Origin of the sequence: Streptomyces sp. NPDC001902, assembly GCF_042891295.1 — a bacterium.
Taxonomy (GTDB): Bacteria; Actinomycetota; Actinomycetes; order Streptomycetales; family Streptomycetaceae; genus Actinacidiphila.
Map to the genome: position 1 here is coordinate 571,424 of NZ_JBIATA010000001.1, position 112,078 is coordinate 683,501.

The window sequence follows — 112,078 nt, forward strand, 5'->3', positions numbered from 1 at the left end:
TCCGTCCGCGTCGGGCCTGGTCCGGGGCCCACCGGGGCCGTTGGGCGCTGGTCGTCCCGGTTGGGTGATTCGGCCACGGCTGACGCCCGCGCCCGGGTTGCGCGGGCTGCCGTCCGGGCGCTCCGGTCGAGGGTGGGTCACCGGTGACGGCTGCCGTTTCCCGGCCGGGAGTTCGGCCCACGTTGCCGGCTCCGCCGGCGGCCGATGTCCGGGGTCGAGCAGGGCCGGGGGCGGCCCACCGCAGGGGGCACCGTGGCCGGCCCCGGCCCGCGCGGGGCGGCGTCCCCCGGGGCGGGCGCGTGCGGGACGACCGGGCGACAGCCCACGCGGTAGCGTCACTCGCACAGGGCAGGGCATGCGACACCGCGTGAGGGAGAAGACGACGTGAGCGGGACCGCGATGGACCGGGGCGCAGATCCGTTCGGGACCGCACGGCTGCGGCGGGCCGTGCTGGACGCGTGGGCCGCGTCGCCCGCCCGGTTCCGGGAGGACGCCAACGCGGAGGAGGACCTCGCGCTCGGCGGCTACCGCGACCGTCTCGTCGTCGAGCTGGCCCAGAACGCCGCCGACGCGGCGACCCGTGCGGGGGTGACCGGCCGCCTGCGGCTGACCCTGCGCGAGGGGGTGCTCGCCGCCGCGAACACCGGGGCCCACCTGGACGCCGCGGGCGTGGAGTCCCTGTCGACGCTGCGCGCCAGCTCCAAGCGCGAGGAGGGCGCCCTGGCCGTCGGCCGCTTCGGCGTCGGGTTCTCCGCCGTGCTCGCGGTCAGCGACGAGCCCGCGATCCTCAGCCGCAGCGGCGGCGTCCGCTGGTCGCTGGCCGAGGCCCGCGACCTCGCGCGGGAGACCGGTGGGCGCTCCCCGGGGCTCACCGACGAACTGCGCCGCCGGGACGGCCACGTACCGCTGCTGCGGCTGCCGCTGCCCGCCGAGGGCACCGCCCCGGACGGCTACGACACGTGCGTCGTGCTGCCGCTGCGCGACGGCGCCGCCGCGGACCTCGCGGCGAGCCTGCTCGCCGCGATCGACGACGCGCTGCTGCTGTCCCTGCCCGGCCTGACCGAGGTGGTCGTGGAGACGCCCGAGGGCGTACGGACCCTGAGCCGGCGTCAGGAGGACGGGCTGACCGTCGTCGTGGACAGCGCCGGCGGCACCACCCGCTGGCGCACCGTGAGCGACGCGGGCCCGCTGGAGGCGGCGCTGCTGAGCGACCGCCCGGTCGAGGAGCGGCTGCGCCCGGTGTGGTCGGTGACCTGGGCCGTCCCGGTGGGCCAGGACGGCGCGCCCGAGCGGCCGCGGACGGCGCCCTTCGTGCACGCCCCGACGCCGACGGACGAGCCGCTGGGGCTGCCCGCGCTGCTCATCGCCTCGCTGCCGCTGGACCCGAGCCGGCGCCACGCCGCACCCGGCGCCCTCACCGACTTCCTGGTCGCGCGGGCGGCCGAGCTCTACGTACGGCTGCTGGCGGACTGGCGACCGGTGAGCGCGGGCATCGTGGACCTGGTGCCCGGCCCGCTCGGCAAGGGCGAGCTGGACGCGCAACTGCGCCGCCACGTGCAGGAGCGGCTGCCGCGCACCGCCTTCCTGCCGCGCGCCGCCGACGTCACGGGCACGGACGGCGAGGACGAACTGCCGCCCGCGCTGCGCCCGGTGGAGGCCGAGGTCGTCGAGGGCACCGGCGCGGAGACCGTGCGCGTGCTGGCGGAGGTCTTCCCGACGCTGCTGCCCCCCGGGCTGGAGCGCCGCCCCGAACTGCGCGTCCTCGGGGTGGCCCGGCTGCCGCTGGGCGACGCGATCGACCGGCTCGCCGGGGTGGAGCGCCCCGCGGACTGGTGGCACCGCCTGTACGACTCGCTGGCCGGCACCGACCCGGACCGGCTGAGCGGGCTGCCCGTGCCGCTGGCCGACCGGCGTACCGTCGTCGGACCGCGCCAGGTGCTGCTGCCGCTCCCCGAGATGGACAGCGTCTACGCCGAGGGGGCCGCCCCGGTCAGCACCGGGCTGCCCGCCGCCTCGGAGCTGGCCCGGCTGGGCCTGAAGGTCGCCGACCCGGCGGCCGCGCACCCGCTGCTGGAGAAGCTCGGGGCCACCCCGGCGACCCCGCGCGCCGTCCTCACCACCCCGCAGGTGCGCGCGGCGGTGGCCGCGTCCCTGGACGCCGACGAGGCCTGGGACGAGGACGCGCCCGCGCTGGACGCGGAGGAGCTGGCCGAGGTCGTCCTGGGCCTGGTCCGGGCCGCGAACCTCGCCCCCGGCGACGAGCCGTGGCTGGCCGCCCTCGCCCTCACCGACGACGAGGGCGAGCTCGCCCCCGCCGGTGAACTGGTGCTGCCGGGCAGTGCCTTCGAGCAGGTCATCCGGGAGGGGGAGCTCGGCTCCGTCGACGAGGACCTGGCCGCCCGCTGGGGCGAGCAACCGCTGACCGCGGTCGGCGTGCTCGCCACCTTCGCCCTGGTACGGGCCACCGACGTGGTGCTCGACCCGGACGAGCTGGAGCCGCGCGAGAGCGACTGGGCCGAGCCGGACGACGCCGGACTGCTCGACGCGGTCGACGTGTGGTGCGAGGACGTCCTCGACCAACTGCCTGACACCGACGTGCCGCCGGTCGCCACCGAGATCGTCGCCGTGCGCGACCTCGACCTCGTCGCCGACGACGCATGGCCGCAGGCGCTGGCCATGCTCTCCGTGCCGCCACTGCGCGACGCGGTCACCCAGCCGGTGCGGGTCCTGCTGCCCGACGGCACCACGGAGTCGGTACGGCCCTACACCGCCTGGTGGCTGCGCGACCACCCGGTCCTCGACGGCCGCCGCCCGGTCGGCCTGCGCGCGGCCGGCGGCGACCCGCTGCTCGACGGGCTGTACGAGGACGCCGAGGCCGGCGCCGTGGACGACCAGGTGCTGCGCGCCCTGGGCGTGCGCACGTCCGTCACGGCCCTGCTGGACGAGCCGGGCGGCGCCGCCGAACTGCTCGCCCGGCTCGCCGACCCGGGCTCCACGGTCACCCCGGCCCAACTGCACCGGCTGTACTCGGAACTGGGCACCCTCGAACCCGAGCAGGTCACCCTCCCCGACGAGCTGCGGGCCGTCGTCGACGGCCACGAGCCGCGCGTGGTCGACGCCGGGGACGCCCTCGTCGCGGACGCGCCCGACCTGCTCCCGCTCACCGCAGGACTGCCCCTGCTCCCGGTGCCGCCGGTCCGCGCCGCGGCGCTGGCCGAGCTGTTCCAGGTGCGCCGGCTCAGCGAGGCCCTCGATGCCCCGGTCGTCTCCGAGGGCGAGCCGCACGACGTCGCGGACGCGGTCCGCGAGCTGCTCCCGGGCGCCCCCCTGTCGTACGTCGAGCACGAGGAACTGCTGGTCAGGGCGGCTGACGGCAGCACCGTCGAGCTCGACTGGCGATGGATCGACGGCACCCTGCACGCCGCCACGCTGGAGGGCGTCGCCGCCGGTCTGTCGTGGGCGGCCGGCGCCTGGCAGCGCCGCTTCGAGGTGGCCGCCCTGCTGGAGGACCCGACCCGCACGGAGGAGCTGGCCCGCGACCGCTGGTTCGACTGAGCGGGTGGCTGAGTGGCGACGGACCGAGTGGCCGCCGTCACACAGGGAGATATGTCGAAAGCATTTCCGCTGGATGACTGTTCGCGCGTACTCTCTTCCTCTCACCATTCGAGACGCCTCGTCCGGGGGAGTTCGACGGGCGTCCTCTTCATCTGGGGGATTCTCAAGCATGCGTATTCGCGCCACCGTGGCGGCCGTTTCCGGCGCCCTGGCCCTCGCTTCGCTGGCAGTCCCGGCCGCGCAGGCCTCCGACAAGCCGGCCGCCACTGCCCTGTCGACCTTCGCCGCCAAGGCGGGGGCGGACGAGTCCGTGGGTGACACCAAGATCACCAAGGTCGTCGTCAACGGCGGCAAGGACATCGTCCTCGGGACGAGCAACAAGAAGACGGTCTCCGTCGCGGTGACCGCCACCGACCCGGCCGGCATCGACGGCGGCGTGGCGTTCCTCTGGCACGGGTCGTCGTTCACCGACGACGGCATCGACGGCGGCCTCTTCCCGCCCACGGACTACGCCGCCTGCACCGTGGTCAACGCCACCACCTCCACCTGCAAGGTCAGCATCACCATCGACCCCAAGGCGGACCTCTACAAGAACGCGCTCGCCGGCTCCTGGAAGGTGTACGCCGTGGTCGGCGGCAAGGACGGCGACTACGTAGAGAAGGAGATCGCCGGCACCGCGAAGATCAAGCGCAACACCGAGCTGACGGTCAACGCCACGCCGGAGCCGGTGAAGAAGGGCAAGACCATCACCGTCACCGGCAAGCTCACCCGGGCCAACTGGGAGACCCACAAGTACGCCGGCTACACGGGCCAGTCCGTGCAGCTGCAGTTCCGCAAGAAGGGCACCACCGCGTACAAGACGGTCAAGACCGTCAAGTCCAGCAGCACCGGTGCCCTGAAGACCACCGTCAAGGCGTCCGTGGACGGCTACTGGCGCTACAACTTCGTCACCACCTCGCTCAGCGGCGCGTCCGTCTCCACGGCCGACTTCGTCGACGTGAAGTAACCCCACCCGCACCACCCACCGGGCGCCGGGCCCCCCTCAGCGGGGGCCCGGCGCCCTGTGCTTGCGCACACCCACGCTTGACCGGTCCTTGAACCGCCCATTCCCCGGTGATCTGTAGGCTTCCACCGCCATTCGGCATTCACCTGGGGATTTCTTCCCTTCGTTCCACTCAGTGGGGACACATGCGCATACGTACTGCCGCGATCGTGCTGGGCACGGCCGCGGCTCTCTCGGCCCTCGCCGTACCGTCCGCCAACGCGGACGAGGCCCAAGGCGACACGGCCATCACCAAGGTCGTCGTCAACGGCGGCAAGCCGATCGTCGTCGGCACGAGCGACAAGAAGATCTCGTACACCATCAGCGGCAGCGACAGCAGCGGCCTCGCCTACGGCGGCGCCTTCCTGTGGCGCGGCACCAGCCTGGACACGCCGAGCGGCGTCACCGGCTTCGGCGAGACTGAGACCTGCTCCGCCACCGCGTGCACCGTCACCGCCACCGTCAGCCCCAAGCTCGACGAGCTGCCCAGCTCCCAGGCCGGCACCTGGAACGTCCTCGCCGAACTGGACGGCAAGGACGGGGACATCAGGGAACTCGACAAGGGGACCACGATCAAGGTGCTGCGCGGTTCGCACCTGACCGTGAACGCCACGCCCGAGCCGGTGAAGAAGGGCAAGACGATCACCGTCACCGGCACCCTGACCCGGGCCAACTGGGACACGCTCAAGTACGGCGGCTACGCGAGCCAGTCCGTGCAGCTGCAGTTCCGCAAGAAGGGCTCGACCACCTACACCACGGTCAAGACCGTGAAGTCCGGTAGCACCGGTGCCCTGAAGACCACCGTCAAGGCCTCGGTGGACGGCTACTGGCGCTACGCCTTCGGCACCAACGCCACCACCGGCGGGACCGCGGCCACGGCCGACTACGTCGACGTCCGGTAGCACCCGCCGCACCCCGGGCGCCGGGTCCCCTCAGCGGGGGCCCGGCGCCCGCTGTTGTTCCGGCGGGGCGTCGTCGTCCAGGCGGCGGACGCGGCGCCAGACCAGTTCCAGCAGCGCCGCGGCCGCCACCGCCACGACGACGGCCGTCCAGGGGCCCTGCGTGCCGACCAGCCGGAGGGCGAAGAACTCCTGCAGCCACGGGGTGACCAGGACGACCAGGAATCCCGCGCCCATGGTGAGGACCAGGGCGATCCGCCACCAGGTGTAGGGACGTGCGACGAGCGCCAGCACCCACATCGCGACCAGGAAGAGGGTCAGCGTCGCGGCGCTGGTCTCCGCCTCCAGCGCGCCGGCGCCGCGGTAGTGGTGGCGGGCGAGCATGTACGTCACGAAGGTGGCGACGCCCGCGATCACCCCGGCGGGCAGGGAGTAGCGCATGACCCGGCGCACGAAGAGCGGCTTGGCCCGCTCCTTGTTGGGGGCCAGGGCGAGGAAGAAGGCGGGGACGCCGATGGTCAGCGTGGACAGCAGCGTCAGGTGCCGGGGCAGGAACGGGTAGGGCGCGTGCCAGATGATCACCAGCAGGGCGAGCAGCACCGAGTAGACGGTCTTGGTGAGGAAGAGCGTCGCGACGCGGGTGATGTTGCCGATGACCCGGCGGCCCTCGGCCACGACCGACGGGAGCGCCGAGAAGCTGTTGTCGAGCAGCACGATCTGCGCGACCGCCCGGGTCGCCTCGGAGCCGGAGCCCATGGCGACGCCGATGTCGGCGTCCTTGAGGGCGAGGACGTCGTTGACGCCGTCCCCGGTCATCGCCACGTTGTGGCCGCCGGACTGCAGCGCGCCCACCATCTCGCGCTTCTGCTGCGGGGTGACCCGGCCGAAGACCGTGCCCCGGTCGAGCTCGGCCGCCATCTGCGTGCGCTCGGCCGGCAGCCTGCGGGCGTCGACCGTCCGCTCGGCCCCCGCCAGCCCCAGCTTCCCGGCGACGGCGCCGACGGAGACCGCGTTGTCGCCGGAGATGACCTTGGCGTGCACGTCCTGCTCGGCGAAGTAGCGCAGGGTGTCGGCGGCGTCGGGGCGCAGCCGCTGCTCCAGGACGACCAGCGCTGCCGGGGTGGCCGAGGCGCCCACCGCCGGGTCGCCCAGCTCCTTCCCCGTCCGGGCGAGCAGCAGCACCCGCAGGCCCTGGGCGTTGAGGCCGTCGATCGCGCCGAGCGCCCGGTCGCCCGCGGGGAGCAGCACGTCGGGGGCGCCGAGCAGCCAGGCGCTACGCTCCCCGCCGGGCTCGGTGAAGGCCGCGCCGCTGTACTTGCGGGCGGAGGAGAAGGGCAGCGCGTCGGTGACGTGCCAGCCGTCGTCCGGGGCGGGGAAGGCCGCGGCGACGGCGGCCAGGGTGGGGTTGGGGCGCGGGTCGGCGGAGCTGACCGCGCCGAGCACCTGCCGGATGTACGCCTCGGGGACACCGTCCAGCATCCGCAGCTCCGCGACGTCCATCCCGCCCTCGGTGAGGGTGCCGGTCTTGTCCAGGCACACCACGTCCACCCGGGCCAGCCCCTCGATCGCGGGCAGTTCCTGGACGAGGCACTGTTTTCGGCCCAGCCGGATCACGCCGATCGCGAAGGCCACCGAGGTGAGCAGGACCAGCCCCTCGGGCACCATCGGGACGATGCCGCCCACCATGCGGCGGACCGCCTCGCGCCAGTCGTCGCCCTCCAGGACGAGCTGGCTGACGATCAGGCCGATCGCGGTGGGGACCATCATCCACGTGACGTACTTGAGGATCTGGCTGATGCCGCTGCGCAGTTCGGAGTGGACGAGGGTGAAGCGGCTCGCCTCCTCGGCGAGTTGCGCCGCGTAGGCCTCCCGGCCGACCTTGGTCGCGGTGAAGGACCCGCCGCCCGCGACGACGAAGCTGCCGGACATCACGGGGTCGCCGGGGCGCTTGACGACGGGGTCGGCCTCGCCGGTGAGCAGCGACTCGTCGACCTCCAGGCTGTCGGCCTCGGCCACCTCGCCGTCGACCACCACCTTGTCCCCCGGCCCGAGTTCGACGAGGTCGCCGAGGACGATCCCGGAGGTGGAGACCTGGGTGGCGACCCCGTCGCGGCGCACGGTGGGTTTCGCCTCGCCGATCACGGCGAGTCCGTCCAGGGTCTTCTTGGCGCGCCACTCCTGGAAGATGCCGATCCCGGTGTTCGCGATGATGACGAAGCCGAAGAGGCCGTCCTGGATCGGGCCGACCACCAGGATGATCAGGAACAGCACGCCGATGATCGCGTTGAAGCGGGTGAACACGTTCGCGCTGACGATCTCGGCCAAGGAACGCGAGGAACGCACCGGGACGTCGTTGACCTCGCCCCGCGCGATCCGCTCCGCCACCTGGGCGGCGGTCAGTCCGCCGGGCGTCGCCGGTCGCACCCCGGCCGCCTCCCGCTGCGTGCGTTCCGTCATGGCTTCGACGGTACGTGGGGGGCGGCGCCGACGGCGCGGCGGGCCGTCGCTCTCGGGGACATCTCCGGGGCGCCGTACGACCGGGGGCGTAGCCGCCGGGGTACGGACCCGGAGCCGGAGGCCGGGGGTCCGGGCCCGCGGAACCCGCGGGCCCCGGCTCAGTCCTGTGCGGCGTCCTCCGCGGCGCGTGCCCGCCGGATGGCGTCCCGGCGGGCACGCACGTACCAGAGGCCGATGAGCCCGAGGCCGCCGCCGGCCAGGCAGGTCCAGATCCACCAGGCGTGGCCGTGGTCGGCGTACCAGCCGTAGAAGGGGAGCTGGACGAGGAAGAGCGCGAACCAGATGACCGTCCCGACGGTGACGGTCGCGACGTCGTTCGCCTCCAGAGGTGCCGGCGCCTCGCGCAACCCGGTCGTCCCCTTGCTGTGGCTGCTGCTGCTCATACCGCACAGCGTACCCAGTGGCCCCGGGCGGTCTACGCGCGGAGATAGCGTTTGGGACGCTCATATGTTCATACTGAAACGGTCCGAGACTGGCCGGTTTCAGTCGTAGGAACCTCCAAAAGCTCCCGCCCCCCACGCAAGGACCCGCATGTCCCCGTCGACCACCGCCAAGGTCGTGCCCAGTTCCCCGACCCCGCCCCCGGCGGCCGCCCACGGCGCGCTCGACCGGTTCTTCCGGATCACCGAGCGGGGGTCCTCGGTCCCCCGGGAGATCCGCGGAGGTCTGGCCACCTTCTTCGCGATGGCCTACATCATCGTCCTGAACCCGATCATCCTCAGCTCGGGCGTGGACAAGTACGGCCACCACCTCGACGGCGGCCAGCTGGTCACCGCCACCGTCGTGACCGCCGCCTTCACCACCCTGCTCATGGGCGTCATCGGCAACGTGCCGATCGCGCTGGCGGCGGGTCTGGGCGTCAACAGCATCGTCGCGCTCCAGCTCGCGCCGAAGATGAGCTGGCCGGACGCGATGGGCATGGTGGTCCTCGCCGGTCTCGCGATCATGGCGCTGGTCGCCACGGGCCTGCGGGAGCGGGTGATGAGCGCCGTGCCGCTCGGCCTGCGCAAGGCGATCGCCATCGGCATCGGCCTGTTCATCGTGCTGATCGGCCTGGTCGACTCCGGCTTCGTGACCCGCATCCCGGACGTCGCGCACACCACCGTCCCGCTGCAGCTGGGCGCGGGCGGCCACCTGACCGGCTGGCCGGTGCTGATCTTCATCCTCGGCGTGCTGCTGACCCTCGGGCTGATCATCCGCAAGGTGCCCGGCGCCATCCTGATCAGCATCGTCGCGATGACCGTTCTCGCACTCGTCGTCGACGCGGTGGCGAACGTCAAGGACACCGCCTGGGGCCTGACCGTCCCGCAGTGGCCCGGCAACCCGGTCGCGACCCCCGACTTCGGGCTGATCGGCAAGGTGAGCCTGTTCGGCGGCTTCCAGGAGGTCGGTGTGCTCACCGGCATCCTCTTCGTCTTCACCGTGCTGCTGAGCTGCTTCTTCGACGCGATGGGCACCATCCTCGGCGTCAGCGACGAGGCGCACCTGCTGGACTCCAAGGGCGACCTGCCCGGGATGAGCCGGGTGCTGATGGTGGACGGCATCGCCACCGCCGCCGGTGGCTTCACCTCGTGCTCGGCCAACACCTGCTACGCGGAGTCCACCGCCGGTGCCGGCGAGGGCGCGCGCACGGGCCTCGCCTCGATCGCCACCGGTCTGCTCTTCGTCGTCGCGCTGTTCTTCGCGCCGCTGGCCACCATGGTCCCGGCCCAGGCGGCCACCCCCGCGCTCGTCGCGGTGGGCTTCCTGATCATGGCGGGCAGCATCCGGGAGATCGACTGGAGCGACTACACGATCTCCATCCCGGCGTTCCTGACGATGCTGCTCATGCCGTTCACCTACTCGATCACCAACGGCATCGGCATCGGGTTCATCACCTTCTGCGTGCTGCGGCTGGTGGCGGGGCGCGGCCGTGAGGTGCCGTCCGCGCTCTACGCGGTGTCGGCGGTCTTCGCCTTCTACTACCTGATGCCGGCGCTCGGCCTGACGTAACCGGCCGTGTAGAACTGCTCGGTCTCGTCGACGGAGGCCTTGAGCCTCTCGTCGAAGTCATCGCGAATGAGCGTCCGGACGATGTAGTCCTGGACGCTCATTCCGCGTTTGGCGGCGTGAGCCTGGAGACGGTCCAGCAGGTCCCCGTCTATGCGCATGCTGAGCACTCTCGAAGCCATGGCCCAAGGGTCCGGCGGGCCCCTCGGGGCATGCGTCGTTTTCGGGGCGGAACTCACCCGGATGGGTGACTTCCTTGACGAATGCGTTTGGACGCGGCACGGCTGCGGCAATTTTACTTAGCATAGGTAATGAGCTAATCTAACGAACGTGACCGAACTGTCCGAGGACGACCGCTCAGCGGTGAACACGCTGCGCGGAGCCGTGATGCGGCTCTCCCGCCGACTGCGCCACCACCGGGTCGACGAGTCGCTGAGCCCGACGGAGATGTCCGTGCTGGGCACCCTCGCGCGCTGCGGATCCGCCACCCCCGGGGAGCTGGCCCGCAAGGAGCACGTACAGCCGCCGTCCATGACGCGGATCGTCGCCATGCTCGAGTCCAAGGGCCTGGTGCACCGGGACCCGCACCCGGACGACCGGCGGCAGGTCGTCGTCCGGCAGACCGAGCAGGCGGAGGCGATGCTCGAGGAGAGCCGGGCCCGGCGCAACGCGTTCCTGGCCGAACTCATGGCCACCCTCACGGAGGAGGAACGCGCCGTGCTCCGGGAGGCGGCGCCCGTCCTGGAGAAGCTCGCTCACGCCGACGCAAGGAACCGATGACGAGGAGGCGAGACCGGATTGAGTTCGGCAGCCGCATCACAGGCCGCACCCGAACCGAACATCCCTGAGGGGACCGGACCGGCCGGCACCGCCGACCCGGCCGATCTTCCCACCCCGGCGGGCGCCGACGCCGCCGCGGGGGCCGCCGGACCGCCCGGGACCCCCGGCACCGGCCGCCCCGCCGCGCCGCCGGCGCCCGGCGGCATGTTCAGCTCGCTCCGCAACCGCAACTACCGGCTCTTCGCCGGTGGGGCGATCGTCTCCAACACCGGCACCTGGATGTCGCGCATCGCGCAGGACTGGCTGGTGCTGAGCCTGACCGGGTCCTCCTTCGCCGTCGGCATCACGACCGCGCTGCAGTTCCTGCCCATGCTGCTCTTCGGGCTCTACGGCGGCGTCATCGCCGACCGCTACCCCAAGCGCCGCACCCTGCTGGCCACCCAGGCGGCCATGGGCCTGCTGGGCCTCGCCCTGGCCGCGCTGACCCTCAGCGGAGCCGTCCAGGTCTGGCACGTGTACGCCATCGCCTTCGGGCTCGGCATGGTCACCGTCGTCGACAACCCCAGCCGGCAGGCGTTCGTCGTCGAGATGGTCGGCCCGGCCGACGTCCGCAACGCGGTCTCCCTGAACTCCGCCAACTTCCAGAGCGCCCGCCTCATCGGCCCCGCCGTCGCGGGCGCGCTGATCACCGCGGTCGGCAGCGGCTGGGCCTTCCTCTTCAACGGCCTGTCCTTCCTGGCGCCGCTCGCCGGACTGCTGCTCATGCGCCGTTCCGAGCTGTACGAGGTGCCCACCGCGCCGCGCGGCAAGGGCCAGCTGCGCGAGGGCCTGCGCTACGTCGCCGGACGGCCCGAGCTGATCTGGCCCATCGTGCTGGTCGGCTTCATCGGCACCTTCGCGTACAACTTCCCGATCTGGCTCACCGCCTTCGCCGACCACGTCTTCCACGGCGACGCCGGGATGTACGGCCTGTTCAACTCGGTGCTCGCGGTCGGCTCCGTCGTCGGGGCGCTGCTGGCGGCCCGGCGCGGCAGCACCCGGCTGCGGCTGCTGGTCGGCGCGGCGCTCGGGTTCGGCCTGCTGGAGGTCGTGGCGGCACTGGCGCCGACGTACTGGATCTTCCTGGCGCTCATGCTGCCGATCGGCATCTTCGGCCTCACCTTCAACACCACCGCCAACGCCAGCGTCCAGCTCGCGACCGACCCCGCCATGCGGGGCCGCGTCATGAGCCTGTTCATGATGGTCTTCGTGGGCGGCACACCGCTGGGCGGCCCGCTCGTCGGCTGGATCACCGACGTCTTCGGGGCCCGGACCGGCTTCCTGGCCGGCGGCCTGGTCGCCGCGGTGGCGGCGGCCTGCGTCGGACTCTTCCTGGCCCGGCTGGGCGGTCTGCGGCTCAAGATCGACCTGCACCGCGGCAAGGACCACAAGCTGATCGAGTTCGTGCCGCGGGAGTCGGAGTCGGTGGCCGCCTGAGCGCGGCCACGGGCCGGACGAACGGTCAGGCGGTCCCGGGGACCCGGCGCCGGTTGCGGAACTGCCGCATCAGCTCGGCCCACACCAGCAGGCCGGTCACCGGGGCGGTGGCCGCGAAGAGCATGTGCACGTAGTCCTCGCCCAGGCTCGACGAGGCCCACAGGCTCCATGCCAGCGCGGCCACCACGCCCACCGCGGTCAGGAACCACGAGGGCAGTTCGCGGCGGTCGTCGACGATCGCCGCGGCCGTGCCCAGCCCGCCGCCGATCACCAGTCCCATGACCAGGACGGCGCGGGTCCAGTCCGGGGCACCGATGACGTCCTGCAGCACGGGTTTCGTGTGCAGCTGGCGGTAGGTGATCAGCAGGCTGGCGACGTAGACGGTCACCAGCGTCCCCAGGCTGAGCGCTCTCACCAGCTGACCGAGCGCACCGCGCTCCCCACCGGGCATGATGTCCCCCCGCTGCCGGAAGTAGGCCGAAACGGCCGGTAACGGCTCTACAGAATGCCCGAAAACGGATGAACGGCACAGGGGATCGGCGAAACCGGGGCGGCCCCGGCCGCCTCAGGACGTGCGCGCTCCGGCGTCGTAGCGCTCGCGGGCCTCGACGACCTCCTCGATGTGCTCCTCCGCCCAGTCCTTCACGGCGGAGAACAGCACGGCCAGGCTCTCGCCCAGCGGCGTCAGCGCGTAGTCCACCCGCACGGGCACGGACGGCGTGACGGTCCGTGCGACCAGTCCGTCCCGCTCCAGGGTGCGCAGCGTCTGCGTGAGCATCTTCTGGCTGACGCCCGCGATGCGGCGGCCCAGGTCGCTGTAACGCTGCGGCCCGTCCTTGAGCGCGGCCATGAGCAGGCCGGCCCACTTGTCGCTGATCCGGATGAGCAACTGGTTCGTCGGGCAGCCCTTCATGAACGCGTTGTAGGCCACGCGTGCCTCCTCGCGCCGCTGGGACGCGGTGGTCGTCGCCATGGGGGCTCCCCTCCGGACTCCTCGGTTCGGTACGCACTTCCAGGTACGTACTTACCCGTAGAGAGTAGCTCTCCCTAGGTTTGTGATGGCGGCGGGACCAGTCGCCGTCACATCCTCAGGAACAGGGAGCTTCTGCCATGCGTGCTGTCGTGATCAGGGAATTCGGCGGGCCCGAGGTGCTGGAGGTCGCCGAGGTGGCGCTGCCCGAGCCGGGCCCCGGCGAGGTCCGGGTGCGGGTGGCCGCGGCCGGGGTCAACCCCGCCGACCTGGCCGTGAGGGCCGGTCTGCTCGGGGCCGGGGCGCTGGTGCCCGGGGCCTTCCTCGGGATGGGCTGGGACGTCGCGGGGACCGTGGACGCGGTCGGCGCCGGGGTCTCCGCCCCCGTGCCGGGCACGGCCGTCGTGGGCGCGGTGGGCGGGTTCGGGCAGCGGACCAAGGCGCACGCCGAGTACGTCGTGCTGGGCGCGGACGCCCTCGCCGCGGCCCCCTCGTCCGTCGACCCCGTCCACGCCGCCACCCTCCCGACCAACGCCCTCACCGCCGACCAGGCGCTCGGCCTGCTGGCCGCCCGGCCCGGCGACCGCGTGCTGGTCACCGGCGCCGCGGGCTCGGTCGGGGGCTACGCCGTCCAGCTGGCCCGCCACGCGGGGCTGCACGTCGTCGCCCTGGCCCGCCCCGCCGACCTCCCGCTGCTGCGGGAACTGGGCGCCGACGAGGCCGTGTCGTCCCTGGACGGCGTCCGCGCCGACGCCGCCCTCGACGCGGCGGCGCTCGGCGCCCCCGCCCTGGCGGCCGTACCGGACGGCGGCGGCTACGTCACCGTCCGGCCCGACGCGGTGCCCGCCGCCGAGCGCGGCATCCGGGTCGCCGCCGTGCAGGTCCAGCCGGACGGCGGGCGCCTCGCGGAACTCGTGGCCTTGCTGGACCGGGGCGTGCTCACCACGCGGGTGGCCGACACCTACCCGCTGGAGGAGGCCGCCAAGGCCCACGCCCGCCTCGCGGAGGGGGGTGTGCGGGGGAGGCTCGTGCTGGTGCCGTGACCCCGGCGGCGTCGGTGACCTCGGGGGTGCTTCATCGTTTCGAGTGACTGTGCGATCGGGGCGCCCCGGGCGGGCGGCGGCTGCCCGAGGATCGGAGGTGTCGTCAGTCGCGTGTGCGGAGCCCCCTGGAGGACCGATGAGCTCACAGCCCCACTGGGCGTCTCGGGCGGCCGCCGGTTCGTACGCGCCGGACGACCCGGAAACCGCGCTCAAGTACGCGATCCGGCACCACGGGAGGACCGGGTGCAGATCGTCGAGGGGTCATCCGGCAAGTGGTGCCACCTACATGGGGGCATGAGAGGGCCGCAGCCATGATCCGTCGGCAGATCGACCCCGTCGTGCAGAAGATGGGGTGCCTCTCGGGCTCGGGAAACCCGGACCTTCCCGGCAGCGGCAGCTGGTACGTGCCGGAGCTGGCCGTCGTGCCGGAAGACCTGGCGGAAGCCGACGCTCTCGTCCCCCACCAGACCCTGCTGGTGGTGGAGGTCACCTCCGAGTCCAACGGTGACACCGACCGGATCGTCAAACGCCGCCGCTACGCCGAGTACGGCGCCCCGCTGTACCTCCTCGTCGACCGTCAGGAGCGCAGCTGCACCCTGTAGGCGGAGCCGGGGGGAGCTCGGCTACCGGGTGGTGGACGGCCCGCATCCCTCCGGCACGCCGCTGCGGCTGCCCGAGCCCTTCGGACTCGTACTGGACACAGCGGAGTTCTGAGGCCCGGTCCTCGCCACGGTCCGCCGACTCACAGCCCGTCCGCCAGCAGCTCCGCGAGGTGCCGGGCGCGTACCCCGCCGAGCTGGGCGAGCTGGGTGCGGCAGGAGAAGCCGTCCGCCAGGACGGCCGTGCCGGGGCGGGCGGCACGGACGGCGGGCAGCAGACGCTCCTCGGCGCAGGCGACGGAGACCTCGTAATGGCCACGCTCGAAGCCGAAGTTCCCGGCCAGGCCGCAGCAGCCGGAGGCCAGGGTGCCGGTGAGGCCCGCGCGGGAGCGCAGCCGGCGCTCGGCGGCGTCGCCCAGGACGGCGTGCTGGTGGCAGTGGGTCTGGCCGGTGACCGGCCGGTCGAGGCGGGGCGGCGTCCAGCCGGGGGCCCGCTCCTCCAGCACCTGCGCGAAGGTGCGTACGGAACCGGCCAGGGCCCGCGCCTCGTCGGTGCCCAGGAGTTCGGGCAGATCGGTACGGAGCGCCGCCGCGCAGCTCGGCTCCAGGACGACGACGGGATGACCGGCGGCGACCACGGGGGCCATCCGCCGGACCGTGCGGTGCATCACCTGCCGGGCCCGGTCGAGGCGGCCGGTCGAGACCCAGGTCAGGCCGCAGCAGACGCGTCCCGGCGGCAGCACGACGCGCAATCCGGCCGCCCGCAGGACGCGTACGGCGGCGCGGCCGACCTCGGGGGAGAAGCGGTCGGTGAAGGTGTCCGGCCACAGCACCACGGTCCCTCCGGCCTCCGGCGCGGGCTCCTGCCGCCGCCACCAGCGCACGAAGGGCTCCTCGGCCAGCGGCGGCAGTTCCCGCTCGGGCGCGACGCCCGCCGCCCGCTTGGCCACGGCGGCCAGCGGCCGTACCCGTGCCAGGGCGTTCACGGTCCCGGCGAGCGGGGCCGCCGCGCGCAGCCACGTCGGCAGCCCGCCCATCAGGTAGTGCGCGGCGGGCCGCGGCCGCCGCCGGTAGTGGTGGTGGAGGAACTCCGCCTTGTAGGTGGCCATGTCGACGCCGACCGGGCAGTCCGAGCGGCAGCCCTTGCAGGACAGGCAGAGGTCCAGGGCGTCCAGGACCTCCGGCGAGCGCCAGCCGCCGGTGACGATCTCGCCGGCGAGCATCTCGTGCAGCAGCCGGGCCCGGCCTCGCGTGGAGTGCCGCTCCTCGTGCGTCGCCCGGTACGAGGGGCACATGACGCCCGCCTCCGGATCCCCGGCCCCCGGACCCCCGCCCGTGTCACGGCACTTGGCGACGCCGACGCAGCGGCGCACCGCCGCCGAGAAGTCCCCTCCGTCGTGGGGGTAGCCGAAGGCGACGTCGACCGGCCGGTGCGGCAGGACGGCGAAGCGCAGGTGGGCGTCGAGCGGTTCGGGCCGCACCAGCATGCCGGGGTTGAGGCCGCCCGCCGGGTCCAGTGCGTCCTTGAACCGGCCGAAGAGGGCGACCAGTTCGTCGCCGTACATCCTGGGCAGCAGCTCCGCGCGGGCCTGCCCGTCGCCATGCTCCCCGGACAGCGAGCCGCCGTGGGCGACGACGAGCTCCGCGACGTCCTCGGAGAAGCGCCGGAAGCGGGCCACACCGGCCGCGCCGAGCAGGTCGAAGTCGATGCGCACGTGGATGCAGCCGTCGCCGAAGTGCCCGTAGGGGGTGCCGTGCAGGCCGTGCTCGCGCAGCAGCGCACGGAATGCGCGCAGGTAGGCGCCGAGCCGCGCCGGGGGCACCGCGCAGTCCTCCCAGCCCGGCCAGGCCTCCGCGCCCCCGGGTGTCCGGGTGGCGGTGCCGGCGGCCTCCTCGCGGATCCGCCACAGCCTGCGCTGCGCGACGGGGTCGGTCACGACGACCGAGTCGCCCGCGTCGGCGAGCCGCCGCAGCGCCTCCGCCTCGCCGGTGCCGGGCATCTCGACGAAGAGCCACGCGCCGCCCCGCGGCAGCAGCCCGGCGGCCTCGCCGCCCACCAGGTCGGCGGCCATGCCCTCCACCGTCAGCGGGCCGTACGGCAGCAGGCCGTTCGCGGCGTCGGCGGCGGCGCCTTCGTCCGGGTAGCCGAGGACGACCAGGACGCGCACCGGGGGCGCGGGCACCAGCCGGACCTCGGCCTCCGTGAGCACCGCGAGCGTGCCCTCGCTGCCGGTCAGGGCCCGGGCCAGGTCCCGGCCGCGTTCGGGGAGCAGGGCGTCGAGGGCGTAGCCGGAGATGCGGCGGGGGAGCTGCTGCGGATAGCCGGTGCGCAGCAGGGCGAGATGGCCGTCCACCAGTTCCCGCAGGTCGGCGCGGAGCGGGTCGGCGGTGCGCAGCGGCTCGCCGCCGTAGGTGAGGCACTCCAGGGCCCGGACGTTGTCGGCGGTGGTGCCCCAGGCGACGGAGTGCGGGCCGCACGCGTTGTTGCCGATCATGCCGCCGAGGGTGCAGCGGCTGTGGGTGGACGGATCGGGGCCGAAGGTCAGCCCGTGCGCGGCGGCGGCGCGCCGCAGGTCGTCCAGGACCACTCCCGGCTGCACACGGGCCGTCAACGCCTCGGGGCTGAGTGACACGATCCGGTGCATGTGCCGGGTGAAGTCGAGGACGACCCCGGTGCCCGTCGCCTGCCCGGCGATCGACGTGCCGCCGCCGCGCGGCACCACCGGCACCCCGTGCGCCCGGCACACGGCGAGCGCCGCGGCCACGTCGTCGGCGTCGCGCGGCGCGACCACGGCCACCGGAACGCGCCGGTAGTTGGACGCGTCCATCGTGGTCAGCGCCCTGCTCTGCGGGTCGAAGGAGACCTCGCCCCGCACCGCCCGCTCCAGCTCGCGGCGCAGTCTGTGCCGCAGATCGTCCGCCATGCCCCTCAGCCTGCCCCACCGCGCCGCATGTCTCACCGGATGGACCGGAGCCCGTAACCGGGTCGTCACGCACTACGCTGCGAGACGTGGCCGAGATCCAGATTCCCGCTGACATCAAGCCCGCCGACGGACGATTCGGTTCGGGCCCCTCCAAGGTGCGGCCCGAGGCGCTCAGCGCCCTGGCCGCCACCGGCACCTCGCTGATGGGCACCTCTCACCGGCAGGCGCCGGTGAAGGACCTGGTCGGCCGGGTCCGGGACGGCATCCGCGAGCTCTTCTCGCTCCCCGAGGGCTACGAGGTGGTGCTCGGCAACGGCGGCTCCACCGCCTTCTGGGACATCGCCACGCACGGGCTCATCGAGCGCAAGTCGCAGCACCTCAGCTTCGGCGAGTTCTCCTCCAAGTTCGCCACGGCGGCCAAGCTGGCGCCGTGGCTGGACGAGCCGACCGTGATCTCCGCCGACCCGGGCACGCACCCCGAGGCGGCCGCCGAAGCAGGTGTGGACGTCTACGCCTTCACCCACAATGAGACCTCCACCGGTGTCGCGATGCCGCTGCGGCGCGTGGCCGGCGCCGACGAGGGCGCCCTCGTCCTGGTCGACGCCACCTCCGGCGCGGGCGGCCTGCCGGTCGACATCGCCGAGACCGACGTCTACTACTTCGCCCCGCAGAAGTCCTTCGCCGCCGACGGCGGGTTGTGGATCGCCGCGTTCTCCCCGGCCGCGCTGGAGCGCGCCGCGCGGATCGCCGCGTCCGGCCGCCACATCCCGGCCTTCTTCGACCTGCCGACCGCGATCGACAACTCGGGCAAGAACCAGACGTACAACACCCCCGCGCTCGCCACCCTGTTCCTGCTGAACGACCAGCTGGAGTGGATCAACGGCCAGGGCGGTCTGGACTGGGCCGTCGCGCGCACCGCCGACTCCTCCTCGCGCCTGTACACCTGGGCCGAGGACTCCAAGTACGCCACCCCGTTCGTCACCGACCCGGCCAAGCGCTCCCAGGTCGTCGGCACGATCGACTTCAACGACGAGGTCGACGCGGCGGTGATCGCGAAGGTGCTGCGCGCCAACGGCGTCGTCGACACCGAGCCGTACCGCAAGCTGGGCCGCAACCAGCTGCGCGTCGCGATGTTCCCGGCCGTGGAGCCGGCCGACGTCGAGGCCCTGACCGCCTGCGTCGACTTCGTCGTCGAGCGGCTCTGAACCCGGGCCCCACGGGGCCACCACCGCCGGTGGGCGGGGCGATCGCCCCGCCCACCGGTGTTCCCGGGGCGTCTCAGCGCTCCCGGCGCAGCAACCGGCGCACCCCCACCAGCAACGCCGCGACCGCGGCCAGGGTGACGGCGCCCAGTGCGAACTGCCGTGTCGAGACCGCCTCGTCCGCGCCGGAACCGGCGGCGTCCGCCGAGGAACTCCCCGACTGCCCCGGGGAGGAGGCGGCACGGCGGGCCGCGTCGGGCAGGTCGTCCCCGCTCAGCGGTACGCGCCAGACCTCGCTGTCCGCGCCCTCGCTGCCGTACATCAGGGCCCGGCCGTCCGGGGTGAAGGCGACGGACTCGCCCTGCCGCTGCAGCGGCACGTGCATCTGGTCGATCCGGCGCGCCGTGCCGTCGGACCAGCGGTACATCAGGGCGCCGAGGTAGCCGCGCAGCACCAGCCGGCTGCCGTCCGGGGAGAAGGCGCCGTCGGTGATCCACAGCGGGATGGCCGCGATGCGCCGGAAGACGTTGGTGCCGCTCGCGGAGAGCTTCGCCGGGCCCTCGTAGAGGGCGCCGCCGTCCTCGTTCTTGCTCGCGATGTACACCCGCCCGGTCGTGGGGTCGACCATCATCGCCTCGGCGTTGCGCGGACCGCCGTCGTACTGGACGGTGTACTGCGTGGCCGTCACCGTCCGGTCCGTCAGCCGTTCCGGCTCCGGGAAGCGGTAGATCCACACGTGCGGCCAGGAGCCGCCGAGGTTGTCGCCGATGTCGCCGACGTACAGGGCGCCGTCCGGGCCCATCGAGATCGCCTCGACGTCGCGCGGGCTGCCCACGCCGCGCAGGGTGACGGTGGCGACCGTCTTGCCGGTCGCGGAGTCGACGGCGTAGACGTACGGGCCGTCGTCGCTGTCGTTGTGCGTCCAGTAGACGCCCTTGTGGAGGCGGCTGGCGACCAGGCCGCTCGACTCGGTGATCCGCGGGTCCGACATCGTGAAGGCCACGGACTCCCCGTCGTCGGCGGCCGCGCTGCCGACGAGGGGACCCATGACGAGGACGGAGGCCGCGGCCGCGGCGAGCAGTGGGCGCATGCGCCAAGCCTGCCAGGTGGACGGCTCAGGCGAAGTCGAGGCCGCCGGTGCGGCTGCGCTTCAGTTCGAAGAAGGTGGGGTGGCCGGCCAGCGCCCGGACCCCGTCGAACAACCGCGCCGCCTCCTCGCCGCGCGGGATCGAGGTGAGGACGGGGCCGAAGAAGGCGGCCCCGTCGATGTGCAGGGTGGGCGTCCCGACCTCCTCCCCGACCGGGTCCATGCCCTCGTGGTGGCTCCTGCGCAGCTCCTCGTCGTACGCGGTGCCGCCCGCGGCCTGCGCCAGCTCCGGCGGCAGGCCCGCCTCCGCCAGCGCCTCGCGCAGCACCTCGTCGGAGGCCGGGCGGTCCTGCACGTGCAGCCGGGTGCCGAGCGCCGTGTACAGCTCGCGCAGCACGTGCTCCCCGTGGTGCCGTGCGGCGGCGACGCACACCCGTACCGGGCCCCAGCCGGTGCTCAGCAGCCGCTCGTAGCGCTCGGGCAGGCCCTCTCGGCCCTCGTTGAGCACGGACAGGCTCATCACCCGGAAGCGCAGGCGCAGTTCGCGTTCCCGCTCCACCTCCAGGATCCAGCGGGAGGTGATCCAGGCGAAGGGGCAGATGGGGTCGAAGTAGAAGTCCACCGAGTGCGTCATGCCCGTCACCCTAGGAGCGGAACGGCCCGCTCAGCAGGGCCATTCGAGGGCTTCTCCGCTGGGCCAATCACCCTGACCGCCCGGCCTTCCCGGCCCCGCGGCAGTGACGGTGCTAACACCGCCGGACCCGAGGTCAGGGCCCTGCCGGGGAGCCCGCGGGCCCTAAGATCCCCTCCATGTCCAGCGCACCCCCCGGCCCCGGCGACGGGCCCCGCCGCACGCCCGGACGCCGCACGGCGTGGATGTTCGTCGGCGACTCCATGACGATCGGCAGCGCGGGGGAGCACACCTGGCGCTACCGCATGTGGCAGCACCTGCGGTCGCTGGGGACGGAGGGCGAGGACTTCGAGATCGTCGGCCCGCGGACCGCGCTGCACGACCCCGGTGCCGACGCGGCCGTCTCGCAGCGCTACGCCGACCCCGCCTTCCCCGTCTCCGCGCGCCGCCACCTGGCCGGCTGGGGCGAGGGGTGGCTGCACATGGCGCCGCTCATCGAGGGCGCCGTGCGGGAGCACCGTCCCGACGTGCTGCTGGTCTCGCTGGGGCTGATCGACCTCGGCTTCTACACCAACCCCGAGCAGACCGAGGCCAACGTGCGGCTGTTCGTCGGGCGGGCGCGGGCGGCCAACCCCCGTGTCGCCGCGGTGCTGCTGCCCGTCATACCCAACTCGCGCTGCGACCAGGACCCCGGATTCGGCGCACAGTGCGAGGAGTTCAACACCCGCCTGGCCAAGACCGTCGCCGACCTGGGCACCGCGGCCTCGCCGCTGCTGCTGGCCTCCCGCCCGGCCGGCTACGACATCGCCCGGGACACCTACGACGGCACCCACCCCAACGCCTCCGGGGAGCACCGGCTGGCGGCCGCGTTCGCCGACGCCGCGCACCAGGCGTGGGGCCTGGGGGCGCCGTACCGACACCCCCTCAACTCCGCTTGATTCGAGCGCACTCCAAGAGCTTGGCTGGTCCCCATGGAGTACACACAGCTCGGACGCACCGGACTCAAGGTCAGCCGGCTCGTACTGGGAACGATGAACTTCGGCCCGCAGACGGACGAGGCCGACAGCCACGCGATCATGGACGCCGCGCACGACGCGGGCGTCAACTTCTTCGACACGGCCAACGTCTACGGCTGGGGCGAGAACAAGGGCCGCACCGAGGAGATCATCGGCAGCTGGTTCGCCAAGGGCGGCGGCCGCCGCGACAGGACCGTCCTGGCGACCAAGGTCTACGGCAACATGGGCACCGACGGCACCCCCTGGCCGAACGACGACAAGCTCTCCGCGCTCAACATCCGGCGTGCCGCCGAGGCGAGCCTGAAGCGCCTGGGCACGGACCACATCGACGTCTACCAGTTCCACCACATCGACCGCGCGACGCCGTGGGAGGAGATCTGGCAGGCGATCGACGTCCTGGTGCAGCAGGGCAAGGTGCTCTACGCCGGGTCGTCCAACTTCCCCGGCTGGGGCATCGCCAAGGCCAACGAGGCCGCCGCGCGTCGCCATTCGCTCGGCCTGGTCAGCGAGCAGTGCCTGTACAACCTCGCCGAGCGCCGCGCGGAGATGGAGGTCATCCCGGCCGCGCAGGAGTACGGCCTGGGCGTCATCCCCTGGTCGCCGCTCCACGGCGGCCTGCTGGGCGGCGCGCTGCGCAAGGAGCGCGAGGGCGGCGGCTCCCGCTCCACCTCCGGCCGCAGCGCCGACTCGCTGAAGGACAGCGCCCTGCGCGAGCAGGTCCAGGCGTACGAGGACGCCGTCGACAAGGCCGGCCTGCAGCCCGGTGACGTCGCCCTGGCCTGGCTGCTGGGCCGCCCCGGGATCACCGGCCCGATCGTCGGCCCGCGCACCCGCGAGCAGCTGGACTCCGCGCTGCGCGCGGTCGAACTGGAGCTGCCCGCGGAGCTGCTCGCCGAGCTGGACGAGATCTTCCCGGGCCCGGGCCCGTCCCCGGAGGCCTTCGCCTGGTAGGCGTCCGCGGTGGTCCGCCCCGTCGTGCGCCCGGTCGCAGATTCACCCGGTCGGGCGCACGATGAGGGTATGACCACAGCCAAAGAGATCATGCATCCCGGCGCCCGTGCGATACCGGCGACCGAGACTCTCGACCGGGCGGCGCAGCTCATGCGCGAGCTCAACGTCGGCGCGCTGCCGGTCCACGACGTGAACGACCGGATGTGCGGCATCATCACCGACCGGGACATCGTCACCAAGTGCATCGCCGCGGGGCGCGACCCCTCCAAGGTGACCTGCGGCGACCTGTGCGAGGGCACCCCCCGCTGGATCGACGCGGACGCCGACGTCTCCGACGTCCTGACCGAGATGGAGTCGCACCGCATCAAGCGGCTCCCGGTGGTCGAGGACAAGAAGCTGATCGGCATCATCACCGAGGCCGACCTGGCCCGCCACCTCACCGACGAACAGGTGGCGGAATTCGTCGAGAGGGTCTACGCCGGCGCCTGAGACGAGCCGGCCGAGACGGGCCGGCCCCTCCCCTCCGGTCGTCTAGCCGCGCACGACGGTGCCGACGATCACCACGACCACCAGCAAGGCGAGGGCGGCGGTCATTACTCGGGTACGGGTCTTCGGGTCCACACGTCGAGGTTAACGGGGCGGCCTCAGTGCCCCAGCGGGCAGGTCCGCACCGTCTCGTAGCGGGGTTGCGCCCCCGGCACCCCGGGTGTGGGCGGATGGCTCCGCACCAGGGAGATCGCCGCCGCCGTCCACGGGGTCCCCGCGAACTGCGCGAGGGCGTCCGTGAAGGGCCTCAGGCCCACCCTGGTGCGCCCGGCGCGCTGCCGGGCCAGCGTCAGGTGGGCGTGGAAGCGGCCGTGCTCGTCCTCGTGGTGGACGCCCGCCCGCCGGGCGGCCGCCTGCGCCGCGGCCGCGGTGCGTCCCAGGTCGTCCCCATCCAGTCCGGCCCAGAGCGTGCGGTCGCCGAAGCGGCCGCCGCCGGTCAGCGCGATCCGGCAGTGCGGATGGCGCCGCGCCGCCCGGTCCAGACGTTCGACCAGACCGGGCAGCAGGGCCTCGTCCACCTCGCCGAGGAACGCCAGCGTCACGTGCCATCCGGCACGCTCCGTCCAGCGCAGCCCGTCCGCGCCCGGCAGGGCGCGGAGCGCGTCGACGGCGCCCCCCAGTTCGGCGAGGGCGGACCTGGGGGGCACGACGGCCACGAACAGCCTCATCCCCCCAGGGTGCACCGCACCGGACTAGCGTGCGATGTCCGCGTAGCCCTCGACCTCGCGCGGGTCCCGGGAACCCGGGCCGACGTAGCGGGCCGAGGGGCGCACCAGGCGGCCGGTGCGCTTCTGCTCCAGGATGTGCGCGGACCAGCCGGCGGTGCGGGCGCAGCTGAACATCGACGTGAACATGTGGGCCGGGACCTCGGCGAAGTCCAGGATGATCGCCGCCCAGAACTCCACGTTGGTCGCCAGCACGCGGTCCGGGCGCCGGGAGTGCAGCTCCTCCAGGGCCGCCTTCTCCAGCGCCTCCGCGATCTCGAAGCGGGGGGCGCCCAGCTCCCTGGCCGTACGGCGCAGCACCCGCGCCCGCGGGTCCTCGGCGCGGTAGACGCGGTGGCCGAAGCCCATCAGACGCTCGCCCTTGTCCAGGGCCTGCTTGACGTACGCCTCGGCGTCGCCGGTCCGCTCGATCTCCTCGATCATGCCCAGCACGCGCGAGGGCGCGCCGCCGTGCAGCGGGCCCGACATGGCGCCCACCGCGCCGGACAGCGCGGCGGCCACGTCGGCACCGGTGGAGGCGATCACACGCGCGGTGAAGGTGGACGCGTTCATGCCGTGCTCGGCGGCGGAGGTCCAGTAGGCGTCCACGGCCTTGACGTGCTTGGGGTCCGGCTCGCCGCGCCAGCGGATCATGAAGCGCTCGACGACCGTCTCCGCCTTGTCGATCTCGCTCTGCGGCACCATCGGCAGCCCCTGGCCGCGCGCCGACTGCGCCACGTACGACAGCGCCATCACGGCCGCGCGCGCCAGGTCCTCGCGGGCCTGCTCGGCGTCGATGTCCAGCAGCGGCTTCAGACCCCACACCGGCGCGAGCATGGCCAGCGCCGACTGGACGTCCACGCGGATGTCACCGGAATGGACGGGGATCGGGAAGGGCTCGGCGGGCGGGAGGCCGGGGTTGAAGGCACCGTCGACCAGCAGGCCCCACACGTTCCCGAAGGAGACGTGGCCCACCAGGTCCTCGATGTCCACTCCGCGGTAGCGCAGGGCGCCGCCTTCCTTGTCGGGTTCGGCGATCTCCGTCTCGAAGGCGACGACTCCCTCGAGTCCGGGTACGAAGTCGGACATCAGGCGGCTCCTCTTGATGCGGTCGACGATCCGGTGGTGCTTGTGGCACGCGGGGTGGTGCAGGGGTGGTGCATGGGGGTTGGCACTGGGTGCCCCGCACGATATCCCCCGATGTCGAGAGGGCACAGATACCCGGCCTGTAAGTCTGTCCCCTCCCGCAGGTGACGTGAAGCGTGAGGTCCGGCACATGTTCCGGCGGGTGTTCCGGCGCAGGTCCGGCGCGGGTCCCGCGCGGGTTCCGGCGCACCGTCCGGCACACGGTGCCGCCGCCGTGCTGCAAGATGTGCGGGTGCAGCACAGCCACCACGACCCCGCCGCCATGCGCAAGCAGTACCGCGCCCACGGACTGACCGAGGACGAACTGGCCGGCGACCCGTACACGCAGTTCGCGCGCTGGTTCGCCGACGCCGTCAACGCCCGCGTCGACGAGCCCAACGCCATGGTGGTCTCCACCGCGGGGGCGGACGGACTGCCCAGCTCGCGCACGGTCCTGCTGAAGAGCTACGACCACCGCGGCTTCGTCTTCTTCACCAACTACGGGTCGAGGAAGGGCCGGGAGCTCACCGAGCGGCCGCACGCCTCGCTGCTCTTTCCCTGGCACCCGATCGCGCGCCAGGTCATCGTGGCGGGCGCCGTCGAGCGCGTGTCGCGCGAGGAGACCGAGGCGTACTTCCGCACCCGTCCGCACGGCTCGCGGATCGGGGCCTGGGCGAGCGAGCAGTCCTCGGTGGTGGGCTCGCGGGAGGAGCTGGAGCACCGCTACGAGGAGCTGACGGCCCGCTACCCCGAGGGCAGCGACGTGCCCGTGCCGCCGGACTGGGGAGGCTTCCGGGTGGTCGCGCGCAGCGTGGAGTTCTGGCAGGGACGGGAGAACCGGCTGCACGACCGGCTGGTGTACACCACCGCGGAGGACGGCTGGACGGTGCGGCGCCTGTCGCCCTGAGGGCCGCGCGACGCCCGGGGAGGGGGGCGGGACCGGTCACCGCCCGCAGACGCAGGCGACCCGCGGGCTGCTCCCCGGACGGCGGGCCGTCCGGGCATCGGCCGGACGAATCCGACGAGCCCGCGGGTCGGGTGACTGCGATGGATTTGGCCCGCTACGCACATCGCGCGCAGGCGAGGAGCGCAGGCGTCAGCCCGCAGCCACCTCACGCGTCCGATGGGAACTCATTCTCCGGACCACCTCCCTTCGTGTGTGTCCGCAACCTTAGGAAAGGCTCCGGCGGACGACAAGCGGTTTTTCTCGCGGTTCTTTCCGCCCCGTGGACCACGGCCCCGCGGCCACCGAATTTCGTGAAGTTCCTGTGTCGTCGGTCACACAGGGGTTGAATGTCCAGACGTGCAGTCATTCGATGCGACGCCGCAACTGCTCGCCGCGCTCCTCGACGGCATGGAGGCCGGCCTCTGTGCCCTGGACCGCGACGGAGTGATCACGCACTGGAACGCGGAGGCCGCCCGCATCCTGGGCTGGACGGCCGAGGAGGCCGTCGGCCGGCGCGGTTTCGCCGGCTGGGCCGCGCGCACCGCCGACGCCGAGGAGGTGCGCGAGCGGCTGCTGGGCGCCATGGCCGCGGACGGCCGCCAGGTCCACGAGTTCGCGCTGCTGACCAAGGACGGCCACCGGGTGCTGGTGCGCACCCAGGCCGCCGCGGTGCACGGCTCCGACGGGCGCCCCGCCGGGGTCTACTGCGCCTTCTCCGAGGTGCACGCCCAGATCGACCTGGAGCGCTCGATAGCCCTCAGCGAGGCGCTCTTCGACGACGCCTCGACCGGGGTCGTCCTCGTCGACGCCGACCTGCGCCCCGTCGTGGTCAACGCGTACGCCGCCCGCGTGCTGCGCACCAGCCGGGACGCGCCGCTCGGGCGGCCGCTGGGCGACTTCCTCGACCAGGGCGTGGAGGAGCTGGAGAGCGCCCTGCAGCACGTGCTCGCCGAGGGCGCGCCCCCCGCGGCCAGTGAGCTGTGGGTGGGCCTGCGGGAGGAGGGCGGCACGCGCTGCTGCTGGCGCAGCGGCTTCGTCCGGCTCGGTTCGCCGCTGGGGGAGGAGCCGGTGCCGCTCGGCGTCGGCTGGCTCTTCCACGACGTCACCGAGGCCAAGCTCGCCGAGCAGGAGGCGGCGCGGCTGCGCTTCCGCAGCAACCAGCTGCACCGGGCCGCGCTGGCCGCTGCCGAGTGCGAGGACCCCATGGAGGCGGCGACCGCTTACGTGGACTTCGCCCTCGCCGGGTTCGCCGAGCACGCGCTGCTCGACGTGCTGGCGCCCGACGGGGCCCGGCTCGTCCGGGTCGCCGCCACGCCCTCCGGCGGCGCGGGGCCCTGCCTGCCGGTGTCCGGCGGCATCCCGGTCCGGTACGGGGAGGGGCACCCGGCCCTGCAGGCGGTCGCCCGTACCGGCTCCGTGCGCGCCGGCTTCGGTGCCGCGGCCGCCGAGCCGGCCTCACGGGCCCAGGTCGCCGGCTGGGCCGCCGCCCGGCGCTGGCCCGACGGCACCGTCCACGGACTGTGCGCCGTGCTCCGCAGCCGCGGCCGCACGCTCGGCGTGCTCACCTTCCTGCGCGGCACGGGCCGCCGTCCCTTCGACCGGGCGGACGCCACCTTCGCCGAGGACGTCGCGCTGCGGGTGGCGGCCTCCCTCGACCTGCCGCCGCTCGACCTTCCGCCGCGGGCCTGACCGTGGGCTCAGTGGCGGTAGAAGATCCGGTCCGCGTACTCCTCGAAGACCTTCGCGTTCCACTCGTGGCCCCCGTCGACGTTGCCCGAGCGGAGCATGGGCGGGGTGACGCCGCGCCCGGCCAGGTCCGCCGCGGCCGTGGCCACGACGGCCTGCATCAGCGCGCTGGTCACCACGGTGGAGGCCGGACCGAACGGCGCCGGGATCCCCGGCACGGACAGCTCCGCGTCGCCCGGCGCGATCTTGCTGTCGATCACGACGTCGCAGTGGTCCTTCAGGAAGGTGCCGCTCGCGTGCCGTGAGTGCGTCTCCTTGGCGTACGCCACCGATGTGACGCCGATCACCTTCATCCCGAGGGCCTTGGCCTCCTGTGCCATCTCCACGGGGAGCGGGTTGCGGCCGGAGAGGGAGATGACCACCAGGAGGTCGCCCGCCCGCGCGGGAGAGCTGCGCAGCACGACCCGGGCCAGGCCGCCGACCTGTTCGAGCGCGCTGCCGAGCGTGGCCGGGACGACGTCCACGCCGACCGCGCCGGGCACGGCGAGCAGGTTCACCAGGGCGAGGCCGCCCGCGCGGTAGACGACGTCCTGCGCGGGGAGCGAGGAGTGCCCGGCGCCGTAGGCGAACACCCGTCCCCCGGCCGCCACGGTGTCCGCGAGCGCGGCCGCGGCCGCCTCGATCCCCGCGGACTCCTCGTCCCTCACGCGCCTCAGCAGTGCGATGGCGGCATCGAAATATGTGGCGGCCAGATCGGTCATGCCGAGAACCGTGGTGCCGCGGCGTCCGCCTGTCAACCACGGGGCACCGGTTGTCGGTCGCATGCGTCAGAATTGAGTCCAGGGCCACGTACGAGCCACCGAGGGGCGCGCATGTCCGGACTGATCGACACGACGGAGATGTATCTCCGCACCATCCTTGAGCTGGAGGAGGAGGGTGTCGTCCCCATGCGCGCCCGAATCGCCGAACGGCTCGACCAGAGCGGACCGACGGTCAGTCAGACCGTCGCGCGCATGGAGCGGGACGGACTGGTGCACGTCGCGGGCGACCGGCATCTGGAGCTGACCTCCGAGGGCCGGCGGATCGCGACGCGCGTGATGCGCAAGCACCGGCTGGCCGAGTGCCTGCTGGTCGACGTCATCGGCCTGGAGTGGGAGCACGTGCACGCCGAGGCGTGCCGCTGGGAGCACGTGATGAGCGAGGCGGTCGAGCGCCGCGTCCTCGAGCTGCTGCGGCACCCGACGGAGTCGCCGTACGGCAACCCGATTCCGGGCCTGGAGGAGCTGGGCGAGAAGGACGGCGCGGACCCGTTCCTGGACGAGGGCATGGTCAGCCTGACCGACCTGGAGACGGGCGTGGCCGGCGCGAGCGTGGTCGTGCGGCGGATCGGCGAGCCCATCCAGACGGACGCGCAGCTGATGTACACGCTGCGGCGGGCCGGCGTGCAGCCGGGCGCGGTGGTGTCGGTGACCCCGTCGGCGGGCGGTGTGCTGGTCGGCAGCGGTGGCGAGGCCGCGGAGCTGAGCGCGGAGACCGCCTCGCACGTGTTCGTCGCCAAGCGGTAGTCGCGTCACGCGCCGGCCGGATTCCGGCCGGGTCGTGGGCGCCACCGGTGCCGGGGCCGTTGTTCGAGGGACCCCGGCGCCTCCCCATGCGCCGGAGTCCCTTCCTCCCCCGTCCCCCGTTCCCCTCCCCTGGGCCCCCGTGGAGCCCACCCGGATCCCCGAGCTGTCCGGGTGGCTCCCCGCTGCCCGTCTTCCCCGCCGGGCCGCGTCCCGCTGAAGTCCTCCCCTCGGCGCGCGCCGGCAATCCTTGAGCGTTGTCACTCGAAAGAGCGGTGTTGCGCGTGTGAAGACGCATATCGAACAGGATTTCGATAGCGTGGGGGTCTGAACGTCACGTACCAGGGGGTGCGGCACATGGCCAGGCGCGTCGAAGTCACCGGAGCGGGCGGCCTCCCGCTCACGACGTGGGAGTACGCCGACGGGTCCGCTCCCGCCTCCGGGCCCGGGGCGGGGCCGGCCTCCGAGCCCGAGGAGGCGCCGCGGCCCGCCGTCCTGCTGCTGCACGGCCTGATGGGACGGGCCTCCCAGTGGGCCGGCACCGCCCGGCGGCTCGCCGCCCGCCACCGAGTGGTGGCCCTGGACCAGCGCGGCCACGGAAGGAGCGCCAAGCCCGAGGGGCCCTACACCCGTGACGCCTACGTGGCCGACGCCGCCGCCGTCGTCGAGCAGCTGGGGCTCGCCCCGGTCACCGTCGTGGGGCACTCGATGGGCGCCCTCACCGCCTGGCAGCTCGCCGTGCGCCGCCCGTCGCTGGTGCGGGCCGTGGTGCTGTGCGACATGCGCGCGGTGGCCCTCGGGGAGGCGAGCCAGCGCTGCTGGGAGGACTGGTTCAGGGCCTGGCCGCTGCCCTTCGCCGGTCCCGACGCGGTGCGCCGGTGGTTCGGCGAGGAGGATCCGTGGCTGGAGGGTTCCCGCCCGGCCCGCGGGGAGTTCTTCGCCGAGGTGATGGAGGAGCACGCCGACGGCTGGCGCCCGGTGTTCGAACGGCGCCACATGCTGCGCTCCCGGGAATCCTGGATCCACGACGCCCACTGGGACGAGCTGGCCCAGGTGTCCTGCCCCGCCCTCGTCGTGCGGGGCTGGGACGGCGAGCTGGGCCGCGCAGAGGCCCAGGAGATGGTGCGCGTGCTGCCCCGGGGCTCGTACGCGGAGATCCCCGACGCCGGTCACCTCGTCCCCTGGGACCAGCCCGAAGCCTGGTACGCGGCGGTCGAGACCTTCCTGGCGGACGTCGCCGGCGTGCCCGTCTGTCAGGCCTGAGGCCCGTCCGGGCCGGCGCCCCGGCCTGCTCCGGGGGCCGCCGGCAGGGTGTCAGGCGAAGACGACGGTGCGGCGGCCGTTGAGCAGGACGCGGTGCTCGCTGTGCCACTTCACGGCGCGCGCCAGGGCCTGGCACTCCACGTCGCGGCCGATGGCGACCAGCTGCTCCGGGTTGACCCCGTGGCCCACCCGCTCGACCTCCTGCTCGATGATCGGGCCCTCGTCGAGGTCGGCGGTGACGTAGTGCGCCGTCGCGCCGATCAGCTTCACCCCGCGGGCGTGGGCCTGGTGGTAGGGCCGGGCGCCCTTGAAGCTGGGCAGGAAGGAGTGGTGGATGTTGATGATGCGGCCGGCCAGCTCCTTGCACAGGTGGTCGGACAGGACCTGCATGTAGCGGGCGAGGACGACCAGTTGGACGTTCTCCTTCTCCACCAGGGAGAGCAGCTCCGCCTCGGCCTCGGCCTTGTTCTCCTTCGTCACCGGGATGTGGTGGAAGGGGACGTCGTAGGAGCCCGCCAGCTCCGCGAAGTCGGTGTGGTTGGAGACCACGGCGGCGATCTCCACCGGCAGCGCTCCGATGCTGGTGCGGAAGAGCAGGTCGTTCAGGCAGTGCCCGAACTTGCTGACCATGAGGATGATGCGCATCCGCTCGGCGGAGGGCGTGATCTGCCAGTCCATGGCGTAGGCGTCGGCGACGGCCGCGAAGCTGGCCCGCAGCTTGTCGGCGGTGACCGGGTGGCCCGCGGAGAAGTGCACCCGCATGAAGAACAGCCCCGTGTCGTGGTCGCCGAACTGCTGGCTGTCCTCGATGTTGCACCCGGTCATGAAGAGGTAGCTCGACACGGCGTGCACGATCCCCGCCTTGTCGGGGCACGACAGGGTGAGGATGTACTGCTGGGACTGCGGCGGCGAATCGTCGACGGCGTTCACGGGGCTAGGGTCGCACAAAGTCGCCCCGCCGTTCCAAGGCGTCCGCCAGCCGGGCGCCCCGGGTGTCGTCGCAGGTGGCACCCCGCTCGCGTGGCGCGCGCGGACGGCTCAGGCCGTGCGCGTGTAGATCTTGAGGATGTCCAGTGACCGCGGCGGCGTGTCCGGGTCCTCGCCGTCCCCGGTGGCCATCCGTACGTGCGCCTCGCGGGCGGCCCGCACGGCCTCGGGCCACGCGTGGTGCTCCAGGTACGCGGAGACGGGGGCGTCCGCGCCCACCTGGTGAAGTATCTTCAGCACCCGCAGCACGGCCACGTCGACCAGGGCCGCCTCCTGGGAGTCCCGGAAGACGGTGCCCACGTACTTCTCCGCGGACCAGTTGTCGAGCCAGGTGTCCTCGACCAGGCGGTAGACGGCGTCGGTCACGTCGCCGTAACCCGGTTGCCCGGTGAGCCAGACCTCGCGCTGGAACACCGGGTCGCTGATCATGTGCAGCGCGGAGCGCACGTTCGTGCGCCAGCGCCACCAGGGCATGTCGTTGAGCGGCATGCCCCCCATCGTGGAGGAGCGGGTGCCGCGGCGGGAAGACTTCTCCGTACTCTGCACAGTGCACGATCGTACGTGCTCCAGGCTCCACACACTCTGTTCACCCGATGGTGACCCTCCGTTCCCTCGCGTTCACCCTGGTGTTGCGACAAACGCGGAATCTTCCCATTCCATGAGTGATTGGCGTACGCGCAGAGCCGTTCCGTTCGCATCCGCGATGGCCGGCGTCGCCCTGCTGGCAGGATGCGGCACGCTCCCGGGGGGGACGGGTGGCACCACGGGCCCGGTCGTCGTCATGACGTGGGCTCCGGAGAACACCGGTGCGACCAACATGCCCGGCATGCCCGGCATGGCGAAGGCCTTCGCCAAGTACGTCAACGCCCGCGGCGGCATCGCCGGCCGGGAGCTGAAGGTCATCACCTGCAACGACCACAACAGCGCCCTCGGCGTCGGGGACTGCGCCCAGCGCGCCGCCGACGAGGGCGCGGTCGCCGTCGTCGGCTCCTACAGCCAGTTCGGCGCCGCCTTCACCTCCACGCTGGAGGCCGAGGGGATCCCGTACCTCGGCGGTTACGGCATCACCCAGGACGAGTTCGAGAGCCCGCTCTCCTACCCCGTCAACGGCGGCCTGCCCGCGCTGATGGCCGGGGCCGGCCGTCAACTGGCGGGCAAGTGCGACAAGGTGAGCCTCATACGCCCCGACACCGCCGCGGGCGACCTCTTCGCACGCTTCCTCGACGCCGGCCTGCGCGACGAGGGCCGCACCAGCGCCACCGACCTGCGCGCCCCCGAGGACGCCACCGACTACAACGGGATCTCCCGGCGGGCGATCGGCAGCAACCACCCCGGTGACTGCGTGAGCGCCGCGCTCGGCGACAAGACCGCCACCTTCTTCGACGCCTTCCGCCGGACGACCACCACCGACCCGGCCACCGGCCTGGACGACGGCCCCAAGGCCCAGATCGCCTCCGTCCTCGGCAGCGTCCAGCAGTCCACCCTGGACAGCACCGGCGGCAGCAACAGCCCGCTGGAGGGTGCCTTCGTCACCGGCTGGTACCCGCCGGCGTCCGACTCGCGCTGGGCGCTGATGCGGAACACGATCAAGAGGTACGCCTTCGGCGACAACAGCATCGACCCGAACGACCCGGGCGTGCAGACCACGTGGATCGCCTACACGGCCCTCGCCGAGGTCATCGAGAAGATGGGCAAGGACCAGGCGGTCACGGCCCCGTCGCTGAAGCAGGCGCTGGACGAGGCGCACGACGTCTCCACCGACGGCCTCACGCCCCCGCTCGGCTGGCGCGAGCAGGACACGGCCTCCATCATCGACCAGCCGCGCCTGGTCAACGGCCGGATCACCTTCCAGAAGGTCGAGAAGGGCCGGCTGGTCGCCGCGCGCAAGGGCTTCGTGGACGTGACGAAGACGCTGGAGAACGCCCCGGGCTGACGGGCGCCGGGGGCCACGGGCGACGGGGTCCGCGGGTGCCGCGGCGGGAGCGGAAGCGCCGACGGCCACGGCCGCCGGCGCTTCACGTCCCCCGGGGCCGGGATCGGTTCCCGGGGGTCCGTCGTCTCAGAGCTGACCGCCCTGGTGCTGCGTCAGCCCGTACTTCTTCGCGATGGGGTTCCACAGCGCCGCCGCGCGCGATTTCGCCTGTGTGGCGGTACCGCTCTGGGTGTTGCCCGCCGCGTACTGGTCGGTGTGGCGCGCCTGGCCGTGACGGCAGAGCTTCTTGCCGGCCTTGAGCTGGTCGGCCCAGGCCGCGTAGTGGTTGTCGGCGGCCGCGGAGGCCGTCCACGCCTTGTTGAGGGCGTCGGTGAGGTCCTGGTGGTTGGGGAGCTGGTCCACCGGCAGCGACTTCAGCTGCGTCATCAGGTCGTTGCGCTGCTGCGCGGCGGCCCGCAGGTCGGCGGCCGCCCCGTCCAGGTTCCGGCAGCCCTTGATGCCGGCGACCGCGTTGATCACGGAGGTCCGGTTGCTGCCGCTCGTCTTGAGCAGGGCCTCGAGGCCCTTGGCCTGCTCCGCCGCCGCGCCCTCGTCGCCTCCCCCGGAGGAGGCCGGGGACGAGGCGCTCGACGAGGCCGACGGGGACTGGGCCGCGGCGGGGTCGTCGTCCCCGCCGCTCATCAGGGCGCCCGCGAGGAGACCGGCGACGGCGCAGCCGCCGACGACGATGCCGATCAGCGCGGCCGGGGTGAGCTTGCGACGGGCCGGGGCGGGCTGGTCGTAGTCGTAGGACGGCTGCGGCGCGTAGGCGGGCTGTGCGTAGTCCGGGGACGCCGCGTAGCCGGGCTGCTGCGGGGGCGGGCCGTCCTGGCGGTACAGGTGCCCGAAGTCGTCGTGGGGCTGCTGTGCCGGGAGCATCGCGTCGTTGCCCCGGTGACCTTGGTGGTCGTGCGGGTAGCCGTAGCCGGGGGCCTGCTGCGGGGCCGGCGCGTCCTCGAAGCGCGGCAGGTGCTGGGTCGCGTCCGCGTCGGCCGGGGTGCCCGGGCGTACGCCGTACGGGGCGGCCCCGGGCATCGGGTAGGGCGGCAGGACCTGTGTGGCGTCCGCCACCGGGCCGGGCTGGAACTGGGGCGCCGGGGGCTGCTGCGGCTCGTGGGCCGGCATGGGCGGCCGGGCCTGCGGGTACGGCGGGAAGAGCTGCGTCGCGTCGGTGTCCGGGAGGGACTGGTGCGGGGGGCCGTACGCCTGGGGCTGCTCGCCCCACGGCTGCCCGGCCGCGGGGCCGGAACCCCAGGCCGCGGTCGCTCCCGGGCCGGGTATGCCCCCGTCCGCGGGCAGCACCACGCCCTCGTGCACCTCCGGATACGCCTCGTCACCGCGTCCGCCGTGCATCACCGGTACCTCTGCCTTCTCCGTCGCTACGGAATCGTCGGCTCACGCTACCGGGTCTGCTTCGGACGTCACCATGCCGCGGTGGGTCCGACGGGATCCGGGGGGCCGCCCCATCGCAGAACAGGGTGCCCCTACCGATGGGTTGATGTCGTTCCTGTAACGATTCGCGGGGCGGGGGCGCGCGACGCCCCCGCCCCCATCCCGTCACGCCGCCAGTTCCTCCTCCTCCAGGCGGGCGTCGAACTCCCGGACGGCGCTCTCCGCCGCGTACGGCTGCAGGCGCAGGCGGAGGTCGTCGAGGTACTCCGCGCCGCGGGTGGTGCGCAGCGTGGCGAGCAGTTCGACGGCCTGGGCGCCGGTGTGGCAGGCCTGCTCGACCTCCCGCTGCTGGACCTGGGCCTGGGCGAGCAGGAGCAGGCCGATCGCGCGGCGGCGGGCCTTGTCCGGGGCGTGCCCGGCCAGCGCCTCCTCCGCGCGGCGGACCGCCTGCGGTGCCTGGTTGAGGTCGCGGTGGCAGTGGGCGAGCTCGTCGGCGAGGTAGGCCGGTCCGAAGTGCCGGATCCAGTCGGGGTCGTCGCCCGGTTCGGAGCGCTCCAGCGCCTCCACGGCCTGCCCCGCGACGGCGCCGCAGGCCCGGGCGTCACCCATCAGCGCGTGGCCGCGCGCCTCCGCCGCGTAGAACATGGCCTGCGCGGTGGCGGTGACCTGACCGCGGGCGCCCTCCTGGGCGGCGCGGGCGAGTTGGGCGATCTCGCGCGGGGTGCCGAGCTGCGCGGCGAGGTGGCTCATCCCCGCGGCGAGGACGTAGCCCCCGTACGCGCGGTCCCCCGCCGCTTGGGCCAGCCGCAGCGCCTGGATGTAGTAGCGCTGCGCCAGGCCGGGTTGGCCGGTGTCGACGGCCATGTAGCCGGCGAGTTCGGTCAGCCGGGCGACGGCCGAGAAGAGCTGACGGCCCGTCGCCTCCCGGTAGGAGCCGGCGAGGAGCCCGGAGACCACGCTGTTGAGGTAGTGCACCACCACGGGGCGCACGTGACCGCTGCCGAAGCGGTGGTCGAGTTCGTTCAGCGCCCGGGTGGTCGCCCGTACCGCCTCGACGTCGGACATGCCGACACGCTGCCCGCCGGCGCGGGCTACCTGGGCGTCGGCCCGGGTGATCAGCCAGTCCCGGCTGGGCTCGACCAGGGCCGAGGCCGCCACGGTGGATCCGGTGAGGAAGTCCCGGCGGCCGACGTCGCTCCGCCACAGCTCGCAGACCTGCTCGATCGCGCCGAGCACGGTGGGCGAGAAGTGCAGGCCGACACCGGTGGCCAGGTTCTTGCCGTTGGCCATGCCGATCTCGTCGATGGTGACGGTGCGGCCCAGCTTCCGGCCGATGGCCTCGGCGATGATCGCCGGTGCCCTGCCCCGCGGTTGCTGGCCGCGTAGCCAGCGGGCCACGGAGGTCTTGTCGTAACGCAGGTCGAGGCCGTGCTCCGCGCCGCACATGTTGACCCGGCGGGCCAATCCGGCGTTGGAGCAGCCTGCTTCCTGGATCAGTGCCTGCAGCCGTTCGTTCGGCTGGCGTGCGACGAGCGGTCGTGCGGCCATGGGCTCCCCCTCACAGCTGCCGCTTTCGGGACCTCAAGATCCCTTCCCGAAGATCCCTTCCCGGTACGCGCCACTCAAATTCGCCGCAAAGGACATAATTTGCGGTGGGATGCATGCCTACACACCCAAGGGTGACTACCCGGATGTCGGACCTCCCCCTACCGCGCGCCCCCACCAGTGCTCCCGTGCGCCCGCCATGAGCCGCGAGGCCGGGACGTCACCGCCCGTAACCCGCGCTGGGCAGCGCAGTTGTGAAGGTCGTGGAAGACACCGTGGAACACACCATCGCAGCCCCGCCGCGGATCGCCGGCCAACTCCTCGAAGCCGCCGTCGGGTACGCGGAGGAGCGGCACTGGGACGTGCTGCCCGGTGCCTGGCTCGTCGAGGACGCCGCCGCCGGCCGCGGCGGTCCGCGCACCCCGCGTTGTTCCTGCGGCGACACCGCCTGCCCGGCGCCCGGGGCGCACCCGACCGGGCCCGGCTGGGTCGGTGAGGCGAGCGGGAGCGGAGCCACGGTACGCAGGATGTGGCTGCGGCAGCCCCATGCGTCGGTCCTGCTCCCCACCGGACGCACCTTCGACGCCATCGACGTCCCGGAGGACGCCGGTTGCCTCGCGCTGGCCCGCATGGAGCGCATGGAACTGCCGCTGGGCCCGGTGCTCGGGACCCCGTCCCGCCGGATGATCTTCTTCGTACTGCCCGGAGCCGGTGCGAAGGCACCGGACCTGCTGCGCCGGCTCGGCTGGGCGCCCTCCTCGCTCGACCTGGTGGTGCGCGGCGACGGCAACTGGGTCCCGGCCCCGCCCACGCGGCTCGGCACGGGCGGCGTCGTCCAGTGGGTGCGCCGGCCCACGGCCCTCAACCGGTGGCTGCCGGACACCGAGGAACTGATCTCCCCCCTCGCCTACGCCTGCGGACGCTAGCCGGGCCCCACCCCCGTCGTCATAGGCTGGGCGGATGCCGAATGCATCCGTCGCGCCCGCCGTACGCGTCCATGGACTGTGGAAACGCTTCGGGCAGCAGATCGCCGTCGCCGGGATCGATCTGACCCTGCCCGCCGGGCACTTCGTGGGGATCGTCGGACCCAACGGCGCGGGCAAGACCACGACCCTGTCGATGGTGACGGGCCTGCTGCGGCCCGACGACGGCCTCATCGAGGTCGGCGGTGCCGACGTCTGGCGCGACCCGGTCGCCGTGAAGTCCCGCATCGGCGTCCTGCCCGAGGGGCTGCGGCTCTTCGAGCGGCTCACCGGCCGCGAACTGCTGGCGTACACGGGCCGGCTGCGCGGCATCCCGGGCGCGGAGACCGACCGCCGGGCCGCCCAGCTGCTCGACGTCCTCGACCTGGCCGGCGCCGCCAACAAGCTCGTCGTGGACTACTCGACGGGCATGCGCAAGAAGATCGGCCTGGCCGCGGCACTGCTGCACAATCCCGAAGTGCTCTTCCTGGACGAGCCCTTCGAGGGGGTCGACCCCGTCTCCGCCCAGGTCATCCGCGGGGTGCTGGAGCGCTACACCGGCTCCGGGGCGACCGTCGTCTTCTCCTCGCACGTCATGGAGCTGGTGGAGAGCCTGTGCGACTGGGTCGCGGTGATGGCCGCCGGCCGGATCGTGGCCCAGGGCCCGCTCGCCGAGGTGCGCGGGCAGGCGCCGACGCTGCAGGACGCCTTCCTGACCCTGGTGGGCGCCCGGGACCGCGGCCCGGGGCAGGACCTGGACTGGCTCGGCGGGGCGAACGCTCCGGCGGCGCGGGGCGCCGGGCAGGGCGGGCAGGGCGGGGGCGGCGCGGACGACATGGACGGGCCGGCCGGGGCGAGCCGGTCGTGACGGGCACCTTCGTACGGCTCAAGCTGTCGGTCCTCCGCAACGGGTTGCGGCAGTCGACGGGTCGCCGGGTCGGCTGGATCATCGGCAGCCTGGTGTCCCTGCTCTACGCGCTGGGCCTGGGCGTGGGGCTGGTCGCCCTGCGCGGGAACGACTACGCGCCCTCGGCGGCCATCGGCGTGGCGGTCGTGCTCGGAGTCGGCTGGGCCGCCATGCCGTTGTTCGTCTTCGGCGGCGACGACACCCTCGACCCGACCCGGCTGGCGATGCTGCCGCTGCGGCCGCGGCCGCTGATCCGGGCGCTCCTGGTGTCCTCGCTGGTCGGCGTCGGGCCGCTGCTCACCCTTCTGGTGGTGGCCGGCGCGGCGGTGTCCGTCGTGGCGGGCGCCGCCTCGGCGGTGGCGGCGGTGATCGCGGTGCCGCTCACCGTGCTGCTGTGCGTGGCCCTGTCGAGGGCCGTCGCCGCGGCCAACACCCGGTTGCTGACCAGCCGCAAGGGACGCGACCTGGCGGTGCTCAGCGGCCTGCTGGTCGCGGTGGGCGCCCAGTTGGTCAGCCTGGGCGCCAACGCGCTCACCTCCGGGCACGGCCTGGAGCGGATCGGCGCCCTCACCTCGGTGCTGCGCTGGCTGCCGCCGGCGTCGGCGCTGGACGCGGTGCGGTCGGCGGGGGAGGGCGGGTACGGGCTCGCGGTCGCCGAACTCGCCTGGACCGGTGCCGTGCTGGGGCTGGTGCTCGTGTGGTGGTACCGCAGTCTGGACCGGCTCATGACCCGCCCGGACGCCTCCACCGTGCAGGCGGGCCCGTCGAGGGTCCGGGAGACCCGGTTCCGGCTGCTCCCCGAGGGGCGCACCGGCACCGTCATGGAGCGCCAGTTCCGCTACGCCTGGCGCGATCCGCGGACCAAGGCCGCCTGGGCCACCGCCCTGGCCCTGGGGCTGCTGCTGCCGCTCGTCTCGGCGGTCCAGCAAGGCAGCGTCTACACCGCCTGCTGGGCGGCCGCACTGCTCGGGCTGCAGATGTACAACCAGTTCGGCATGGACGGCTCCGCCTTCTGGACGGTCGCCGCGACCGTCTCCTCCCGCACGGACGCGTACGCGGAACTGCGCGGGCGGGCGCTGGCGATCGCCGTGGTGGGCGTCCCGTACGTGGCCGTCGTGACCATCGGCGCGGCCTTCCTGCTGGGGCGGGCCGACGCGGCGGCCGAGACCCTCGGGCTCTCCTTCGCGCTGCTGGGGGCGCTGATCGCCACCGGCGCCTGGGCGAGTGTGCGCTTCCCCTACTCCATGCCGCAGGAGAACCGCTTCGGCAGCGCCGCCGCGCCGGGCCAGGGGAGCCTGGCCTGGCTCAGCCTCGCCGGGGGCGCGGTGACCGGCGCGGTGATCACGCTTCCCGTGCTGGGCGTACTGATCTGGCTCCACGTCTCGGGGCGGCACGGCGCGCTGTGGCTCGTCCTGCCGCTGGGCTGCCTCTACGGGGCCGCGTTCGCGGTGCTGGGGGTCCGCACGGCGGCGCCCCGCCTGCTGGGCCGCCTGCCGGAGGTGCTCACGGCGGTGAGCAAGGGGTAGCCGCCGCCGGGCAGGCTCCGTGCGGCCCGGGGACCCCTGGGCGACATGGCCTAGAGGCGTGACAACGATGCCGTGGCGTGCAGGACGTCCCGGATCGCCGCGTGGTCCCCGTCGCGCCCGGCGGCGACGCGGCTGGGCGCGATGTGGCCCGCGGCCAGCTGGCAGAAGTCGAGCTGGTCGACGGCGATCTCGGCGACCACCGTCTCCGGGGTGCCGATCGCGCCGGGCGAGTCCAGGGAGATGTACCAGTGGCCGCCGCCGGAGCCCTCGACGTGGAGGTCGAGGGTACGGCCGGGCGCACCGGCCCGTACGAGACGGGCGGTGGACTCGGCCCGTCCCGCCTGGCGGAGCGCGGCCAGGGCGGTGGGCAGCATCCGGGCCGCGAGGTCGATCATGCGGTTGAGGTGCGGCGCCGCCGGCGGCCCGTACTCGGGGTAGTCCAGGGCCTGCGCGATGTCCTCGGCGTGGATCCAGCACTCGAAGGCGCGGTCGATCAGGGCGTCCCGCATCGGCACGACGGCGTCGGTGAAGTCCACGGGCAACCCGCCGGTCGCGGAGCCGGCGAAGGACAGCGTCCGCACGATGTCCCGGGTCTGGGTGCGCCACTTGTTGCGGACGAAGGCGTGCGTGTGGCGGCGGCAGCGCTCCCCGGCGAGTTCGGTGCGCTCCAGGCGGGTGCGGGGCGCGCCGGGGCCGAGCGGGTCGTCGAGGCCGAGCGCGGTGGCCACGACCCCGTCCACCGAGCCGAGATGGGCCAGGACGCCGCAGAGCGTCAGCTCGCGTGACCCGCCCGCCCAGACCAGCTTGACGGGCATGTCCCACTCGGGTTCGCCGAGGTCGGCGAGGAGCGCGTCGAGGCGCGCGGTCTCGGCGTCGTACGGCGCGGCCCATCCGGGGACGGGGATGCGGGCCGGGCGGCGGCCCAGGCAGCCCTCCAGGACGCGGGCGCGCAGCAGCGGGTCGAGGTCGAGGGACTCCTCCTGGTGCAGCAGGCCCACCGCGCGGCGCAGCCGCACCGCCTCCTCGGCGCAGGGCGCGCAGTCGGTGAGGTGGACCTCGACGGCGCAGGCCTCGTCACGGGAGCAGGCCGACAGTGCCCACGCGCCGAGCAGGGAGCGCAGCACGCGGTGGTCGTACTCCGGGGGTCCGGGCCGCACGGGCTCCTTCTCCGCTTCTCGCTCCGGCTCGTGCGCCGTCTTCGCCACCTCGCGCGCGGGCACGTCCGGCGAGGACGGGGGCGCGGCAGGCCGGGCCTCGGGCAGCGGGCCGTCCTCGGCGGCGCCGCGGGGCATCGGCACACGGGGCAGGTTGGTCCCGGGCGGGGGAGTCTCGCCGTTCTCGGCCGGTCCGTTCACAGGGACCTTCCCTGGGGCGAGGTGTCCTGCGCGGCGGTGGACAGCAACTGCAGCCCGAGCCGGAGGCGGCGCCGCGCCTCGTCCTCGGTGACCCCGAGGTCGGCGGCGGCCTCGCGGTAGTCCATGCGGCGGCGGTAGGCGAGGTCGAGGGCCAGGCGCAGGGGTTCGGGCATGGAGGTCACGATGTAGTCGGCGCGGGCGGCCGTCGAGGCCTCGCGGACCCTGGCCTCGACCTGCTCCGGGGTGCCGGCGCCGCGGGTCTCCGACTGGCGCAGCCGGTGGACGGCCTGGCGCTGGGTGAGGCCGGCGACCCAGGAGCGCAGCGAACCCTGCTTGGGGTCGTAGGCGTCCGGGTTCTCCCAGATGTAGCCGAAGACCTCACGGGTGATCTGGGCGGCGGCCTCCTCGTCGTCCATGACGCGGTGGGCGAGGCTGTGCACGAGGGAGGCGTAGCGGTCGTACAGCTCGCCGAGCGCGGCCTCCTCGCCGCGCGCGAGCCGCTGTTGCATCTTGCGGTCCCAGCGGGGTGGTGCGGATGCCGCCATCGCGTCTCCCCCTTTGTCACCGTCGTCCTACTACGGTCGCACTGCCTCGGATCGAATGTATCCGCCGATTGCTGCCACGTACGACGCCTTGAGGCAAGCTTCTGCCATAACTGATCGATCCTGGTAATGAGTTATCCGGGTGTGACCGGAAGATTGCGGGGAAGCGGCTCAGGCGGGGCATAGGGTCTGTACGACCGCTGCCGGGAGAAGGGCCAGACAGTGGCATTGCAGGTGGTGCAGGACGAACGGGACGGTTGGGTGGTCCTGACCGTTTCGGGGGAAATGGATCTCGTGACCGCGCCGGTGGTGCGCCAGCACGTGCATGACGCGGTGGCCGACGGGCGCCACAGTGTGGTGCTGGACCTGGCCGGGGTCCACTTCTGCGACTCCAGCGGTGTGGGTGTGCTGATCGCCGCCCGGCGGCTGATGCGGTCCTGCGCCGGGCAACTGCGGCTGATCCTCCCGCGGAACAGCCCCTCCGACGGTGTCGCGCACGTCAACCGGGTGCTGGCCGCGCTCGGCGTGCGCAGGCTCTTCGAGGTCTTCCCCGATCTCGAGGCCGCCACCGACGACGCGGCCCGGCCGCTGTCGGCCTAAGCCGTCCTTCCGCGCCGCCCAGGGCGGGCGCGGGCCCGTCAAGTGCCGTGTGAGCACTCTCACATCCTCTGTCCGCTTCGTCCATGAAGGGCCTGTGGACGCCTGATTGTGAGCTGCCGGGCGAAATCTGCGGAGGATGCACCTTTCGCCGGACCTCCGCCCGGGTTACCTTCGTGCGCAGAACACGTGTTCAAGGTTCTGTCCGGCGGGTGGGGGCGTTCGTACGGAGGTCTCCACTGCCCATGCTCGATCTCGCGGGTGCTTGGGACCACCTCTCGTGGTCCTTGCGTCATGTGCACTGGTACGGAGTGACCGTCGGGTCCCTCCTCGCCGTCAAGCTGCTGCTCTCCATCCGCCGGCGCCGCCGTCCTGAGCTCGCGTTCGACAAGCCGGTGACCCGGCTGCGCATCCACGGCGTGATCACGGTCTACAACGAGGCCCCGGCGATGCTGCGCGGCTGCCTGGAGTCGGTCCTCGCGCAGACCCTGCTGCCGCACTCCCTCACCCTGGTCGACGACTGCTCCGAGGACCACTCGGCGCGTGCCCTGGCCGAGGAGATGCGCCCGCAGTTCCAGCGCGCGGGGGTCCGCCTCGACTTCGTCCGCTTCCCCGGCAACCGCGGCAAGCGCCACGGCCTCGCCGCGGGCTTCCGGCAGGAGCCGCTCGCGGACGTGTACCTGTGCATCGACTCCGACACGCTGCTCGACCGGCACGCCGTCGCGGAGCTCGCCCGGCCCTTCGCCAAGCGCCGGGTCCAGTGCGTCACCGGGCTGGTGCTCGCCCACAACCGCGGCACCAACCTGCTGACCCGCCTCATCGACATGCGCTACGTCAACGCCTTCCTCGGCGAGCGGGTGGCCTACTCCCGCCTCGGCTCGGTGCTCTGCGCCTGCGGGTCGCTGGCCATGTACCGCGGGTGGGTCGTCCGCAAGCACCTCGACGACTTCCTCGACCAGCGGTTCCTCGGCCGCCCGGCGACCTTCGGGGACGACCGGCGCCTGACGTACTACTGCCTCACCGAGGGGCTCTCCCTGATCCAGCCGTCGGCCGTCGGCTACACCGACGTCCCCGAGCGCCTCGGCCACTACGTGCGCCAGCAGATCCGCTGGGGCAAGTCGTTCATCCGTGAGGGCTTCCTGCTGCTCGCCAAGTTCCGGCTGCACCGCATGTACTGGTGGCTGAACCTCGTCGAGCTGGTCACCTGGGTCGCCTTCACCGCGGGGCTGCTCGCGGCGCTCGTCGCGGTCCTGATGCACCCGCAGGGCTGGACGCTGCTGGCCGGCTACCTCGCCTACATGTGCGTCATGGCCTGGGTCCGGTCCGTCCACTACCTGCGCGGCGCCGCGCAGGTGAGGATCGTCGACCGGGTGCTGACGTTCCTCGCCGCCCCGCTGTACGCCCTGCTCAACATCGGGTTGCTGCTGCCGCTGCGACTGTGGTCCCTGGCGACGCTGCGGCGCACCAACTGGGGCACCCGGGCCCGGATCGAGGTCGGCGCTGCCCACGACGACATCGCCTTCCAGCCCCATCCGCAGCCCCACCTCCCGCGCCAGCGCGGGGAGACGGCTCCACCGGCGGTCGGCGCCGTCGCGCCCGTGCGCGACGCCGCCTCGTAGGCGGCGCCCGCGTTCCGCCGCCGGTCCGACCGGATCCCGCAGACCGCATGGCGTGCCCTCGGCATCGCCCCTCCACCGCGCTAGGAGCTTCCCTGTGGGTCCTGCCCGCCCCTCTGTCCGCCCCTCCGTCCGGTCCGACCGGCTCGTACCCCCGGGGCGCGGGAAGCGGAGCCACCCGGTGTGGAGGGTGGCCGGGTACCTGCTGCTCGCGGTCGCCGTCGGCGCGGGCGTCACGGCGCTGTACCCCGTGTGGCGCGAGGCACATCGGCCGCCCCCTGAGCTCACCGTCCGCTACAAGGCGGGCACGTCGGCGTCGGCCGCCACGGCCCGGCCGTGGCTGGAGGTCGTCAACACCTCGGACCACCGGGTGCGTCTGGCCGACGTGGCGGTCCGGTACTGGTACACGCAGGACGGCGGTTCCCCGTACGCGTTCAACTGCGTCCAGGCCTCGGTGGGCTGCCCGAACGTCGACGGGAGGACCGTCGCCATGGACCGTCCGGCACCGGCCGCCGACCACTACCTCGAAATCACCTTCACGAAGGCCGCGGGCACCCTGGCCCCGGGTGCGAAGAGCGGGGCCATCGGGGTGCAGCTGTACCGTCCCGGCGGGAAGGTGGACCAGCGCGACGACCGGTCGTTCAGGCCCGCCCACGACACCTTCCAGGCGTCGAAGCTGGTGACCGGCTACCTGGACGGCAGGCACGTCTGGGGCGACGAGCCCGGCGGTGACGTCACCACGTCCCCCCGGGGCCCGGCCGCAGGCGCGGCACGGCCCGCGCCGCCCTCCGGGATCGTCTTCGACGACTTCCGCTACAGCGGCCCCCGGGACCCGGCGCTGCGCGCCCACGGCTGGCTGGTGCGCACCAGCGGGGGTGGTCCCGGCATCCGCGACACGTGGTCGGCGGGAGGGGTCAGCTTCCCCACGGACGAGGACGCGCTGGGCGGCCAGGTCCTGCAATTGCGCGCCGCCACCGACGGGACGAAGCGCGGCACCACCCAGGCCGAGGTGCACACCACCGGCACGAATTTCCTGACCGGGACCTTCGCCGCCCGGATCCACTTCACGGACGAACCGGCGAGCGGCCGCAACGGCGACCACGTCAACGAGACCTTCTACATGATCTCGCCCCACCACCACGCCGAGTACAGCGAACTCGACAACGAGTACCAGCCGAACGGGGGCTGGGGCGCCCCCGGCCCGAGGCTCGACACGACGACCTGGCGCAGCGCGAGGGAGGGGGACCGGGTCACCCGGGCCACGACGTCCAGCCTCAGGGGGTGGCACACGCTGGTCACCACGGCCGCGCACGGCGTGGTGACCTACAGCCTCGACGGGCACGAGCTGTTCCGGACCGGGGGCAAGTACTACCCGACCCAGAACATGTCCGTGAACTTCAACGCCTGGTTCGTGGACCTGCCCTTCGCCGGGAAGCGCAGCTGGGACATGAAGGTCGACTGGTTCTACCACAACGCCAGGAAGGCCCAGTCCCTGACGGAGGTGGAGAAGACGGTCGACGGCCTCGCCGCGGGCGGCACGGGTTACGTGAACACGGTCCGCAAGCCCTGAGCCGGTACGGCGGCGGGGCCGGCCGGGGTCAGGAGTCGGCCGGAGCCGGGCCCAGCGTGGTGGTGCCGATCGCCGCGCGGTGGCCCAGGCCCGTCCGGTAGGCGTCCAGCGCGGCCTCCACCCGGCCGGACCGGCGCAGCAGGTCGCCCAGCAGCCGGCAGATGTCCGCCAGGTCCCCGGCGGCTCCCGCGCGTTCCAGCAGCGCCAGGGCGGACACGTAGTGCTCCTCCGCGGCCTCCGGGTCACCGCGCTCCTCCGCCAGCAGCCCGAGCAGCCGGTGCGCCCCGCCGGCGTGGACGGCGCCGCGCCAGGGGCCCAGCTCGTCCAGCAGCCGGGTCAGCAGCTCCTCGGCCTCGGCGGGCTTGCCGCGCCGCCGCAGCACGTCGGCGAGCTCCACCTCGACCTGCACCGTGAACAGCACCGACCGGCCGGCGGACAGCATGTCGCGGGCGGTGCGCAGCTCACGCTCGGCCTGCTCCAGGTCGCCGTCCTGGGAGTGGACGTAGCCGCGCATCCAGTGGCAGTGGGCCAGGTCCGTGTGCAGCTCCAGCCGCTGGAACAGCTCCTGCGCCTTCGCCAGGGAGGCCTCGGCCTCGCCGGTACGTCCCGCGACGATCAGGGTGCGGGCGATGCTGCGGTGCATCTGGGCGACCAGGGCCGGATCGCCGGCCCCGGGGGCGAGGTTGAGCGCCTGCTCGGCGGCGTGGGCGGCCCGGGCGTAGGCGCCCAGGTCGGTGTACGGCCCGATGGCCGCGATGTGCAGCATCAGCAAGGCGTCGGGGTCGGGCCGGGCGCCGTCCGACACGGTCTGCCGTTCGAGCCGGGTGATGCCCTCCTCCAGCAGGTGGGAGGCGTACCGCACCTCGCCCGCCAGCAGGTGGGACACGGCCCGGCCGCGCAGCGCCGCGGCGCGCCGGGCGTCGGGGGCCGCGGGGTCCGCGTCGAGCAGCCGCTCGGCGGTCTCGAAGTGGAGCCGGGCCTGGGTGAGTTCACCCGCGTCGAGGGCGGCGTCTCCCAGCCGGAGCAGTTCGAGGGGATCCTGCGGGCCGTCCTGCGGGCCGCTTTCGGGACCTGTGCCGGGACCTTCGTCCAGGCCGTCCCGCGCCCGGTCCTGGCCGTCCTGTGTGCCCACCGTGACCCTTCCCCTTTGGAACTCTTGCGGAGGAGGGTACGCGGCTTTGCGGCGGACGTGCCTCACGCTTTCGTAAAGCGCTCCCTGAGCTTGTACTTGAGGACCTTGCGCAGGGTCTCGTTCCGGGGCAGCACGTCCACCACCTCGAGCTGTTCGGGCAGTTTGTGGACGGCCAGGCCCGCCTCGCGGAGGAAGGCCGTGACCTCGGCGAGGGTGAGCGGTCCCGCGTCCGGCGGCTGCTCGACGACGGCGCAGACGCGTTCCCCGCGCTGGGGGTCGGGCAGGCCGATCACGGCGGCGTCGGCGATGCCGGGGTGGGCGTAGAGGAGTTCCTCGATCTCCTTGGCCGAGACGTTCTCACCCTTACGGATGATGATGTCCTTGAGGCGCCCGGTGAGGACCAGGTAGCCGTCCGGGGTGAGCCTGCCGACGTCCCCGGTACGCAGGAAGCCGTCGGCGTCGAAGGCCTGTTTGGTCAGCTCCGGGTCGGTGTAGCCCTGGCACACGGCCTCACCGCGCAGCAGCACCTCGCCGTCGTCGGCGATGCGTATCTCCATGGAGGCGGGCGGGCGGCCCTCGGTGGTGGCGAGCCGGTCGACCGGGTCGCGCGGCGAGCCCATGGTGATCATGGGGGCTTCGGTCATGCCGTAACCGTGCGCGAGGGCGCAGCCGAGGTCGCGGACCACCTCGTGGTAGAGCTCGGGCGGCTTGGGGGCGCCGCCGCCGGACAGCAGGCGCAGGGTGGGGATGATCCTGCTCCCCGCGGGCTGCTTGCGCTGCTCGGCGAGGAAGAGGGAGTAGAAGGCGGTGCTGCCGCCCGCCATGGTGACCCCGTGCCTGCGGTAGGCCTCCAGGGACCCCGGGAGCGAGAAGTGCTCCAGCAGCAGGGCCGGGAAGCCGCACAGGAGCAGCATGACCAGGTAGTCGGGGCCGCCGATGTGCGCGTACGGGAAGGCGACGGAGCCGACGTCGTCCGGGCCGAGCTCCAGGGCGAGGGCGAGGCAGGAACCGCCGGCGATGAGGCTGCGGTCGGTGTGCAGCACGCCCTTGGGCTCGGAGGTGGTGCCGGAGGTCCAGTAGATCCAGCGGACCCGCGTGCCGTCGGAGGGCGGGGCGGGAAGGGAGTCCGGGTCGGCCTCCGGCAGGGAGTCGTAGGCCTCCAGGACGTCGTGCGCGCCGAGGCGGCGCGCCATCGCGGTGTGGTCGAAGCCGCGCCACACGCCGGGGACGGCGAAGAGGGCGGGGCCGGTCTGGCGCAGGATGTGGCCGACCTCGTGGTCGCGGTAGAAGGGCATGACCGGGGTCTGCACGGTGCCCAGCCGGGCGAGGGCCGCCGACAGGACCACGGTCTCGATCCGGGTCGGCAGCTGCCAGGCCACCGCGGTGCCGGGCCGGATGCCGCGGGCCTGCAGCCCGGCGGCGACCCGTTCTGCGCGGTCGCGCAGCTGCCCGAAGGTCAGCCGGCGGTCGTCGGTGTCGAGCAGCGCCGGGGCGTCGGGGGTCAGGGCGGCCCGCCCTTCGATGAGCGCCCAGAGGGTCGGCGAGTCGCCCAGGCTTCGCATCTCTTCTCCTCCCGGTCAGCTATCTGACGTTACGTCAGATTCAGTCGCCCGGAGCGTAGGCGCCCGGCCAGGCGCGGTCCAGGGTCCGCGCGTCGCCGATGGACGCTCCGGGGCGGCGGGCGTACTGTGAATCTGACGGGTCATCAGATTCAAGGAAGGGCGGGGAGCGATGGAACTGCCCCGGATCATCAGCGTCGACGACCACGTGATCGAACCCGCACACCTCTTCGAGACCTGGCTGCCGGCGAAGTACCGGGACCGCGGCCCCCAGCCGCTGACCGCCGGGATCGGGGAGCTCGCCTACATCGGCGGGAAGTACCAGATCACGATGGACCCGGACGGCCCGCCGACCGACTGGTGGATCTACGAGGACCTGAAGTTCCCCTACAAGAGGAACATCGCCGCCGTCGGCTTCGACCGGGACGAGATGACCCTGGAGGGCATCACCCGTGAGGAGATGCGGCGTGGCTGCTGGGACCCCAAGGCCCGGCTCGCCGACATGGACCTCAACCACGTCGAGGGCTCGCTCTGCTTCCCCACCTTCCCGCGCTTCTGCGGCCAGACCTTCGCCGAGGCCAAGGACAAGGAGGTCGCCCTCGCCTGCGTCCGCGCCTACAACGACTGGATGGTCGAGGAGTGGTGCGGGGACAGCGGCGGCCGGCTGATCCCGCTCTGCCTGATCCCGCTGTGGGACGTCGGCCTGGCCGTCGCCGAGATCCGCCGCAACGCGGATCGCGGGGTGCGGGCCGTCACTTTCAGCGAGATCCCGACCCACCTCGGGCTGCCCAGCATCCACTCGGGGTACTGGGACCCCTTCTTCGCCGTCTGCGAGGAGACCGGGACGGTGGTGAACATGCACATCGGCTCGTCCTCGCAGATGCCGGCCGCCTCCCCGGACGCGCCGCCCGCCGTGCAGGCCTCGCTCTCCTTCAACAACGCGATGGCCTCGATGATGGACTTCCTCTTCAGCGGCGTGCTGGTGCGCCACCCGCGGCTCAAGCTCGCCTACAGCGAGGGGCAGATGGGCTGGATCCCCTACGCCCTGGAGCGGGCCGACGACGTCTGGGAGGAGCACCGGGCGTGGGGCGGTGTGCGCGACGTGGTCCCCGAGCCGCCCTCCACCTACTACTACCGGCAGATCTTCTGCTGCTTCTTCCGCGACAAGCACGGCGTCGCCTCGATCGACGTCGTCGGCCGCGACAACGCGACCTTCGAGACCGACTACCCGCACGTCGACTCGACCTTCCCGCACACCAAGGAGGTCGCCCTCGACCATGTGAAGGGCCTCGACGACGAGACGGTGTACAAGCTCATGCGCGGCAACGCCATCCGCATGCTGGGGCTGGAGCCGGACCGGTGGACCTGACGTACACCGAGGCGGAGCAGGCGTACCGGGGCGAGCTGCGGGCCTGGCTCGCCCGGACGCTGCCCACGCTGCCGCCCGCGCCGGACCCCGCCGACTGGCCCGCACGGCGGGCGTACGACACCGGCTGGCAGCGGCGCCTGTACGAGGCGGGATACGCAGACGTCCACTGGAACGCCGACCCGACCCGGCGGCTGATCTTCCTGGAGGAGACCGAGCTGGCGGGGGCGCCCTACGTCGGCGCGAACTTCGTCGGTCTGCTGCACGCCGGGCCCACCATCGCGGCCGAGGGGACGGCCGGCCAGCGTGAACGCTGGCTGCCCCCGGTGCTGCGCGGGGACGAGGTGTGGTGCCAGGGGTTCAGCGAGCCGGGGGCGGGCTCGGACCTGGCGTCCCTGCGGACGCGGGCGGTGCGCGACGGCGACGCCTACGTGGTCACCGGTTCGAAGATCTGGACCTCGCACGCCGAGGTCGCCGACTGGTGCGAACTGCTGGTGCGCACCGATCCCGACGCACCGCGGCACCGCGGCATCAGCTGGCTGGCGATGCCGATGGACGTGCCGGGCGTGACGGTGCGGCCGCTGCGGACCCTCGCCGGTACGACGGAGTTCGCCGAGGTCTTCCTGGACGAGGTGCGCGTGCCGGTCGCCAACCGGGTCGGCGCGGAGAACGACGGCTGGCGGGTCACGATGGTGACGCTCTCCTTCGAACGCGGCACCGCTTTCGCGGGTGAGGTCGTCGCCTGCCGGCGGACCCTGTGCGAACTGGCCCGCACCGCCAGGGAGACGGGAGCCTGGGACGACCCCGTCCTGCGGCGCCGGCTGGGCCGTCTGGCGGCGGAGTTCGGCGTCCTGTGGCGGCTGGTCCAGTGGAACGTCAGCGCCGGCGCCCCGGGCGTCGGGGGCTCGGTCCTCAAGCTGCGCTACTCGCACGCGCGCCAGGAGCTCTACGACACCGCCGCCGAGGTCCTCGGCCCGTCCGGTGCGCTGGACGCGGACCGCCCGTGGACGGCGGACCGGCTCTCCTCGCTCTCGTACACGATCGCGGCGGGCACGTCGCAGATCCAGCGGAACATCGTCGCCGAGCGGATCCTCGGCCTGCCGAAGGGGGTGTGAGCGGCCGTGGACTTCCGCCTCACCGAGGACCAACGGGCGCTCGCCGACGGGACCCGTGGACTGCTGGCGCGGTTCTACCCGGCGGAGCGCCTGCGGGAGGACGCCGCCGGGGCGGCCGCGGGGACCCCGGCGCCCCTCGACCGCCAGCTGTGGCGGGCGCTGGGGGAGGCGGGGTTCTTCGCGCTGCGGCTGCCGGAGGAGCGGGGCGGGCTCGGCCTCGGACTCCCGGAGGCCGTGCTCGTCTTCGAGGAGGCCGGACGGGTGCTGCTGCCGGGGCCGCTGGTGGCGACGCACCTGGCGGCCGGACGGGTGCCGGGGGCGGCGGAGGGCACCACGGTGGTCACCGCGGTCGACGGCGAGCTGGCCGAGTGGCTGGAGGCGTCCGACCACGTGCTGGGCTCCTTCGACAAGGCCGAGCCGGTGCGTTCGGTGGACCCGCTCACCCCGCTGCACCGGGTCGTGGGCGGCGAACCGGCCTGCGGCGGGGGAGCCAGCGACCTGCTGACCTCCGCGCAGCAGACCGGCAGCGCGGCGCGCACCCTGGAGCTCGCCGTGCGGTACGCCGGGACCCGGGAGCAGTTCGGGAGGCCCATCGGCTCCTTCCAGGCGGTCAAGCACCTGTGCGCCGAGATGCTGGTCCGGGTCGAGATGGCACGCACGGCGGTGCGTGCGGCGGCGGTCTCCGGGGACCCGGGCGATACGGCGGCCGCACGGCTGCTGGCGGAAGAGGCGGCCGTCCGCAACGCCCGCGACTGCCTGCAGGTGTTCGGCGGTATGGGTTTCACCTGGGAGGCGGAGGTGCATCTCCACGTCAAGAGGTCGTGGATCCTGCGGAGCCGGGGCCGTTCGATGGCGGAGTGTGAGGAGCAGCTCGCGGAGAGACTCCTCGACGAGACTCTTTGCTGGGGTTAGGTAGTTATGGCCGATTCGTCACGGATAAGGAGTCCCCGAGCGTCGATATCGGGTTGTGTCCGAGGTGTGACTCGTCACGCCGTGGAGTCGGAGCCTGCCTCGGGTACGCTCCATCGGGTGCGTGTGATGGCGAAACGCGACGGATGTGGCAGTGGCGGGGTCTCGGTACCCGGCGGGCTGCCTGTACCGGGCTGTTCGATTTCGCCCCGTAATGAACCCCGCACAGTATGCAGCACTCGTGCCCCCTTGCGCTGGAATATGCCCGAAGCGCTTGTTGCGGTCACTGCGGGTCAATCATGCTGGGTTGCGAAGAGGTCACGTACGGTGACCCTGCCGAGGCGCGAGGCGACGTGTCCGCCGGTTCGGATGGTGTGAGCGGTGCAGGTGCTCCAGGTTCAGCTTGAGGTCGGCCCCGACCCCGCGGAGGTGGGCCGGGCCCGCCGGTGGGCCCGCTCGCGTCTCGCGGGCTCCGGCATAGGAGCCGACGAGCCGGTCGCCGAGACGCTGATCCTGCTCATCTCCGAACTGGTCACCAACGCCGTCGTGCACACCGGCTGTCCCGCCGTGCTGCGGATGCTCTTCCGTTCCTCCGGCGCCGCACAGAGCGGCGAACAGGAGACCGTGCGCGTCGAGGTGGCCGACACCAGCGACGCGCCGCCACGGCCACGGCACGCCGACAACGACGAGACCGGCGGCCGGGGACTGGAACTCGTGGACGGCCTCGCGGACCGCTGGGGCTGGCAGCGTGAAGGTGCCGGCAAGCAGATCTGGTGCGAGATCGACCGCAGCGAGCGCCCCGCGATCGTCCCCGCGCAGTCCATGGGCGGGCTGATCCGCCGCCCCGCCTTCTGACCGTACGGACCGCCCTCAGAGCACCGCCACCGGCGCGACCGGACTGCCGACCCCGCCCACGAAGGGCTGCGGGGTGGCGTCCAGCAGGAACGCGTACCGCCCCTCCTCGGCACAGGCCTCCGACAGCGCCTCGAGATTCCAGTTCTGGCCCTGGGGCATGCCCATCTCCACCAGGTCCAGGGCGTGCACGGCGAGCCACAGGTCCTCGATCTCCGGCGGGAAGATCTCGAAGGTCAACGTGTCGTTGGCGACCGCCGCGACGTCGCGGGCGTAGAACCACTCGGGGGTGCGCACCGACAACCCCGGTGAGGGGAAGGCGTAGGCGTGCTTGTCGCCCGCCAGGTACAGCCGCATCTGACCGGTGCGGACCAGCACGACGTCCCCGGCGCGGACGGTGGTCCGGGCCAGTTCCTCGGCCGCGTCGAGGTCGTCGGGGGTGACCGCGTGGTCGCCGGGCAACCGGTCGGTGCCGCGGGCGCGGGCCACGTCGAGCAGGACGCCGCGGGAGAGCAGCGTCGTGATCTTCTCTATACCGCTGAAGGCGGCGCCACCGTGGGCGGTGATGGAGCCGGCCGGGCGGCCGTTGTAGATCCGTCCCGAGTGCGAGACATGGGTCAGGGCGTCCCAGTGGGTCGCCGCCTGCAGTCCCATGGTGACGATGTCGTCGCTGGTGGCGACCGTGTCCGGGCCGAACATCTCGTGGTTGAGCATCACCATGGTGCGCAGGGGGTTGACCCGGCCCGGGATCATTCCCGTCTGCACCCCGTCAAGCTGCAAGGGCAGCGCGAGCGGCACGCGGCGTCCGCCGCGCACGGTACCGGCCGCCGCGCGGACGACCTCGTCGGTGACCAGGTTGAGGGTGCCGGTCTCGTCGTCCTCACCCCAGCGGCCCCAGTTGTTGACGCGCTTGGCGATGTCGTGGAACTCGGCGGGGAACGCCATCGCTGCCTCCTGGTCTCAGGGCTTGTGCTGGGGTGCGTCCGTGCTCCTAAAATCTAACGGTCCGTCAGAAACTTTGAGAAGGGGCGGGACCGGACGTGGGCAACTTCCTGAACGGAAAGGTCGTCGCGGTCACCGGGGCCGGGCGCGGCATCGGGCGGGCCGTCGCCCTCGCATGCGCGGCCGAGGGCGCCCAAGTCGTCGTCAACGACTACGGTGTCGCGGTCGACGGCAGCGGACCGACCGGTGAGGTCGCGGCCGCCGTCGTCAAGGAGATCGAGGCGGCCGGCGGCGAAGCCACCGCGGTGACCGACGACGTCTCGTCGATGGCGGGCGGCGAACGGATCGTCACCACGGCCGTGGAGACCTACGGCCGCGTCGACGGAGTCGTCTGCGTCGCCGGGATCCTGCGCGAACGCATGCTCTTCAACATGGCCGAGGAGGAGTGGGACCCGGTCCTCGCCACCCATCTCAAGGGCACCTTCACCGTCTTCCGCGCCGCCTCGGCCGTGATGCGACGGCAGGGCTCGGGCACCCTCGTCGGCTTCACCAGCGGCAACCACCAGGGCAGCGTCTCCCAGGCCAACTACTCCGCGGCGAAGGGCGGGATCATCTCGCTGGTGCGCAGCGCCGCACTCGGACTGCACCGCTACGGCGTGACCGCCAACTGCGTCGCCCCCGTGGCACGCACCCGCATGTCCGCCAACGTGCCCATGGAGCTCGCCGAGATCGGTGAGCCCGAGGACGTCGCCGCCATGGTCGTCTTCCTGCTCAGCGATCACGCCCGCGACATCACCGGACAGGTCTACACGGTCGCCGGAGCCAAGATCGCGGTCTGGGCACAGCCCCGCGAACTGCGCGCCGCCTACGTGGACGGCGGGGGATGGACACCGCAGCGCATCGCCGCCGCCCTGCCCGGCTCCGTCGGCACCGACCCCATGCCGATGCTCGCCCAGCTCGAGGCCATGCGCGCCGCCGCGGCCGCCTCCCGAGGGCAGTGACGGCCCCGCACCGAGGAGAGGGCGGACCATGGACTTCACCTTCGGCCCGGAGACGGAGGCCTTCCGCGCGGAGGCCCGGGAGTGGCTGGCGGCGCACCCGGACGGCGCACCCGGCCGGGAGTGGGAGCGGGAACTCGGCGCCGCCGGCTGGATCGGCCTCGGCTGGCGCGGCGACTACGGCAACCGGCGTGCCACCCTGCCCCAGCAGGTCGCCTGGGGCGAGGAGTACGCCCGCGCCGAGGCGCCCGCCCGTTCCGGGCACATCGGCGAGAACCTGCTGGCCCCCACCCTGGAGGCGCACGGCACGCCCGACCAGCGCGACCGCTTCCTGCCGCCGGTCGCCCGCGGCGAGGAACTGTGGTGCCAGGGGTACAGCGAGCCCGGGGCGGGCTCCGACCTCGCCGGCGTCCGTACCGCGGCCGTCCGGGACCACGACGCCGACGGTCCCTGCTACCGCGTGACCGGCCAGAAGATCTGGACCTCCCTCGCCCAGGTCGCCGACTGGTGCTTCGTCCTGGCCCGCACCGAACCCGGCTCGCGCCGGCACCATGGACTGAGCTTCCTGCTGGTCTCCATGGACCAGCCCGGCAGGGTCGAGGTCCGCCCCATCCGCCAGCTCACCGGGACGGCCGAGTTCAACGAGGTCTTCTTCGACGGGGCCCGCGCCGACGCCGCCCACGTCGTCGGCGGGGAGGGCAACGGCTGGCAGGTCGCCATGTCCCTCCTGGGCTTCGAGCGCGGGGTCTCCACCCTCGTGCAGCAGATCGGCTTCGAACGCGAACTTCGGCAGGTCGTCGACCGCGCCGTCGCCACCGGGGCGGTGACCGACCCCGTGCTGCGGGACCGGCTGGTGCGCCAGTGGGCCGAGTTGCGCACCATGCGCTGGAACGCCCTGCGCACGCTGGGCACCGTCGACCCGGCCGCCCCGAGCGTCGCCAAGCTGCTGTGGGGCGGCTGGCACCAGCGGCTCGGCGAACTGGCCGTCGCCGTCCGCGGCGCCCCCGCCGCGACCGGACCAGCGCCGTGGGAGCCGGAGCGGCCCTACGAACTCGACCAGGCCCAGCGCATGTTCCTCTTCAGCCGCGCCGACACCATCTACGGCGGCTCGGACGAGATCCAGCGCACGATCATCGCCGAGCGGGTGCTCGGCCTCCCGAAGGAGCCTCGCGGATGAACAGCGACGGGACGTACGGCCATTGGATCGGCGGCCGGTGGCACGAACCGGCCGGAGCGCACTATCCAGTTGTCAATCCGGCCACGGAGGAGACCGTCGGGCACGCCCCCGAAGCGGGCCCGGCGGACGTGGACGGCGCGGTGCGCGCAGCCCGGGATGCGTACGAGGGCTGGTCCCGTACGAGCCCGGCGGAGCGCGCAGCGATCCTGGAGCGGATCGCGGACGTCCTCGCCTCGCGGTCGGCGGATCTCGTACCGCTGCTCCAGCAGGAGACGGGAGCGACGATCCGTGTCGCGTCGAGCATGCAGATTCCTACGGCGGTGGACCGCTTCCGGCGCTACGCACGGGGCGCGCTGGAACCGGACACGATCCCCTTCGCGCCGCAGCCCGTGAAGGCCTCGCCGCTCGCCCCCGGCGGGCTGGTCAACGCGGCGGCGGCACGGCGTCCGGTGGGCGTCGTCGCCTGCATCACCTCCTACAACTTCCCCCTGGTCAACCTGGCCGGCAAGGTCGCCCCCGCCCTGGCCGTGGGCAACACCGTCGTCGCCAAGCCCGCGCCCCAGGACCCGCTGACCTGCCTGCTGCTCGGCGGGATCATGCGGGAGGCGGGCCTGCCCGACGGGGTGTTCAACGTCATCACCGGCTCGGGCGCCGCGGCCGGTGAGGCACTGGTCGCACACCCCGGCGTCGACATGATCAGCTTCACCGGCTCGACGGCGGTCGGGCAGGCGATCGCCCGCGTCGCGGGCGCGTCGATGAAGCGGACCCTGATGGAACTGGGCGGCAAGGGCGCGGCGATCATCCTCGAGGACGCCGCACCGGGCGTCCTCAGATCAGCGGTATCTGCTGTCGGTTCAACATGGGCATTCCATTCAGGTCAGATCTGCACGGCGCCGACCCGTGTGCTCGTCCCCCGCGGGCGGTACGAGCAGGTGATCACCGCCCTTGAACAGTACGCCCGTTCGCTGACCGTCGGGGACCCTGTGGATAACTCCACCGTCGTCGGCCCGCTGATCACCGCCGCCCAGCGCGACCGCGTCGAGGCCTACGTCGCCGGCGCCCGCGAACAGGGCGCCCGCGTCGTCACCGGCGGCGCGCGCCCCGACCTCAAACCCGGCTACTACGTGGCCCCCACCCTCCTCGCGGACGTCACGCCCGAAATGACGGTCGCCCGCGAGGAGATCTTCGGCCCGGTCGTCGCCGCCCTCCCCTACGGCACCGAGGACGAGGCCGTCGAGATCGCCAACGGCACCCCGTACGGCCTGTACGACTACGTCTTCAGCAGCGACACCGCGCGCGCCTAGGCCCTGGCCGCCCGCCTGCGCAGCGGCAACGTCGGCATCAACACCGTGCAGCGTCACCCCGAGACGCCCTTCGGCGGCTTCAAGCACAGCGGGATCGGCCGCGACGGCGGCTCCTTCGGACTGCACGCGTACAGCGAGCTCCAGGCGGTGGTGTGGTGATGAGAGGCGTGATCTTCGACGGGACGCAGCCCGCGGTCGTCGACGACCTGGAGGTCCGGGACCCGGGCCCCGGCGAGGTGCTGGTCCGCATCCACGCCGCCGGGCTGTGCCACAGCGACCTGTCCGTCGTCGACGGGGTCATCCCCTTCCCCGTACCGGTCGTGCTCGGCCACGAGGGGGCGGGCGTCGTCGAGGCGACCGGCGCCGGCGTCTCGCACGTCTCGCCGGGCGACCGCGTGGCCCTGTCCACCCTCGCCAACTGCGGCACCTGCCCGGACTGCGACCGGGGGCGCCCGACGATGTGCCGCAAGGCCATCGGCCGTCCCGGCAGGCCCTTCAGCCGTCAGGGCGAGCCGCTGTTCAACTTCGCCTCCAACTCGGCCTTCGCCGAACTGACCGTCGTCAAGGCCGTCCAGGCCGTCCCCCTTCCCCAGGGCATCCCCCTCACCTCGGCCGCGCTCATCGGCTGCGGGGTGCTGACCGGGGTCGGCGCCGCCCTCAACCGCGCCCAGGTCGACCGCGGCGACACCGTCGTGGTCATCGGCACCGGCGGCATCGGCCTGAACGTGCTGCAGGGCGCGCGCATCGCGGGCGCCTCCCGGATCGTCGCCGTCGACACCAACCCGGCGAAGGAGGAACCCGCGAGGCTCTTCGGCGCCACCGAGTTCGTGGATTCGGCGGAGGCGGCGCGCGCGCTGCTGCCGACCGGCGCCGACCACGTCTTCGAGTGCGTCGGCCACGTCGGGCTCATCCGCCAGGCCGTCGACCTCCTGGACCGCCACGGCCAGGCCGTCCTGCTGGGCGTGCCGCCGGCCGACGCCGAGGCGTCCTTCCTGGTGTCCTCCATGTACCTCGACAAGTCCATCCTGGGCTGCCGCTACGGCTCGGCACGGCCGCAGCGCGACATCGCGCTCTACGCCGACCTGTACCGGCAGGGCCGGCTCCTGCTGGACGAACTCGTCACCCGCACCTACCCGGTGGAGGACTTCGCCAAGGCGGCGGAGGACGCCCGGGGCGGCCGCGTGGCGCGGGGCGTGCTGACCTTCTGAGGCGGGTCAGAACGCCGCCGTCGCCCGGAAGGTGCGCCGATAGGCGCTGGGCGAGACGCCGAGGACGGCCTGCAGGTGCTGCCGCATGGAGGCCGCCGTGCCGAACCCGGCCTGCGAGGCGACCTGGTCGACCGACAGGTCGCTGGACTCCAGCAGGTGCCGGGCGCGCTCGACGCGCTGCTGCGTCAGCCACTGCCCGGGGCTGGTGCCCACCTCCTCCCGGAAGCGGCGGGTGAAGGTGCGCACGCTCATCGCCTCGCGCTCGGCCAGCTCGCGCAGCGTCAGCGGCTGGTCGAGCCGGTCCAGCGCCCAGGAGCGCGCAGCGGCCGTGGTGGCCTGCTGGGGCTCGGGGACGGGCCGTTGGATGTACTGGGCCTGTCCGCCCTCCCGGTGCGGCGGCACGACCGTACGGCGCGCGCTGGCGTTGGCCACGGCGGTGCCATGGTCACGGCGTACGAGGTGCAGGCACAGGTCGATGCCCGAGGCGACGCCCGCGGAGGTGAGGATGGCGCCGTTGTCGACGTACAGGACGTCCGGCTCGACCCGCACCTGGGGGAAGAGCCTTTGGAAGTGGTCCGTGCTCGACCAGTGGGTGGTGGCGCGCAGGCCGTCCAGGTGGCCGGCCGCGGCGAGGAAGTACGAGCCGGTGCAGATGGAGACGAGCCGGGCGCCGGGGCGGATGCGGGCGAAAGCCGCCGCCATCTCCTCGGGCAGCCGGCCCTCGGTGTGCGCGACGGAGCGCTCGTGGGCGGCGGGGACGATGACGGTGTCGGCCGTCTCCAGGACCTCGGGGCCGTGGGCGACGTGGATCTCGAAGTCGGCGTCGGCGCGCACCGGTCCTGGACCGTGCGGGGAGCACGTCACCACCTCGTACAGATCGACCCCGTCGGAGTCCCTCGCGCCGCCGAAGATGCGGTGCGGGATGCCCACTTCGAAGGGGATCACACCGTGCTGCACGAGGACGACGACCCGGTGGCGCACCGGTGTGCGCGGAGCGGCGGTCGGCGAAGGCGTCTCCATGGATTCGGCCATGGCCCGATCCTTGCACAACATGGCCATCCGGCCACTCGTTCCGCGAAAGGCGATGCCGGATGCTGACCTGGTGACGCAGACTCCCGAGCTCCCTGTGCAGCCCCTGGCCGACAGGGGCCCCGACGTTCCCCGGCCGTTCCGCACGCCCCGGATCCACCGCGCGTGGTCGGTGGCGGCCGCCGCCTTCGTCACGCTCATCGGCGCCGCCGGCTTCGCCTCCCTGCCCGGACTGCTGATCGAGCCGCTGCACGGCGAGTTCGGGTGGTCGCGGGGCATGATCGGCCTGGCCGTCTCGGTCAACCTCGCGCTCTACGGGGTGACGGCGCCGTTCGCCGCCGCGCTCATGGACCGCTTCGGCATCCGACGGGTCGTCGCGGCGGCGCTCGTCACCATCGCGACAGGTGCGAGCCTGACCGTCTTCATGACCGCGAGCTGGCAGCTCGTGCTCCTGTGGGGCGTGCTCGTCGGGCTGGGCAGCGGCTCCATGGCCCTGGCCTTCGCGACCACCGTCACCAACCGCTGGTTCGAGGACCGGCGCGGCCTGGTCACGGGCATCCTGACGGCGGCCGGCGCGGCGGGACAGCTGATCTTCCTCCCCCTGCTCTCCGTCATCATCGAGCACGCGGGCTGGCGCTCGGCGGCCCTCACCGTGGCGGGCGCCGCGGTCGTCGTCGCGCCCCTGGTCTACCTGCTGCTGCGGGACCACCCCGCCGACGTGGGCCTGGCCCCGTACGGCGCCGTGGAGTTCGTGCCGAAGCCGCCGCCGGTGACGGGGGCGGCCAAGCGGGCGGTCAAGGCGCTGTTCGACGCAGCCCGCGGCGGCCCGTTCTGGCTGCTGGCGGGGACCTTCGCGATCTGCGGCGCCTCGACGAACGGCCTGGTCAAGACGCACTTCGTGCCCGCGGCCCACGACCACGGGATGCCGGTGACGGCCGCCGCGTCACTGCTCGCCGTGATCGGCATCTTCGACATCGCGGGCACGGTGGCCTCCGGCTGGTTCACCGACCGCTTCAGCCCGCGGCGGCTGCTGGCCACCTACTACGGGCTGCGCGGACTGTCGCTGATGTTCCTGCCCGTGCTCCTGAACGACGCCGTCCACCCGCCCATGGTGCTGTTCATCGTCTTCTACGGCCTGGACTGGGTCGCCACCGTGCCGCCCACCATCGCCCTGTGCCGCGAGTTCTACGGCGCCGACAGCGCCATCGTCTTCGGCTGGGTACTCGCCTCCCACCAGCTGGGCGCCGCCCTGGTGGCGTTCCTCGGCGGCGCGGCGCGCGACGCCTTCGGCTCCTACGACGTGGTCTGGTACTCCTCCGGGGCGCTGTGCGCGGTGGCGGCGCTCATGGCGCTGGTGATCCGGCGGCGGGCGACCCCGGGCGCCGGGGCGCTCCCGCTCGCGGCGTAGCCGGCCGGCCCCGGCTCTGCCGGGTCCCGCGGCCGCCCCTGGTGACGGTACGGGAACTGCGTGCGGCGCCGGGGCGTCCGTCCTGTGCGTGAGGGAAGCGACCAAGGGCCTCACCGCCCTTCTTGTGGCGGGCCTGGGTGCGGCGTCCGCGCTGCTGGCCTGGGCACCGCTCGCCAGGGTCAACGTCGAGGGCGGTTTCGAAGGGCAGCGCCGGGACTTGAGCGTCCTCTACGTCGACCTTCCGCTCATCGCCGCGGGAGGCGCGCTGGTGCCGCTCGCCTTCTGGCTGCTCACGCTGCGCGGGTCGCGCCGCCCCGGGCTCGCGGCCCTGGTGGCGGTGGCCGTGGCCGCCCTCGGGATCTGGGCGCTGACCAGTTGGTGGGCGCCCCACCGGGCGCCGGAGTTCACGGGCTGAGGCGCGTACGGCGGCCGCGGTCAGGGCGCGAGCCGGCCGAAGCGGCCGCGGTCAGGGCGCGAGCCGGCCGAAGCGGCCGCGGTGGAAGAGCAGCGGCTCGCCGTCTTCCGCCCCGTGGCCCAGATCCCGGACCCGGCCGATGACGACGAGGTGGTCGCCGCCGGTGTGCACGGTGTGGATCGCGCAGTCGATCCACGCGGCCACGCCGCGCAGCCGGGGCGAGCCCGTCACCGGCGCCGGATCCCACTCCACACCCGCGAACTTGTCCCCGCCGCTCACGGCGAAGGAGCGGCACAGCTCCTGCTGGTCCGCGCCGAGCACGTTCACGCAGAACACCCCGGCCCGCGCGATGCGCGGCCAGCTGGTGGACGTGCGTGCCACCATGAAGACGACCAGCGGCGGATCGAGCGACAGCGACGCGAACGACTGGCAGGCGAACCCGGCGGGTCCGCTCTGCGTGTCGTCCCCGGGCGCCGCGACCACCGTCACGCCGCTCGCGAAGTTCCCCAGTACCTTCCGGAATTCGGCCTGGTCCACCGGGGCGCGCTCGTCCGGCCGCACGGCCCGCAGTTCGGGCGGCGGCAGCGGGTCCACCCGCCCGGCCGTCGTCGCCGCCCCGGCCGACCGGAGGTAGCGGACGACGGCGACCGCCATGCCTGCTTGTCCCATCACACGGTCCATTGAAACTGACGGACCGTCAGAAGTGAAGTCCTGCGGGAAGGGCGGCCGAAGGCCGCGCGTACCGTGCCTGTCATGGGATGGGGTACGGGGTGGGGGTCCCCGGCGCGGCCCGCGGTCGATCCGTTGGGTGATGCCGGACGCGCGGCGGCGGTCTCGACGTACTGCGCGGTGGGGGTGGTCGCGGCAACGGCCCGCGTGGTCGCCCTTCCGTCGCTGAAGTCCTCTGGCGGTGCCTTCGACGAGCCGTTCGCCCTCTGCGTGCTGCCGGTGGCCCTGATCCCCCTGTTGGCCTTCGCGGTGGCCGCCTCGCTCCTGCACGCCCTGCCGGCGACGGTCCTGGGACTGCGGCTCGCGCGGCGCACCGGACGCCCCCGCTGGCTCTGCCTGCTGGCGGCGGAGGCCGCGACGGCCGCCGTCCTCGCGGTGCCGGTGGTGTGGCTCGGCGGTCCGTACCCGCTTGCGTGGCTGTGCGTCGCGGCGGCCGGTGCGGCGCCGGTGCTGGTCACCTCGTTTTACGCGGGGCGCCGGGACCCGGAGGGCAGGACCGGGTGGGCGCGGCAGCGGCAGGTCGCGGCCCAGATCTCCGTCGTGACGATCGCGGTGGTCGGGCTCGTCCTCGCGGGCGGTCTGCTGGCGTACGGCACCGGACTGCTGGAGGAGTACCGGCCCCCGCCCGGGGCCGGGGCGCCCGGGGGGTGAGCCTTCGCGGTGTCACCGGCCACGGAAGTCCGGTGGGCGGCGTTCGAGGAAGGCGCACAGTCCTTCTCGGGCGTCGGCGGTGGTCATGTTCTGTTCCTGTGCGGCCGCCTCGGCGGCGAAGGCCGTCGCGCGGTCGGAGTCCAGGGACGCGTTGACGAGCTGCTTGGTCAGGGCGAGGGCGCGGGTGGGGCCGGCGGCGAGCCGCTCGGCGAGGGTGTCGGCGGCCGCGTCGAGCTCGTCGGCGGGGACGACGCGGTTGACCAGCCCGAGGCGTTCGGCGGTGGCGGCGGGGAGGTCGTCGCCGAGGAGGAGGAGTTCCTTCGCGCGGTGCGGGCCGATCAGGCGGGGGAGGAGGTAGGCGCCCCCGCCGTCGGGGACGAGGCCGCGGCGGACGAAGACCTCGATGAACTTCGCCGTGTCGGCGGCCAGGACGAGGTCGCAGGCGAGGGCGAGATGGGCACCGAGACCGGCGGCCGTGCCGTTCACGGCGGCGACAACGGGTTTCTCGCAGTCGAGGACGGCGGCGATGAGGCGCTGGGCCCCGGACCGGATCGTCCGGGCCACGTCGCCCGCGACCCGGTCCGCGGCGGCCGGACCGCCGCGCAGGTCGGCCCCCGCGCAGAAGGCCCGGCGGCCGGCGCCGGTCAGGACGACGGCCCGCACGGCCGGGTCCGCGGAGGCCTCCAGAAATTTCTGTATGAGGCGTTCACGCAGGTCAGGGGTGATGGCGTTCATCGCCTGGGGGCGGTTGAGGGTGAACCGGGAGACCCCGTTGTCGGTGACGTGGAGTACAACGGATTCCACGGAGTCATCACGCTCCGTGACCACTCCACGGGGGGAGTCAGTCATGTGTGTTCTCCTGGCGGCAGACGGCCAGTGCGTCCAGGGCGCAGGCGCCCTGCCCGCGCGGCAGCACCATCAGCGGATTGATGTCGAGTTCGGCGAGGCCGTCGCCGAGTTCCAGGGCCATGCGCTGCACGCGGAGGATGACGTCGACGAGCGCGTCCGTGTCGGCGGGTGGCGCCCCGCGCACGCCGTCGAGCAGGCGGGCGCCGCGCAGTTCCCGCAGCATGTCCCGCGCGGTCCCGGCGTCGAAGGGCGGTACGCGTACGGCCGTGTCCCGCAGGACCTCGACGAGGACCCCGCCGAGGCCGGCGGTGACGGTGGGCCCGAAGAGCGGGTCGTGGCTCATGCCGACGACCATCTCGACGCCTCGCTCCACCATCTGGCAGACGAGGACGCCGTCGAGGTCCAGGTCCTCGCAGCGGGCGATGTCGGCGAGTTCGCGGTAGGCGTCGCGGACCTGGCTGGCCGAGGTGAGGCCGATCTTGACCAGGCCGAGTTCGGTCTTGTGCGCGAGCCGGTCGGCGGACGCCTTCATCACCACGGGGTAGCCGACCTGGGCCGCCGCCCGGACGGCACCGGCGGCGCTGGTGACCAGTTGCTCGCGCGGGACGCGGATCCCGTACGCCCGCAGCAGTTGCTTGGCGGCGTGCTCGCTCAGCCGGCGGCCGGGGTGCAGCAGGGCGCGCGCCTTCCGTGCGGAGGAGGAGGGCGTGCGCGGCGCGTCGTCGAAGGGGGAGCGGTAGCCGGCGGCGAAGCGGTGGTGGTCCAGCCAGGCCCGTACGGCGGTCACGCAGTTGCCGAAGGTGCGGAAGGTGGCGAGCCGGGAGGAGCCGAGCAGGGTGGTCCGGTAGGCCTCCTCGGTGCCCACGGGGGAGCCCCAGATCACGCACACCAGTTTGTCGGTGGCCTCGGCGGCCTCGGCGAGGTCCTGGGCCAGCCGGTCGCTCATCGGCGGGAAGGGGCCGGTGATCGGGCAGACGAGGACGCCGACCGCAGGATCGGCGAGGATCGCGTCGATGATCTTCCGGCCACGCCAGTCCCCGACGGGATGGCCCCCGCTGTCCACGGGGTTGGAGACGTTCAGGTACTCCGGTATCCACTGGTGGAGTTCGGCCTGCTTCGGCTCCGGGAGGGTGGGCAGCGGCAGCCCGGCGGCGGTGGCCAGGTCCGCGAAGTGCGCCCCGGTGCCGCCGGAGATCGAGTAGACGACCACGCCCTCGGCGGCCGGTGGCCGGGCCCGGGCCAGCAGGGCGGCGGTGTCCTGGAGTTCGTCCAGGGCGTCGACGCGGATCACGCCGAACTGGCGGAAGGCGGCGTCGGCGACCGCGTCGGATCCGGTGAGCTTGCCGGTGTGGGTGGCGGCGGCGCGGGTGCCCGTCTCGGTACGGCCCACCTTGACCATGACCACCGGCACCTTGTTGCGGGCCGCGTGGTCGGCGGCGAGGGCGAACGAGCGGCCGTCCTTGAGGCCTTCGGCGTAGACCGCGATCGCACCGATCTCGGGCCGCCCGGCGAAGTAGGAGAGGAAGTCGGCGGTCTCCAGGTCGGCCTCGTTGCCGGTCGGCGCCCAGTGGCTGAGCCGGATGCCGAGCTCCTGCAGGGCGTAGACCGGACGGCCCTGGTGGCCGGACTGGGTGATCAGGGCGATCGCCGGCCCGGGGAGGTCCTCGCGGAACGCCTGGAAGGCGTTGAGGTTGGTGTTCGGCCCCAGCAGCCGCAGTCCGCTGCCCGCGACGGCCCGGCCGAGCCGCTCCTGGGCGGCGGCACCCGCCTCCCCCGTCTCGGCGAAGCCGGAGGCGAAGACGACCGCGAACCGTGCCTTGGCCCCGGTGAGCTGCTCCAGGACGGGGAGGGGGTTGGCGACGAGCAGGACGGCGAGGTCGACCGGCTCGGGGAGATCTGCGACGGATGCGTGGCAGGGAAGGCCGAACACGGTGCCGCGGCCGGGGTTGACCGGATGGAGCCGGGCGCCGACCCGCTCGGCCCAGGTGACGAGTTGCCGGGTGATGCCGGTGTTGGGGCGGCCCTCGGCGTCCGAGGCGCCCACCACGGCCAGGGACTCGGGCCGGAAGAAGCGGTCGAGGTCGGGCACGCAGGCGTGCAGCGGTCGCCCGCTGACGTCCACGTCGTCCGTGCCGTGGCCCGGGCCGGCGGCGTCCGCGGCGGGATCGGTGCCGCGCGTGCTGAAGGTCGATCCAAGCATGTGTCTCGCCCGTCCCGCTCGAAGGTCCAGAGAGCTGACGCAATGTCAGATTACTGAACTGACGATCCGTCAGGAACGGGGAGGATGCGAGAAACCTGTGCACCCCCGCGGGAAGGCGGTCCGGCCGGCCGAGGGGGGAGGGCCGGCCGGACCGCCGGACCGGGGTGGAGCAGGAGCGGTGCGGGGGCGCGCAGGGGTGGTGCGGAGGCGGTGCGGAGGAGGTGCGTGCGGCGTCGCGGGTGCTCGTCCGTACCCCCTCGGTACCCACCGCGCGCGTTCGCTACCGCCGCGCCACGGCTTTGGCGATCCGGCGCGCGTCGATGGCCATTTCGCGGAACATGCCACTGATGGGATTGGTGAAGCCGGTGAAGTACAGACCGGGAGCGTTCTTCGGGCTGCGGCCGCCGTGCCGCACGGGCCGGCCCCGCTCGTCCAGCACGTCAAGGTGGCCGACGAGCGGTTCCAGGCCGCGCCGGTAGCCGGTGGCCGCGACCACCGCGTCCGGGGTGATCCGCGTGCCGTCGGCGAGCAGCACCTCCCGCCCGTCGAAGCCCTCGACGGCGGCGACGGGCTCCACCTTCCCCGACCGGACGGCGTCGATGATGCCGACGTCCTGGACGGGGATGGAGCCCTCCCGCACCCGCGAGTAGAGCCCGTTGTCCGGGCGGGGCAGTCCGTACGCGGACAGGTCCGGCACGGAGACGCGCTCCACGTAGGGCGCGATCTTGTCGACCAGCTTCGTGGGGAGGCGGCGGACCATGATCCCGGTGCGCTGCGCGGGCCACCCGGCGGTGGAGCGGCGCATGATGTGCGGGGGCGTCCGCACCGCCAGCCGGACGCGGGCCGCGCCGGACTCGGCGAGGTCGACGGCGATCTCGGCGCCGGTGTTGCCCACGCCCACGACCAGGACGTCCCGGCCCTGGTAGGGCCGGCCGTTGCGGTAGCGGGAGGCGTGCAGCAGCTCTCCGTCGAAGGTGTCGCGCCCGGGCCAGTCCGGAAGGTGCGGCGAGTGGTTGTAGCCGGTGGCGACGACGACGCTGCGTGCGGTCAGCCGGCGCCCGCCGGTGGCCGGGAGCACCCAGCCCGCCGCCGGGTCCCCGGCGGGCTCGATCCGCCCCACCTCTATGCCGGTGGCGACGTCCAGCCCGTGGAACTCGGCGTACTGCTCCAGGTAGCGGACGACGTCGTCGCGGCCCACCCAGCGGCCGTACGACCGGGGTATCCCGAGGCCCGGGAGCGCGGACAGGCGTCTGGTCGTGTGCAGCCGCAGCCGGTCGTAGTGGCCGCGCCAGGAGGCGCCCACCGCGTCCGACCGCTCGACGACCAGGGTGCGCACGCCCCGGTGCCGCAGCGACGCCGCGACGGCGAGACCGCCGGGACCGGCGCCGACGACGATGGCGTCCGGCGCCGCCGTGTTCGGTAGGGGGGTGGCGGCGGATGCGGAGGTGCCGGCGGATGCCGAGGTGTCGGTCATGGCTGCTCCCGTGCCTGCAGGGTGAGGGTCACTCCGGAAGGTAGCGCGCTTTCGCCCCGGCACCTTGCGGAGGTGCGACCGCATCCGGTCAACTGACATACCGTCAGATTCCTTGTCCCGGGGAGGCACACGATGCAGACGATCTGGCTGACCGGCGCCGAATGGCTCGCCGTCCTGCGCATCGGCCTCGGGCTGTGGTGGCTGGAGAGCTGGCGCCACAAGGACAAGAAGGGCTGGTTCGAGCGGGGCACCGGCATCGCCTGGGCCGCCGACGTCGCCGCGAAGCACCGCTGGACCTTCGTCCAGGGCGGATTCACCGCGGTCGTCGCGCCCCGCCCCAAGGTGATGGCCTACGTCGTCGTCCACGCCGAACTGGCCGTCGGGCTCGGTCTCACCGCAGGGCTGCTGACACCGGTCGCGCTGGCCGGCGGCATCGTCCTCAACCTGCTCTACCTCATCCTCATGATCCACGACTGGGCGGAGCAGGGGCAGAACGCCATGATGATCCTCGCCTCCGTCGTCCTCCTCTTCGCCATGGGCTGGCAGACCTGGTCCCTCGACAGCGTCTGGGGGCTCTTCCTGTGACCGGCCTGCCCGAGCCCGACGCCTTCACGCGCACCTACTGGAGCGCCGCCGCCGAGGGCCGGCTGCTGATCCGCCGGTGCCTGGCCACGGACTGCGGCGCCGCCCACCACTACCCCCGGGAGTTCTGCCCGCACTGCTGGAGCGAGGAGGTCGTCTGGGAGCAGGCCGCGGGCCACGCCACCCTCTACACCTGGTCCGTGGTGCACGCCAACGACCTCCGGCCGTTCGCCGGACGGGTCCCCTACGTCGCCGCCGTCGTCGACCTCGCCGAGGGGCCGCGCATGATGACGGAGGTCGTCGGCTGCGCCCACGACGCGCTGCGCGTCGGGATGGACCTGCGCGTCTGCTTCCGCCCCGCGGCCGCAGGCGGGGAGATCGCGATCCCCGTCTTCCGTCCGGCCCGGGCGGCCGCCGCCTCCTTTGCTTGAATGAGGGCGTGCTGAGGCCGGTGGAGTTGGAAGCGTACGGACTGCTGCTCAGGCCCTGGGAGGAGACGTCCGGCGACCTCGACGCGGCACTGCGCGGCCTCGCGGACCCGGACTTCCGCCGCTGGAACACCGCGCACGCCCCCGAGCCCGACGAAGCCGGGGTGCGGGCGTTCCTGCGGCGCCGGCGCGACGGCTGGGGGGCCGGCGACCTCGCGTCGTTCGCCGTCACCGAGGCCGGTGTGGTGCTCGGCCAGGCCGGGATAGGGATGATCGACCACACCATGCGCGGCGCACGCGTCAGCTACTGGATGCTCCCCGAGGCCCGTGGGCGCGGCGTCGCCTCCCGGGCCCTGGAGGCGGTCACCCGGTGGGCCTTCCGCGATCTCGGCCTGCACCGGCTGGAGCTGGGCCACGCCGTCGGCAACGAGCCCTCCTGCGGTGTCGCGCGGCGCTGCGGTTACGTCCTCGAAGGGGTCCTGCGCGAGGCGGTCGTCGACCTGTCCGGCGCCCTTCGGGACGTCCACCTGCACAGCCGCCTGGCGACCGATCCACGTCCCTGACTCCGGCGACCGCACGGGGATTTGCCGTGCCTTGGGGGAATCTTATGCCGATCGGGACAAGTGCTTTCCCGATCACCGTGTGCGGGTTGGCTAGGGTGCGATCCGCCCCTCGCGCGCCGCGGACCCATACGCCGGTGCATCCGCGCGCCGCACGCCGTGCCGGACGTGCGCGCCGTGCCGGGGGCCTCAGCAGTCCTGCCAGGCGCACCCGGTGCGGTGCGTCCCGTGTCGTGAATGGGGTGGGGATGTCCGGTCACCGGATGTCGAAGAAGCGTCGCTACATCGCCTGGGCGGTGGCGGCGGCCGCGGTGCTCGTGGGCGGTGGTGTCGCGGCGGGGGCCTCGATGGCGACCACGGTGTCGCGCCCGGCCCCGAAGGTCTACACGGGGCGGGCGTTCGACACCTGCACGGCGCCCTCCGCGTCGGCGATGAAGGCGTGGCACAACGGGTTCTACGGTGCGGCGGCGGTGTACGTCGGCGGCAAGAACCGGGGGTGCGCGCAGCCGAACCTGACCGCGTCCTGGGTCAAGTCGGTCAGCGCCACGGGCTGGAAGCTGATCCCGCTCTACGTGGGCGCGCAGCCGCCGTGCCAGACCAGCCGCAACCCGGAGAGGCTGACCGCCTCCACCGCGGCCTCGCTGGGCGCCGCGGACGGCGCGGACGCGGTGGCGAAGGCGTCCGCGCTGGGGATGAAGGCCGGCAGCCCGGTGTACCTGGACATGGAGTCGTACGACGTCACCAACACCTCGTGCAACAACGCGGTGCTCGCGTACGTCCGGGCGTGGGACAAGGCCGTGCACGCCAAGGGCTACTGGGCCGGCTTCTACGGCTTCCGCAGCTCCAGCGCGAAGGCCGTCGCCACGGCGACCAACCGCACCGACCTGCCGGACGTCCTCTGGTACGCGCTGTGGGACGAGCACAAGACCACGACCACGGACTGGCCGTTCTCCGCGTCGCTGTGGACCGGGCACCGCCGCGGCCACCAGTACATGGTCAACAGCAAGGAGACCCGCGGCGGTCACACCATCACCGTGGACCGCAGCGACTGGGACGCCCCGGTCGCCGTCACCGGCTGACGCCCGAGGGGGCGGTGGAGCCCCGGCGGCGCGGAGGGGGCGGGGCAAGGGCCCGTGACCCTCAGTCCCGCCCCAGCACCACCGTCCCCGAGGAGCAGAACCAGCCGCCCGTCCCCGAGGCCACGGCCAGCTCCGGCAGCGCCCCACCGGGCTTGCGCACCTGGCGCTCGCCCGCCTCCCCCCGCAGCTGCCGTACCGCCTCGACGAGCAGGAACAGTCCCCGCATGCCGGGATGGCAGGCGGACAGCCCGCCGCCGTCGGTGTTGACCGGCAGGGGCGACGCGGCCACGAAGGGCCCGCCCTCGCCCTTGGCGCAGAAGCCGAGGTCCTCCAGCGTGACCAGGGTCATGTAGGTGAAGGCGTCGTAGATCTCGGCGAGGTCCATCTCGTCAGGGGTGACGCCCGCGCGGGAGAAGGCCAGCCGCCCCGAGACCGCGGCGGGGGAGACCGTGAAGTCGTCCCACTGCGACATGGTGGCGTGCGAGACGGCGGTGCCGGAGCCGAGCACCCACACCGGGGGCGGCGCCGCGTCCCGCGCGTACTCCGCGGCGGCCAGGAGCACCGCGCAGCCGCCGTCGGAGCGGATGCAGCAGTGCAGTTTGGTGAACGGGTCGGCGATCACCTGCCCGGACAGGACGTCGTCGACGGTGATCGGCGTGCGGTACATCGCGTCGGGGTTGCGGGCCGCGTTCGCCCGGGCCCGGACGGCGACGGTGGCGAGCTGCTCGGCGGTGGTGCCGTACTGGTGCATGTGGCGGCGGGCGGCCATCGCGTACTTGGCGATCAGCGTGTGCCCGTAGGGGGCCTCGAACTGCAGGGGCCCGCGCGTCCCGAAGGACAGGTTGGCGGTGCGCCGCCCGGCCTTGAGGTCGGCACGGGCGGTGGAGCCGTAGACCAGGAGCACGACGTCGGCGTGCCCGGCGGCGATCGCGTCGGCGGCGTGCGCGGCCATGACCTCCCAGGTCGCGCCTCCGACGGAGGTCGAGTCGACCCAGCGCGGCCGCAGTCCGAGGTACTCGGCGACCTCGACCGGCGCGAGCGTGCCGAGCCCGGCCGAGGCGAAGCCGTCGACGGCCGACCGTGGCAGCCCGCTGTCGGCGAGCGCGCGGCGCGCCGCCTGGGCGTGGAGCGCGTAGGGGGTGGCGTCGTCGACCCTGCCGCAGTCGGACAACGCGACGCCGAGGACGGCGACTTCACGGCCGTTGCGAGTACCCTGACCCTGAGCCATGAATCTGACGGTACATCAGATTTGGGGTTTCCGGACGCCGCCGGATCCCCCGAGGTGGGAGGAGAGCTCGCCGTGGACGCCGCCTTCACCGAGGAGCAGGAAGAGATCCGCCGCACCCTGCGCGAACTGCTCCGCAAACGCTGCGGACCGGACGAGGTGAAGTCCGCCGCCCGCACCCCCGAGGGCCACGACGGCGCCCTGTGGCGACTGCTGGCGCGGTCGCTGGGGCTGCCAGGCCTCGCCCTGCCCGTCGCGTACGGGGGCGCCGGCTGCGGCCCGGCGGAACTGGTGCTGGCCTGCGAGGAGACCGGCCGGGCGCTGCTGCCCTCACCGCTGCTGGGCACGACCGTGCTCACCGCCCCCCTGGTCGAGGCGCTCGGCACCGACGCCCAGCGCCGTGCCCTGCTCCCGCGCCTCGCCTCCGGGGAGCCCGCGGCCCTTGCCGCACCCCTCGTCGCCCTCGGCCTCACCGGCCCCAACACCGGTGACTGGGCGGGCGGCGGCCGCGCGGGGGGCGTGCAGGCCCGCCGGGCGGACGGGGTCTGGCGGCTGTACGGGCAGGCGGACCAGGTGCTCGGGGGCCCCGGCGCCGGGCTGCTGCTGGTGGCCGCCCATACGGGTGGCTACGCCCGCAGCCGGATCCGGCTCTTCCTCGTCCCCGGCGACGCCCCGGGCCTGGTCCGCAGGCGGCTGACCGCCCTGGACGAGACCCGCCCGCAGGCCCGCGTCGAACTGCGCGACGTCCCCGCCGAGCCCCTGGGCGGGGAGGAAGCGGTCGATCCGCGCCCCGCGCTCGCCCGTACGGGTGCCCTGGCCGCCGCCGCACTGGCCGCGGAAGCCGTCGGGGCGGCCTCCCAGGCGCTCGCGGGGACCTTGGAGTACGTCGGGGTCAGGGAGCAGTTCGGACGGCCCGTGGGCTCCTTCCAGGCCGTCAAGCACCGTCTCGCCGACCTGTACGTCCAGGTCCAGGCCGCCCGCTCGGCCGCCTACTACGCCGCCTGGGCCGTCGGGTGCCCCCCGGAGCAGGCACCGGACGCCGTGGTGGCGGCACCGCTCGCGCTCGCCCAGGGCCTGGAGGCACTGCGCGCCACCGCGGGCCAGGCGGTCCAGTTGCACGGCGGCATCGGCTTCACGTGGGAGCACCACGCGCACCTGTACGTGAAGCGGGCCGCCTCCGACGAACTGCTCTTCGGCCCCGTGCACGCGCTGCGGGCCCACGCAGCCGAGCGGGCGGGCCTCTTCGCACCCGCGGCCGCGGCGGCGTCCCCACCGACGTCCACACCCACGACCGCGCCCACGACCAAGGGGAGGGCGGCGGCATGAGCGTGCTGCGGACCGCCGTGCAGAAGGTGTCGTCGACCCGGGCGTTCGCCAGGGTCGGGCCGCATGTCGTCCCGGCGCTGGACCGGTTCGTGCACCGGGCGACCCGCGGCAGGGTGCTGCTCAGCGCGCGGATGCTGCCCGGGTTGGTGCTCACCGCCACCGGCGCGCGCAGCGGGCTGCCCCGGCGCACCCCGCTGGCCTGCATGCCCGAGGAGGGCGGGACCTTCGTGCTGGTCGGCAGCAACTTCGGGCGCACGGACCACCCGGCGTGGACGGGGAACCTGCTGAAGCACCCCGACGCGGAGGTCAGCTGGCGCGGCCGGGACGTCCCGGTCCGGGCGGAGTTGCTGACGGGCGGGGAGCGCGAGGCGGTGTGGGCGGCGCTGCTGGAGTTCTGGCCGCCGTACGCGACCTACGCGCGGCGCGTGGAGCGGCGGATCCGGTTGTTCCGGCTCGTCCCCAGGGAGCCGGGCGGCGGCGGGGCCGTGGAGCCGTAGACCGTGGAGCGGAGCCCCCGGAAAGGACAACGCGGGCGCCTGGGCCGGCAACCTCCCCCGAGGACCGGTCGGCGCCCGCGTCGTTGCAGGCAGGACTTCGACGTGAACGTAGATCAACAATGCCGCCGGAGGCGGGCGTCAGCGCCGCGGCGTCACCGCGTCGGCTTCTTGCCCGTCACACCGAGGTGCACCAGCAGCGAGAGGTTCGGCTTCAGCTCGGCCTGCTTGACGCCCCAGCTCTGGAAGCCCTTCTGGTGCGCGGCGACCGCGGCGAGCATGGCCACGAGGGATCCGGCGACGGCTGCCGGGCTGACATCCTTGTCGACGCGGCCCTTGCCCTGGAGCTCCTTGATCGAGTCGGAAAGGGAGTTGGTGAGGGGGTTGAGGATCTTCATGCGGATCTTGTAGAACCGCTTGTCCCCTTCGGCCGCGCCCAGGTCGACGACGCGCAGGATGGCGTCGTGCTTGCGCCAGAAGGAGAGGAAGCCCTCGACCAGTTCCTCCGCCGCCGTGGCGCCGGACTTGCCGGCCCAGGAGCGGCCGGCGACGAGGTCCGTCAGCGCGGCCCCCTCCTTGGCCATCTCCTCGGCGAGCTCGAGGACGGCGCCCTCGACGTCGGGGAAGTATTGGTAGAACGTTGCGGGGGAGGTACCCGCCATCCGGGCGACGTCGATGACCTTGACGTCCCGGTACGGCGACGTGCTGAGCATTTCGCCGAGGCAGTCGAGCAGCTTCTGCCGCGTCGCCTGTCCCCGGCGCCCTGCCACACGGCCGTCGACGGTGCGAACTTGTCCTGTCATGCCGTCAGTTTACGGGCTGGTGATCAGCGCGCGATTCGGTGCCTGCAAATGGGGAAGGCCATGTGTTCGATTTCTCCTCGGGCGCGGCGGGGGATCCGCCGATAACGTGTCAAGTCAGACACTCCGTCGATCCACGCGAATCCCCACGTGAATCGGGATCGTCAGCCGCATCACCGGACGAATCGAGGACGAGATGGCCGTGCACCCCGACGGCACCCCCTGCTGGGCCGACGCCATGCTCAACGACCTGGAGGCCGGCAAGCGCTTCTACGGCGGACTGCTCGGCTGGACCTTCGGGCAGGGGGAGGAGCAGTACGGCCTGTACACCCAGGCGTACGGCCCGGACGGGAAGAACGTCGCGGCCCTCGCCCCCAAACCGGACGGCCGGATGCCGACGGTGTGGAACCTCTACCTCGCCTCCTCCGACATCCGGGCCACCGCGGGCAGGATCCGTGACTCGGGCGGCCAACTCATCATGGAGCCCATGCCCGTTGGGCCCTTCGGCACGATGCTCATGGCGGCCGACCCGGGCGGCGCGGTGTTCGGGGTGTGGCAGGCCGGCACGCACGGCGGCTTCGAGGCGACCGGCGTCCCCGGCTCCTACATCTGGACCGAGGTCTACACGCGTGAGACCGAGCGGACCGACCCCTTCTACGAGGAGGTCTTCGGCTTCGGCAGCAAGCGGATCGAGGACGAGGCCATCGACTTCCGGATCTTCGTCCCCGAGGGCGAGGAGGTCACCCCCGACAAGGCCGTCCTCGGCCGCTTCCGGATGGGGGAGGGTTTCCCGCAGGAACTGCCCGCCCACTTCGTCGTCTACTTCGCCGTCTCCGACGCCGACCGCGCCGCGGAGGCGGTCGCGCGGCTCGGGGGCCGGGTCACGATGGGTCCGATGGATTCGCCTTTCGGCCGTTTCCTCCTGGCGAGCGACGACCAGGGTGCCCATTTCGCCCTGATCGATCCCGGTACCACGGTCGGTGAGAAGCCGTCCTGAACGCGCGCGGATCCGCAACCGAATCAAAGGTAATCGCGTGTCGACACCGCCCCGGGTTCGCAACTGATACTCATCCCAGGAAGAATCAGGGACGGACCCCGGGATGGGGGGAACCCACGGGGAGGTGGCAGGGCAGTGGTGCAGCAGCTGACGCAGCACGATCCGAGACGGATCGGCCCTTTCGAGGTGCTGGGCAGGCTGGGCGCCGGCGGTATGGGCCTGGTCTATCTCGCCCGCTCGGCGTCCGGCCGGCGCGTGGCGATCAAGACCGTACGGGCGGAGCTCGCCGAGGACCAGTTGTTCCGCGTGCGCTTCGCCCGTGAGGTGGAGGCGGCCCGCGCGGTCAGCGGCTTCTACACGGCGGCGGTCGTCGACGCCGATCCCAGGGCCGCCGTGCCCTGGCTGGCGACGGCCTTCGTGCCGGCGCCCTCGCTCGAGGAGATCGTCAACGAGTCCGGGCCGCTGCCCGTGCAGGCCGTGCGGTGGCTGGCGGCCGGGGTCGCGGAGGCGCTGCAGTCGATCCACGGTGCGGGCCTGGTCCACCGGGACCTGAAGCCCTCCAACGTGCTCGTCGTGGAGGACGGCCCGCGGGTGATCGACTTCGGCATCGCGAGCGGGGTGTCCAACACGCGGCTGACGATGACGAACGTCGCCGTCGGCACGCCCGCGTACATGTCGCCCGAGCAGGCCAAGGACTCGCGCAGCGTCACCGGCTCCAGCGACGTGTTCTCGCTGGGCTCGACGCTGGTCTTCGCCGCGACCGGGCACGCGCCCTTCCACGGGGCGAACCCCGTGGAGACGGTCTTCATGCTGCTCCGGGAGGGCCCGGACCTGTCGGGTCTGCCCGGCGACCTGCGGCCGCTCATCGAGGCGTGCATGCGCATGGAGGCGGACCGCCGGCCGAGTCCGGCGGACCTGCAGGCGCAGTTGGCGCCGCATCTGTTCTCCTCCGCGGGTGACGACACCGGCACGGCCTCCGCGTGGCTGCCGCCCGCGGCGGTGGGCCTGATAGAGGAACGGCGCAGTGGCGGGCGCCCCGGCGCGGGGCCGGGCGCCCCCGGCGGTGGCGCGGGCGCCGGAGCGGCCGGTGGCGGCGGTGCGGGTGCCCCCGTGCCCCCGATGCCCGCACGGCCTCCCGCACCCCCCGTGGTGCGCCCCCCGGCCGCCGCCGAGGGCCCGGGCGGACCGGTGCAGCTCGCCGGTTCGGCACCGATAGGGCCCGGGATGCGGCTCGCCGAGCGCAAGAACCAGGCCGCGGCCACCGCCGCCGCCGGGGACGGGCTCGGCTGGGCCGGCCGCGGCGGCGCGGCCGGGGGTCCGCCGGCGGCGGTGCCCGGCCAGGGCAACGCCCAGGGCGCGCCCCAGGGCGCCCCGCAGGCGCCCGCGGTCCCGCCGGGTGAATGGCGGCCGTGGCGGTTCCGCATGTCGAACGACGTGTGGGGCACGCCGGTCGTGTCCTCGGGGCGGCTCTACGTGACCTCCTTCGAGGTGCACGCGCTGGACGTGGCCACCGGACGGCGGCAGTTCAAGACCCGTGACGTGGCGTGGACGATGGCGGTCTCGGGCGGCCGGATCCACGGCTCCGACGGGCCGAGCCTGTACGCGCTGGACGCCGCGGACGGCTCCGAGCACTGGCGCACCGGTGTGGACGGCTGGATCTACTCGCTCCGTGCGGACGCCGGGACCGTGGTCACCGGCACCCGCGGCGGCGGCGTGCAGGTCTGGGACGCCGCGGCCGGACGGCTGCGCTGGGAACGCGGCGGGGCGCAGACGGAGTTCGAGACGCCCGAGTCGGGTCCGAGCGTGGTGGACGGGGTCGTGTACTTCCACGGCGGCGGCCGGCTGCACGCCCTGGACGCGACGAGCGGCGCGGAGCACTGGTCGTACCCGACCGGGGAGGGCGGCGCCATGCCGACCCGTCCGGTCGTCGCCGACGGCGCGGTCTACGTGACCGTGGGGAACCGCGTGCTGGCGCTGGACGCCCGCAGCGGCGCCGAGCGGTGGCGCTTCGACGCCCCCGCGGTGATGTTCGCGCCGCCCGCCTACGTGCCGGGACCGGGTGTCACGGGCGGCGGCGTCTACGTCGCCGACTACCTGGGCACCGTGTACGCCCTGGACCCGGCGGACGGGCGTGACCGCTGGCGGGTCGCGACGGAGCAGCGGCAGAGCGTGGAGCCGGTGCTGGTCGCGGGCGGCTCGGTGATGCTGGGCGCGGGCGGCGCGCTGTACACGCTCGACGCGGTCTCCGGCACCCCGAAGTGGCGCTTCGCCGCGCAGGGCGAGATCGTCGGCTCCCCGGTGGTGGCCGACGGGCGGGTGCACTTCGGCTCGAAGGACCACTGCCTCTACACGGTCGACGCGAGCGGCGGCCAGTTGCGCTGGAAGCTGGAGACCGGCGGGGAGATCACCGGTTCGCCGGTCGTCTCGGAAGGTGTGGTCTACGCGAGCAGCAAGGACCGCTGCGTGTACGCCCTCAACGCCGTGAAGGGCACCGAGGCGGCCACCCGGCGCGCGTGACGTACCCGGCTGACGGCCGTCGTGCCACACACGGAAGGGGCTGACGACGGCCGCCGCCGGTCAACTTACGCGGCGGGGGGCCGCGGCGCCACGCGAGGGGCGTCGGGGTGACCCTCGTTCACCGCGTTCCGGCGACGGCGCCGACGTGGGCTCCACCGCGCGCCACGACCCGCCCCCGTGCCCGCCCCCGTGCCCACCGACGTGACGGTGCGCCGCCGACGGGGTCCGGGAGCAAGGGCGGCCACGGGAACGCGATGACCGGCCGGCCGCACCGCGCGGCCGCCCGGCGTCCGCCGAACCGGCCCGCGGCCCGGGACACCGTCACCGCACCCGGTGCTCCCGGGTGCGGTGCGCGAACAGCCGGGCCTGGTGGCCTGGCGGGAGGTTGCCGAGGGCGATGAGGTGCGGCGCGTGCGCGAAGGCCTGGGCCCGCGCGGCCTCGTGGGCCGACCAGACGGCGCGGACGGTGCCCTGCACGGCCTCGGTGGGGTGGGCCGCCACGACCGCCGCCGCGCGCAGGGCCGCGTCGAGCAGCAGCGGGCCGGGCACGACCTCCGAGACCAGCCCGGTCTCGTGGGCCCGCCGGGCGCCGATCCGCTCCGCGGTGCCCATCAGGGCCATGCGCATCACCTCGCCGTAGGGCATGCGCTGAGCCATGGCGATGGCCTCGTACGCGCTGACCATGCCGTAGCTGGTGTGCGGGTCGAAGAAGGTGGCGTGCTCGGCGGCGATGACGAACTCGCACTCGCCGAGCAGGTAGAAGGCGCCGCCGCAGGCCATGCCGTTGACGGCGGCGATGACCGGCTTCCACAGGTCGTTGGCCTTGGGCCCGACCGTCAGCAGCGGGTCGTCGAGGGCGTAGGGGGAGGGCGGCTGCGGGACCTGCACCGCGCGGTCCAGGCCGGTGCAGAAGGCGCGGTCGCCGGCTCCGGTGAGGACGACGGCGCGGACCTCGTCGCCGGCGCGGAACTCCCGCCACAGCGCGCTCAGTCCGGCGGCCGTGGCGAGGTCGATCGCGTTGTGCCGTTCCGGCCGGTCGAGGGTGACGACGGCGACGCCGTCCTTTGTCTCACAGCGCAAGCCAGCGCGGGATGCCGTCATGGAAGACCGCCTTCACGGGGGCGCCGATGCGGATGCGGGCGGGGTCGAAGGAGTCCAGCCGGGCGTCCGGTGCCGTGACCAGGTTGCCCACCAGCCGGATCCGGGGGTCCTCGGCGAGTTCGACGAGGACCACGTTGTACGGGGCCTGTTCGGCGTAGCCGGACAGCAGCGGGGGATGGGGGACGACGTACGACCAGACGCGTCCGCGGCCGCTCACCGGCCGCCACTCGCAGGCGAAGGAGTGGCAGTACGGGCAGCACGGGCGCGGCGGGAAGCGCAGCCGTCCGCAGTCCGCGCAGGCCTGGACGCGCAGTTCGCCGGCGCGGGCGTACTCCCAGAAGGGGGCGCCGTCGTCGTCGGTGACGGGGCTCAGCATGTCAGCTCCTCAGGATCAGGGCGGAGGTCGGGACGCCCTCGCCCGCCGTGACCAGGCAGGTCCGCGCGCCGGGCACCTGGTCGGTGGAGGTGCCGCGCAACTGCCGCACGCCCTCGGTGATGAGGTTGAAGCCGTGGACGTACGCCTCGCTCAGCCCGCCCCCGGAGGTGTTCAGCGGCAGCCGGCCGCCGATCTCCAGGGCGCCGCCCTCGGTGAAGGCGCCCCCCTCCCCGCGGGCGCAGAAGCCGTAGCCCTCCAGGGAGAGCGGGACCAGGGCGGTGAAGGCGTCGTAGATCTGGGCGACGTCGATGTCCTGCGGGGTGAGGTCGGCGTGCTTCCACAGGTGGCGGGCGGCGGTCCAGGCGGGGCCCGTCAGGGGGTCGTCGGTCCAGTAGTTGACCATGCCGTGGTGCTGGGCCGGCAGGCCCTGGGCGACGGAGTGGACGTAGACGGGGCGCTGCCGGGCGTCGCGGGCGCGGTCGGCGGAGACCACGACGCAGGCCAGGGCGCCGTCGGTCTCCAGGCAGTTGTCGTAGAGGCAGAGCGGCTCGCTGATCCAGCGCGAGGTCATGTACATCTCGCGGGTCAGCGGGCGTTCGTACATGATCGCGGCCGGGTTCTGGTTGGCGCGGTTGCGGCAGGCCAGGGCGACGTTGAAGAGGTGGTCGCGGGTCGCGCCGTACTCGTGCAGGTAGCGGCGGGTCAGCATGCCGATCTCGTCGGCGGGCCGCAGCAGGCCGAAGGGCCGGGTCCACTGGGCAGGGGTGGGCAGTTGGACGGTGGTGTTCGTCCACGGGCGCGGGCCGCTGCCGCGCTTGCGGGACCGCCAGGCGACGCCCACGGTGGCCTGGCCGGTGGCGACGGCGGCGGCGAGGTGGGCGACGGTGGCGCAGGAACCGCCGCCGCCGAAGCCGGCCTTGGAGAAGAAGGTGAGGTCGCCGAGGCCGACGGCCTTCGCCAGCTCGACCTCGTCGGTCTCCTCCATCGTGTACGACGCGAGGCCGTCGACCTCGCGCGGCTCGATCCCGGCGTCGTCGAGCGCCGCAAGGATGGCGCGGCAGGCGAGGGCCTTCTCCGACTCGGGGAGGTGCTTGGCGAAGGGGGTCGCGCCTATGCCGACGATCGCGGTGGCGTCCTTCAATGCTGACATTCCGTCAGACTATCGCTAATCTGACGGACAGTCAGCTCATGGGGAGGTGCTCGGCGCATGCGTGGTGACCTGGAGTGGGGCAGCGTCCCACGGCTCGTACGGGAGGCCGCGCGACGCTGGGGTGAGCGCGAGGCGGTCGTGGACGGCCGGACCCGCGTCACGTACGCGGAGCTCGGTGCCCGGGTCGAGCGCGCCGCCGCGGCGGCCGTCGCCTCCGGGATCGCCCCGGGGGACCGGGTCGCCGTCTGGGCCCCCAACACGCTCGACTGGATCACCGCCGCCCTGGGGTCGGTCACCGCCGGCGGGGTGCTCGTACCGCTCAACACCCGCTTCAAGGGCGCGGAGGCGGCCTACGTGCTGCGCCGCACCCGCGCCCGGCTGCTCTTCGTCACGGGCACCTTCCTCGGCACCTCCTACGTCGCCTCGCTGCGGCGCGCGACGCAGAAGCACCCGCTGCCGGACCTGGAACAGGTCGTCGTCCTCTCCGACGCGGCGCCGGAAGGCCACGGCTACCGGCGCTGGAAGGACTTCCTGGCCGCGGGCGCCCCCGTCACCGGTGCGGCGGTATGGGCCCGTTCCGACGCGATCGACGGCTCCGCGCCCTCGGACATCACCTTCACTTCCGGGACGACCGGCCACCCCAAGGGCGCGGTGGTCACCCACGCCCAGACCCTGCGCGTCTACGACGTCTGGGCGGACCTGGCCGGGCTGGAGGAGGGCGACCGCTACCTGATCGTCAACCCGTTCTTCCACACGTTCGGCTACAAGGCCGGGATCATCGCGTGCCTGATGCGCGGCGCGACGATGGTCCCGCAGCCGGTGTTCGACGTGGGCACCGTCCTGGCCAACATCGCCGCCGAACGCGTCACCGTGCTGCCGGGGCCGCCCACCCTCCACCAGTCGGTCCTCGACCACCCCGAACGGGCCCAGCACGACCTGAGCTCGCTGCGGCTGGTCGTGACGGGCGCGTCCGTGATCCCGCTGCAACTGGTGGAACGGCTGCGCAGCGAGCTGAAGATCGCCACGGTGCTGACCGCCTACGGGCTGACGGAGGCGAGCGGCACCGTGACGATGTGCCGGCGCGGCGACCCCGCGGAGGTGGTGGCCGCGACCTCCGGACGGGCCATCCCCGACACGGAGGTGCGGGTGCTCTCCGAGGGGCCGGGCCGCCCCGGCGAGGTCCTGGTGCGCGGCTACCACGTCATGTCCGGCTACTGGGAGGACCCCGGGGCCACGGCCGAGGCCGTCGACGCGGACGGCTGGCTGCACACGGGGGACGTGGGCGTGATGGACGCCGACGGCAACCTGCGCATCACCGACCGCATCAAGGACATGTTCATCGTCGGCGGGTTCAACGCGTACCCCGCGGAGATCGAGCAGGCGCTCGCCCGCCACCCCGACGTGGTGGAGGCGGCGGTGGTGGGCGTCCCCGACCCGCGGCTCGGCGAGGTCGGACGCGCGTACGTCGTGCGGCGGGACGGGGCCGTGGTCACCGCGGACGACCTGATCGCCTGGTCCCGGCGGGAGATGGCCAACTACAAGGTGCCGCGCGAGGTCGAGTTCCTGGCGGAACTGCCGCGCAACGCGAGCGGGAAGGTGCTCAAGACGCAGTTGCGGGGACGGGGACGATGAGGAGCGTGCCCGGGTGTCAGGGGGTGTGGAAGCTGTCGGGCGAGACGATCGTCTGGTGCCGGTCGTCCACGCCGCCCGCGGCGGCGGCCGGGAGCGCGGCGGCGAGGAGCCCGGCCGCTACGGCGGCGAGGACGACGGCGGCCTTGCGTACGAACTTCATGACGCCCTCCGGAGGAGAAGCCGGGTGCCGGGTCGACTGCGCCGGGAACCTACCGTGTCGGACCCGCGGGTCCGCACGTGTCGTGCGCCGGTGGACTTCGGTGCGATCCGGGGCATGACAAAGACCGACTGCGGCGCCCCCTCCGCGCCGCAGTCGGTCCGTGGATCCTTCGTGCCGTTCCCCCCTCGGAGGCGCTCCCCCCTTGGTGCGCCCCCCAGGTCGTGCTGTCCCCCGCGCCCTGTCGTGCTGTCCCCCGTGCCCCCGTCGTGCTGTCCCCGTGCCCCCCTCGGGCCGGTCGTCCCCCGTGTCAGGCGCCGGTCAGGGCGAGTGCCAGTTGTCGGGCTTGACCGTGGTGTCGTCGCCCTTGACCTTGGGCTCCTCGGTCTCCTCGGTCTCGACGACTTCCGGTTCTTCCTCGACGGTGGAGCCGGACTCGGGTGCCGTCTCGCTCATGGTGCCTCCCCTGTGGGTGGAACTGGGCCGATACGAAGCCCGCCTGGCAACGACCCCCGTGCGCTACCAGGCGGGCAGCTCTTGCAGTGATGGAATCGTGGCAGGCGTCGATAATCAACCGATAAACGGAACTGTTGATGTCCTGTATCAGCGGTGTTGCGTGGTGCGGAACCGCTACACGGCGATCGCCGGGGCGGCCGGACCGTGCAGCAGGCTCCGTACCTCGTCGGCGTCGGGGGAGCCCAGCGTGACGAAGGCCGCCAGGGCGTCCCGCCAGCAGGCGCGGGCACGGTCCACCTGGCCCGCCCCCGCGAGGGCGCGACCGAGGACGGTGAGCACCTTCGCGCGGTAGAGCTCGCCCCCGAGGTCGCGCAGCGCGTTCAGCGACTGCTCGGCCAGCGCCGCCGATTGGCGGTGGGCGCCGGAGGACAGGTGCACCTCCGCCATGCGGAAGAGGGACATGGCCTCCCAGAAGCGCTGCCGGGCCGCCCTGAAAGCGGGGAGCGCCTCGGAGAGCGCCGCCAGGGCCTCCTCGCGGCGGCCGGCCGCCGTCAGCGCGATGGCGAGTGCGTACAGCCCGTTGCCGAGGCGGAATCCGGCCCGCAGGTCACGGTAGATCGACAGGGCCCGCTCCGCCGAGGCCACGGCGGCGGAGACGTCCCCGAGTTCGATCTGCGCGCGGGACAGGTTGCTCAGCGCGGCGGCGCCGCCGTGCCGGTTCCCGTCGGCCACGAAGGCCTCCAGTGCCTGGGAGTGGTGGTCCGCGCAGTCCTGGAAGCGCCGCCACGCGAGGGCCACCATCCCGCGCAGATTGGGGGCGTAACTACTGGTCAGAGCGTCGCCCACGCCCCGCCCCAGCACGAGGCTGCGTTCGGCCTCCCGGTCGGCCTCCTCCAACTGTCCGGCCAGGATGTACTGCTGGCCCAGCAGCACGCGGGCCCGGCCCTCCACGAGCGGTTCACCGCAAGCGTCGGCCGTCGCGACGAGGGCGCGCGTCGCCTGCTCGTATTGGCGCGCGTAGATCCCGGACTCCATCAGGTCCTGGCTCACGAGCAGGAGGTCGACGGCCCGCCGCATCGGGCCCTCGCAACCCCCGGCGGCAGCCTGCCGGACGGCGGCGACGAGACTGGGCGCCTCGGTGAACAGCCAGTCCAGGCCCTCCTCGCGGGAGCCGAACGGCAGTCCCCCGCGGCCCACGGGGGCGAGGTGCGCGAGCAGGCGGTCGCCGGGGTTCTCCAGCTCGTAGGCGCACATTGCCGACGCGAGGTAGAAGTCCAGCAGCCGGGACACGGCGGCGCAGCGGGCGTCCTCCCCCTCGTGGCGCTCGGCGCAGTCGCGGGCGTACAGGCGGACCAGGTCGTGGTAGCGGTAGCGGGCGGGTGCGGCGGACTCGATCAGGCTGATGTCGACCAGCGTCTCCAGCAGTTCCTCGGCGTCGTAGACGTCCAGGTCGAGGACGGCCGCCGCCGCCTCCAGGGAGATGTCCGGGCCGTCGGCGAGGGCCAGCAGGCGGAAGGCGCGGGCCTGCTGCGCGGTGAGCTGGCCGTAGCCGAGTTCGAAGGTGGCCTTGACGGCGAGGTCGCCGGCCTTGAGCTCGTCCAGGCGGCGGCGTTCGTCGCTGAGCTTGCGGGCGAGGAAGGCGACCGTCCAGGTGCGGCGGGTGGCCAGGCGGGAGGCGGCGATGCGGATGGCGAGCGGCAGGAAGCCGCAGGCGGCGACGACGTCGAGGGCGGCCTGGCGTTCGGCGGCGACGCGCTCCTCCCCGACGATGCGGGTGAAGAGCAGCAGGGCCTCTTCCGGGCTCATGACGTCGAGGTCGACCAGGTGGGCCCCGGCCAGGTCGACCATGCGGACCCGGCTGGTGATCAGCGCGGCGCAGCCGGGAGTGCCCGGCAGGAGGTGGCGGACCTGGGCGGCGTCATGGGCGTTGTCCAGCAGGGCCAGGATCCGGCGGCCCGCGAGGGTGGATCGGTAGAGCGCGGCGCGGTCGGCGAGGGACTCGGGTATCGCGGAGTCGGTGACGCCGAGGGAGCGCAGGAAGGAGGCGAGCACCGTCTCCGGTTCGGCGGGCCGGGCGTCGGTGCCCTGGAGGTCCACGTAGAGCTGGCCGTCGGGGAAGGTGCCCGCGACGGCGTGGGCGACGTGGACGGCGAGGGTCGTCTTGCCGACGCCGCCGATGCCGGCGACGGCGGAGACCGACATGACCCCGCCGTCCACCGAGGCCGCACCCAGGCGTTCGGCGAGCTCGCGGACGAAGGCGTCCCGGCCGGTGAAGTCGGCCACGGTGGCCGGCAGCTGGGCCGGTCGCACCGGCTCGGCGACCGCCTCGGCCTGCGGGACGGGCGGCGGCAGCAGCGACGGGTCGGCCTCCAGCACGCGCTGGTGCAGCTCGGTGAGCTCGGCGCCCGGGTCGACGCCCAGCTCGTCGTCGAGGAGGCGGCGGGTGTCGGCGTAGACGCCCAGCGCCTCGGCCTGCCGCCCGCTGCGGTACAGCGCGAGCATCAGCAGGGCACGCGGTCGTTCGCGCAGCGGGTGCTCCGCCGACAGGACGGTGAGTTCGGAGACGGCCTCGGCGTGGCAGCCGGCCTGCAGGTCCAGGTCGAGGCAGCTCTCTGTGAGCTGCAGCCGCCATTCCAGCAGGCGGGTGCGCTGGGTCTCGGCGTACGGGCCGGGGAGCCCGGCCAGGGGCTCGCCGTCGAAGAGGGCCAGCGCGCCGCGCAGTTCCTCGCGGGCGGTGGCCAGGTCGCCCGCCGCGCGGGCCTTCTCGGCCGCGGCCTGGTGCCGTTCGGCGAGGACGAGGTCGAAGCCGTCGCCCGGGTGCAGCACGTAGCCGCCGTCGACGGTGGCCAGGGCGTCGGCGCCGAGGGCCTTGCGGAGGCGGAAGGCGTAACTGCGCAGCGCCGCCAGCGCGGTGGGCGGTGGGTCCTCGCCCCAGACGGCGTCCAGCAGTTCCTGCGCGGTGGCCGTGCGGCCGCCACGCAGCAGCAGCGCGCCGAGCAGCGCCTTCTGCTGTGGCGACCCGGCGGAGATCGGCTCCGTGCCGCGCCAGGCCCGCACCGGGCCGAGGACCGCGAAGCGCAGCGCTCCGCCGTGGTCCTTACCGCTTGCCATGCCTGCCCCCAGGTGCCGCCGTACCTTCGCGACGAGCGCGTATATCGATCGTTCATCACGAGCCGGAACAGTCTTCACGGACGGCGGGACCATCCCGATCGGTTCCGCCGCTTGTGCCAGTTTGCCGCCTCAACCTGTACGCGGTCACCTATGGGTGGCTTTCGGGAGGGGCGTTCCAGGGAGTAGCGGGGAATGTTCGGTCCAGTTTCATGTGAAGTGCGGGCATATGCCGTCGGTCTGGCGGATGTTCCGTCCGGGGAGGTGGGGAGCCGCCCATGTGCTCGCGTTGTGTGCCGCAGGCCGTGAGCGGACCGCGGAGCCGCAGCGGCGGTGCGCCGGCGCCCTCGGTGTACCGGCTGCCCGGTCCCGCCTTGCGCCGCCGGGCCGTCCGGCATCCGGAGGGTCGACCGTACGCGCCGTACGACTGCGACTTCGCCGCGCTGGACCGCCGTGCCCGCGCGGTCGCGGCGCGGCTGGGACGGCTGGTGCCGCCGGGCAGCCGGGTGCTGCTCGCCTATCCGCAGGGCGCGGACCTCGCCGGGGCGTTCTACGGCTGCCTGTACGCCGGGATGGCGGCGGTGCCGCTGGTCGGCGGCGGCCCCGACGGGGCGGGGACGGTCGCGGAGGCCGTCGACCGCTGCCGCCCCGCGATGGTGCTCACCGGTGCCGACGCGTGGACCGCGCTCTCGGTGGACCGCTCGCGCACCCAGGTCGTGGAGGCCGACGGGCGCCGGGTGGGCGGCGAACCGGTCGACCGCCTGGCGCAGGAGTGGCGGCCGGTCGGCGTCCTGCGCACGGCGCCCGGCTACGAGCGGTACGTCGCCGACGGGCTGGGCGGGGGCCGCATGGAGCCCGCGCTGCGGCACGGCGACCTCGCGGACGCGGTGGGTGAGCTGGCGGTCGCGGCGGGCCGGGGGACCCCGGAGGACAGCCTGGGGTGGATCGCCTCCGTGCACGGGTTGGAGGACGCGGTGTGGCGCATGCTTCTGCTTGCGCCGGGCGCTGGGGTGGCGTGACCGCGGGTCCCGTTGCGGGCGGGTGTTTGTGCGCGGGTGCGTTGCGCCTGCGGGCGGCTGCGCCGGGCTGCCCTGTGGGCGTGCGCGGGTGCGTTGCGCCTGCGGCGGGCTGTCCCCCGCCCTCCCGCCCGATTGCCCGGCGCGGTCAGTGACCGCCTCGCGCGGTCGTTGTGGGGTCGGTGCCGCGCCGGGGTGCGCCCATGGGGGTCCCCGCGGCCGGGGGCTGGGGGGAGGGAGGGCGGCGGGGAAACCCCAAAACGCAACCACAACGGCGCCGCACGCAAAGACGGGACGCCCACAGAGTTGCTGACGACCCGTCAGATTCGCGCTACCGTGGGCCCATGGAGACCTTCCCGAGGATCATTTCGGTGGACGACCACACGGTCGAGCCCCCCGGCGTCTGGCGGGACCGGCTCCCGTCGGCGTACCGGGACAGCGCGCCGCGCATCGTGCGCGCGCCCCTGAAGTCGATGACCTTCGTCGGGGGCAGGTTCACCCCGCGCATGGGTGAGCCGGGTGACGAGGGTCCCGTCGCCGACTGGTGGGTCTACGAGGACCTGCGGCGCCCCCTGACCCGGCTGGACACCGCCGTCGGGTACAGCAGGGACGAGGTGCGGCTGGAGGCGATCACCTACGAGCAGATGCGCCCCGGCTCCTACAGCGTCCCCGAGCGGCTGGCGGACATGGACGTCAACCACGTGCAGTCCGCCCTGTGCTTCCCCACCTTCCCGCGGTTCTGCGGCCAGACGTTCACCGAGGCCAAGGACCGAGAACTGGGGTTGCTGTGCGTGCGCGCCTACAACGACTGGATGGTCGAGGAGTGGTGCGGCCCGCAGGCCGGGGGCCGGCTGATCCCGCTCACCCTCATCCCGTTGTGGGACGCGGAGCTGGCCGCCGCGGAGGTGCGCCGCAACGCCGAGCGCGGGGTGCGGGCGGTCTGCTTCTCCGAGATCCCGCCGCACCTGGGGCTGCCGTCCGTGCACACCGACGCGTGGGACCCCTTCCTGCGCGCCTGCGACGAGACCGGCACCGTCATCGCGATGCACATCGGCTCCTCCTCGCGCATGCCGTCCACCTCCGTCGACGCGCCGCCCGCGGTCGGCTCCACGATCACCTTCGCCAACTGCTGCTTCTCCATGGTCGACTGGCTGATGTCGGCGATCTTCGACCGCTTCCCCTCCTTGCGGATCATGTACGCGGAAGGCCAGATCGGCTGGATCCCGTACATCCTGGAGCGCGCCGACGTCGTCTGGGAGGAGAACCGGGGCTGGGGCGGCGTGGCCGACAAGGTGCTGCGGCCGCCCTCGGAGCTGTTCCGGGAGCACATATACGGGTGCTTCTTCGACGACGCGGTGGGCCTGCGCAACATCGACGCGATCGGTGTCGGCAACGTCCTGTACGAGACCGACTACCCGCACTCCGACTCGACCTGGCCCAAGTCCCGCGAGGTCGGCGAGGCCCAGATGGGGCACCTCGCCCCGGACGTCGTCGAGCGGATCGTGCGCGGCAACGCGATCGAGCTGCTGGGGCTGACCCCGGAGGGTTTGTGGTCCGGGCAGGGCGGGGACGCCGGCTGAGGAGGTCCCGCCTGCTGTTGGCGGCCGCGTCGCGCACGGTGCGCGGCCGCCTGGTGGGCTTCTCCCGGCATCCGGGCGGACGCCGACGGCCCGCGGCTGTCGGTGTTCGGCATCGGCGCGCCCTTCGACGGGTTCGCCGCGCGCTGACCGGCGCCGGCGCCGGCCCGGCCGGACCCCTTGTCTGACGGACCGTCAGGTCCGACCATGGCGGCATGACCAAGACCGCGTACGGCATGCAGCTGCCGGTGCAATCGCTCAGCACCCTCTACGCGGAGCCGTGGGAGGCCGCGGCGCCGCCGGGCGACCTGGTGGACGTCGCGCGGGCGGCGGACCGGCTCGGCTTCGCGTACATCGGGTGCTGCGACCACGTGGCGATCCCGCCCCGGCTCGCCCCCGCGATGAGCCCCACCTGGTACGACCCGGTCGCCACGCTGGCCTTCCTGGCCGCCGTGACGACGCGGGTGCGGCTGCTGAGCCACGTCGCGGTGATCGGACTGCGGCATCCGCTGCTGACCGCCAAGCAGTACGCGACGCTGGACCACCTCTGCGGCGGCCGGCTGATCCTCGGGGTCGGGGCCGGGCACGTCCGGGAGGAGTTCGAGGCCCTCGGGGTGGACTTCGAGCGGCGCGGGCCGCTGCTGGACGAGGCGATCGACGCGGTGCGGGCGCACTTCGCGGCGGGGGAGCAGAAGCCGGAGCCGGTGCAGCGCCCGGTCCCGGTGTGGGTCGGGGGGTCGTCGCCCGCGGCGGTGCGGCGCGCGGCGCTCAAGGGCGACGGCTGGCTGCCCCAGGGGGACTCCCGGAAGGCCATGCCCGGGCAGATCGCCCGGCTGCGGGAACTGCGCGGCGGGACGCCGATCACCATCGGGGTGATCGCGGAGCCGCTGTACGTCGGCGAGCCGGGGTGGCCGGTGGGGCGGCGCACGCTGACCGGGAAGTCGCAGGCGGTGGCCGAGTCGCTGCGGGAGTACGGCGCGATGGGGGTGGACCAGATCCAGGTGAGGTTCCGCGCCCGGGGAGCGGCGGAACTGCTCGACCAGATGGAGGCGTTCGCCGACGGCGTGGCGCCGCACCTCGACGCGTAGGGAGTGACGGACATGGGCAAGCTGGACGGCCGGGTCGTGCTGATCACCGGCGCGGCGCGCGGGCAGGGCGAGCAGGAGGCGCTGCTCTTCGCGGCGGAGGGGGCGCGGGTCGTCCTCGGGGACGTGCTGGACGAGCGGGGTGCCGCCGTGGCGGAGGGGATCGGCGGCGACCGGGCGCGCTACGTCCACCTGGACGTGACGAGCGAGGCGGACTGGGCCGCCGCCCTGGACGTCGCCACCGAGGCCTTCGGGCGGCTGGACGGGCTGGTCAACAACGCCGGCATCCTGCGCTTCAACGAACTCGTCGACACCCCGCTCGCGGAGTTCCAGGAGGTCGTCCTGGTCAACCAGGTCGGTGCCTTCCTGGGGATGCGCACCGTGGCCCCGCTGCTCGCGGCGGCCGGCGGCGGCACCATCGTGAACACCGCCTCCTACGTGGCGCTGGCCGGCATGGCCGGGGTGACCTCGTACGCCGCGACCAAGGCGGCCGTCGTCGGCATGACGCGGGTGGCCGCCTTGGAGCTGGCGCCCAAGGGCATCCGGGTCAACGCGATGTGCCCGGGTGCGATCGACACCCCCATGTCCAACCCCGGGGAGAGCGTGCCGGCGGAGGCCCTGGACCAGCTGTACGGCAAGCTCGTGCCGCTCGCCCGGATCGGGCGCCCGGAGGAGGTCGCGCGGCTCGCGCTCTTCCTGACCAGTGACGACTCCTCGTACGTCACCGGGCAGCCGTTCGTCATCGACGGCGGCTGGCTGGCCGGGGTCTCGCTCTTCTGACGGCGATCGGGTATTGACCTCCCCCGTCGCCGGTGGAAGAGTCGGAGCGGGAATCTGACGATCCGTCAGAAAAGCTAGGGACGGTGAACCCCTTGGAATTCGGGATCTTCGTACAGGGATATGTGCCCAAGTTCCGCTCGGAGGTCGACCCGCAGGCCGAGCACCACGCGCTGATGGAGGAGACCGAGTACGTCGTGCAGGCGGACCGGTCGGGCTTCAAGTACGCCTGGTTCAGCGAGCACCACTTCCTCGAGGAGTACTCGCACCTGTCCGCCAACGACGTCTACATCGGCTACCTCACCCACGCCACCGAGCGGATCCACCTCGGGTCGGGCATCTTCAACCCGCTCCCGCAGGTCAACCACCCGGTGAAGGTCGCGGAGAAGGTCGCCATGCTCGACCACCTCTCCGACGGGCGTTTCGAGTTCGGCACCGGCCGCGGCGCCGGCAGCCACGAGATCCTCGGCTTCCTCCCCGGCGTCACGGACATGAACGCCACCAAGGAGATCTGGGAGGAGACCGTCGGCGAGTTCCCCAAGATGTGGCTCAACGAGGAGTACCCGGGCTTCCAGGGCAAGCACTGGTCCCTGCCGCCCCGCAAGGTGTTCCCCAAGCCGTACGGGACGTCGCACCCGGCCATGTGGTACGCCGCGGGCTCGCCGCCCTCCTACGCCATGGCCGCCCGCAAGGGCCTGGGCGTGCTGGGCTTCAGCGTCCAGAAGGTCTCCGACATGGAGTGGGTGCTGGAGCAGTACAAGACCGCGGTGCGCGACGCCGAGCCCATCGGGGACTTCGTCAACGACAACGTCATGGTGACGACCACCGCGATCGTCGCCGAGACCCGCAAGGAAGCGATCCGTGTCGCCGCGAGCAGCAACCTCAACTACCTGCAGTCGCTGGTCTTCCGCTACCACGACACCTTCCCGCGCCCGGAGTACATCCCGCAGTGGCCCGAGCTGCTGCCGACGTACACCGAGGAGCTCATCGAGATGCTCCTCGACGAGGAGCTGATGATCTGCGGCGACCCGGACGACGCGCTCAAGCAGTGCAAGCGCTGGGAGTCCGCGGGGGCCGACCAGCTGTCGTTCGGGCTGCCGGTGGGCGTCCCCTTCGAGGACACGATGCGCACGATCAAGCTGGTGGGGGAGCACGTCATCCCCAAGATCGACACGGACCCGGTGCACCGGACGACCCGCTTCCGCCGGGCGGCGTGACGCCGCGGGCCACCGACAGGGCGGCGCCTTCCCGGACCGCCGCCCGGCCCCCGTCCGGACCGGCACCGCGGCGGCGGCCCGCCGCGCCCGGGGACGGCCGGGGGCCACACCCGCGCGGCGGGCGGCCCGCCCGCGGCCCCAGCAGGAGGAGGGACCACGCATGCTCGACCACCTGATCCGCGGCGCGACGCTCGTCGACGGCACCGGTGCCCCGGCCCGTACGGCCGACGTCGGCCTGCGGGACGGCCGCGTCGTCACGGTCACGCCGCCCGGCCGGACCGAGGAGCCCGCACGGACCACCGAGGACGCGACCGGGCTGGTCCTCGCCCCGGGCTTCGTCGACCCGCACACCCACTACGACGCCCAGCTGTTCTGGGACCCCTTCGCGACCCCCTCCATGAACCACGGGGTCACCACCGTCGCCGGCGGCAACTGCGGTTTCACCCTGGCGCCGCTCAAGCCGCAGGACGCCGACTACACCCGCCGGATGATGTCCAAGGTCGAGGGGATGTCGCTGAAGGCCCTGGAGTCCGGGGTCGACTGGAACTGGCACGGCTTCGGCGACTACCTGGACGCCCTGGAGGGCCGGATCGCCGTCAACGCCGGTTTCATGGTGGGCCACTGCGCGCTGCGCCGCTACGTCATGGGGCCCGACGCCGTCGGCGGGCAGCCCTCACCGGACCAGCTCGACCGCATGCTGCGGCTCTTCCACGAGTCCATGGAGGCCGGCGGCTGGGGCCTGTCGACGACCCAGTCCGCCACCCACTCCGACGGCGACGGCCGCCCGGTGGCCTCGCGGCACGCCCGGCCCGCGGAACTGCTCGCGCTCTCCCGGGCCGTCGGGGAGCACGAGGGCACGCAGATCGAGGCGATCGTCGCCGGTTGCCTGGACACCTTCTCCGACGACGAGATCGACCTCTTCGTCGACATGACCGTGGCCGCGGGCCGCCCGCTCAACTGGAACGTGCTGACCGTCGACGCGGCCGTCCCGGACCGTGTGCCCCGCCAGCTGCAGGCCTCCGAGCGGGCCCGCAAGGCCGGGGGCCGCGTCGTCGCGCTGACGATGCCCATCCTGACCCCGATGAACATGTCGCTCGGCACCTTCTGCGCCCTCAACCTCATCCCCGGCTGGGGCGAGATCCTCTCCCTGCCCGTCCCCGAGCGCATCGCCCGGCTCCGCGACCCCGAGGTCCGCGCGGGGATGCTCCGCCGCGCCGGCAGCCCCGAGGCGGGTGTCTTCCGCCGGCTCGCCGACTTCGGGCGGTACGTCATCGGGGACACGTACTCCGAGGAGAACCGGCGGGCCGGCGTCAGCGGCCGGGTCGTGCGGGACATCGCCGCCGAACGGGGCCAGGACCCCTTCCGCACCCTCGTCGAGATCTGCGCGGCCGACGGGTTGCGGACGGTGCTGTGGCCCATGCCCACCGACAACGACCCGGACAGCTGGGAGCTGCGCCGGAACACCTGGGAGCACGAGGACGTGCTGCTCGGGGGCTCCGACGCGGGTGCCCACCTGGACCGCATGTGCGGGGCGCCGTACACCACCCGGTTCCTCGGCGACTGCCTGCGCGGCCGCCGGCTGGTCCCGCTGGAGAAGGCGGTGCGGATGCTCACCGACGACCCGGCACGGCTGTTCGGGCTCCGCGGGCGCGGCCGGGTCGCGGAGGGGTACCACGCCGACCTGGTGCTGTTCGACCCCGAGCGGATCGACGCGGGCACCGCCACCCTCGTGCACGACCTGCCGGGCGACAGCCCGCGCCTGGACTCCAGGGCCCGGGGCGTGGTCAGCGTGCGGGTGGGCGGCGTGGAGACGATCCGCGACGACAGGATCACCGGGGCCGTCCCCGGCCGGGTCCTGCGTTCCGGACGGGACACCCGCACGGTCCCCACGGGCGTGTGACCCCGGGCCGCCCCCGTGGCGGGACGCCGTGCCGCGGGTGTCCGCGCCGCGCGGCACGGGCATAACACTGGCCCACAGCACGGGAGGTGCGACGACGCCATGCGGATCGCCACGACGATCTTCCTGACCGACCACTCCGTCCCCGCCGTCCGGCTCGCCCGGGAACTGGAGGAGCGCGGCTTCGATGGCCTGTACCTCCCGGAGCACACGCACATCCCGGTCAGCCGCCGCACCCCCGCGCCGATGGGCGGCCCGCTGCCGCCGGAGTACGGCCGCACGCTCGACCCCTTCGTGGGCCTGTCCGCCGCCGCGGCCGTCACCCACCGGCTGCGGCTGGGCACCGGGATCACGCTGGTCGCGCAGCACGATCCGATCGTGCTGGCCAAACAGGTCGCGAGCCTGGACTTCCTCTCCGGCGGCCGGTTCACCCTCGGCGTCGGCTTCGGCTGGAACGTGGAGGAGGCCGCCGACCACGGGGTCGACTGGCCGCGCCGCCGGGAACTGGTGCGGGAGCGGATGGCCCTCATGCACGCCCTGTGGGCGCCGGAACCGACCGCGTACGAGGGCGGGTCCTGCAGGGTCGCGGCCAGCCACGCCTGGCCCAAGCCCGCGTCGGGCGGGCGGCCCCGCATCCTGTGCGGCGGCGCCGGGGGCCCCGCGCTGTTCGCGCACATCGCCGAGTACGCCGACGGCTGGATGCCGATCGGCGGGGGCGGGCTGGCGGAGAGCGTGCCGCGGCTGCGCCGCGTGTGGGAGGACGCCGGCCGGGACGCCAAGGCGCTCCAGGTCGTGCCGTACGCCGTGCGCCCCAGTCCGGGCAAGCTGGCGTACTACCGGGACCAGGGCCTGGAGGAGGTCGTGCTGCAACTGCCGTCCGCGGGAACGGCGGACGTGCTGCGCACGCTCGACGACTACGCGCAGTACACCTGACGTCGGCCGGCGCTCAGGTGCCGGGGTAGCGCTCCAGCCACCCCGCGGACGCGCCGCCGGGACCGTGCAGTGCGGGGCCCTGCGTCATCTCCATGGCGAAGTCGTCGGCGAGCTGGAGGACGGTGCCCCGGCCCTCCAGTTCCGCGGTCCAGGCCGGGGGCAGGGCGGTCTCGCCGTGCTGCACGCCCAGCAGGTTGCCGCAGATCGAACCGGTGGAGTCGCTGTCCCCGGAGTGGTTGACCGCCAGCAGCAGTCCGTGCCGGACGTCCTCGGCGACCAGGGCGCAGTAGACGCCGACGGCGAGTGCCTCCTCGGCGGTCCGGCCCGCGCCCAGGGACTCCACCCGCTCCGCGCCGGGCAGTCCCTGGCGTACGGCGCCGAGGGCGGCCTGCAGTGCCGCGGAGGTCTCCTCGTGCCCGGGGCGTGCCGCGATCAGGGCCAGCGTGTGCTGCACGGCGCCGTCCAGGGCCTCGCCGCGGGCCAGTCCGTGGACGATGACGGCGAACGCCCCGGCGGCCAGGACGCCGGTGGGATGACCGTGCGTCTGCGCGGCGCACTCGACGGCGAGCTGGAACACCAGTTGCGGCTCCCAGCCGACCAGCAGCCCGAAGGGCGCGGACCGTACGACCGCGCCGCAGCCCTTGGCGTCCGGGTTCTTGGGGTCGTCGAGGGTGCCCATCCGCTCGTCGCCGAGCCCGGTCAGGCAGGCCTTCCCGGGGCCGCGGCGCGCGTACAGCCACTCCTCGCGGGCCAGCCAGCCGGCGTCCTTGCGGCGCTCGTCGGGCCCCCAGTCGTTCTGGGTGGCCGCCCAGCGCAGGTGGGCCCGGTGCACGTCGGTGGGCGGGTGCCAGGCCCCGGCGTCGCGGCGCACCTGGGCGCGTATCAGGCCCTCGGCGGTGAACAGCGTCATCTGGGTGCCGTCGGTGACGGCCCCCCGCCGCCCGTACGCCGGGACGTAGTCGGTGACCCCGTCCTTCCCGTGCGCCTGCCGCAGGGCGGCCAGGGAGTCGGACTCGACGCCGGCGCCGAGGGCGTCGCCGATCGCACCACCGAGCAGACAACCGCGCACCCGGCTGCGGAAGTCCTGCTGCTCGGCACGCCCCCATATGGCCCCGACCATGTCCGACGCCTCTCTGCTCGACCCGACCAAGCACTGTAATCGACCCAGATCGGTCGGCTTCCGGTCGCGAACGGAATGTGGTCGGTCACGCATCGGCGAAGGCCCCCGCTGCCGTGGCAACGGGGGCCTTCGAGGGGCCGGGGCCCGGGGGTCACCAGTTGCGGCCCTGCCACGCGGGCCGGGGGGCCTGGATGCCGCGGGTCCGTGCCCAGCGGGCCGCGCCCGCGAGCAGGGAGGTGACGATCAGCCCGATGAAGAGGTTCACCACGCAGGTGGCGAGCATCTCGTTGGAGCGGTGCAGGGCCAGCGGGATCACCACGGCGAAGAGGGTCAGCCCGGCCATGATCCAGCCGAAGAACAGCGTGGCGCGGGGCGTCGTGGTGAGGAGGACGCGCAGCAGGAGCGTCGCGGCGAGCGCGACGAGCGCTGCCCCGAGGACGTAGGCGGTGGCGGCGGCGTCGCGCCACAGCCCGTAGCCCTGGGGGGCGAAGAGCGGCAGCAGCAGGAATCTCTGCGCGACCAGGATGCCCGCCTTGGCCAGCAGGCCGGCGAGCACCGCGGTCAGGGCTCCGACGCCCCACAACCGCCAGGCGTGGACGCGGCGGCGGTCGTGGTCGGCGTAGCTGCTTGGCACGTGGGGTTCCTTTCCGGTCAGCCGACGCAGAGGACCAGGAGGCACAGCTGCATCGGTGACTTCGTTGCCGGCGGCGTGGGGGCCGCCGTCGTCGTGGGGGGTGTGGCCGGGACGTCCGCGGGGGAATGGGGGGCGGACGAGGGCGCGGTGGTGTGGGGGGCGGTGTCCGCGGGCGCGGGGACGGCCGCGACCGTGCCGGCCCGGGGACCGGTGTCGCCCTGCGGGGCGGTGTGCGCCGGCGCGGTGGTGCGCGTCGCGGTCGGCGCGGAGCGGGGTGCGTCGCCGCGCGGCGCGGTGGTGGCGGGGTGTGCGCGCTGACCGGGCCGGTGCGTGGCGTCGCCGCCGGGCTGCGCGGGGATCGAGGAGAGCGGCAGGGTGCGGGCGGTGGCCGGGGTCAGGGTCTCCGCGGCCGCCGCCGTGTCGGCCCGGCCCTTGGAGCCGCCGTGCGGCAGCGCCGCGACGGTGAGGCCGCCGCCGACGAGTGCCACGGCCGTGGCCGCCGCGGCGCGCCGCCGGTTCTTCTTCCAGCGTTCCAGCTGCCGCCGCCGGGCCGCACGACCCTGCAGCGACGGGTCGGCGTCGTCCTGTTCGGTTCCGTCGGGGTCGTCCGGGGAGTCCGCGTCGCGGAGCCGCTCCCGTTCGGCGGCCGGGTCCGGGCCCTGCCACATGGGCGGTGCTATGTCGGGTGCGTACGCGCCGCACCCCGGACACACGAGAGCCCCGTTGAGATGCCGACGGCAAGAGGAGCAGTAGTCCATCTCCGAGTCTTTCTCTGCTGACAACGCCGCCGGGGGACGTCGGCGGCAGGTCCGCGCGCACGTTCACCGTGCAGGGCGGGACGGCCAGCAACGCTAACGACACCTCCCGAAGGAGGTGCGCAGCCTGTGTGACGCTTTTGGAGAGTTGCTCGGACTCTTTTGCAGAGGTTGCCGAGGGGCGCGGCCGGGGCCGCGCCCCGGCTCAGTCCTCGAGGACGGGCAGCAGTTCGGGCAGGTGGCCGTCGGAGGCCAGGCCTGCGGCGATCCGTTCTGCGGGTACTTCGCCGTAGGTGGTGGTGCGCTGGCGGGCGGGGCGGCCGGCGGCGTCGGCGATGGCGACCAGGTCGCGGATGGAGCGGTAGGAGCCGTAACCGGAGCCCGCCATGCGGGAGATGGTCTCCTCCATCAGGGTGCCGCCGAGGTCGTTGGCGCCGGAGCGCAGCATCTCGGCGGCGCCGTCGGTGCCGAGCTTGACCCAGCTGGTCTGGATGTTGCGGATGTGGGGGTGGAGCAGGAGGCGGGCCATGGCGGTGACCGCGCGGTTGTCGCGCAGGGTGGGGCCGGGGCGGGCGATGCCGGCCAGGTAGACGGGTGCGTTGGTGTGGATGAACGGCAGGGTGACGAATTCGGTGAAGCCGCCGGTCTCCTGCTGGATCCGGGCGAGCAGGCGCAGGTGGGCGAGCCAGTGGTGGGGCTGGTCGACGTGGCCGTACATCATGGTGGAGGAGGAGGGCAGGCCCAGTTCGTGTGCCGTGGTGATGACCTCGACCCAGGTGGCGGCGGGTAGTTTGCCCTTGGTCAGGACCCAGCGGACCTCGTCGTCGAGGATCTCGGCGGCGGTGCCGGGGACGGAGTCCAGGCCGGCTTCCTTGGCGGCGCTCAGCCATTCGCGGAGGGACATGCCGGTGCGGGTGGCGCCGTTGACGACCTCCATGGGGGAGAAGGCGTGCACGTGCATGCCGGGTACGCGTTCCTTGACCGCGCGGGCGATGTCGAAGTAGGCGGTGCCGGGCAGGTCGGGGTGGATGCCGCCCTGCATGCAGACTTCGGTGGCGCCGAGCTGCCAGGCCTGTTCCGCCCGGTCGGCGACCTGGGACAGGGACAGGGTGTAGGCGTCGGCGTCGGTGCGGCGCTGGGCGAAGGCGCAGAACCGGCAACCGGTGTAGCAGACGTTGGTGAAGTTGATGTTCCGCGTGACGACGTAGGTGACCTCGTCGCCCACCGCGTCGCGGCGGACGTCGTCGGCGATCCGGCACAGCGCGTCCAGCGCCGCCCCGTCGGCGTGCAGCAGCGCGAGCGCCTCGGCGTCGGTCAGCTTCGTGGGGTCGTCGGCGGCCACGGACAGCGCGGTGCGCACGTCGGCCTCGATGCGGTCCGGGACCAGGCCGGGGGCGGCCTGCTCGCGCAGCGCCTCCCAGTCCCCGTAGACCTCGTCGAAGTCCTCCCGGCGGTCGCCGGTGCGTCCCTCGGTGTCGATGGTGCGGTGCAGGTCGGTGCGGCCGGCGGCGGTGAAGACCTCCTCCGGCTCCTGCCACGGACGGCCGGTGACCTCGGCGTCCTCGCGCGCCAGACCTGTGGCCGGGTCGGCCAGCGCCCGCACGTGCGGCAGCAGCCGCGGGTCCAGCCACGGCTCGCCGCGCCGGACGAACTCCGGGTACACGCAGAGCCGTTCGCGCAAGCTGAAGCCCACCTCCGCCGAGCGTGCCGCCAGCTCCTCGATCTGCGGCCAGGGCCGCTCGGGGTTGACGTGGTCCGGGGTCAGCGGCGACACCCCGCCCCAGTCGTCGATGCCGGCCCCGATCAGCCGGGCGTACTCCGCGTCCACCAGGTTCGGCGGTGCCTGGAGGCAGGCCGACGGCCCCATGATGTGCCGGGCGACCGCCACCGTGGCCACCAGGTCGTCCAGTTCCGCGTCCGGCATGCCGCGCATCGCGGTGTCCGGCTTGGCGCGGAAGTTCTGGATGATCAGTTCCTGGATGCCGTGGTACGACCGCGCGACGCGGCGCAGCGCGAACAGCGACTCGGCACGCTCCTCGTAGGTCTCACCGATGCCGATGAGCAGCCCGCTGGTGAACGGCACGGAGCTGCGCCCCGCGTCCTCCAGCACCCGCAGCCGTACGGCCGGTTCCTTGTCGGGGGAGCCGTAGTGCGGGCCGCCGGGCTCGCTCCACAGCCGGGTCGCCGTCGTCTCCAGCATCATGCCCATCGAGGGGGCGACCGGCTTCAGCCGCTGGAAGTCCGTCCAGCTCATGACCCCGGGGTTGAGGTGCGGCAGCAGCCCCGTCTCCTCCAGGATCCTGATGGACATCGCCCGCACGTACGCGATGGTGTCGTCGTAGCCGTGCGCGTCCAGCCACTCCCGCGCCTCCGGCCACCGCTCCTCCGGCTTGTCCCCGAGGGTGATCAGCGCTTCCTTGCAGCCCAGTTCGGCACCGCGCCGGGCGATCTCCAGCACCTCGTCCGGGGACATGAACATCCCGTGCCCGGCTCGCCGCAGCTTGCCGGGGACGGTCACGAAGGTGCAGTAGTGGCATTTGTCCCGGCATAGGCGGGTGAGCGGGATGAAGACGCTCTTGGAGTAGGTGATGATCCCGGGCCGTCCCGCCGCCTCCAGGCCCGCGTCCCGCACCCGGGCCGCGCTCTCCGTCAGGGTGGCGAGGTCCTCCCCCCGCGCCTGGAGCAGCACCGCGGCCTCCGCGGTGTCGAGCGCCACGCCGTCACGGGCGCGCCTCAGGGCACGGCGCATGCTGTTGGTGGTGGGCGGAGTGTGGGTCATCCTCCGAGGATAGGCGCGGCGTACGTCAGTCGGCGGTGTCGGGAGGATCACCGGGCCGCCGGGCCCCGACGGGGAATATCCGGGCTGGCCTTGACGTCCGCGTCAAGGTCTACCGTCGGGGGCATGCGGATCGGAGAACTCGCCGAACGGGCCGGGACCACCACCCGCGCCCTGCGCCACTACGAGTCGCTCGGCTTGCTGCGGGCCCGGCGCACGGGCAACGGCTACCGGGCCTACGACGAGCAGGACCTGCGACTGCTCCGGCAGATCCAGGCGCTGCGCGCCTTCGGCTTCGAACTGGAGGACACCCGGCCGTTCGTGGACTGCCTGCGGGCCGGCCACCCGGAGGGTGACTCCTGTGCCGCCTCGATCGACGTGTACCGGCGCAAGCTGGCCGAGCTCGACGAGTGCATCGACCGTCTGGGGGAGCTCCGCGAGCGGCTCGGCTCGCAGCTTGTCCGCGCGGAGCTGGCCTCGGCCGGGGGCACCTCCGAACCGCGCTGTGAGTTCAGCTGCGAGGCAGACGAGGGGAGTACGCGATGACGACGCACATCGAGGGCCTGACCGAGGTGACCGACGCGACGTTCGCCGAGGAGGTGCTGGGGGCCGAGGGGCCGGTGCTGGTGGAGTTCACCGCCGACTGGTGCCCGCCGTGCCGCCAGATCGCCCCGGTCCTGGCGGAGGTCGCCCACGAGGAGGCGGGCCGGCTGAAGGTCGTCCAGCTCGACGTGGACCACAACCCGCAGGCGACGGCGGCGTACGGCGTCCTGTCGATGCCGACCCTGATGGTCTTCCGGTCGGGGGAGCCGGTGAAGTCCCTGGTGGGGGCGCGGCCCAAGCGGCGGCTGCTGCAGGAGCTCGCCGACGTCCTGTGAGCGGGCGGGCGCCCGGGCGGGTCCCGGGGCGGGTGAAGGTCCGCCCCGGGACCCGGCCGTCAGGCCTTCGCGGGCTCCTCGGGCAGGGTCGCGGCGGCGGCCGCGTCGTCCCCGTCCCCGTCGGAGTTGATCCGCGCCAGGACCGCGTCGCGCTCCGGGGTGTCCTCGGGCTTGACGAAGCCGATGAGCACGTAGAGCACGAGGCTGACCGCGAGCGGCGTCACGATCTGGATCTGCAGCTGCACCCCGTCCAGGCCGTAGTTGGTGAGCCAGAAGGCGAACAGGCCCGCCGCCCAGGAGACCAGCGCCGCCGTCGGGCCGGACTTGCGGAACGTCCGCAGCAGGCCGAGCATGAACGGGATCGCGATCGGGCCCATCAGGCCGGCCACCCACTTGATGACGACCGTGATGATGTCCTTGAAGGTCGGCGAGTTGACCTGGGTGGCCACCGCCATCGACAGGGCGAGGAAGGCCACGGTGGTGAGCCGCGCCGCGAGCAGTCCGGCCCGCGCGTTCCAGCCGCGCGCCGCCTTGGACAGCACCGGGGCGATGTCCCGGGTGAAGACGGCGGCGATGGCGTTGGCGTCCGAGGAGCACATGGCCATGGTGTGCGAGAAGAAGCCGACGACCACCAGGCCCAGCAGGCCGTGCGGCAGCAGTTGCTCGGTCAGCAGGGCGTACGAGTCGGAGGCGTCCGGCTTCTGCGCCTTCACCAGCAGCGGGGCGACCCACATCGGGAAGAACAGGATCAGCGGCCAGACGAACCACAGCACGGACGACAGCCGCGCCGAGCGCGTGGCCTCGCGGGCGTTGCTCGTGGCCATGTAGCGCTGGGCCTGGTTCCACATGCCGCCGTTGTACTCGAACGTCTTGATGAACAGGTACGCCAGCAGGAAGGTCAGGGTGTACGGGCCGGCGGTCGGGGCGGTGTGATTGTCGGGCAGCTTGTCCCAGACCGTCCACAGCCCGCTGATGCCGCCGATCTCGCCCAGCACCGCGACCAGCATGGCGAGGCCGGCCAGCAGCTGGATGACGAACTGGCCCAGCTCGGTGAGGGCGTCCGCCCACAGGCCGCCGACGGTGCAGTAGACGGCCGTGACGGCGCCGGTGATGAGGATGCCCTGGTTGAGGGAGACACCGGTGAAGACCGACAGGAGGGTGGCGATCGCCGCCCACTTGGCGCCCACGTCCACGATCTTGAGCAGCACGCCGGAGACGGCGAGTGCCTGCTGGGTCGGGACGTTGTAGCGGGTCTTCAGGTACTCCAGCGGCGAGGCCACGTGCAGCCGCGAGCGCAGCCGGTTGAGCCGGGGCGCGAAGAGGTTGGCGCCGATGGCGATGCCGATGGCGATGGGGAAGGACCAGGTGACGTACGAGGTGACGCCGTAGGTGTAGGCGATGCCGGCGTACCCGGTGAACATGACCGCGCTGTAGCCGGACATGTGGTGCGAGATGCCGGACAGCCACCAGGGCATGCGACCGCCCGCGGTGAAGAAGTCGCTGACGTCGTCGACGCGTTTGTGGGACCACAGGCCGATGGCGACCATCACGCCGAAGTAGCCGACGAGTACGGCCCAGTCGAGACTGTTCATGCGTTGTTGCCCCTTCCAGGGGTCCGCCTTGTGAACGGGAGCGCACTTCGCCGGTACGTCCGTCGCGGGGCGGCGCCCCAGATTGAACCGCCTGGAAAGGGGCTGGTCAAGACCAACGGTGTTCAAGGACATGAACACCGATCAGCGAGTAGAACGATTTTACTTGTTCTTGACCTTACTTCACGTTGTTGTGAACCTGCCCGGCGCCCCACGATGAGCGGGTACTTCGCCGGAACGACCGCACGTCGAGCGGAGCCCACCCGGGCTCCGACCGTCCCTGTCAGCGCATCAGTTCGCCCGCGTTCACCAGCAGCGACTGCCCGGTGATCGCGCGCGCCCGGTCGGAGGCCAGGAAGACCGCGGCCTCCGCCACGTCGCCGTCCGTGGCCAGCTCCGGCAGCGCCATCCGGTCGGTGAGCCGGTGCAGCACCTCGTCCTCGGGCACGCCCTCGGTGTGCGCGGTGAAGCCGACGTAGGCCTGGACCGGCGGGCCCCACATCCATCCCGGCAGCACGGTGTTGACCCGGATCCGCTCCGGGCCGAGTTCGCGGGCGAGCGAGTACATCGCCGAGGTGAGCGCGCCCTTGGAGGACGCGTACGCCGCCTGACGCACCTGGGACGGCGCGGCCACGGCGGACTGGGTCCCGATGAAGACCACCGAGCCGCCGCCGCGCCCGCGCAGACCGGGCAGGCAGGCCCGGGTCATCCGCAGCGTGCCGAGCAGGTTGACGTCCAGCACCGTCTTCCAGGTCTCGAAGTCGGCATCGGCCAGACCGCCGAAGTGGCCGTCCATGGCGGCGACGTGGACGACCGCGTCGATCCCGCCGAAGCGCTCCTGCGCGAGGGCGGCCAGCGCCTCGCACTGCGCGGCGTCCCTGATGTCAGTGGAGCGCCAGGCGACGCGGGCGCCCCCGGGGTCGATCTCGTCGGCCGCCTTGGCGAGGTGGGCCTCGGTGCGGGCCCCGAGCACCGCGTTCCCGCCGTCGCGGACGACGGCCTGGGCGACGCGCTGTCCGAGGCCGGCCCCGACCCCGGACACCACCACGGTCTTGTCGCGCAGCAGCACGGCCCACCACCTCCACCCGGCCAGATGAACTGACGGATCGTCAGAATAGGCTCACCCGCCCGCGATGGCCAGGGCCTTGGCGAGCCGGCGCAGCCCCTCCCCGATCTCGTCCGGGGTGTGCGTCACGAAGGACAGCCGCAGCGCCGCACGGTCGGGCTCGCCCGCGTAGAAGGGCGCCCCCGGCACGTAGGCCACGTCGTGGGCCACCACCTGGGGCAGCAGCTCCGTCGCGTCGTAACCGGCGGGCAGCCGGGCCCAGACGAACATGCCGCCCTCGGGCCGGTTCCACGTGCTGCCCTCGGGCAGCGCGCCGGGCAGCCCGGCCAGCAGGGCGTCCCGCCGCTCCCGGTAGGCGGCGCGGACCCGGGTCAGATGGGCGTCGAGGTCGGAGTCGGCGAGGTAGCGGGCGGCGGCGGCCTGGTCCACGGTCGAGGTGTGCAGGTCGGCGGACTGCTTGGCGACCACGCACGCCCGGCGCAGGGCGGCCGGGGCGCGCAGCCAGCCGAGCCGCATCCCGGGGGCCATGATCTTGGACAGGCTGCCGAGCAGGACCGTACGGTCGGCGGCCGCCTCGTGGGAGGCGATCCACGGCTCCGCCTCGCCGTCGTAGCGCAGTTCGCCGTACGGGTCGTCCTCCGCGATCCACAGCCCGTGCCGTTCGGCGATCAGGGCGACCGCCTGCCGGCGCTCGGCGGTCGTCGTGCGGCCCGTGGGGTTCTGGAAGGTCGGCACCAGGTAGAGCAGCTTGGCCTTCTCCCGGACGACGGCCAGCTCCAGGGACGTCGGGTCGATGCCGTCCGCGTCGGAGGGGACGGGCACCACGCGGGCGCCCGCGAAGGCGAAGCACTGCAGCGCCGCCAGGTAGCCCGGGTCCTCCACGAGGACGACGTCCCCGGGTTCCAGCAGGGCGGTGGAGACCAGGGTGAGGGCCTGCTGGGAGCCGCCGGTGACGAGCAGGTCGTCGGAGCCGGTGGGCAGTCCCGCCCGGCCGAGCCGGCCGGCGACCGCCGTGCGCAGCGCCGGGTCCCCCTCGGTGGTGGAGTACTGCAGCACCCGCTCGGGCGCCTCGGCGAGGACGCGGTCGTACGCGGCGCGTATCGCCGCGGCGTCGAAGAGCTCGGGGGCGGGCAGCCCGCCGGCGAAGGAGATCACCTCCGGGCGGGCGGTCAGCGCGAGGATCTCCCGTACCGGCGAGCCGCCGACGGAGGTGGCGCGGGTGGCGAGGCCGGGGGCGGCGGCACGCATGACGGGCTCCTTCGCTGTGGGCGGGTGATTTCGCGGACCGTACACAGATGTGTCGGGCGCCGCCACGGGCTTCCATTTCTGACGCTCAGTCAGCTACACCGTATGCATGACCGAAGAAGACACCCGCAGCGAGGTCTACGCCGAACTGGCCTCCGTCGGCCCGTACGGCCCCGGCCTCGGCCACGCGCTGATCACCATGGTCGAGCCGCACCCCGGCCACGAGTACGCCTACAACCGCTGGTACGAGGACGACCACTTCATCGCCGGTGCCATGGCCATGCCCTGGATGTACGCCGGCCGCCGCTGGGTGGCCACCCGCGACCTGCAGTTGCTGCGCTACCCGGAGAAGTCCGCGGTGGCCCGGCCGGTCACCGAGGGCTGCTACGTCACCGTGTACTGGATCACGGCCGGGCGCTACGCGGACCACATGAAGTGGACCGTCGCCATCAACCGGCGCCTCAACCGCGACGCCCGGGTCCACCACGACCGCACCCACGTCTTCACCGCCTTCCAGGACCACGCCGTCACCGTCTACCGAGACGGGCCGGCCGGTCCCCGGGACTTCCACGCGCTCGACCACCCCTACGCGGGGCTGGTCGTCGAGGTGGTCGACACCGACACCCCGCAGGAGTGCGACGCGCTGCTCGGCCTGCTGCGCGACCGCCACCTGCCGCGGCGGCTGGCCGGCTCGCCCTCCGCGATGGTGACCGTCTTCCGTCCCACGCCGCTGCCGCTGGAGCGGATGTCGTACGTGAAGCAGGTCGAGGGCGTCGGCACCCGGCTCACCCTGCTGTGGTTCCTGCAGAGGGATCCGCGCGAGGTGTGGGAGGAGCACTTCACGGGGCTGGACGCCGAGGTGGCCGGCACGGGGCTCGGCCGGGTCGAACTCGTCGCGCCCTTCGTCCCCACGGTGCCCGGGACCGACACCTACGTCGACCGGTTGCGGGGGTAGGGCGCCGGGGTGGCAGTGAGCCCCCTCGGCCAGGACGGCGTGCCGGTCGAGAGGGCCCGTACGGATACTGCGTCGGTGCTCAGTCGAGGTCGTACGTCCCGTGGCCGACGTCCGCGACGAACGCCGCCCAGGCCTCGGGGGAGAAGGCGAGCGTCGGGCCGTCGGGGTCCTTGGAGTCGCGGACGTCGACGGCCGACGTCGTACGGGAGGCCACCTCGACGCAGGCGCCATTTCCCTGGGAACGGGTGGACTTGGTCCACGCCCTGGTGTTTCCGAGCTGAATAGCCATGATCGCTCCGAGCTTTCTTTTTTGTGCAGCTCTGACGTGATCGAAGCTACTCGCCAACATCACTGCCCACAGCGGCTATTACCTCCTACGGGTGGCATATTCCAGGAGGTCTTCCGCCTCACGGGATGCAGGTGTACTCTGCGGCATTCCCGCCGGGGGGTCAGCGTGCGTACTCCTTCGCGGCGTCCGCGATGAACTGCCGGCTCTGCTCCGCGCTGAGCGCCTGGGCCCGCAGGTGCTCGTACATCACGCTGTAGCCGTGCACGTCGGTCGGCTTCTCCAGGTACAGGTCGCTCGTGACGCCCTCGATGTAGACGACGCTGGAGTCGGTGGCGTCGGCGAACTCCAGGATCGCGAAGTTGCCGGACATGCCGGGGTGGGCCCCGGCGTCGTACGGCAGGACCTGGACCGTGACGTGCGCCTGGGTGCTCATCTGGGCCAGGTACTCCAGCTGTTCGCGCATCACGTCCTTGGTGCCGACGACACGGCGCAGCGCGGACTCGTCCATCACCACCCAGAAGCGCAGCGGCGAGTCCGGGTCGGTGACGCGCTCCTGGCGCCGCAGCCGGATCTCGATCCGCTTCTCGATCTGCTCGGGCGTGGCCTCGGGGAGCGTCCCCTCGATGACGGCCGAGGCGTAGTTGCGGGTCTGCAGCAGGCCCGGCACCACCAGGGAGTCGTAGACGCGCAGGGACTCGGCCTCGGTCTCCAGGCCGATGTAGACGCTGTAGGGGACGTCGCCGAAGGCGTGCCACCAGCCCTGCTGCCGGGACTCGCGCGCCATGTTCATCAGGGAGTCGACGAGGCGGCTGTCCTCGACCCCGTACACGCTGCACAGGTCGCGCACGTCGCGCTGGCTGATGCTCCGGCGTCCGTTCTCCAGCCTGCTGATCTTCGACTGGGAGACCAGCAGCCGTGCGGCGACCTCCTCCGCGGTCATCCCTTTCTGCTCGCGCAGCTTGCGCAGTTCCGAGCCGAGTCGGCGTCGCCTGACGGTCGGATTGACGTTGGCGGCCACGGGATGTGCACCTCCGGATTCCGGACTGGTCCGTGTTCTCTGCAGATATGTACTGCTGGTCAGCAGAGTGCCACTATCGGTCATCCCACCGCTGGGAATTGGTCATATGCTGCGCTCGTCGAAAGAGCGGACAAACGGCAACGCGCGGGGCGGCGGCCGGCCGGTGCCGGTCGCCGCCCCGCGCGCGGCGGTTGCGATGGGATCGCGGTCGTCACGGTGTCCGGGCCCTGCCGCCGGACACCCCGGGTCAGCGGACGCCGGCGCGGACCATGCCGTGGCCCGTCGCCCTGGCCGCCGCCGGACGCCCCTGGGCGGGGGCGCGCTTCGGCTGCGCGGCGGCACCGTTCTGCACGTCCATCACGGCGTGCGCGACGAGGCCGCCCATGGGGTCGTACCTGATCAGGTCACGGAGCCGCGATCGGGACGACCGGCCTTCGTTGCCCGGGTACAGGTGCTTGCCGAGCCCCACGGCATGGGCGATCGCGGCGAGCGCGGCGGTCCGCGGGTCCGGTGGCACCCCGGTGCGGATCGCACTGTCCAGCCGGGCCCTGATCTCCCGGCTGACCTCGCTGTCGGTCGCCTGATAGCGCGTGGTCGGCAGCACCCCGCACATCTGCCCCGGCACGGCGTGCACCATGCCGCACCGTTCCAGATGCGTGAGATACGTCTGGCGCAGCCCCAGGCGGGGCCCGCCGATCCAGTGGACGGCGCGCACGGGGCTGCCACGACGGCGCAGCAGTTCGAGCGCGGAGTCCAGGGTCGGATCTCCTGTCGGCCGTGGGTGCACCACGGCGATACGATCCCCGTCAGGGGCTATCCGTCCTGCGAGGGCCAGCTCCACTAGCTGTGCCCCGGCAAGACCGAGGTCGAGCGACTGCGGCTGCGCCGTGGTACCCGTGGCCGGGTCCAAGGCGAGAAGCAGTAGCTCCTCCGGAAGTGTTCTGCGGCTCCTGCCCATCCATGCCTCCCCGCGTGGATGAATGACAGGGTGACGCCTCTCACACCGGCCTGTCGAGAGCGCCTTGCCCGTTCGTGCGGGAACCGACTCATATGTCGTTCTCGTCTAGCACCGAGGGCGGCGGTGGCTCGCGGGGGGCCGTCGGCGTCCCACGGCGGGTCCCACGGCGGCTTCACAGCAGGGGCCTGGAAACTGGTGTAAGGGTGAGCGGGGCGCCGCGGCGGCGCACCGCACGAGTGTGGAGGAGGTCCGGTGGCGGGCGAGTCCCCCGGCAGGGCGGAGCAGCAGGAGTTGTCGGGGGAGGCGACCGGAGGCGGGGCGGTGGATCCGAGGCTGTCGGTCTTCCGCGGGGTCGTGGGAGCGCCCCGGGGCGCATCGGAACCGGCCACCGGAGACCCGGAGTTCGCGCCGGAGCCGCCCGAAGCGGAGGGCGTGCCGGAGCCGGATCGGAGTGTTTCCGCTACGCCGGATGACGGAGCGGACGTGGACGGCGAGCCGCAGGACGCTACGCCGGACGCGGAGGACGCCCCTCCGGCCGACGGCGCGGGGGACGATGCGGAATCCCGTACCGACGACGCAGTCGCCGAGGAGGCGGGCGCGGAGGAATCCGGGACGGACGGGGGCGAGGACGCGGCCGGGGACGAGGCGGAGGCCGAAGCCGGCACCGGGGACGGCCCCGAGGGCCGGATCGAGGAGGACCGCACCGAGGACGCGGCCGCCGAGGACGGCGCCGCGGAACCCACCGCCGGCGGGACGCCCGTGGAGGAGCCCGCGGAGTCCGCGGACTCCTCGGCCGAGCCGGAGGAACCTTCCGCCGCCGGGGAGACGGGTGCCGGCGAGGAGCCTTCCACGGGGACGGACGAGCGGGCCGGGGCGGACGCCGAAGCGGAGCCCGGGGACGACGACACCGGCGACGCGGGCGAGGAGACCCCGGACGACTCAACGCAGGACGCTCCCGGGGAGTCCCGCGACGCCACCCCCTCGGACGACGACGAGGACGACGACGAGGACGACCACGAGGACGACGACGCCGAGGGCCCCTCACAGGGCCCCGGAGACGTCAAGGGCGGACCCGGGGCGCGCGAGGCGTCCGGGGGCGGACACGACGGCCCCAGGGCCGGGGAGGGCACGCTCACGCTGCGCGCGCCCCGCACCGAGGGCGGCGGCACGCCGGTCAGGGACGGCACCCTGACCCTGCGCGCGCCCTCCGCGTCCGCGCCCGTCAAGGCGCCTTCCCGGCCGAGCGGAACGTTTGTCCCGCTGCGGACCGACGACCGCCCGGCCGTGGTCCCGCAGGCCCCGGCGCCCGTGGAGACCCCGCGGACCACGGAGCCCGGCGGCGGTTCGCGGACGAAGCAGATGCCGCTGCCCCCCGACCCCGACGAGCCGCTGCGGCTGCTGGCGGAACTGACGAACACGCCGCCGCCGCCGCAGACGCCGCTGCGCACGACCGTGCGGCGGATCAAGATCTGGACCCCGCTGGTCCTGCTGCTGATCGTGGCCTTCTGCGTGGCGCAGGCGCTGCGCCCGCTGCCCGAGCCGGAGCTGGACCTGACCGCCGAGACCTCGTACACCTTCAAGGGCGACGAACTCGCGCTCCCGTGGCCCAGCGAGGGCCAGGCCGTCGTCGAGGCCGAGGGACTGGGCCGCATGGGCGAGTTCGGCGAGCAGGTGCCGACGCCGATCGCGAGCGTCGCGAAGGTGATGACGACCTACGTCATCCTGCGCGACCACCCGATCAAGAAGGGCGGCAAGGGCGAGGCCGTCGAGGTCGATCAGAAGGCCGAGGACCAGTACCACAGCGGCGTGCAGGAGTCGGAGTCCGTCGTCCCCGTCACCGCCGGGCAGAAGCTCAGCGAGTACGAGGCGCTGGAGGCCGTCATGCTGCCCTCCGCCAACAACATCGCGCGACTGCTGGCCCGTTGGGACGCGGGATCGGAGGAGGCGTTCGTGAAGAAGATGAACGCCGCCGCCAAGGAACTCGGGATGGACGACACGACCTACACCGACCCGAGCGGGCTGGAGGCGACCACCGTCAGCACCGCGAGCGACCAGGTCAAACTGGGGCACGCGGCGATGAAGGACGAGGTCTTCGCGGAGATCGCCACCAAGATCCAGTACACGGACATCAACGGCGACGACCAGAAGAACTACAACCAGCTGGCCGGCTACCACGACATCGTCGGCATCAAGACCGGCACCAGCACCAAGGCCGGCGGCAACCTGCTCTTCGCCGCCTACCGCACGATCGGCGGCACCAAGCAGCTGATCGTCGGCGCGATGCTCGACCAGCAGAAGGCGCCGATCATCGACACGGTCCTCAGCCGCAGCCGCACCCTGATCGACGGCACGCGGGACGCGCTCGCCTCGGCCACGATCATCAAGAAGGGCGACGTTGTCGGCTACGTCGACGACGGCCTCGGCGGCCGCACCCCGGTGGTGGCCGCGAAGGACGTCACCGCGATCGGCTGGACGGGCCTCAAGGTCGACATCTCGGTGGAGACCGGCAAGGGGGGTCTGCCGCACTCGGCGCAGGCAGGTGACCAGGTCGGTGAGCTCGTCGTCGGCAAGGGCGACAGCATGGTCCGGGTCCCGGTCGTGCTGGAGTCGGCCCTCGTCGAGCCCTCCTTCGGCTCGAAGCTGACCCGGGTCGCCTGACCCGGGTCGGCCCCCGCCCGCGGTGCGCGGGCGATCGGATGGACGGGCCGGCCGGACCGCTACACGTGGTCCAGCCGGCCCGCCTTCGCCTCCTCGACCAGCGAGCGGAACTGCTCGGCGCTCATCCGCACCCGCTGCCCGAAGTCGTCGGTCAGCACGACCCGCTGGTCGGCCGGCGCCGTCTCGTCCACGTACAGCGTGGGACAGCCGCAGTCGCAGTTGCCGCAGAACACGGCCACCTGTTCCATCGGTCCACCTCCGCCCGGTCCGCGCCCGGCCGGTCACCGGGCGTCATGAGCGGCATACCCGGGGTGACGGCGTTTCAGGCCGGTGAAGCCGTCGAGGCCGCCGGGGACACCGAAGCCGCCCGGGTCGACAACTCGCGCTCCAGCGGGGTGCGGAAGCGGGGCGTGACGCGGACGGCGTCCAGCCACCCCCGCAGTCGCGCGGCCTCTGCCTCGATCGCGGCGACGGCCTCGCGGCCCGGGTCGCCGAAGAGCCGGTGGACGACCTCCCCGTCGGCGCGCTGCGCCCAGCCGCCGACGACCTGGCCGTTCCACCACACGGTCGGGCCGATGTTGCCCGAGCGGTCGAAGAGCGCCGCCCGTTCCCGTTCGTCCTGCGGCAGGTACCAGTCGCGCCGCTGCCAGCCCATCGGCGTCGGGTCCAGTGCGGGCAGCAGCGCCGCCCACGGTGGTGCCGGCGGGACCGGGTCGCCGTCGCCCGGCAGCACGTGGCCGGTCTCCCCGTCGAGCAGGACCTCTTCGGTGCCGAGCGCCGCCAGGGCCTTGCGGACCTCGGTCAGCGTCCAGCCCGTCCACCACTTCAGGTCGGCCTCCGTGCCCGGGCCGTACGCCGCCAGCCAGCGGCGCACCAGCTCGACGCGTGCCTCCGCGGTGGGTGGCGTCCGGGTCACCGCGCCCGGGGCCCACCGGTACTGACTGCTCGTCCAGCCGCCCACCGGCCGTCTGCGGACGATCCGGCCCTCCGCCGCCAGCACCCGCAGGACGCGTGTCGACACCGCCTGGGTGGCCTCGTACGGCTTGCCACGTGCCACCACGACCTGCTCGCGCAGCCGGGGCACGTCGGAGGCGAGCTGCGCGGCCGTCGCCTCGCCGCGTCCGGTCAGGGCGGCGAGCACGGACTCCTCCAGCTCCGCCAGCCACCGCTCGTCCCAGCCGCCGCCGTCGGCCAGGTGCTTGACCAGTTTCCGCCGCTCCTGCGCGGCGATCGCCAGGGCCGCCGCGGAGAGCACCACCGGCGCCGAGGCGGTGGTGACCACGAACATCGTCCGCCGCATCGCGAGCAGCCGGGCCAGGCTCCGGTCCTCGTACAGGGCCCGGTCCAGGGCCGCGGCGCCGGGCTCGTGCATCCTGGCGGCCGCAGACACGTAGACCGTCGCCGGGTCCGTGCCGTGCAGCGCCACCAGCGACTCGGTGACCTCTTCGGGGGTCGCGGCCCGCCGTTCCGGCGTCAGCCGGTGCCGTACCGCCATGCGCCGCCGCCGCTCCTGCGCCCCCACCGTCCGTCGTGCGTCCATGGCTCATCGTGGCACGGCCCACCGACAGCGACTCCGGTCGCCTGTGACGTACATCACGCAATCGGAGCCGGAAGTCGCGTAAGGACAGCGGCCGTCGGCGCTCTCCCGGTGGACCGGAACGCATCCGGAGCGCACCGCCCGCCTGCCGAGGAAGGCCATGCTGACCGACATCGACCACATCGTCAGGGCCCGTCTGCGCACCCCGCGCTCGGGGCCCCGGGGCCGGGAGATCACCGCGACCCTGCGCTACCGCCGCGACGACCCGCTCGCCGCCCGGATCACCTTCCCCGCGGAAGTCTCCCTCGACGGCGCCGAGGTGACCTGGGTCTTCGCCCGCGGGCTGCTCACCACGGGCCTGTACGAGCCAGCCGGGGAGGGCGACGTGCACATCCGGCCGAACGGGCCGGAGCACACCGCGATCGAGTTCCGCACCGACGAGGGCACCGCACTCGTGGAGGTGCGCACCTCCGGTCTGCGGAGCTTCCTGGCCCGGGTGTACGAGGCCGTGCCGCCCGGGCAGGAACTGCGCCACCTGGACATGGACGCGGTCATCGCCGCCTTGCTGGACACCGACGGCGAGTGACCGCCCCACGGCCGGTGGCCGCCCCCCACGGCCCGGGGGCGGCCGTGGGGGTCAGCGCGCGAGCGGACGGAACCCGCGCAGGCGAAGCGAGTTGCCGACCACGAAGACCGAGGAGAAGGCCATCGCGGCGCCCGCGATCATCGGGTTGAGCAGCCCGGCGGCGGCGAGCGGCAGGGCCGCCACGTTGTAGCCGAAGGCCCAGAAGAGGTTGCCCCTGATCGTGCCCAGGGTGCGCCGGGACAGCCGGATGGCGTCGGCGGCCACCCGCAGGTCGCCCCGGACCAGGGTCAGGTCGCTCGCCTCGATGGCGGCGTCCGTGCCGGTGCCCATGGCGAGCCCGAGGTCGGCGCGGGCCAGCGCGGCGGCGTCGTTGATCCCGTCGCCGACCATGGCGACCGACCTGCCCTCCCGCTGGAGCCGGGCCACGACGGCGACCTTGTCCTCCGGCATGACGTCTGCGATCACATCGGCGGCGTCGATGCCGACCTCGGCGGCGACGGCCCGGGCCACCGCCTCGTTGTCGCCGGTGAGCAGCACCGGGGTGAGGCCCAGTCCGCGCAGCATGCGGACGGCGTCGGCGCTGGTCGGCTTCACGGCGTCGGCGACGACGAGCACGGCACGGGCCCGGCCGCCCCAGGCGGCCGTGACCACCGTGCTGCCCCGGGCCTCGGCCTCGGCCTTCGCGCGGGCGAGCCCCGCCGGGAGCGGCTCGGGCAGTTCCTG

General features: G+C 73.3%; 99 protein-coding genes and 2 pseudogenes (1 of these 101 only partly in view). 55 read left to right on the forward strand and 46 right to left on the reverse strand.

Annotation, left to right across the window (positions count from 1 at the left end; genetic code table 11):
• Positions 1-399 precede the first annotated feature (399 nt).
• From ACFYYN_RS02695 to ACFYYN_RS02705, 3 genes are all read left to right on the forward strand, one after another.
• Positions 400-3,555: a sacsin N-terminal ATP-binding-like domain-containing protein gene (locus tag ACFYYN_RS02695; protein ID WP_500544488.1), complete on the forward strand. Its 3,156-nt coding sequence runs from the start codon at positions 400-402 to the stop codon at positions 3,553-3,555.
• A gap of 169 nt (positions 3,556-3,724) precedes the next feature.
• Positions 3,725-4,561: a calcium-binding protein gene (locus ACFYYN_RS02700; protein ID WP_500544411.1), complete on the forward strand. Its 837-nt coding sequence runs from the start codon at positions 3,725-3,727 to the stop codon at positions 4,559-4,561.
• Between the two features lie 182 nt (positions 4,562-4,743).
• A complete protein-coding gene (locus ACFYYN_RS02705; protein WP_500544412.1) occupies positions 4,744-5,499 on the forward strand; it encodes a calcium-binding protein in 756 nt (251 codons plus the stop codon).
• Between the two features lie 30 nt (positions 5,500-5,529).
• Here ACFYYN_RS02705 and ACFYYN_RS02710 read toward each other — a convergent pair whose 3' ends face one another.
• Positions 5,530-7,953, reverse strand: coding sequence for an HAD-IC family P-type ATPase (locus ACFYYN_RS02710; RefSeq protein WP_500544413.1), 2,424 nt, complete (start codon positions 7,951-7,953; stop codon positions 5,530-5,532).
• A gap of 158 nt (positions 7,954-8,111) precedes the next feature.
• On the reverse strand, positions 8,112-8,396 hold the full coding sequence (locus tag ACFYYN_RS02715; RefSeq protein WP_500544414.1) for a DUF2530 domain-containing protein: 285 nt from the start codon (positions 8,394-8,396) through the stop codon (positions 8,112-8,114).
• A 148-nt stretch (positions 8,397-8,544) separates the two neighbouring features.
• On the opposite strand from ACFYYN_RS02715, the gene ACFYYN_RS02720 reads away from it, so the two are divergent.
• Entirely contained in the window at positions 8,545-10,005 is a 1,461-nt protein-coding gene (locus ACFYYN_RS02720; RefSeq protein ID WP_500544415.1) for an NCS2 family permease, read from the forward strand.
• Here ACFYYN_RS02720 and ACFYYN_RS02725 read toward each other — a convergent pair.
• The gene (locus ACFYYN_RS02725) at positions 9,975-10,184 is read right to left on the reverse strand and encodes a ribbon-helix-helix protein, CopG family (RefSeq protein ID WP_500330345.1); all 210 of its coding nucleotides are present in this window, start codon (positions 10,182-10,184) and stop codon (positions 9,975-9,977) included. The genes ACFYYN_RS02720 and ACFYYN_RS02725 overlap by 31 nt on opposite strands.
• 205 nt (positions 10,185-10,389) lie before the next feature.
• On the opposite strand from ACFYYN_RS02725, the gene ACFYYN_RS02730 reads away from it, so the two are divergent.
• Positions 10,390-10,782 carry a MarR family transcriptional regulator gene (locus ACFYYN_RS02730; RefSeq protein ID WP_499516868.1) on the forward strand — a complete coding sequence of 131 codons (393 nt, stop codon included), beginning with the start codon at positions 10,390-10,392 and terminating at the stop codon, positions 10,780-10,782.
• Between the two features lie 18 nt (positions 10,783-10,800).
• Positions 10,801-12,258: an MFS transporter gene (locus ACFYYN_RS02735; protein WP_500330343.1), complete on the forward strand. Its 1,458-nt coding sequence runs from the start codon at positions 10,801-10,803 to the stop codon at positions 12,256-12,258.
• 25 nt (positions 12,259-12,283) lie between these two features.
• Here the strand turns inward: ACFYYN_RS02735 and ACFYYN_RS02740 are convergent, their stop codons facing one another.
• Complete coding sequence (locus ACFYYN_RS02740) at positions 12,284-12,673, reverse strand: hypothetical protein (RefSeq protein WP_500544416.1); 390 nt, start codon at positions 12,671-12,673, stop codon at positions 12,284-12,286.
• Between the two features lie 150 nt (positions 12,674-12,823).
• A complete protein-coding gene (locus ACFYYN_RS02745; protein ID WP_500330340.1) occupies positions 12,824-13,231 on the reverse strand; it encodes a winged helix-turn-helix transcriptional regulator in 408 nt (135 codons plus the stop codon).
• A gap of 137 nt (positions 13,232-13,368) precedes the next feature.
• On the opposite strand from ACFYYN_RS02745, the gene ACFYYN_RS02750 reads away from it, so the two are divergent.
• Complete coding sequence (locus tag ACFYYN_RS02750; RefSeq protein WP_500544417.1) at positions 13,369-14,271, forward strand: NADP-dependent oxidoreductase; 903 nt, start codon at positions 13,369-13,371, stop codon at positions 14,269-14,271.
• A gap of 136 nt (positions 14,272-14,407) precedes the next feature.
• Positions 14,408-14,985: pseudogene (locus ACFYYN_RS02755) on the forward strand (Uma2 family endonuclease).
• A gap of 28 nt (positions 14,986-15,013) precedes the next feature.
• Here ACFYYN_RS02755 and ACFYYN_RS02760 read toward each other — a convergent pair.
• A complete protein-coding gene (locus ACFYYN_RS02760) occupies positions 15,014-17,794 on the reverse strand; it encodes an FAD-binding and (Fe-S)-binding domain-containing protein (RefSeq protein WP_500544418.1) in 2,781 nt (926 codons plus the stop codon).
• A gap of 86 nt (positions 17,795-17,880) precedes the next feature.
• Here ACFYYN_RS02760 and serC point away from each other — a divergent pair, with 86 nt between their 5' ends.
• Positions 17,881-18,999 carry a phosphoserine transaminase gene (gene serC / locus ACFYYN_RS02765; RefSeq protein WP_500544419.1) on the forward strand — a complete coding sequence of 373 codons (1,119 nt, stop codon included), beginning with the start codon at positions 17,881-17,883 and terminating at the stop codon, positions 18,997-18,999.
• Between the two features lie 73 nt (positions 19,000-19,072).
• Here serC and ACFYYN_RS02770 read toward each other — a convergent pair whose 3' ends face one another.
• Positions 19,073-20,086, reverse strand: coding sequence for a TolB family protein (locus ACFYYN_RS02770; RefSeq protein WP_500544420.1), 1,014 nt, complete (start codon positions 20,084-20,086; stop codon positions 19,073-19,075).
• A gap of 25 nt (positions 20,087-20,111) precedes the next feature.
• Positions 20,112-20,717, reverse strand: coding sequence for a mycothiol-dependent nitroreductase Rv2466c family protein (locus ACFYYN_RS02775; RefSeq protein ID WP_500360209.1), 606 nt, complete (start codon positions 20,715-20,717; stop codon positions 20,112-20,114).
• A gap of 242 nt (positions 20,718-20,959) precedes the next feature.
• Between ACFYYN_RS02775 and ACFYYN_RS02780 the strand changes: the two genes are divergently transcribed.
• The 3 genes from ACFYYN_RS02780 (at position 20,960) to ACFYYN_RS02790 (ending at position 23,170) form a co-directional block, all read left to right on the forward strand.
• Positions 20,960-21,652, forward strand: a complete 693-nt coding sequence (locus tag ACFYYN_RS02780) for a GDSL-type esterase/lipase family protein (protein ID WP_500330374.1) — start codon at positions 20,960-20,962, stop codon at positions 21,650-21,652.
• A 33-nt stretch (positions 21,653-21,685) separates the two neighbouring features.
• Positions 21,686-22,681, forward strand: a complete 996-nt coding sequence (locus ACFYYN_RS02785) for an aldo/keto reductase (RefSeq protein ID WP_500360210.1) — start codon at positions 21,686-21,688, stop codon at positions 22,679-22,681.
• 69 nt (positions 22,682-22,750) lie between these two features.
• Positions 22,751-23,170, forward strand: coding sequence for a CBS domain-containing protein (locus ACFYYN_RS02790; RefSeq protein WP_326575072.1), 420 nt, complete (start codon positions 22,751-22,753; stop codon positions 23,168-23,170).
• Between the two features lie 155 nt (positions 23,171-23,325).
• Here the strand turns inward: ACFYYN_RS02790 and thpR are convergent, their stop codons facing one another.
• Both thpR and ACFYYN_RS02800 read right to left on the reverse strand, forming a co-directional pair.
• A complete protein-coding gene (thpR, locus tag ACFYYN_RS02795) occupies positions 23,326-23,895 on the reverse strand; it encodes an RNA 2',3'-cyclic phosphodiesterase (RefSeq protein ID WP_500544421.1) in 570 nt (189 codons plus the stop codon).
• Positions 23,896-23,919: 24 nt separating this feature from the next.
• The gene (locus ACFYYN_RS02800; protein ID WP_500330329.1) at positions 23,920-25,020 is read right to left on the reverse strand and encodes a citrate synthase 2; all 1,101 of its coding nucleotides are present in this window, start codon (positions 25,018-25,020) and stop codon (positions 23,920-23,922) included.
• 319 nt (positions 25,021-25,339) lie between these two features.
• Here ACFYYN_RS02800 and pdxH point away from each other — a divergent pair, with 319 nt between their 5' ends.
• Together pdxH and ACFYYN_RS02810 are read left to right on the forward strand one after the other, a co-directional pair.
• Positions 25,340-25,963, forward strand: coding sequence for a pyridoxamine 5'-phosphate oxidase (pdxH, locus tag ACFYYN_RS02805; protein ID WP_500330373.1), 624 nt, complete (start codon positions 25,340-25,342; stop codon positions 25,961-25,963).
• Between the two features lie 396 nt (positions 25,964-26,359).
• Positions 26,360-27,691: a PAS domain-containing protein gene (locus tag ACFYYN_RS02810; RefSeq protein WP_500330328.1), complete on the forward strand. Its 1,332-nt coding sequence runs from the start codon at positions 26,360-26,362 to the stop codon at positions 27,689-27,691.
• An 8-nt stretch (positions 27,692-27,699) separates the two neighbouring features.
• Here the strand turns inward: ACFYYN_RS02810 and ACFYYN_RS02815 are convergent, their stop codons facing one another.
• Entirely contained in the window at positions 27,700-28,449 is a 750-nt protein-coding gene (locus ACFYYN_RS02815) for an SIS domain-containing protein (protein WP_500330327.1), read from the reverse strand.
• 111 nt (positions 28,450-28,560) lie between these two features.
• On the opposite strand from ACFYYN_RS02815, the gene ACFYYN_RS02820 reads away from it, so the two are divergent.
• Entirely contained in the window at positions 28,561-29,253 is a 693-nt protein-coding gene (locus ACFYYN_RS02820) for an iron-dependent transcriptional repressor DtxR (RefSeq protein ID WP_500330325.1), read from the forward strand.
• A 354-nt stretch (positions 29,254-29,607) separates the two neighbouring features.
• Positions 29,608-30,513 (forward strand): alpha/beta fold hydrolase, encoded by a 906-nt coding sequence (locus tag ACFYYN_RS02825; protein ID WP_500330323.1) that lies wholly within the window; start codon positions 29,608-29,610, stop codon positions 30,511-30,513.
• A 51-nt stretch (positions 30,514-30,564) separates the two neighbouring features.
• On the opposite strand, the gene purU is transcribed toward ACFYYN_RS02825, so the two are convergent.
• A complete protein-coding gene (gene purU / locus ACFYYN_RS02830; RefSeq protein WP_499512450.1) occupies positions 30,565-31,443 on the reverse strand; it encodes a formyltetrahydrofolate deformylase in 879 nt (292 codons plus the stop codon).
• Between the two features lie 108 nt (positions 31,444-31,551).
• On the reverse strand, positions 31,552-31,998 hold the full coding sequence (locus tag ACFYYN_RS02835; RefSeq protein ID WP_499516865.1) for an SCO4402 family protein: 447 nt from the start codon (positions 31,996-31,998) through the stop codon (positions 31,552-31,554).
• Positions 31,999-32,158: 160 nt separating this feature from the next.
• On the opposite strand from ACFYYN_RS02835, the gene ACFYYN_RS02840 reads away from it, so the two are divergent.
• A complete protein-coding gene (locus tag ACFYYN_RS02840) occupies positions 32,159-33,433 on the forward strand; it encodes an ABC transporter substrate-binding protein (protein WP_500544422.1) in 1,275 nt (424 codons plus the stop codon).
• A 126-nt stretch (positions 33,434-33,559) separates the two neighbouring features.
• Here the strand turns inward: ACFYYN_RS02840 and ACFYYN_RS02845 are convergent, their stop codons facing one another.
• Together ACFYYN_RS02845 and ACFYYN_RS02850 are read right to left on the reverse strand one after the other, a co-directional pair.
• The gene (locus ACFYYN_RS02845; protein WP_500544423.1) at positions 33,560-34,825 is read right to left on the reverse strand and encodes a hypothetical protein; all 1,266 of its coding nucleotides are present in this window, start codon (positions 34,823-34,825) and stop codon (positions 33,560-33,562) included.
• A gap of 204 nt (positions 34,826-35,029) precedes the next feature.
• Positions 35,030-36,412: an NsdA family TPR-like regulatory protein gene (locus tag ACFYYN_RS02850; RefSeq protein ID WP_500332782.1), complete on the reverse strand. Its 1,383-nt coding sequence runs from the start codon at positions 36,410-36,412 to the stop codon at positions 35,030-35,032.
• A gap of 251 nt (positions 36,413-36,663) precedes the next feature.
• Between ACFYYN_RS02850 and ACFYYN_RS02855 the strand changes: the two genes are divergently transcribed.
• Genes ACFYYN_RS02855 through ACFYYN_RS02865 form a run of 3 tightly spaced genes read left to right on the forward strand, consistent with a single transcriptional unit; the run spans position 36,664 to position 39,804 of the window.
• Positions 36,664-37,335 (forward strand): bifunctional DNA primase/polymerase, encoded by a 672-nt coding sequence (locus ACFYYN_RS02855; RefSeq protein WP_500544424.1) that lies wholly within the window; start codon positions 36,664-36,666, stop codon positions 37,333-37,335.
• Positions 37,336-37,369: 34 nt separating this feature from the next.
• Positions 37,370-38,239, forward strand: a complete 870-nt coding sequence (locus tag ACFYYN_RS02860; protein WP_500544425.1) for an ABC transporter ATP-binding protein — start codon at positions 37,370-37,372, stop codon at positions 38,237-38,239.
• Complete coding sequence (locus ACFYYN_RS02865) at positions 38,236-39,804, forward strand: transporter (RefSeq protein ID WP_500544426.1); 1,569 nt, start codon at positions 38,236-38,238, stop codon at positions 39,802-39,804. Before ACFYYN_RS02860 ends, ACFYYN_RS02865 begins: the two co-directional genes overlap by 4 nt.
• Before the next feature lie 50 nt (positions 39,805-39,854).
• On the opposite strand, the gene ACFYYN_RS02870 is transcribed toward ACFYYN_RS02865, so the two are convergent.
• Both ACFYYN_RS02870 and ACFYYN_RS02875 read right to left on the reverse strand, forming a co-directional pair.
• On the reverse strand, positions 39,855-41,159 hold the full coding sequence (locus ACFYYN_RS02870; RefSeq protein ID WP_500544427.1) for a maleylpyruvate isomerase N-terminal domain-containing protein: 1,305 nt from the start codon (positions 41,157-41,159) through the stop codon (positions 39,855-39,857).
• Positions 41,156-41,704 (reverse strand): sigma-70 family RNA polymerase sigma factor, encoded by a 549-nt coding sequence (locus tag ACFYYN_RS02875; RefSeq protein ID WP_500330308.1) that lies wholly within the window; start codon positions 41,702-41,704, stop codon positions 41,156-41,158. Before ACFYYN_RS02875 ends, ACFYYN_RS02870 begins: the two co-directional genes overlap by 4 nt.
• 219 nt (positions 41,705-41,923) lie before the next feature.
• Between ACFYYN_RS02875 and ACFYYN_RS02880 the strand changes: the two genes are divergently transcribed.
• From ACFYYN_RS02880 to ACFYYN_RS02890, 3 genes are all read left to right on the forward strand, one after another.
• Positions 41,924-42,301, forward strand: coding sequence for an STAS domain-containing protein (locus ACFYYN_RS02880; protein ID WP_500330306.1), 378 nt, complete (start codon positions 41,924-41,926; stop codon positions 42,299-42,301).
• Between the two features lie 308 nt (positions 42,302-42,609).
• Positions 42,610-43,917 (forward strand): glycosyltransferase family 2 protein, encoded by a 1,308-nt coding sequence (locus ACFYYN_RS02885; RefSeq protein ID WP_500544428.1) that lies wholly within the window; start codon positions 42,610-42,612, stop codon positions 43,915-43,917.
• A gap of 187 nt (positions 43,918-44,104) precedes the next feature.
• Positions 44,105-45,484 carry a cellulose binding domain-containing protein gene (locus ACFYYN_RS02890; RefSeq protein ID WP_500544429.1) on the forward strand — a complete coding sequence of 460 codons (1,380 nt, stop codon included), beginning with the start codon at positions 44,105-44,107 and terminating at the stop codon, positions 45,482-45,484.
• 28 nt (positions 45,485-45,512) lie between these two features.
• Here ACFYYN_RS02890 and ACFYYN_RS02895 read toward each other — a convergent pair whose 3' ends face one another.
• The gene (locus tag ACFYYN_RS02895) at positions 45,513-46,616 is read right to left on the reverse strand and encodes a tetratricopeptide repeat protein (RefSeq protein WP_500544430.1); all 1,104 of its coding nucleotides are present in this window, start codon (positions 46,614-46,616) and stop codon (positions 45,513-45,515) included.
• Positions 46,617-46,678: 62 nt separating this feature from the next.
• Positions 46,679-48,178, reverse strand: a complete 1,500-nt coding sequence (locus ACFYYN_RS02900; RefSeq protein WP_500330299.1) for a class I adenylate-forming enzyme family protein — start codon at positions 48,176-48,178, stop codon at positions 46,679-46,681.
• A 169-nt stretch (positions 48,179-48,347) separates the two neighbouring features.
• Here ACFYYN_RS02900 and ACFYYN_RS02905 point away from each other — a divergent pair, with 169 nt between their 5' ends.
• The 4 genes from ACFYYN_RS02905 to ACFYYN_RS02920 all read left to right on the forward strand — a co-directional run bounded on the left by ACFYYN_RS02905 (position 48,348) and on the right by ACFYYN_RS02920 (position 52,420).
• The gene (locus ACFYYN_RS02905) at positions 48,348-49,544 is read left to right on the forward strand and encodes an amidohydrolase family protein (RefSeq protein ID WP_500544431.1); all 1,197 of its coding nucleotides are present in this window, start codon (positions 48,348-48,350) and stop codon (positions 49,542-49,544) included.
• Entirely contained in the window at positions 49,535-50,656 is a 1,122-nt protein-coding gene (locus tag ACFYYN_RS02910) for an acyl-CoA dehydrogenase family protein (protein ID WP_500544432.1), read from the forward strand. Before ACFYYN_RS02905 ends, ACFYYN_RS02910 begins: the two co-directional genes overlap by 10 nt.
• A gap of 6 nt (positions 50,657-50,662) precedes the next feature.
• Positions 50,663-51,568, forward strand: coding sequence for an acyl-CoA dehydrogenase family protein (locus tag ACFYYN_RS02915; RefSeq protein ID WP_500544433.1), 906 nt, complete (start codon positions 50,663-50,665; stop codon positions 51,566-51,568).
• A 378-nt stretch (positions 51,569-51,946) separates the two neighbouring features.
• Positions 51,947-52,420: an ATP-binding protein gene (locus tag ACFYYN_RS02920; RefSeq protein WP_500330292.1), complete on the forward strand. Its 474-nt coding sequence runs from the start codon at positions 51,947-51,949 to the stop codon at positions 52,418-52,420.
• 15 nt (positions 52,421-52,435) lie between these two features.
• Here ACFYYN_RS02920 and ACFYYN_RS02925 read toward each other — a convergent pair whose 3' ends face one another.
• Positions 52,436-53,362: a cyclase family protein gene (locus tag ACFYYN_RS02925; RefSeq protein WP_500544434.1), complete on the reverse strand. Its 927-nt coding sequence runs from the start codon at positions 53,360-53,362 to the stop codon at positions 52,436-52,438.
• 95 nt (positions 53,363-53,457) lie between these two features.
• On the opposite strand from ACFYYN_RS02925, the gene ACFYYN_RS02930 reads away from it, so the two are divergent.
• The 4 genes and pseudogenes from ACFYYN_RS02930 to ACFYYN_RS02945 all read left to right on the forward strand — a co-directional run bounded on the left by ACFYYN_RS02930 (position 53,458) and on the right by ACFYYN_RS02945 (position 58,046).
• Positions 53,458-54,360 carry an SDR family oxidoreductase gene (locus ACFYYN_RS02930; RefSeq protein WP_500544435.1) on the forward strand — a complete coding sequence of 301 codons (903 nt, stop codon included), beginning with the start codon at positions 53,458-53,460 and terminating at the stop codon, positions 54,358-54,360.
• 28 nt (positions 54,361-54,388) lie between these two features.
• Complete coding sequence (locus ACFYYN_RS02935; protein ID WP_500544436.1) at positions 54,389-55,534, forward strand: acyl-CoA dehydrogenase family protein; 1,146 nt, start codon at positions 54,389-54,391, stop codon at positions 55,532-55,534.
• Positions 55,531-56,997: pseudogene (locus ACFYYN_RS02940) on the forward strand (aldehyde dehydrogenase family protein). The gene ACFYYN_RS02935 and the pseudogene ACFYYN_RS02940 overlap by 4 nt, the downstream one beginning before the upstream one ends.
• Positions 56,997-58,046 (forward strand): Zn-dependent alcohol dehydrogenase, encoded by a 1,050-nt coding sequence (locus ACFYYN_RS02945; RefSeq protein WP_500544437.1) that lies wholly within the window; start codon positions 56,997-56,999, stop codon positions 58,044-58,046. The pseudogene ACFYYN_RS02940 and the gene ACFYYN_RS02945 overlap by 1 nt, the downstream one beginning before the upstream one ends.
• Before the next feature lie 6 nt (positions 58,047-58,052).
• On the opposite strand, the gene ACFYYN_RS02950 is transcribed toward ACFYYN_RS02945, so the two are convergent.
• Positions 58,053-59,078 (reverse strand): GlxA family transcriptional regulator, encoded by a 1,026-nt coding sequence (locus ACFYYN_RS02950; protein ID WP_500544438.1) that lies wholly within the window; start codon positions 59,076-59,078, stop codon positions 58,053-58,055.
• A gap of 70 nt (positions 59,079-59,148) precedes the next feature.
• Between ACFYYN_RS02950 and ACFYYN_RS02955 the strand changes: the two genes are divergently transcribed.
• Together ACFYYN_RS02955 and ACFYYN_RS02960 are read left to right on the forward strand one after the other, a co-directional pair.
• On the forward strand, positions 59,149-60,483 hold the full coding sequence (locus ACFYYN_RS02955; protein ID WP_500544439.1) for an MFS transporter: 1,335 nt from the start codon (positions 59,149-59,151) through the stop codon (positions 60,481-60,483).
• Between the two features lie 88 nt (positions 60,484-60,571).
• A complete protein-coding gene (locus ACFYYN_RS02960) occupies positions 60,572-60,898 on the forward strand; it encodes a hypothetical protein (protein WP_500544440.1) in 327 nt (108 codons plus the stop codon).
• Positions 60,899-60,949: 51 nt separating this feature from the next.
• Here the strand turns inward: ACFYYN_RS02960 and ACFYYN_RS02965 are convergent, their stop codons facing one another.
• Positions 60,950-61,567: a flavin reductase family protein gene (locus tag ACFYYN_RS02965; protein ID WP_500544441.1), complete on the reverse strand. Its 618-nt coding sequence runs from the start codon at positions 61,565-61,567 to the stop codon at positions 60,950-60,952.
• Positions 61,568-61,702: 135 nt separating this feature from the next.
• Between ACFYYN_RS02965 and ACFYYN_RS02970 the strand changes: the two genes are divergently transcribed.
• The gene (locus ACFYYN_RS02970) at positions 61,703-62,278 is read left to right on the forward strand and encodes a hypothetical protein (protein ID WP_500544442.1); all 576 of its coding nucleotides are present in this window, start codon (positions 61,703-61,705) and stop codon (positions 62,276-62,278) included.
• A 12-nt stretch (positions 62,279-62,290) separates the two neighbouring features.
• On the opposite strand, the gene ACFYYN_RS02975 is transcribed toward ACFYYN_RS02970, so the two are convergent.
• The 3 genes from ACFYYN_RS02975 to ACFYYN_RS02985 all read right to left on the reverse strand — a co-directional run bounded on the left by ACFYYN_RS02975 (position 62,291) and on the right by ACFYYN_RS02985 (position 66,801).
• Positions 62,291-63,127 (reverse strand): enoyl-CoA hydratase/isomerase family protein, encoded by an 837-nt coding sequence (locus tag ACFYYN_RS02975; RefSeq protein ID WP_500544443.1) that lies wholly within the window; start codon positions 63,125-63,127, stop codon positions 62,291-62,293.
• The gene (locus tag ACFYYN_RS02980; protein WP_500544444.1) at positions 63,120-65,327 is read right to left on the reverse strand and encodes an acetate--CoA ligase family protein; all 2,208 of its coding nucleotides are present in this window, start codon (positions 65,325-65,327) and stop codon (positions 63,120-63,122) included. The genes ACFYYN_RS02975 and ACFYYN_RS02980 overlap by 8 nt, the downstream gene beginning before the upstream one ends.
• Before the next feature lie 280 nt (positions 65,328-65,607).
• Entirely contained in the window at positions 65,608-66,801 is a 1,194-nt protein-coding gene (locus tag ACFYYN_RS02985) for a flavin-containing monooxygenase (RefSeq protein WP_500544445.1), read from the reverse strand.
• Between the two features lie 132 nt (positions 66,802-66,933).
• Here ACFYYN_RS02985 and ACFYYN_RS02990 point away from each other — a divergent pair, with 132 nt between their 5' ends.
• From ACFYYN_RS02990 to ACFYYN_RS03005, 4 genes are all read left to right on the forward strand, one after another.
• Complete coding sequence (locus ACFYYN_RS02990) at positions 66,934-67,386, forward strand: DoxX family protein (protein ID WP_500544446.1); 453 nt, start codon at positions 66,934-66,936, stop codon at positions 67,384-67,386.
• Entirely contained in the window at positions 67,383-67,814 is a 432-nt protein-coding gene (locus tag ACFYYN_RS02995) for a Zn-ribbon domain-containing OB-fold protein (RefSeq protein ID WP_500544447.1), read from the forward strand. Before ACFYYN_RS02990 ends, ACFYYN_RS02995 begins: the two co-directional genes overlap by 4 nt.
• An 8-nt stretch (positions 67,815-67,822) precedes the next feature.
• Positions 67,823-68,374: a GNAT family N-acetyltransferase gene (locus ACFYYN_RS03000; protein ID WP_500544448.1), complete on the forward strand. Its 552-nt coding sequence runs from the start codon at positions 67,823-67,825 to the stop codon at positions 68,372-68,374.
• 245 nt (positions 68,375-68,619) lie between these two features.
• Positions 68,620-69,450, forward strand: coding sequence for a glycoside hydrolase domain-containing protein (locus ACFYYN_RS03005; RefSeq protein ID WP_500544449.1), 831 nt, complete (start codon positions 68,620-68,622; stop codon positions 69,448-69,450).
• A gap of 61 nt (positions 69,451-69,511) precedes the next feature.
• Here the strand turns inward: ACFYYN_RS03005 and ACFYYN_RS03010 are convergent, their stop codons facing one another.
• Entirely contained in the window at positions 69,512-70,678 is a 1,167-nt protein-coding gene (locus ACFYYN_RS03010) for a thiolase C-terminal domain-containing protein (protein WP_500544450.1), read from the reverse strand.
• Between the two features lie 72 nt (positions 70,679-70,750).
• Between ACFYYN_RS03010 and ACFYYN_RS03015 the strand changes: the two genes are divergently transcribed.
• Positions 70,751-72,001 (forward strand): acyl-CoA dehydrogenase family protein, encoded by a 1,251-nt coding sequence (locus ACFYYN_RS03015; RefSeq protein WP_500544451.1) that lies wholly within the window; start codon positions 70,751-70,753, stop codon positions 71,999-72,001.
• Positions 71,998-72,498 carry a nitroreductase/quinone reductase family protein gene (locus ACFYYN_RS03020; protein WP_500544452.1) on the forward strand — a complete coding sequence of 167 codons (501 nt, stop codon included), beginning with the start codon at positions 71,998-72,000 and terminating at the stop codon, positions 72,496-72,498. The genes ACFYYN_RS03015 and ACFYYN_RS03020 overlap by 4 nt, the downstream gene beginning before the upstream one ends.
• Positions 72,499-72,650: 152 nt before the next feature.
• Here the strand turns inward: ACFYYN_RS03020 and ACFYYN_RS03025 are convergent, their stop codons facing one another.
• On the reverse strand, positions 72,651-73,298 hold the full coding sequence (locus tag ACFYYN_RS03025; protein WP_499512412.1) for a TetR/AcrR family transcriptional regulator: 648 nt from the start codon (positions 73,296-73,298) through the stop codon (positions 72,651-72,653).
• Between the two features lie 193 nt (positions 73,299-73,491).
• Between ACFYYN_RS03025 and ACFYYN_RS03030 the strand changes: the two genes are divergently transcribed.
• Together ACFYYN_RS03030 and afsK are read left to right on the forward strand one after the other, a co-directional pair.
• A complete protein-coding gene (locus ACFYYN_RS03030) occupies positions 73,492-74,292 on the forward strand; it encodes a VOC family protein (protein WP_500544453.1) in 801 nt (266 codons plus the stop codon).
• Positions 74,293-74,427: 135 nt separating this feature from the next.
• Positions 74,428-76,809, forward strand: coding sequence for a protein serine/threonine kinase AfsK (afsK, locus tag ACFYYN_RS03035; protein ID WP_500544454.1), 2,382 nt, complete (start codon positions 74,428-74,430; stop codon positions 76,807-76,809).
• Between the two features lie 321 nt (positions 76,810-77,130).
• On the opposite strand, the gene ACFYYN_RS03040 is transcribed toward afsK, so the two are convergent.
• From ACFYYN_RS03040 to ACFYYN_RS03050, 3 genes are read right to left on the reverse strand one after another with little or no spacing between them, the layout of a single operon-like run.
• Positions 77,131-77,910: an enoyl-CoA hydratase/isomerase family protein gene (locus tag ACFYYN_RS03040; protein ID WP_500544455.1), complete on the reverse strand. Its 780-nt coding sequence runs from the start codon at positions 77,908-77,910 to the stop codon at positions 77,131-77,133.
• Entirely contained in the window at positions 77,879-78,286 is a 408-nt protein-coding gene (locus tag ACFYYN_RS03045; protein ID WP_499512408.1) for a Zn-ribbon domain-containing OB-fold protein, read from the reverse strand. Before ACFYYN_RS03045 ends, ACFYYN_RS03040 begins: the two co-directional genes overlap by 32 nt.
• Before the next feature lies 1 nt (position 78,287).
• Positions 78,288-79,436 carry a lipid-transfer protein gene (locus tag ACFYYN_RS03050; RefSeq protein ID WP_500544456.1) on the reverse strand — a complete coding sequence of 383 codons (1,149 nt, stop codon included), beginning with the start codon at positions 79,434-79,436 and terminating at the stop codon, positions 78,288-78,290.
• A 57-nt stretch (positions 79,437-79,493) separates the two neighbouring features.
• Between ACFYYN_RS03050 and ACFYYN_RS03055 the strand changes: the two genes are divergently transcribed.
• A complete protein-coding gene (locus ACFYYN_RS03055) occupies positions 79,494-81,068 on the forward strand; it encodes a FadD3 family acyl-CoA ligase (protein WP_500544457.1) in 1,575 nt (524 codons plus the stop codon).
• A 16-nt stretch (positions 81,069-81,084) separates the two neighbouring features.
• On the opposite strand, the gene ACFYYN_RS03060 is transcribed toward ACFYYN_RS03055, so the two are convergent.
• The 3 genes from ACFYYN_RS03060 to ACFYYN_RS03070 form a co-directional block, all read right to left on the reverse strand.
• Positions 81,085-81,228, reverse strand: a complete 144-nt coding sequence (locus tag ACFYYN_RS03060; RefSeq protein ID WP_500544458.1) for a hypothetical protein — start codon at positions 81,226-81,228, stop codon at positions 81,085-81,087.
• A 318-nt stretch (positions 81,229-81,546) separates the two neighbouring features.
• The gene (locus tag ACFYYN_RS03065) at positions 81,547-81,681 is read right to left on the reverse strand and encodes a hypothetical protein (protein WP_500331516.1); all 135 of its coding nucleotides are present in this window, start codon (positions 81,679-81,681) and stop codon (positions 81,547-81,549) included.
• A gap of 174 nt (positions 81,682-81,855) precedes the next feature.
• Positions 81,856-84,792 carry an AfsR/SARP family transcriptional regulator gene (locus tag ACFYYN_RS03070; RefSeq protein WP_500544459.1) on the reverse strand — a complete coding sequence of 979 codons (2,937 nt, stop codon included), beginning with the start codon at positions 84,790-84,792 and terminating at the stop codon, positions 81,856-81,858.
• 302 nt (positions 84,793-85,094) lie between these two features.
• Here ACFYYN_RS03070 and ACFYYN_RS03075 point away from each other — a divergent pair, with 302 nt between their 5' ends.
• The 7 genes from ACFYYN_RS03075 to ACFYYN_RS03105 all read left to right on the forward strand — a co-directional run bounded on the left by ACFYYN_RS03075 (position 85,095) and on the right by ACFYYN_RS03105 (position 93,291).
• Positions 85,095-85,808, forward strand: a complete 714-nt coding sequence (locus tag ACFYYN_RS03075) for an AMP-binding protein (RefSeq protein ID WP_500544460.1) — start codon at positions 85,095-85,097, stop codon at positions 85,806-85,808.
• A gap of 341 nt (positions 85,809-86,149) precedes the next feature.
• Positions 86,150-87,385, forward strand: a complete 1,236-nt coding sequence (locus ACFYYN_RS03080) for an amidohydrolase family protein (RefSeq protein WP_500544461.1) — start codon at positions 86,150-86,152, stop codon at positions 87,383-87,385.
• A gap of 212 nt (positions 87,386-87,597) precedes the next feature.
• Positions 87,598-88,470 (forward strand): TIGR03619 family F420-dependent LLM class oxidoreductase, encoded by an 873-nt coding sequence (locus ACFYYN_RS03085; protein ID WP_500544462.1) that lies wholly within the window; start codon positions 87,598-87,600, stop codon positions 88,468-88,470.
• Between the two features lie 12 nt (positions 88,471-88,482).
• Complete coding sequence (locus ACFYYN_RS03090) at positions 88,483-89,247, forward strand: SDR family NAD(P)-dependent oxidoreductase (RefSeq protein WP_500544463.1); 765 nt, start codon at positions 88,483-88,485, stop codon at positions 89,245-89,247.
• Between the two features lie 92 nt (positions 89,248-89,339).
• Positions 89,340-90,461: an LLM class flavin-dependent oxidoreductase gene (locus ACFYYN_RS03095; protein ID WP_500331525.1), complete on the forward strand. Its 1,122-nt coding sequence runs from the start codon at positions 89,340-89,342 to the stop codon at positions 90,459-90,461.
• A 160-nt stretch (positions 90,462-90,621) separates the two neighbouring features.
• Positions 90,622-92,361, forward strand: coding sequence for an N-acyl-D-amino-acid deacylase family protein (locus ACFYYN_RS03100; RefSeq protein ID WP_500544464.1), 1,740 nt, complete (start codon positions 90,622-90,624; stop codon positions 92,359-92,361).
• 99 nt (positions 92,362-92,460) lie between these two features.
• Positions 92,461-93,291, forward strand: a complete 831-nt coding sequence (locus ACFYYN_RS03105; protein WP_500331529.1) for a TIGR03619 family F420-dependent LLM class oxidoreductase — start codon at positions 92,461-92,463, stop codon at positions 93,289-93,291.
• 13 nt (positions 93,292-93,304) lie between these two features.
• On the opposite strand, the gene ACFYYN_RS03110 is transcribed toward ACFYYN_RS03105, so the two are convergent.
• From ACFYYN_RS03110 to ACFYYN_RS03125, 4 genes are all read right to left on the reverse strand, one after another.
• Positions 93,305-94,411, reverse strand: a complete 1,107-nt coding sequence (locus tag ACFYYN_RS03110; RefSeq protein WP_500544465.1) for an ADP-ribosylglycohydrolase family protein — start codon at positions 94,409-94,411, stop codon at positions 93,305-93,307.
• 151 nt (positions 94,412-94,562) lie between these two features.
• The gene (locus ACFYYN_RS03115; RefSeq protein WP_500331533.1) at positions 94,563-95,045 is read right to left on the reverse strand and encodes a hypothetical protein; all 483 of its coding nucleotides are present in this window, start codon (positions 95,043-95,045) and stop codon (positions 94,563-94,565) included.
• Positions 95,046-95,062: 17 nt separating this feature from the next.
• Positions 95,063-95,803, reverse strand: a complete 741-nt coding sequence (locus ACFYYN_RS03120) for an SCO2400 family protein (RefSeq protein ID WP_500544489.1) — start codon at positions 95,801-95,803, stop codon at positions 95,063-95,065.
• 202 nt (positions 95,804-96,005) lie between these two features.
• Entirely contained in the window at positions 96,006-98,579 is a 2,574-nt protein-coding gene (locus ACFYYN_RS03125; RefSeq protein ID WP_500544466.1) for a bifunctional FO biosynthesis protein CofGH, read from the reverse strand.
• 123 nt (positions 98,580-98,702) lie between these two features.
• On the opposite strand from ACFYYN_RS03125, the gene ACFYYN_RS03130 reads away from it, so the two are divergent.
• Entirely contained in the window at positions 98,703-99,122 is a 420-nt protein-coding gene (locus ACFYYN_RS03130; RefSeq protein ID WP_499512394.1) for a MerR family transcriptional regulator, read from the forward strand.
• Positions 99,119-99,454 carry a thioredoxin gene (trxA, locus tag ACFYYN_RS03135; RefSeq protein WP_500331536.1) on the forward strand — a complete coding sequence of 112 codons (336 nt, stop codon included), beginning with the start codon at positions 99,119-99,121 and terminating at the stop codon, positions 99,452-99,454. Before ACFYYN_RS03130 ends, trxA begins: the two co-directional genes overlap by 4 nt.
• A 59-nt stretch (positions 99,455-99,513) precedes the next feature.
• On the opposite strand, the gene ACFYYN_RS03140 is transcribed toward trxA, so the two are convergent.
• From ACFYYN_RS03140 to ACFYYN_RS03150, 3 genes are all read right to left on the reverse strand, one after another.
• Positions 99,514-101,046, reverse strand: a complete 1,533-nt coding sequence (locus ACFYYN_RS03140; protein WP_499512392.1) for a sodium:solute symporter family protein — start codon at positions 101,044-101,046, stop codon at positions 99,514-99,516.
• Positions 101,047-101,326: 280 nt separating this feature from the next.
• Complete coding sequence (locus ACFYYN_RS03145) at positions 101,327-102,112, reverse strand: SDR family oxidoreductase (RefSeq protein WP_500544467.1); 786 nt, start codon at positions 102,110-102,112, stop codon at positions 101,327-101,329.
• Positions 102,113-102,163: 51 nt separating this feature from the next.
• Complete coding sequence (locus ACFYYN_RS03150; RefSeq protein ID WP_500544468.1) at positions 102,164-103,357, reverse strand: aminotransferase-like domain-containing protein; 1,194 nt, start codon at positions 103,355-103,357, stop codon at positions 102,164-102,166.
• A 106-nt stretch (positions 103,358-103,463) separates the two neighbouring features.
• Here ACFYYN_RS03150 and ACFYYN_RS03155 point away from each other — a divergent pair, with 106 nt between their 5' ends.
• On the forward strand, positions 103,464-104,309 hold the full coding sequence (locus ACFYYN_RS03155) for a hypothetical protein (RefSeq protein WP_500331544.1): 846 nt from the start codon (positions 103,464-103,466) through the stop codon (positions 104,307-104,309).
• A gap of 79 nt (positions 104,310-104,388) precedes the next feature.
• On the opposite strand, the gene ACFYYN_RS03160 is transcribed toward ACFYYN_RS03155, so the two are convergent.
• From ACFYYN_RS03160 to ACFYYN_RS03170, 3 genes are all read right to left on the reverse strand, one after another.
• A complete protein-coding gene (locus ACFYYN_RS03160; protein WP_499512388.1) occupies positions 104,389-104,598 on the reverse strand; it encodes a DUF397 domain-containing protein in 210 nt (69 codons plus the stop codon).
• 160 nt (positions 104,599-104,758) lie between these two features.
• The gene (locus ACFYYN_RS03165; protein WP_499512387.1) at positions 104,759-105,616 is read right to left on the reverse strand and encodes a helix-turn-helix domain-containing protein; all 858 of its coding nucleotides are present in this window, start codon (positions 105,614-105,616) and stop codon (positions 104,759-104,761) included.
• 247 nt (positions 105,617-105,863) lie between these two features.
• Positions 105,864-106,574: a GOLPH3/VPS74 family protein gene (locus ACFYYN_RS03170; RefSeq protein ID WP_026251155.1), complete on the reverse strand. Its 711-nt coding sequence runs from the start codon at positions 106,572-106,574 to the stop codon at positions 105,864-105,866.
• 483 nt (positions 106,575-107,057) lie between these two features.
• Here ACFYYN_RS03170 and ACFYYN_RS03175 point away from each other — a divergent pair, with 483 nt between their 5' ends.
• A complete protein-coding gene (locus tag ACFYYN_RS03175) occupies positions 107,058-109,232 on the forward strand; it encodes a D-alanyl-D-alanine carboxypeptidase (RefSeq protein WP_500544469.1) in 2,175 nt (724 codons plus the stop codon).
• 59 nt (positions 109,233-109,291) lie between these two features.
• Here the strand turns inward: ACFYYN_RS03175 and ACFYYN_RS03180 are convergent, their stop codons facing one another.
• Both ACFYYN_RS03180 and ACFYYN_RS03185 read right to left on the reverse strand, forming a co-directional pair.
• Complete coding sequence (locus ACFYYN_RS03180; RefSeq protein ID WP_499512385.1) at positions 109,292-109,480, reverse strand: hypothetical protein; 189 nt, start codon at positions 109,478-109,480, stop codon at positions 109,292-109,294.
• A 74-nt stretch (positions 109,481-109,554) separates the two neighbouring features.
• Positions 109,555-110,772, reverse strand: coding sequence for a winged helix DNA-binding domain-containing protein (locus tag ACFYYN_RS03185; protein WP_500544470.1), 1,218 nt, complete (start codon positions 110,770-110,772; stop codon positions 109,555-109,557).
• A gap of 157 nt (positions 110,773-110,929) precedes the next feature.
• Between ACFYYN_RS03185 and ACFYYN_RS03190 the strand changes: the two genes are divergently transcribed.
• The gene (locus ACFYYN_RS03190; RefSeq protein WP_499512383.1) at positions 110,930-111,355 is read left to right on the forward strand and encodes an SsgA family sporulation/cell division regulator; all 426 of its coding nucleotides are present in this window, start codon (positions 110,930-110,932) and stop codon (positions 111,353-111,355) included.
• A gap of 51 nt (positions 111,356-111,406) precedes the next feature.
• On the opposite strand, the gene ACFYYN_RS03195 is transcribed toward ACFYYN_RS03190, so the two are convergent.
• Positions 111,407-112,078 carry the end of a heavy metal translocating P-type ATPase gene (locus tag ACFYYN_RS03195; RefSeq protein WP_500544471.1) on the reverse strand. The gene runs 1,617 nt beyond the window's last position, so only the last 672 of its 2,289 coding nucleotides appear in the window; the start codon falls outside the window, past its right edge; the stop codon is at positions 111,407-111,409.

What these genes read in the sequence shown, in the direction of transcription:
- ACFYYN_RS02935 (WP_500544436.1), top strand. Translation starts at nt 54,389, where the DNA reads ATGGACTTCACCTTCGGCCCGGAGACGGAGGCCTTCCGCGCGGAGGCC.
- ACFYYN_RS02990 (WP_500544446.1), top strand. Translation starts at nt 66,934, where the DNA reads ATGCAGACGATCTGGCTGACCGGCGCCGAATGGCTCGCCGTCCTGCGC.
- pdxH (WP_500330373.1), top strand. Translation starts at nt 25,340, where the DNA reads ATGCGCAAGCAGTACCGCGCCCACGGACTGACCGAGGACGAACTGGCC.
- ACFYYN_RS03025 (WP_499512412.1), bottom strand. Translation starts at nt 73,298, where the DNA reads ATGACAGGACAAGTTCGCACCGTCGACGGCCGTGTGGCAGGGCGCCGG.
- ACFYYN_RS02925 (WP_500544434.1), bottom strand. Translation starts at nt 53,362, where the DNA reads ATGGCGTTCCCCGCCGAGTTCCACGACATCGCCAAGCGCGTCAACAAC.
- ACFYYN_RS02725 (WP_500330345.1), bottom strand. Translation starts at nt 10,184, where the DNA reads ATGGCTTCGAGAGTGCTCAGCATGCGCATAGACGGGGACCTGCTGGAC.
- ACFYYN_RS02770 (WP_500544420.1), bottom strand. Translation starts at nt 20,086, where the DNA reads ATGCGCCCACTGCTCGCCGCGGCCGCGGCCTCCGTCCTCGTCATGGGT.
- ACFYYN_RS03150 (WP_500544468.1), bottom strand. Translation starts at nt 103,357, where the DNA reads ATGCGTGCCGCCGCCCCCGGCCTCGCCACCCGCGCCACCTCCGTCGGC.
- ACFYYN_RS03045 (WP_499512408.1), bottom strand. Translation starts at nt 78,286, where the DNA reads ATGCTGAGCCCCGTCACCGACGACGACGGCGCCCCCTTCTGGGAGTAC.
- ACFYYN_RS03110 (WP_500544465.1), bottom strand. Translation starts at nt 94,411, where the DNA reads ATGGTCGGGGCCATATGGGGGCGTGCCGAGCAGCAGGACTTCCGCAGC.
- ACFYYN_RS03080 (WP_500544461.1), top strand. Translation starts at nt 86,150, where the DNA reads ATGGAGACCTTCCCGAGGATCATTTCGGTGGACGACCACACGGTCGAG.
- ACFYYN_RS02835 (WP_499516865.1), bottom strand. Translation starts at nt 31,998, where the DNA reads ATGGGGGGCATGCCGCTCAACGACATGCCCTGGTGGCGCTGGCGCACG.
- ACFYYN_RS02700 (WP_500544411.1), top strand. Translation starts at nt 3,725, where the DNA reads ATGCGTATTCGCGCCACCGTGGCGGCCGTTTCCGGCGCCCTGGCCCTC.
- ACFYYN_RS03105 (WP_500331529.1), top strand. Translation starts at nt 92,461, where the DNA reads ATGCGGATCGCCACGACGATCTTCCTGACCGACCACTCCGTCCCCGCC.
- ACFYYN_RS02950 (WP_500544438.1), bottom strand. Translation starts at nt 59,078, where the DNA reads ATGGCCGAATCCATGGAGACGCCTTCGCCGACCGCCGCTCCGCGCACA.
- ACFYYN_RS03010 (WP_500544450.1), bottom strand. Translation starts at nt 70,678, where the DNA reads ATGGCTCAGGGTCAGGGTACTCGCAACGGCCGTGAAGTCGCCGTCCTC.
- ACFYYN_RS02860 (WP_500544425.1), top strand. Translation starts at nt 37,370, where the DNA reads ATGCCGAATGCATCCGTCGCGCCCGCCGTACGCGTCCATGGACTGTGG.
- thpR (WP_500544421.1), bottom strand. Translation starts at nt 23,895, where the DNA reads ATGAGGCTGTTCGTGGCCGTCGTGCCCCCCAGGTCCGCCCTCGCCGAA.
- ACFYYN_RS02760 (WP_500544418.1), bottom strand. Translation starts at nt 17,794, where the DNA reads ATGGCGGACGATCTGCGGCACAGACTGCGCCGCGAGCTGGAGCGGGCG.
- ACFYYN_RS03060 (WP_500544458.1), bottom strand. Translation starts at nt 81,228, where the DNA reads ATGAAGTTCGTACGCAAGGCCGCCGTCGTCCTCGCCGCCGTAGCGGCC.
- ACFYYN_RS02875 (WP_500330308.1), bottom strand. Translation starts at nt 41,704, where the DNA reads ATGGCGGCATCCGCACCACCCCGCTGGGACCGCAAGATGCAACAGCGG.
- ACFYYN_RS02815 (WP_500330327.1), bottom strand. Translation starts at nt 28,449, where the DNA reads ATGACCGATCTGGCCGCCACATATTTCGATGCCGCCATCGCACTGCTG.
- ACFYYN_RS03100 (WP_500544464.1), top strand. Translation starts at nt 90,622, where the DNA reads ATGCTCGACCACCTGATCCGCGGCGCGACGCTCGTCGACGGCACCGGT.
- ACFYYN_RS02750 (WP_500544417.1), top strand. Translation starts at nt 13,369, where the DNA reads ATGCGTGCTGTCGTGATCAGGGAATTCGGCGGGCCCGAGGTGCTGGAG.
- ACFYYN_RS02715 (WP_500544414.1), bottom strand. Translation starts at nt 8,396, where the DNA reads ATGAGCAGCAGCAGCCACAGCAAGGGGACGACCGGGTTGCGCGAGGCG.
- ACFYYN_RS02800 (WP_500330329.1), bottom strand. Translation starts at nt 25,020, where the DNA reads ATGTCCGACTTCGTACCCGGACTCGAGGGAGTCGTCGCCTTCGAGACG.
- ACFYYN_RS03170 (WP_026251155.1), bottom strand. Translation starts at nt 106,574, where the DNA reads ATGGGCAGGAGCCGCAGAACACTTCCGGAGGAGCTACTGCTTCTCGCC.
- ACFYYN_RS02780 (WP_500330374.1), top strand. Translation starts at nt 20,960, where the DNA reads ATGTTCGTCGGCGACTCCATGACGATCGGCAGCGCGGGGGAGCACACC.
- ACFYYN_RS02975 (WP_500544443.1), bottom strand. Translation starts at nt 63,127, where the DNA reads ATGACTGACTCCCCCCGTGGAGTGGTCACGGAGCGTGATGACTCCGTG.
- ACFYYN_RS03065 (WP_500331516.1), bottom strand. Translation starts at nt 81,681, where the DNA reads ATGAGCGAGACGGCACCCGAGTCCGGCTCCACCGTCGAGGAAGAACCG.
- ACFYYN_RS03120 (WP_500544489.1), bottom strand. Translation starts at nt 95,803, where the DNA reads ATGGACTACTGCTCCTCTTGCCGTCGGCATCTCAACGGGGCTCTCGTG.
- trxA (WP_500331536.1), top strand. Translation starts at nt 99,119, where the DNA reads ATGACGACGCACATCGAGGGCCTGACCGAGGTGACCGACGCGACGTTC.
- ACFYYN_RS03020 (WP_500544452.1), top strand. Translation starts at nt 71,998, where the DNA reads ATGAGCGTGCTGCGGACCGCCGTGCAGAAGGTGTCGTCGACCCGGGCG.
- ACFYYN_RS02785 (WP_500360210.1), top strand. Translation starts at nt 21,686, where the DNA reads ATGGAGTACACACAGCTCGGACGCACCGGACTCAAGGTCAGCCGGCTC.
- ACFYYN_RS02850 (WP_500332782.1), bottom strand. Translation starts at nt 36,412, where the DNA reads ATGGCCGCACGACCGCTCGTCGCACGCCAGCCGAACGAACGGCTGCAG.
- ACFYYN_RS02710 (WP_500544413.1), bottom strand. Translation starts at nt 7,953, where the DNA reads ATGACGGAACGCACGCAGCGGGAGGCGGCCGGGGTGCGACCGGCGACG.
- ACFYYN_RS03125 (WP_500544466.1), bottom strand. Translation starts at nt 98,579, where the DNA reads ATGACCCACACTCCGCCCACCACCAACAGCATGCGCCGTGCCCTGAGG.
- ACFYYN_RS02695 (WP_500544488.1), top strand. Translation starts at nt 400, where the DNA reads ATGGACCGGGGCGCAGATCCGTTCGGGACCGCACGGCTGCGGCGGGCC.
- ACFYYN_RS03090 (WP_500544463.1), top strand. Translation starts at nt 88,483, where the DNA reads ATGGGCAAGCTGGACGGCCGGGTCGTGCTGATCACCGGCGCGGCGCGC.
- ACFYYN_RS02900 (WP_500330299.1), bottom strand. Translation starts at nt 48,178, where the DNA reads ATGCGAAGCCTGGGCGACTCGCCGACCCTCTGGGCGCTCATCGAAGGG.
- ACFYYN_RS02965 (WP_500544441.1), bottom strand. Translation starts at nt 61,567, where the DNA reads ATGGGACAAGCAGGCATGGCGGTCGCCGTCGTCCGCTACCTCCGGTCG.
- ACFYYN_RS03030 (WP_500544453.1), top strand. Translation starts at nt 73,492, where the DNA reads ATGGCCGTGCACCCCGACGGCACCCCCTGCTGGGCCGACGCCATGCTC.
- ACFYYN_RS03055 (WP_500544457.1), top strand. Translation starts at nt 79,494, where the DNA reads ATGCGTGGTGACCTGGAGTGGGGCAGCGTCCCACGGCTCGTACGGGAG.
- ACFYYN_RS02730 (WP_499516868.1), top strand. Translation starts at nt 10,390, where the DNA reads ATGCGGCTCTCCCGCCGACTGCGCCACCACCGGGTCGACGAGTCGCTG.
- ACFYYN_RS02705 (WP_500544412.1), top strand. Translation starts at nt 4,744, where the DNA reads ATGCGCATACGTACTGCCGCGATCGTGCTGGGCACGGCCGCGGCTCTC.
- ACFYYN_RS03190 (WP_499512383.1), top strand. Translation starts at nt 110,930, where the DNA reads ATGCTGACCGACATCGACCACATCGTCAGGGCCCGTCTGCGCACCCCG.
- ACFYYN_RS03155 (WP_500331544.1), top strand. Translation starts at nt 103,464, where the DNA reads ATGACCGAAGAAGACACCCGCAGCGAGGTCTACGCCGAACTGGCCTCC.
- ACFYYN_RS03140 (WP_499512392.1), bottom strand. Translation starts at nt 101,046, where the DNA reads ATGAACAGTCTCGACTGGGCCGTACTCGTCGGCTACTTCGGCGTGATG.
- ACFYYN_RS03085 (WP_500544462.1), top strand. Translation starts at nt 87,598, where the DNA reads ATGACCAAGACCGCGTACGGCATGCAGCTGCCGGTGCAATCGCTCAGC.
- ACFYYN_RS02720 (WP_500544415.1), top strand. Translation starts at nt 8,545, where the DNA reads ATGTCCCCGTCGACCACCGCCAAGGTCGTGCCCAGTTCCCCGACCCCG.
- ACFYYN_RS02775 (WP_500360209.1), bottom strand. Translation starts at nt 20,717, where the DNA reads ATGACGCACTCGGTGGACTTCTACTTCGACCCCATCTGCCCCTTCGCC.
- ACFYYN_RS02945 (WP_500544437.1), top strand. Translation starts at nt 56,997, where the DNA reads ATGAGAGGCGTGATCTTCGACGGGACGCAGCCCGCGGTCGTCGACGAC.
- ACFYYN_RS02745 (WP_500330340.1), bottom strand. Translation starts at nt 13,231, where the DNA reads ATGGCGACGACCACCGCGTCCCAGCGGCGCGAGGAGGCACGCGTGGCC.
- ACFYYN_RS02980 (WP_500544444.1), bottom strand. Translation starts at nt 65,327, where the DNA reads ATGCTTGGATCGACCTTCAGCACGCGCGGCACCGATCCCGCCGCGGAC.
- ACFYYN_RS03130 (WP_499512394.1), top strand. Translation starts at nt 98,703, where the DNA reads ATGCGGATCGGAGAACTCGCCGAACGGGCCGGGACCACCACCCGCGCC.
- ACFYYN_RS02985 (WP_500544445.1), bottom strand. Translation starts at nt 66,801, where the DNA reads ATGACCGACACCTCGGCATCCGCCGGCACCTCCGCATCCGCCGCCACC.
- ACFYYN_RS02905 (WP_500544431.1), top strand. Translation starts at nt 48,348, where the DNA reads ATGGAACTGCCCCGGATCATCAGCGTCGACGACCACGTGATCGAACCC.
- ACFYYN_RS02820 (WP_500330325.1), top strand. Translation starts at nt 28,561, where the DNA reads ATGTCCGGACTGATCGACACGACGGAGATGTATCTCCGCACCATCCTT.
- ACFYYN_RS02790 (WP_326575072.1), top strand. Translation starts at nt 22,751, where the DNA reads ATGACCACAGCCAAAGAGATCATGCATCCCGGCGCCCGTGCGATACCG.
- ACFYYN_RS03180 (WP_499512385.1), bottom strand. Translation starts at nt 109,480, where the DNA reads ATGGAACAGGTGGCCGTGTTCTGCGGCAACTGCGACTGCGGCTGTCCC.
- ACFYYN_RS03160 (WP_499512388.1), bottom strand. Translation starts at nt 104,598, where the DNA reads ATGGCTATTCAGCTCGGAAACACCAGGGCGTGGACCAAGTCCACCCGT.
- ACFYYN_RS03185 (WP_500544470.1), bottom strand. Translation starts at nt 110,772, where the DNA reads ATGGACGCACGACGGACGGTGGGGGCGCAGGAGCGGCGGCGGCGCATG.
- ACFYYN_RS02840 (WP_500544422.1), top strand. Translation starts at nt 32,159, where the DNA reads ATGAGTGATTGGCGTACGCGCAGAGCCGTTCCGTTCGCATCCGCGATG.
- ACFYYN_RS03040 (WP_500544455.1), bottom strand. Translation starts at nt 77,910, where the DNA reads ATGACGGCATCCCGCGCTGGCTTGCGCTGTGAGACAAAGGACGGCGTC.
- ACFYYN_RS03050 (WP_500544456.1), bottom strand. Translation starts at nt 79,436, where the DNA reads ATGTCAGCATTGAAGGACGCCACCGCGATCGTCGGCATAGGCGCGACC.
- ACFYYN_RS02845 (WP_500544423.1), bottom strand. Translation starts at nt 34,825, where the DNA reads ATGCACGGCGGACGCGGTGACGAGGCGTATCCGGAGGTGCACGAGGGC.
- ACFYYN_RS02825 (WP_500330323.1), top strand. Translation starts at nt 29,608, where the DNA reads ATGGCCAGGCGCGTCGAAGTCACCGGAGCGGGCGGCCTCCCGCTCACG.
- ACFYYN_RS03070 (WP_500544459.1), bottom strand. Translation starts at nt 84,792, where the DNA reads ATGGCAAGCGGTAAGGACCACGGCGGAGCGCTGCGCTTCGCGGTCCTC.
- ACFYYN_RS03005 (WP_500544449.1), top strand. Translation starts at nt 68,620, where the DNA reads ATGTCCGGTCACCGGATGTCGAAGAAGCGTCGCTACATCGCCTGGGCG.